The sequence below is a fragment of the Pseudomonas sp. W5-01 genome (assembly GCF_046540435.1).
Taxonomy (GTDB): domain Bacteria; phylum Pseudomonadota; class Gammaproteobacteria; order Pseudomonadales; family Pseudomonadaceae; genus Aquipseudomonas; species Aquipseudomonas graminis_B.
Window position 1 is genome coordinate 113,494 of record NZ_JAXCIP010000009.1, and the last position, 112,767, is coordinate 226,260.

Below are 112,767 nucleotides of genomic sequence, written 5' to 3' on the forward strand. Positions count from 1 at the left end.
CGCGGTGCTGTTTGTGGTGCTGGCGCTGCCGATGTTCGGCTTCTTCGAGCTGCAGTTGCCGGGCTTCCTGCGCGACCGTCTGGACAAGGCCGGGCGTCAGCGCCACGGCGGCAGTCTGTTGGGCGCCTCTGCGCTCGGCGCGCTGTCGGGGCTGATGATCGGCCCGTGCATGACCGCCCCACTGGCCGGCGCGCTGCTGTATATCGCCCAGAGCGGCAATGCGCTGCACGGCGCGCTGGTGTTGTTCGTCATGGGCGTGGGCATGGGCCTGCCACTGTTGCTGCTGGTCACGCTCGGCACGCGCTTTCTGCCAAAACCGGGCGCCTGGATGAATGTAGTCAAAGGCCTCTTCGGCTTCCTGTTGCTGGGCACCGCGCTGATCATGATTCGGCCGTTGCTCGCCGAGGTACTGTGGTTGGGGTTGTTCGGTGCATTGCTGATCATCTTTGCCTACAGCGCCATCGTGCAGACCCGGCCGTTGCAACGCGCCTCACACCTCTGCGCACCCGCCGGTCTGCTCGTGGGCCTGTGGGGCATGATGATGGTAATCGGCGCGGCGGCGGGCGGCGACGACCCCTGGCAACCGCTCAAGGTCTACAGCGGGTCGAAATCATCCACCCCAAGCGCGGCCCATGACGCGTTCACCACGATCAAGGAACCGCAGGCCCTGGACCGCGAACTCGCCGCTGCAGCAGCCGCTGGGCAGTGGGTGCTGGTCGACTATTACGCTGACTGGTGCGTGTCCTGCAAAATCATGGAAAAGACCGTGTTCGCCAAAGCTGAAACCCTGCAGGCCTTGAACGGCGTGCGCCTGCTGCGCCTTGATGTCACGGCCGACAACGACGCCAGCCGGGCGCTGCTTGATCGTTTCAACGTGCCGGGCCCGCCGACGCTGGTGTGGATCGCACCGGACGGCAGCGAACGACGCGACCGGCGTATCACCGGAGAAGTGGGCCTCGACGGGTTTTTGCAGCACTGGCAAACCACCCGGGGGCGCGACTGATGCTGAGTTTTTCCGTGGGGCCGTTCGCCCTGTCGCTTAATCATTTGCTGCTGCTTGTTGCCTTGGCGCTGGCCACTTTGGTCGGCTGGATCAGTGGCCGCAAGCAGCGAATAAACCCGGAACGCGCCGTCTTCGGCCTGTTTATGTTCGGACTGCTGGTGGCGCGTCTGGCGTTCGTCGCGCGCTACTGGGCGCAGTATGAAAGCGACCTGCTGCGCATCGTTGATGTCCGCGACGGCGGCTTCAGTGCCTGGCCCGGAGTTCTGGCGGTTGTGGTCGGCGCCGCTGTCATCGCGTGGCGCCGACCATTGCAGCGCAGGCCACTGGGATGGGGCGTCGCCAGCGGGTTGCTGTTCTGGTGGCTGAGTAGTCTGGCCATTGAAAGCCTGCGTCGGGATGTCCCGCTGCCGGATCTGACGCTGCGCAACGGCGCCGGCGAGTCCGTGCAGCTGCGCGATTACACAGGCCGCAAACTGGTGATCAACCTGTGGGCGACGTGGTGCCCGCCGTGCCGCCGGGAAATGCCCGTGCTGCAAGCCGCGCAGCAGGCCAATCCCGACGTCGTATTTCTGTTCGTCAATCAGGGAGAAAGCCCCCGTGAAGTGGCGACGTTTCTCAGCAGCCAGGGTCTGCAACTGGGCAACGTGCTGTTCGATGACAGCGGCGAACTGGGTCGCCGTGCCGGTTCAGCCGCCCTGCCCACCACGCTGTTTTACGGGATGAACGGCCGTCAACTGGACGGGCATCTGGGCGAACTGTCCAGCGCCAGCCTCACCCATTACCTGAACGGCCTCAGCCAGCCGCCGAGCGCTTCTTCACCGACGTCTTCACAGCCTTCGTCACCCCCTTCTTCGCAACAGAGGACCACCCCATGAACATCTTGCGCCCTGCGCTCATCGCTATCGCCGTTTCGCTCAGCCTGCCAGGCGCGCTGGCCCACGCCGAAGAACTGCCCGCCCCGGTCAAGGCGCTTGAAGCCAAGGGCGCGACCATCAAAGGCAGCTTCGACGCGCCGGCAGGACTGAAGGGCTACGCCGCCGAGTACCAGAATCAGGGCATGGCGCTGTACCTGACCCCGGACGGCAAGCATGTGCTGGCCGGCAATCTGTTCAATGAAAAGGGCGAGGACCTGAGCACCGCGCCCCTGCAGAAGCTGGTCTATGGGCCGATGGCCGAGGCGATGTGGGGCCGCTTGGAAAACAGCACCTGGATCGCCGACGGCGCCAAGACTGCGCCGAAAATCATCTACCTGTTCAGCGACGCCAACTGCCCGTACTGCAACCTGTTCTGGGAGCAGGCCCGGCCTTGGGTGAAGTCCGGCAAAGTGCAACTGCGCCACATCATGGTGGGCGTGATCCGCGAGGACAGCGCCGCCAAAGCCGCGAGCCTGCTGGCCGACGCGAACCCGGAACTGGCCCTGCAGAACCACGAGCAGGCGGGCAAAGCCAGCACGCTCAAGGCCATGCAGAACATCCCCAAAGACATCCAGGCCAAGCTCGACGCCAACATGAAACTGATGGAAGACATGGGCCTGTCCGCCACGCCGTCGATTTTCTACAAGGACGAGGCCGGGCACCTTCAGCAGCAACAAGGCGCACCCCGGCCTGAGGCGCTGGCGAAAATGATGGGGCCAAAATAGCCGGATATCCGCTGTCGTAAGCGGGTGGTGGTGGACGGGGCGCTCTGACCGGTGGCAGCTCGTGTTTCAACGCGGGTACTGCACCGGCCTGTCATCCGTGTAAAAATGTCGACCACCATTTCAAGAGCCACACTCGGGAGGCTCGCTCCATGCGTTACGCCGAAGATCACAAAGCCCAGACCCACCAGCGCATCCTTCAGGAAGCCGCCGCGCGCTTTCGCCGTGACGGCATCGGCGCCACCGGTTTGCAGCCGTTGATGAAAGCATTGGGTCTGACCCACGGTGGTTTTTATGCCCACTTCAAATCCAAGGACGACCTGGTCGAGAAATCCCTGCGCTGCGCCGTCGACCAAATGCTCGCCTCAGTCGCCGAGAAACTGGCCGAAGACAACTCGACCCAGACGTTCATCGACTTGTACCTGTCGACCGCCCATCGCGATCACCCGGAAAAGGGCTGCCCATTGCCGACCATGGCGTCCGAACTGGGCCAGCGCGGGCAACCGAGCGAGATCACCGACGAGTTGATCCACCGCATGCTCGCAACCCTTGATGCAGGCATGCCGGCCGATGGGCAGAGCAGCGACAAGAGCGTCATGCTGATGTCCGGGCTGGTGGGGGCGATGGTGCTGGCGCGCAGCGCAAAGGATCCGGCGCTGGCCGAGCGGATTCTGGAAACCACCCGCGATCAGCTCAAGCAACTGATCGAGGGCTGAGGCTCACTTTCCTGCCCTTTCTCGGCAGGAAAGCGTTACGTTTGTTTCACTGATGCCTCAGGGATGCCAGCGACGGAACAGCACGCTGGCGTTCACGCCCCCGAAGCCAAAACCGTTGGACAGTGCGTACTCGATGTTCATCGGGCGCGCCTTGCCGTGGACGATGTCGATGCCCGCTGCCGCTTCGTCGGGGTTCTCCAGATTGAGGGTCATCGGCGCGATCTGATCGCGGATCGCCAACGCCGTGAAGATCGCCTCGATTCCGCCTGCTGCGCCGAGCAGGTGCCCGGTGGCGGACTTGGTCGACGTCACGGCAACGCCATTTTGGTCACCAAACACCGTTTTGATCGCCGCCATTTCGCCCTTGTCGCCCACCGGGGTGGACGTGGCGTGGGCGTTGACGTGCTGGACGTCGGCCGGTTGGATGCCCGCCTGACGGATCGCTGCCTGCATCGCTCGACGCGCGCCACTGCCATCCTCCGGCCCTGCAGTCAGATGATAAGCGTCCGCGCTGGTGCCGTAGCCGACCAGCTCGACGATGGGCGTTGCACCGCGGGCAAGTGCGTGCTCCAGGGTTTCGATAACGATGATCCCCGCGCCTTCGCCCATGACGAAGCCGTCGCGGTCACGGTCGAAGGGCCGCGAAGCGCGCGCAGGCGTTTCGTTGAAGCCATGGGAGAGCGCACGGGCGGCCGCAAAACCGCCTAGGGCGACGCGGTCGATACAGGCTTCGGCGCCACCGCAGATGGCCACGTCCGCCTCCCCGTTGCGAATCAGCCGCGCGGCATCGCCGATCGCCTGGACACCCGCCGCACATGCCGTCACCGGGGCGCCCAGCGGACCTTTGAAACCGTGCTGGATCGACACATGCCCGGCTGCCAGATTGACCAGAAACGACGGAATGGTGAACGGCGACAAGCGCCGCGGCCCGCGGCTGTCCGTAATGCGCACGGCCTCGGCGATGGCGCCGAATCCACCGACGCCGGCGCCGATGATGGTCGCGGTGCGTTCGCGCTCCTCTTCGGTGGACGGCACCCAGCCCGCCTGCTTGACCGCCTGTTGCGCAGCGCCCAGGGCGAACAAGATGAAGCGGTCCATCTTCTTCTGCTCTTTGGGCGGCGCCGCAGCGTCAGCATCGAACCCGGCTTCAGGGTCTTGCTCCAGTGTCGGCACCGGGCCGCCGACTTTTCCCGGCAAATCAGCCACCGTCCCCTCAGGCAACTGCACAATGCCGGAGCGGCCTTCGAGCAACCGCTTCCATACCGCTTCGACGCCGGAGCCCAATGGCGTTACCAGCCCCATACCCGTCACTACGATGCGACGCTCACTCATGGGTTCACCTTCTCCTCGTTTTTGGCAGTGGCCGGCACCCTTACGCGCCAGCCGTTTTGTAACGCTGCGCCGCGTGCTGCAGCGACAGATTCGGGCCCAGCGCCAGGCGTGCCTGGGTGAACGCCTGCCAGTGCGCGGCATCGGGCAGCGACGGAATGGTCACCCGCTCCTGCTGATCAAACCCGGCCAACGCGGCGTCGACCATTTCGTTGACGTCCATGACCATTTCCGGCGGGAAGGCGTTGATGTCCATGCCCGCGCGCTCCCAGATTTCAGTGCGTGTGGCACCGGGCATCACCGCCTGAACCTGCACGCCCCGTTCGTTCATCTCGGCGGCCAGCGACTGGGTCAGGCTCAACACATAGGCCTTGCTGGCCGTGTACACCGCGTTGAAGCGCTCCGGCAGCATGGGCACAACGGAAGCGATATTGATGATCGCCCCGGTGCCGCGCGCCGCGAAACCGGCCGCTGCCGCTGATGCCAGATGGGTCAGCGCCACGATATTGAGTTGAATCAGACGGTCCACTTCCCCCAGATCCGATTCGGCAAGGGGCGTACTCAGTGCAACCCCGGCGTTGTTCACCAGCAAAGTGACCGATGCGTCCGAGCGCAAACGCTGCTCGAGAACGCTGACGTCGGCGGGCTGGGTCAGGTCGGCTTTCACCACCTCAACGTGGATCGAATGCTTGGCGCGCAGATCGGTCGCCAGTGCTTCCAGCCGCGCCTGGTCACGGGCCACCAGCACCAGATCAAATCCGCGCCGTGCCAGCCGGTCCGCGTAAGTGAAGCCAATGCCCGACGAGGCGCCGGTGATGACAGCTTTGCCTTGAGTCTGAGTAGTCATGAACGTTCTCCGTGGGAAGGTAAGCGTAGCGGCGGAGAGATATTACATCCGTAATTTAAAAAATAATATGTCAGTCGACATTTTTCATGTAGTGCATGATTGGCCAGCCCTGGTTTATCGCAGGCATAAAAAAGACCGATCAGTGATCGGCCTTTGCTCACAGGGTTTTAGTTGATCGACAGCTTGTCGCGGTTCTTGTCCAGCAGCGCTTTGCCGATGCCCTTCACTTCGAGCAACTCGTCCACCGCCGTGAAGCCGCCGTGTTCTTCACGGTAAGCGACGATGGCGTTGGCCTTCGCGGCGCCAATGCCGGACAGCTCTTTCTGAAGGGTTTCCGCACTCGCGCTGTTGAGATTGACCTTGGCGTCCTGCATGCCCGCCGGCGCGGACATGGCAGGTTTGCTGGCGTCCGGCGGGGTGGCGGCAGGGGCGGCAGTCACGGCGAGGGACGTACTCGCCAGCAGTGCGAAGATCAGAGAGGACAGGTAAGAAGTACGCATGAGTCATGCTCCATCGGCATCGTAAGTGGAAGCAGCATTCCTGAGCTGCTTCCCAAACCTAGCCGATGGCGGCAGTGCGTCAACGCAGGGATCGGTGACCGGATATGTCCTGTCTCGCAGGCTCCGTGCACAGCGGCCTGGCGCCCGTTTCAGCGATCATTTGGCTGCGTAAGAAAAGGTTTCCGGTGTGCGTGTACTCAGGGTTCCCGACGACGCTGCTGATGAATCCAGTCGACGATATCGCCCTCGGGCGCATAGCCACTGACGGTGTCCCCGAGGATCTGCCGCACGCGGGTGTAATCATCGTCGTCCAACGCCTTGAGCAGCTGCGAAAGGCTTTGCTTGAAGACGTCCCACGTGAGGAAATCTTCCTGGGCGCTCATGATCATCGGGTGGCGAGTCGCTGCCACGTTGTTGCCGATCAGCAGCTCCTCATAGAGCTTCTCGCCAGGCCGCAGTCCGGTGAACTCGATGGCAATGTCGCCCTGGGGGTTGTGTTCCGAGCGGATGCTCAGGCCCGACAGATGCACCATCTTCTCGGCCAGCTCGATGATGCGCACCGGCTCGCCCATGTCGAGCACGAACACGTCGCCGCCCTGCCCCATGGAACCGGCCTGGATCACCAACTGCGCCGCTTCCGGAATGGTCATGAAGTAGCGGGTGATTTTCGGGTGCGTGACCGTCAGCGGCCCACCGGATTTGATCTGCTGATGGAACAGCGGGATCACCGAGCCGGACGACCCCAGCACATTGCCGAATCGCACCATGATGAATCGGGTCTTGTTGACCTGATGCACATTGGAGCGGTCGCCGAACATCACCGGCGCGGTTTCCCGGCTCAGTGCCTGCAACGTCAGCTCGGCCAGGCGCTTGGTGCTGCCCATCACATTGGTCGGGCGCACGGCCTTGTCGGTGGAGATCAACACGAAGTTCGCCACGCCGGCCTGCAGCGCGGCTTGGGCCGCATTCAGCGTACCGACCACGTTGTTGAGCACACCCTCGGCGATGTTGTGCTCGACCATCGGCACATGCTTGTAGGCCGCCGCGTGGTAGACCGTGTTGACCTGCCAGGTCTTCATCACGTCCAGCAACTTGGCGTGATTGCGAATCGAGCCCAGGATCGGCAGCAACTTGACCTTGAGCGACTCGCGGGCCACCCTCCGCTCCAGTTCGGTGAGGATTGTGTACAGGTTGAATTCGCTGTGATCAAGCAGCAGCAGCGTGGTCGGCTTCAGCAGCAGGATCTGCCGGCACAGCTCCGAGCCGATCGAGCCCCCTGCCCCGGTCACCAGCACGCACTGGTTCTTGATGCAGTGTTCGAGCAGTTCTTCCTGGGCAGGTACGGCGTCGCGGCCGAGCAGGTCGGCGATGTCGACTTCCTGCAGATCGTCGACCTTCACCCGGCCGGCGGCCAGATCAGAGAAATTCGGCACGCTGCGAACATGCAGCGGGAAGCCTTCGAGGAAGCCGAGAATTTCCCGGCGGCGCGCACGGGCTGACGACGGAATCGCCAGCAGGATTTCCTGGGCGCCGGTCACATCGATCATCTGCTGAATGTGCTTGGGCTTGTAGACCTGCAGCCCGGAAATGACCCGGTTGGAGATCGAGTCGTCGTCATCGATAAACGCCACGGGGCGCATCGACCGGCCCATGCGCAAGGCGGCAACCAGTTGATTACCTGCCGCGCCGGCGCCGTAAATGGCCACTTTGGGCAGGCCATCGTCACGGGTCGCGAACGGCACATGGCGAGCGGCAGAGAACCAGTCGCCGAGGAAGTACTGACGCATGGCCAGCCGCAGGCCACCGATCATCACCAGGCTCAGCCACCAGTAATTGAACATCACCGATCGTGGCACAACGTGCTGGTGGTTGCTGTAGAGGTAGACCACGACCCCGAGAATCAGGGCCGAAAGACTGACGGCTTTGATGATCGCGATCAGCGCGTCGTTGCCGAAATAACGCATGACCGCGCGGTACATGCCGAACCTAATGAACAGCGGGATGGCCACCACGGGGGCGCTTGCGAACAGCCAGGTATGGATTTCCAGGGGATTGATGAGCTCGTCGATGCCCAGGCGAACGACGAACGCCATCCACAACGCGAACCAGATCAGACAGACGTCTGCGGCGACCTGCATGATCCGCTTGTGCCGGCGAGGCAGCGCCAGCAGCGAAGTGCGAATTTTCTCCATTGTCCCCTCAAGCACGCGTTCAAACTCCTTTCAGTCGACCCTTGCACCGGCCATTGATTCCTGTCCCGCAAGGGAATCGGATCAACAGCATCAGCGCCAATGTCCACGCTCAGCTTTTTTCAAGCGCCCCTGCCTTGAAGATGACTGCCAGGGCGAGCAATGGAGCGTAAGCAATGATCACGCCGAGTGCCCCGTCCAGCCCGAAACGGGTGACACCTACAGCGACCGGCAACAGCCAGCACAGATTGATTACACCGACTGCGGACGTCACGGGAAGGTGCTTGCCAAAACGGCGCGAGGCGAATTGATAAGCGTGACTTCTGTGCGCCTCATAGACCTTGTCGCCCCGAATGAGCCGACGGATGAGGGTTACGGTAGCGTCTACGATGAAAACCCCGAGGAGGATAAGCCATACCCACAAGAACTGCGAGGAAATCCACGCGCCCTGCAGCGACAGACAACCGAGCATGATGCCGAGAAACCCGCTGCCGGCGTCGCCCATGAAGATCTTTGCCGGGGGGAAATTCCAGGCCAGAAAGCCCGCCACTGCGCACGCCAGCAGGACCGGCAGCCACACCAGCGTGGCGACACCGCTGAGGGCGTAGATGATCGCCGCACCGACGCAGACGCAGATCGCCTCGACGCTGGCAATGCCGTCGATGCCGTCCATGAAGTTGTACAGATTAAGCAGCCAGACCAGGTAGAACGCCGCCAGCACGTTGACGATCACGCCCGGGGCGAGGGTCATGCCGAACACGCTGATCGGCGGAAGACCTCCCAGCCAGAACAACGCCCACGCCGCGGCGAAGAAATGCCCCAACAAGCGCCATCGCGCCGCGATGTGGCCGTGATCGTCGAGAAACCCCAGCGCCGCGATCATCGCGCCCGCGCCGAACATGGCCAGGAACGGATCGCGCCCTATCAGCCCTGCACAAAGCATCCAGACCAGTGCCACCAGGTAGCTGATGACAATCGCCACACCGCCGCCCCGAGGCGTCGGGATCGTATGAGAGCTTCTACCGTTGGGAATATCGAGCAGGCTCTTGTGCAATGCATATCGTCGCAATACATGCGTCAGCGCAAACGACAACACCCCAACAGCAACCGCGACCCACCAATAATTCATGCTCGATCCGTAACCAGAAAATGCTCGACGGTCTTTTTCAGGCCGTCCTCTACCGACACCGGGGGCTGCCACTGCAACCGTTCGCGATTTTTGCTGATGTCCACCCGCAGCGAACCCAGCACCCGCTCGGCCGCCGATGTGCGACCCAACAGTGAGGCGCCGAGCATGATAAGGGATTCGGGGACGGGGATAAGCCAACCCGATGCCCCAATGTGCGATTTGAGGCGGGCGGCCAGTTCGGTGGTCGACAGGTCCCGGCCGTCGCTGACCAGAAAGACCTGGTTCGCGGCGGCAGGATGATCGATGCAGACGCGGATCAGGTCGATCAAATTGTCCAGCGAGACCAGGCTGCGCGCATTGTTCACCGAACCGAGCGGCAACGGCACACCTTTGCGCAGGGTGCGCATCAGCTGCAGGAAGTTCGCCTTGACGCCGGGCCCATACACCAGCACTGGACGGATGATCACCACCTCCATCGCAGAGGTCTTTGCCAGCGCCAGAAGGCCCTGTTCTGCTTCGTGCTTGGAGATGGCGTAGGGATCGCTCGGATTGGGCGCGTCGTCCGGACGAAAGCATTGGCCCCGCGCAGTGGACTCGCCGTTGACCTTGATCGTGCTGATAAAGATGAAGCGCCGGACACCGGCTGCGGCGGCCTGCTCAGCGAGGTTCAGCGTGCCGAGGGTGTTGACCTCCCGGTACAGCGAAAGGGGGTCAGCCGCGGTGTCGTGCATGACATGCACCCGCGCTGCAGCATGAACGACCGTATCGACGTCGTGCAGCACTGCTTGCCATGGGGTGTCGGCAGTCAGCCCGGCAACAGTGGCCGTCGTGACGTTTGCAGAAGAATGGGGCATCGCCCGTCGGCTCACCGCAACAATGTGCGTGTCAGGCAGGTGTGCAAGGTGGTCAACCAGCGCTGTTCCCAAAAATCCCGAACTGCCTGTTACCAGGATTTTTCTGGTCATATCCGATCCATGCACATAAGAATTCGTCGTCAATCATGACGGCCGCTGCGGGGCAGCGGCGCCATTGTAGACGATTGGCTCGCGGCCCTGCCATTCAGTCAGCAGGACCGCGTGCCAAGTGCATCACTTGCCGTTGATCAACGCTTCGATCTCTTTCACCTTGGCTTCGACCAGGGCTGGATCACGACGGCTTTCGACGTTCAGACGCAGCAACGGCTCGGTGTTCGAACCGCGCAGGTTGAAACGCCACTCAGCGAACTCAAGGCTGATGCCGTCGGTTCTGTCGATGTTCGAGCAGGACGGCGTGTAGTGCTCCAGGATCTTGGCGATGATGGATTTGACGTCGTCGACTTTGTAGTTGATCTCGCCGCTGCACGGGTAGGCCGCCATGCGCTCATCGACCAGCTGCGAGAACTTCTTGCCGGACACCGACATCAGTGCAGCGACCAGCAGCCACGGGATCATGCCGCTGTCGCAATAGGCGAAATCGCGGAAGTAGTGGTGCGCACTCATTTCGCCGCCATACACGGCGTCTTCAAGACGCATGCGCTCCTTGATAAAGGCGTGGCCGGTTTTGCACAGCACCGGCGTGCCGCCCGCCTGCTCGACCTGATCAATGGTGTTCCAGGTCAGGCGCGGGTCGTGAATGATTTTCGAGCCCGGGTGTTGCTTGAGTAGCATTTCTGCCAGCAGGCCCACCAGGTAGTAGCCCTCGACGAAACGGCCCTGCTCGTCAAAGAAGAAGCAACGGTCGAAATCGCCGTCCCAGGCCAGACCCAGGTCGCAACCGTGCTTGAGCAGCGCGTCGCGGGTGATGCTGCGGTTTTCCGGCAGCAGCGGGTTCGGTACGCCATTAGGGAAGTTGCCATCCGGCTCAGCGTTGATGATGACCCACTCGAACGGCAGCTGGGAGCGGATCGCCTCCAGTGCAGGACCGACCGCGCCATTGCCCGGATCAGCGAGGATCTTCAGTGGACGAAGATCGGCGTCTTTGACGTAGGTCAGCAGGTGCTGAATGTAGGCCGTTTTGTCCGGCTTGGACTGAACGCTGCCGTGCTGGGCGGCAACCTGACCGAAATCGCCCGCATCGACACGCTGGCGAATGGCATCAAGGCCGGTGTCACCGCTGATAGGACGAGACGACTTTTGCACCAGCTTCATGCCGTTATAACCCTTCGGGTTATGACTGGCCGTGACCATCACGCCGCCGTCTGCTTCGTAGTGGCTGGTGGCGAAATAGACTTCTTCGGTGCCGCACAGGCCGATGTCGATGACATCCGCGCCGGCTTCCTGGATGCCTTTGATCAACGCTTGAGCCAAGGCCGGGCTTTCAAGACGCATGTCTCGGCCCACGACGATATTTTTGGCACCCAGTTCGACAACCATGGACCGCCCGATGCGGTACGCGATGTCATCGTCAAGGTCATTAGGCACCTGACCACGGATGTCGTAGGCCTTGAAGCAGCGAGTCTGAAGAGCGGGATAGTCGGAATTCATGTGTAAAAACCTATGCGACGAAAAAACCCGAAGGTTCCTCTGTTCAGTAGAAGCAGCTCGAATGAAGAACTGCACGCAACCCTCGCGCCTGAAAGCTTGAGGCGTGGGTTAGGCATTGAAAAAGGGAATTAGTTATAGGTGCGCCTGTAATTATCTTCAACGCAAGCGTTGAGGTGTCTGGCGCGCGGGGATTCTATCAGGGCAGGCGTGACGCTTTGGGCTTCCTGCGCAGACGCGCGACTGAAACCAACAGCGGGCCAATCAACATGCCCACCAGCAGTGCAAAGATCACCGGCACGGCAACAGGCAGCTCGGGCGCGTTCCAGCCAAAGAATACCAGTGCGACGGTTTGCTGGTTTTCCAGCACAAATACGAGAATCGCCGCTGCGATCAACAGGGCGATAACTAAAAAGATCAGACGCTTCACATTTCGCATGAGAACTCCTCAAAGAGCTATTGGAGCTCGTGCTCCTCTTCTTCGTTCACCCGGTCGCGGAGCTCTTTGCCTGGCTTGAAGTGAGGGACGAACTTGCCATCGAGGCTGACAGACTGGCCTGTCTTTGGATTGCGGCCTACGCGAGGCGCGCGATAATGCAGGGAAAAGCTGCCGAAGCCGCGTATTTCAATACGGTCGCCCGTCGCGAGGCACTGCGACATCTGCTCAAGCATGGTCTTGATGGCCAGCTCCACATCTTTGGATGAGAGCAGTCCTTGATGGGTGACAATTCGTTCGATCAACTCCGACTTCGTCATGTTTTTCCCTTCTTTTTCAAGCAGCTAGGTAAAGCGCTTTGAAGGTTTTAGCATGACCTGAAGCATTTGAACAGAGTATGTCCAGACTTAAATCAACCGAGCTTGAAGATCGTCAACAGGCACTGGCCGAACATGCCGCAAAAACACCCGCCCACAAAAAAGGGCGACCGAAGTCGCCCTTTTTCAATGGTCAGACAGAACTCAGTTCTGTTTTTCCATTTGAGCACGCAGCAGGTCACCCAGAGTGGTAGGACCAGTGCTTTCAGCGGTTTCAGGCTTGCTACGCAGGCTCTGAATCGCTTCTTTCTCGTCTTCAACGTCTTTCGACTTGATGGACAAGCTGATCACGCGGCTCTTGCGGTCAACGCTGATGATCTTGGCTTCGATCTCTTCGCCTTCTTTCAGAACGTTACGCGCATCTTCAACGCGGTCACGGCTGATTTCGGAGGCTTTGAGGGTCGCTTCGATGTCGTCGGCCAGAGTGATGATGGCGCCTTTGGCGTCAACTTCTTTAACGATACCGCGGACGATAGCGCCTTTGTCATTGACAGTGACGTACTCGGAGAACGGATCGCTTTCCAGCTGCTTGATGCCCAGCGAGATCCGCTCACGCTCTGGATCAACCGACAGGATCACGGTGTCAAGCTCGTCGCCCTTCTTGAAACGACGTACGGCTTCTTCGCCCACTTCGTTCCAGGAGATGTCGGACAGGTGAACCAGACCGTCGATGCCGCCGTCCAGACCAATGAAGATACCGAAATCGGTGATCGACTTGATGGTGCCGGAGATCTTGTCGCCCTTGTTGAACTGGCCAGAGAAATCTTCCCACGGGTTAGATTTGCACTGCTTGATGCCGAGGGAGATACGACGACGCTCTTCGTCGATGTCCAGAACCATGACTTCCACTTCGTCGCCAACCTGAACGACTTTAGACGGGTGGATGTTCTTGTTGGTCCAGTCCATTTCGGAAACGTGTACCAGGCCTTCCACGCCTTCTTCCAGCTCTGCGAAGCAGCCGTAGTCGGTCAGGTTGGTAACGCGCGCGGTAACGCGAGTGCCTTCCGGGTAACGAGCCTTGATAGCAACCCATGGATCTTCACCCAGTTGCTTCAGACCCAGGGAAACACGATTGCGCTCGCGATCGTACTTCAGGACCTTTACATCGATCTCATCGCCAACGTTGACGATTTCCGATGGATGTTTGATGCGCTTCCAGGCCATGTCGGTGATGTGCAGCAGGCCATCGACGCCACCCAGATCGACGAATGCGCCGTAATCGGTGAGGTTCTTGACGATACCCTTGACCTGCTGGCCTTCCTGCAGCGATTCCAGCAGAGCTTCGCGCTCGGCGCTGTTTTCGGCTTCCAGGACACTGCGACGGGAAACGACAACGTTGTTGCGCTTCTGGTCCAGCTTGATGACCTTGAATTCCAGCTCTTTGCCTTCCAGGTGCGTGGTGTCGCGCACTGGACGGACGTCAACCAGAGAACCTGGCAGGAACGCACGGATGCCGTTAACGTCGACTGTGAAGCCGCCTTTAACCTTACCGTTGATAACGCCCTTGACCACTTCCTCAGCTGCGAAAGCCGCTTCCAGAACGATCCAGCACTCGGCACGCTTGGCTTTTTCGCGGGACAGCTTGGTTTCGCCAAAGCCGTCTTCGACCGCGTCCAGCGCAACGTGGACTTCATCGCCGATCTTGATGGTCAGCTCGCCAGCATCGTTGTGGAACTGCTCCAGCGGGATGAGGCCTTCGGACTTCAGACCAGCGTGAACGGTGACCCAACCAGCCTGGTAATCGATATCGACGATGATCGCGGTGATGATCGAACCGGCCTGAAGGTTAAGAGTCTTTAGGCTTTCTTCGAAAAGTTCAGCAAAGCTTTCGCTCATTTTAATTCCTGTTGATAAGGGCGAAGAATACGCCCATCTGCCACGCTCCAGACAACGTGGGTTTCGTTCATATGAAAGAAAGCCTGCGGGACTATGACTGGTCTCCCACATGGCTTTCTGGTCATCCGGCGAGATCGCGGAGTGCGACTTCACTCAGGATGCGTTCAAGCACCTGCTCGATGGACAATTCGGTGGAATCCAGCTGAATGGCGTCATGCGCCGGCTTGAGCGGGGCTACCGCTCGCTGGGTGTCGCGCTCGTCGCGGACACGGATCTCATCTAGCAGACTCGGCAGACTAACATCGTCACCCTTGGCCTTCAACTGCAAATATCGCCGTCGGGCACGCTCGTCGACGCTGGCCGTCAGAAAAATCTTCAACGGCGCACCGGGAAAGACCACCGTGCCCATGTCGCGGCCGTCGGCAATCAGGCCCGGAAACTCCTGAAACGCCCGCTGGCGCTGCAGCAGTGCTTCACGAACAGCGGGCAACGACGCCACCTGCGACGCGCCACTGCCGACATGCTCATTGCGGATGGCCGACGTCACGTCCTCCCCTTCGAGGATAATGCGCTGACCGTGGTCATCGGTCGCTGCCATGAACTGCACGTCCAGGTGCGCAGCCAGCAGTTTCAGTGCTTCTTCATTGGTCAGATCGACGCCATGGTTGACGGCCGCGAAGGCCAGCAGCCGATACAGCGCGCCGGAATCCAGCAGGGACCAGCCCAGACGTTTGGCCAGCTTGCCGGCCACCGTGCCCTTCCCGGAACCGCTGGGTCCGTCGATCGTAATGACCGGAGCTTGAACTTTCACGATTGCCCCTCTTGCGTTACACGAATACCCACCTGAGCACACAGCGTCAGGAAACTGGGAAATGAAGTCGCCACATTGGCGCAGTCCCGGATATGAATCGGGCTGGCCGCACGCAGCGACGCGATACTGAATGCCATGGCGACGCGGTGATCGCCCTGCGCGTTGATTTCACCACCGCCGAGGTTTCCACCATCAATAATGATGCCATCTGCGGTCGTTTCAACGTTTATGCCGAGCGTCGCCAGACCGTTGGCCATGGCGCGAAGGCGGTCTGATTCCTTGACGCGCAATGCCTGAGCGCCCTTGAGGACCGTTCGCCCTTCGGCGCAAGCGGCGGCAATCAAGAGCGCCGGGAGCTCGTCAGTGGCCAGCGGTATCAGGGCCAGCGGGATATCGATACCCCTGAGACGGGCATGGCGCACGTGCAGATCAGCCACCGGCTCACCGCCCGCATCGCGCGGGTTGTCCAGCGTGATGTCCGCGCCCATCAGGCGCAGGATATCGATGACGCCCGAGCGCGTCGGGTTCACACCCACCCCTTCGAGGATCAAATCCGACCCGTCGGCGATGGAGGCTGCCACCAGAAAGAACGCCGCCGAAGAAATATCGGCGGGCACTTCGATGCGGGCGGCCTTGAGCTCAACCCCTGACTGCAACGCGACTGTCGCGTCATGAGCGGAAACCGAATGACCCAACCCTTGCAGCATGCGCTCGGTGTGGTCCCGGGTCGGGGCTGGCTCGTGCACCATCGTTGTGCCATTTGCGTAGAGACCGGCGAGCAACAGCGCGGATTTCACCTGAGCGCTGGGCAATGGCATGTCGTAGCGGATGGCCTGAAGACCCTGCCCGCCGCGAAGGGTCAGCGGCGGCCGGCCGTCTTCTGCGGTGTCGATCACGGCGCCCATCTGGCGCAACGGTTCGACGACACGGGTCATCGAATGCCGAGACAGCGAGGCATCGCCGGTCAGCACGCTGTCGAATCGCTGCGCGGCCATCAGGCCACAGAGCAGGCGCATCGACGTGCCCGAGTTACCCAGATAAAGCGGTCCCGGCGCAGGTCGCAGCCCGTTGAGGCCGACGCCATGAATGGTCAGGCGACCGTGGTGTGGGCCCTCGATGACCACGCCCAGGTCGCGGAATGCCTGCAACGTCGCCAGCGCGTCCTCACTCTCGAGAAAGCCTTCGACGACGCTGGTGCCCTGGGCCAGGGACCCGAGCATGATCGCCCGATGGGAAATCGACTTGTCACCCGGCACGCGAACCCGCCCCCGGACAACGCCGCCAGGCTTCCCGATAAACTTCAGGTCGGCGCACGTGGCTTGTTCGACGTAGGCACGACGGGCAAGGATCTTGCCGAAATGCTCGCGGGCGACCCGGGCCCGGGTGAACACACCGAGCAACTGGTGGCCATCGCCTGCATCCACGGCATCGCGCAGCGCATCAAGGTCGCTGCGGAAGGTGTCGAGGGTGCGCAGCACCGCCTCGCGATTCGCCAGGAAGATGTCATGCCACATCACCGGATCACTACCGGCGATGCGCGTGAAGTCGCGTAAGCCCCCCGCCGCATAGCGGAAGATGTCGAGGTTTTCGTTACGTTTGGCCAGCGAATCCACCAGGCCGAACGCCAGAAGGTGCGGCAAATGACTGGTCGCCGCCAGCACTTCATCGTGGCGCTCGACCTGCATGTGCTCGACGTCGGCGCCCAGTGCCGACCAGAGACGGTCAACCAGCGCCAGCGCCAATGGGTCGGTTTCGGCCAGTGGCGTGAGGATGACTTTGTGCCGCTTGAACAGCTCGGCGTTGGAGGCTTCCACTCCGCTCTGCTCGGAGCCGGCAATCGGGTGGCCGGGCACGAAGCGCGGCGGCATCACACCGAACGCTTCACGCGCGGCGCGGACCACATTGCCTTTGGCGCTACCGACGTCGGTCAGCACGGCATTGCCCAGGTCCAATCCAGCCAGTACGCCGAGGAGTTTTTCCATGGCCAGAATCGGCACGGCCAACTGAATGACGTCAGCCCCTACGCAGGCGGCAGCGAGAGTGTCTTCACAGCGATCGACCACGCCCAGCTCCACGGCCAGTGTGCGCGATTGCGGGTCGAGATCGACGCCCACGACTTCGCGACACAGGCCACTCTCCTTCAAGCCCTTGGCGAACGACCCTCCGATCAGGCCGAGGCCGACCACCACCAGGCGGCCGATCATAGGCGCAGCGGGTTGCAGCGACGTGACATCAACCACGTGCCAGAACCTTGCTCAACGCCTCGAGGAAACGACTGTTCTCGCTCGGCAAACCGATGCTCACACGCAGATGATTGGGCATGCCATAACCACCAATCGGGCGAACGATCACACCTTCACGCAGCAATCCTTCGTAAACCGAAGCGGCCTCGCGGCCTAGGTCTACGGCGATGAAGTTGGCTTTGGAGGGAATCCAGCTCAGGCCCATCTGACCAAGCCCCTCTTCCAACTGCTGCATGCCGGCTTCATTGAGCTGACGGCTTCGCGCAACGTAGTCCACGTCGCCCAGCGCAGCGCAAGCGGCGGCCAGCGCGAGGCTGTTGACGTTGAACGGCTGACGCACGCGGTTCAGCACGTCGGCCACGACCGGCGAGGACAACCCATAGCCGACGCGCAACGACGCCAGGCCATAGGCCTTGGAAAACGTCCGCGACACCAGCAGGTTTGGATAGGCGCTCAGGAAGTTAAGCCCGTCAGGCAGCTCGGCGCTTTCGGCGTATTCGATGTAGGCCTCGTCCAGCACGACCAACACGTTGTCAGGCACCTGCGTGAGGAAATCCGCCAGCGCGCTTGGCCCGAACCAGGTCCCGGTGGGGTTGCTGGGGTTGGCGATGAAGACGACTCGGGTGTTGCTGTCGATGGCGGCGAGCATGGCCGGCAGGTCGTGACCCCACGCCTTTGCCCTGGCGACGTGAGCAGTCGCGCCCACGGCCTGGGTGACAATCGGATAGATGGCGAACGCGTGTTCGCTGAACACCGCATTCAGCCCCGGCGCCAGATAGGCACGGGCGACGATTTCCAGAATATCGTTGGAGCCGTTGCCCAGCGTCACTTGCTCGGGCTGCACGCCACAGGCTTGCGACAGCCGCTGCTTGAGCTCGAAACCGTTGCCGTCCGGGTAGCGGGTCAATTCCGCCAGCGCGTCTTTGATCGCCTGCAACGCCTTGGGGCTGGCGCCCATCGGGTTTTCATTGCTCGCCAGCTTGATGATGCGCGCCGGATCGATATCCAGTTCACGCGCCAGTTCGTCCACCGGTTTGCCGGGAACGTAAGGCGATAGTTTTTGCACGCCGGGCTGTGCCAGCGTGAGGAAGTCGCCGCTCATGTACCGCTTTACCTCTTCAGTGAAACCCGTAGGGCTACAAGTCCGGACGCAGGATCAAAGCACTGCCTTCGGATAGGAACCCAACACCTTGAGCGCCACGGCTTCCTGGCTGATCTGCTCGAGGACGGCCTTGATCAGCGGGTCGCGGTGGTGGCCGACGAAGTCGATGAAGAACACGTAGGTCCATTTCCCGCTTCGCGAGGGGCGCGTCTCGATGCGCGTCAGGTCGATGCCGTTTTGGTGAAACGGCACCAGCAGTTCATGCAGCGCGCCCGGCTTGTTGCTCATCGACACAATGATCGACGTTTTGTCGTCACCGGTCGGCGGCACTTCCTGATTGCCGATCATGAGGAAACGCGTGGCGTTGTCCGGACGGTCTTCGATCTTCTCGGCAATCCGCGTCAGGCCGTAAAGGCCCGCCGCCATATCACCGGCGATCGCCGCCGAGTTCCACTCGCCCTTGACCCGCTTGGCCGCATCGGCGTTGCTGGCAACGGCGATGCGCTCGACGTTCGGGTAGTGCGCGTCCAGCCACTTGCGGCATTGCGCCAGGGACTGGGCGTGGGAATAGATGCGGCTGATGCTGTCAGTCTTGGTGCTTTCGCCCACCAGCAGATGATGGTGAATGCGCAGCTCGACTTCGCCACAGATCACCATGTCGTGCTCAAGGAAGCTGTCCAGCGTGTGGTTGACTGCACCTTCGGTGGAGTTCTCCACCGGGACGACACCGAAATTCACCGCACCGGCGGCCACTTCACGGAACACTTCATCGATCGCAGCCATCGGCTTGCTGATGACGGCGTGGCCGAAATGCTTCAGCGCGGCAGCCTGGGTGAACGTGCCCTCGGGACCCAGATAAGCGACCTTGAGCGGCTGCTCCAGCGCCAGGCACGAGGACATGATTTCGCGGAACAGCCGCGCCATCTCTTCATTGCTCAACGGGCCACGGTTACGCTCCATGACACGTTTCAGGACCGCCGCTTCACGCTCAGGCCGGTAGAACACCGGCACCTCGCCCGCTGGCAGGTCGGCCATCTTGACCCGGGCGACTTCCTGGGCGCAGCGGGCACGTTCGCTGATCAGCTCCAGAACTTTTTCGTCCAGGTTGTCGATGCGGACCCGCAGGGCCTTGAGTGCTTGTTCAGACATTAGCCGTGTTCCTTCTCGAACTCTGCCATGTACGCGGTCAGGGCGTTGACCGCACTGAGGTCGATGGCATTGTAGATGGACGCGCGCATGCCGCCGACCGAACGGTGGCCTTTGAGGTTAAGCAAATTGCGCGCTTCGGCACCCGCGAGGAACGGCTTGTCCAGGCGATCATCGGCCAGACGGAACGGCACGTTCATCCACGAGCGGTCGGACGGGTTGATCGGATTGCTGTACAGGCCGCTGGCATCGATGAAGTCGTACAGCGTGCGCTGCTTGAGTTCATTGCGCGCGGCCATGGCTTCGACACCGCCCTGCTCTTTCAGCCATTCGAAGACCAGACCGGACAGGTACCAGGCCAGCGTCGGCGGCGTGTTGTACATCGAGCCGTTGTCGGCCGCGACCTTGTAGTTGAGCATCGTCGGGCACAGGGAACGCGCGCGACCCAGCAGGTCCTCGCGGATGATCGCCACGACGATGCCGCTCGGGCCGATGTTCTTCTGGGCGCCCGCGAAGATCATGCCGAAACGCGAAACGTCGAGGCGGCGCGAGAGGATGTCCGAAGACATGTCGGCGACCAGCGGCACGTCGCCGGTTTCCGGAATCCAGTTGAATTGCAGACCGCCAATGGTCTCGTTGGGCACGTAGTGAACGTAGGCCGCGTCTTTCGACAGCTTCCACTCGCTCTGGCCGGGAATGGCGAAATAATCGGCGGGTTTGGCGCTGGCGGCGACATTGATGTTGCCGTAACGCGATGCTTCTTCAATGGCTTTCTGCGACCAGATGCCGGTGTCGATGTAGTCGGCCGTGCCGTTTTCAGGCAGCAGGTTCAATGGAACCTGAGCGAATTGCTGGCTACCGCCACCTTGAAGAAACAGCACTTTGTAATGGGAGGGGATGGACAGCAGATCGCGAAAATCCTGCTCCGCCTTGGTGGCAATGGAGACGAACTCGTCGCTGCGATGGCTCATTTCCATGACGGACAGGCCTTTGCCATGCCAGTCCAGGAGTTCGGCCTGGGCACGCAGCAGAACAGCTTCAGGGAGCGCGGCAGGACCTGCGCAGAAGTTAAAGGCTCGCTTGCTCATATCCACTCTCGTCGTGTCACTGAATTAATTTGGAACGGGTGAAGTGCGGGGAAATGCGGAAGGTTCTCGTTTCATTACGATCACACGTTACCGAAACTGTTGACCGGCGCGTAGGGCATCGGTCAAAAAGGGGGGGCTGTCACCAGCCCCCCCTCTCGGCGTTACTCCTGCGGCTCTTCTTCGTCAGCCGCGGGATCCGCTTGCGCATCGTCAGCGGACTCGTCGGTGTCGACGGCGCCAATCACGTCAGCATCAACCTCTTCGCCTTCGAACGCTTCGCCGTCCAGCTCTTCGCCCTCGACTTCCGATGGCTCCTGGACGCGCTCCAGACCGACCAGTTTCTCGTCCTTGGCCAGCTTGATCAGGGTCACGCCCTGAGTATTGCGGCCCAGACTCGAAACTTCGCCAACACGGGTACGCACCAGCGTGCCCTGGTCGGAAATCAGCATGATCTCCTCGCCTTCCTGCACCTGAACGGCGCCGACCAGACGGCCGTTACGCTCGTTGCTGACCATGGCGATGACGCCCTGACCGCCACGCTTGTACTCAGGGAACTCGGTGATCGCGGTGCGCTTGCCGTAGCCACGCTCGGAAGCGGTGAGGATCTGGCTGCCCTGCTCCGGAATCAGCATGGAAATCAGCTTCTGACCTTCCGGCAGACGCATGCCGCGCACACCGCGAGCCGTACGGCCCATGGCGCGCACTTCGGATTCCTTGAAGCGGGTGACCTTGCCGCCGTCGGAGAAAAGCATGATTTCCTGCTCGCCATCGGTAACCGCGGCCGAGATCAAGATGTCGCCTTCGTCCAGCTCCAGCGCAATCAGGCCGACGCTGCGTTGACGACTGAACGCCACCAGCGGGGTCTTCTTGACGGTGCCGTTGGCGGTCGACATGAAGATGAACGGCGCCTTCTTCTTGTCAGCAGCCTTGATGCGCGCCTTGCGCTCTTCTTCGGTCTCGTTGCTGTTTTCGAGGTCTTCGGCCTCGGCGTCCACGCCTTCGGCTTCTTCTTCGTCAGCACGCTTGCGCATGGCTTCGAGATCGACCGGCAGCATGGTGGTGATGTATTCGCCTTCGCTCAGCGGCAACAGGTTGACCAGCGGACGACCACGCGCAGCGCGGGACGCTTCCGGGATCTCGTAGGTCTTGAGCCAGTACACCTTGCCTTTGCTGGAGAACATCAGCAGCGTGGTGTGGCTGTTGGCGACCAGCAGGTGAGCGATGTAGTCCTCATCCTTGACGCCGGTGGCCGACTTGCCTTTGCCGCCGCGACGCTGGGCCTGATAGACAGCCAGCGGTTGAGTCTTGGCGTAGCCACCATGGGAGATGGTCACGACGCGCTCTTCTTCCGGGATCATGTCGCCGAGGGTCAGGTCCAGGCGCGCATCGAGGATCTCGGTGCGACGCACATCGCCGTATTCGGCGCGGATCAGCTCGAGCTCTTCGCGGATGACTTCCATCAGGCGCGTGGCGCTGTTGAGGATGCGCAGCAGCTCGCCGATCTGAGTCAGGATTTCCTGGTACTCGGTGAGCAGCTTCTCGTGTTCCAGACCGGTCAGGCGGTGCAGACGCAGCTCGAGGATGGCCTGAGCCTGTTCCGGCGACAGGAAATACTTGCCGTCTCGCATGCCGTACTGAGGATCGAGGTTTTCCGGGCGGGACGATTCGGCGCCCGCGCGCTCGACCATCTCGACCACGGCGCTGGATTCCCACGGCGTGCTGATCAGCCCTTCCTTGGCTTCGGCCGGGGTCGGCGAGGCTTTGATGAGGGCGATGACCGGGTCGATGTTCGACAGGGCAACGGCCTGACCTTCAAGAATGTGACCACGCTCGCGGGCCTTGCGCAGTTCGAACACGGTACGGCGGGTAACGACTTCGCGACGGTGACGAATGAAGGCTTCCAGCAGGTCCTTGAGGTTCAGGATGCGTGGGCGGCCGTCGATCAGCGCAACGATGTTGATACCGAAGACGCTTTGCAGTTGGGTCTGGGCGTAGAGGTTGTTGAGGATGACCTCAGGCACTTCGCCGCGACGCAGCTCGATGACCACGCGCATGCCGTCCTTGTCGGACTCGTCGCGCAGTTCGGTGATGCCTTCAAGCTTCTTCTCTTTAACCAGCTCGGCGATCTTCTCGATCAGACGCGCCTTGTTCAGCTGGTACGGCAGCTCGGTGATGACGATCTGCTGGCGACCACCGACCTTGTCGATGTCTTCGACAATGGAGCGGGCGCGCATGTAAATGCGGCCACGGCCCGTCTTGTACGCTTCTACGATGCCGGCACGACCGTTGATGATCGCGGCGGTCGGAAAGTCGGGGCCGGGGATGTACTGCATCAACTCGTCGACGGTGAGGTCGCCGTTGTCGATCAGCGCCAGGCAGCCGTCGATGACTTCACCGAGGTTGTGCGGCGGAATATTGGTCGCCATGCCCACGGCGATACCGCTGGAGCCGTTGACGAGCAGGTTGGGAATACGGGTCGGCATGACCGCAGGAATCTGTTCGGTGCCGTCGTAGTTCGGCACCCAGTCCACGGTTTCCTTATGCAGGTCGGCCAGCAGCTCGTGGGCCAGCTTGGTCATGCGAACTTCGGTGTATCGCATGGCGGCGGCGTTGTCGCCGTCCACCGAACCGAAGTTGCCCTGACCGTCTACCAGCAGGTAGCGCAGGGAAAAGGGTTGGGCCATACGAACGATGGTGTCGTAGACCGCGGTGTCGCCATGCGGGTGGTACTTACCGATAACGTCACCGACCACACGGGCGGATTTCTTGTACGGCTTGTTCCAGTCGTTACCCAGTTCGCTCATTGCGAACAGTACCCGACGGTGCACGGGCTTCAAGCCGTCGCGCGCATCGGGCAGAGCTCGTCCGACGATGACGCTCATCGCGTAGTCGAGGTAGGACTGCTTCAGCTCGTCTTCGATATTGACCGGGAGGATTTCTTTGGCCAGTTCGCCCATGAGAAGCCTGATTCCTTTTTCTGGTGAAACCGCGTTCAGCCATCCGGGATGAACGAGGCTTGCCGCTGCCGACGATTGTCAGGCAACGACTTACGACAAATCAGCGAGTTATGCCATGAATGTGCGCAGTCATAAGGGTCGCCATGCGCCCCTTTGGAAACCGCCGGATGGTACCACAATCGCCGTCAGGCACGAAGTGTTTGCAGGCGCCGCGAACAAGCCGTTTCGCCAGCAGACGCCTGAGAAGCGCTCACAGAGCCCGATAGCGCGTTTGACGACGAATGGCATTATCGGCAGCGGGGTGATCAATGCAGGCGTTTGCGGCACATCAGCAGGGCCATTTTTGCCGTATCCGGGCGTTCGACAATGCCCTTCTCGGTGACGATGGCGTCGATGAGATCAGCAGGTGTAACGTCGAACACCGGGTTGAACGCATCGACGTCGGCCCCCACGCGTTTGCCGCCAACCTCAAGCAATTCGCGGCCGTCGCGTTCTTCGATGGGGATGTCGTCGCCACTGGCCAGGTTCATGTCGATGGTCGAGCTCGGCGCCACGACCATGAAGCGCACGCCGTGGTGCATGGCCGCGACCGCCAGCTGGTAGGTGCCGATCTTGTTGGCGACGTCGCCGTTGGCGGTGATGCGGTCAGCGCCGACGATGACCCAGGTGATGCCTTTGGTTTTCATCAGGTGCGCGGCGGCGGAGTCGGCATTTAGGGTGACCGGGATGCCTTCGTTGACCAATTCCCATGCGGTCAGGCGCGAGCCTTGCAGCCAGGGCCGGGTTTCGTCGGCATAGACACGCTCGATCATGCCTTCCAGGTGTGCCGCGCGAATCACGCCGAGCGCCGTCCCGAAGCCGCCTGTGGCCAGCGCGCCGGTGTTGCAGTGGGTCAGCACGGTCTGCAGATTGCCCTGATGCTTGCGGATCAGCTCTGCCCCCAGTTGCGCCATGGTCAGGTTGGCTTCGCGGTCGCTCAAGTGAATGGCCACGGCTTCGGCTTCCATGGCCTTCAGGGGATCTTCGTGATCCTTGAGGCGATACAGGCGCTCGCGCATGCGGTTCAGCGCCCAGAACAGGTTGACCGCCGTGGGCCGGGAATTGGCCAGCAGGTCGAAGTCCTCCTCCAGAGCCATCTGCCAGTCACCGCCTTCGGCGAGCCGATCAACCACCGCCAGGACGATGCCGTAGGCCGCACTGATGCCAATCGCCGGCGCACCGCGCACGACCATCGTGCGGATGGCTTCGGCTACGCCTTCAGCACTGGTGTAGGGATGCCAGGTTTCTTCGAAGGGCAAAACCCGCTGATCCAGCAGATACAACGTGCCGTCCCGCCAATCGATGGCCTTTACCTTCTCCGCAGCCAGTAATCGATCGCGCATTGCACACCCCACTTGATGAATTTTGAAAAGCTTGCCGCCACAGCGACGGTGCAAAGAAGCAAATCGCCAGCACCTTAAAAAGCCGCCGATTATAGCGAGCCGCCTGCGAAGACGCTCGGGTATACTTCGCCGTCCCCGTAATAAGCCATTGGATGCCCGCCCCATGCCCCATTCCGCTGCCCCGCTCGACCTGTTGTTGCTGCCGGACTGGCTGGTACCGGTCGAACCCGCCGGCGTTGTGTTGCAGCAGCACGGGATCGGCATTCGCGACGGCCTGATCGTTTATATCGGTCCGCGCGCCGAGGCCCTGCGCCAGCCGGCCATCGAGGTGCGCGAGTTGCCGGGCATGCTGCTCAGTCCCGGGCTGATCAACGCCCACGGCCATGCGGCGATGACCCTGTTCCGCGGGCTGGCGGACGACCTGCCGTTGATGACCTGGCTGCAGGATCATATCTGGCCGGCCGAGGCGAAGTGGGTCGACGAGGATTTCGTCCGCGACGGCACCGACCTCGCCATCGCCGAACAGTTGAAGGGCGGCATCACCTGCTTCTCCGACATGTATTTCTTCCCGAAGGTCGCGTGCGAGCGGGTGCACAACAGTGGCATTCGCGCACAGATCACCGTGCCGGTGCTGGACTTCCCGATACCCGGCGCGCGCAACAGCGACGAATCCCTGCACATCGGCATCGAGCTGTTCAACGATCTGGCCCACCACGACCGCATCAAGATCGCCATGGGACCCCACGCGCCCTACACCGTCAGCGACGAGAACCTGGAGAAGATCCGGGTCATCGCCGATGAACTGGACGCCATGATCCAGATGCACGTTCACGAAACCGCCTTTGAAGTGCACGACGCCGTTCAGCAACGTCAGGAGCGCCCCCTTGCGCGGCTGCATCGCCTGGGCCTGCTGGGCCCGCGCTTTCAGGCGGTGCACATGACCCAGATCAGCGATGACGACCTGGCGATGCTGGTCGAGAGCAACTCCAGCGTCATTCACTGCCCAGAATCGAATCTGAAACTGGCCAGCGGCTTCTGCCCGGTCGAGCGCCTGTGGCAGGCCGGTGTCAACGTCGCCATCGGCACCGACGGCGCGGCCAGTAACAACGACCTGGACCTGCTCGGCGAAACCCGCACCGCCGCGCTGCTGGCAAAAGCCGTTGCCGGCTCGGCCACCGCGCTGGACGCCCACCGTGCACTGCGCATGGCCACGCTGAACGGCGCCCGCGCCCTGGGCATCGACGATCACACCGGCTCGCTGCAAATCGGCAAGGCCGCCGACATGGTCGCGTTCGACCTGTCAGGCCTTGCGCAACAGCCGGTCTACGATCCGGTGTCACAACTTATTTATGCAACGGGTCGCGATTGCGTGACGCACGTCTGGGTCGCCGGCAAGCCATTGCTGCAGGACAAACGCCTGACCCGCATGGACGAAGAGGCGCTGACCCGGACCGCCAAAGCCTGGGGCAACCGCATCGCGGCTGACAAAGCCTGACCCATTGAGCGCCGCCACGGTCAGATACCGTGCCCGGACACCGAATTCAAGTTTCAGAGGATCACACATGAGCAACGTCGACAACGCCGAAATCGCCAAATTCGAGGCCCTCGCCCATCGCTGGTGGGACCGCAACAGCGAGTTCAAGCCCCTTCACGACATCAATCCGCTGCGCGTGAACTGGATTGACGAACGGGTGAATCTGGCGGGCAAGAAGGTCCTCGACGTCGGCTGCGGCGGCGGCATTCTGAGTGAGGCCATGGCCTTGCGTGGCGCGACCGTGACCGGCATCGACATGGGCGAAGCGCCGCTGGCCGTGGCGCGACTGCACCAGCTGGAATCCGGCGTGAGCGTGGAATACCGGCAGATCACCGCCGAAGCGCTGGCCGAAGAAATGCCCGAGCAGTTTGATGTCGTGACCTGTCTGGAAATGCTGGAGCACGTGCCGGACCCGTCGTCGGTGATCCGTGCCTGCTACAAGATGGTCAAGCCGGGCGGTCAGGTGTTTTTCTCTACCATCAATCGCAACCCGAAGGCCTACCTGTTCGCCATTATCGGCGCCGAATACATCATGAACCTGCTGCCGCGCGGCACCCATGACTTCAAGAAATTCATCCGCCCTTCCGAGCTCGGCGCGTGGAGCCGCGATGCCGGGCTGCAGGTCAAAGACATCACCGGTCTGACCTACAACCCGTTGACCAAGCACTACAAGCTGGCCTCGGACGTCGACGTCAATTACATGATCCAGACACTGCGGGGAGTCTGAGCCATGCGCTTGAGGGCAGTTCTCTTCGACATGGACGGCACGCTGCTCGACACCGCGCCGGACTTCATCGCGATCTGCCAGGCAATGCTGGCCGAACGCGGCTTACCGCCGGTGAACGACAAGCTGATCCGCGACGAGATCTCCGGCGGTGCCAGGGCGATGGTCTCGGCGGCGTTCGCGATGCCCCCCGAGGCAGCGGAATTCGAGGCGCTGCGCCTGGAATTCCTGGCGCGCTATCAGACCGATTGCGCGGTGCACAGCAAACTGTTCGACGGCATGGCCGAATTGCTGGCCGACATCGAGAAAGCCAGACTGATCTGGGGCGTGGTGACCAACAAACCGGTTCGCTTCGCACAACCGATCATGGAGCAACTGGGTTTGTCGGAGCGTTCCGCGGTACTGATCTGCCCGGACCATGTGACCAAGAGCAAACCCGATCCGGAGCCGCTGCTGCTGGCCTGCAAGATGCTCGATCTGGACCCCGCCAGTGTGCTGTTCGTGGGCGATGACCTGCGCGACATCGAATCCGGTCGCGACGCCGGCACCAAGACCGCCGCCGTGCGCTATGGCTACATCCACCCCCAGGACAACCCCGATCACTGGGGCGCGGACGTGGTGGTGAATCACCCGCTGGAGCTGCGCCGGGTCTTGGATGATGCGTTGTGCAGTTGCTGAGGCGACAGTCCGCAACCAAATCCTTCACTGCGCCCATTTAGACATTAGAAAGGAGCCGCCATGTTCAATTACTCCGCCCGCCCCGACCTGCTCAAAGGCCGGGTGATTCTGGTGACCGGGGCCGGCCGTGGCATCGGCGCCGCTGCCGCGAAAACCTATGCCGCCCACGGCGCGACGGTCTTGCTGCTGGGCCGGACCGAAGCGAATCTGAGCGCGCTGTATGACGAGATCGAGGCTGCCGGGCATCCGCAACCGGTGGTCGTCCCGTTCGATCTCGAGACTGCCCTCCCCCGTCAGTACGACGAGCTCGCCGCGATGATCGAAGCAGAGTTCGGCCGCCTGGACGGCGTGTTGCACAACGCCTCGATCATCGGGCCGCGCACGCCGGTCGAACAGCTCACCGGTGAGCAGTTCATGCAGGTGATGCACGTTAACGTCAACGCCACGTTCATGCTGACCACCGCCTTGCTGCCGTTGCTCAAGCTTTCGGGCGACGCGTCCATCGCGTTCACCTCCAGCAGCGTCGGGCGCAAAGGCCGCGCGTACTGGGGCGCCTATGGCGTGTCCAAGTTCGCCACCGAAGGGCTGATGCAGACGCTGGCCGACGAGATCGATGGGCTTGGTTCGCTGCGCGCCAACAGCATCAATCCGGGCGCAACCCGCACCGACATGCGCGCCCAGGCATACCCGGCGGAAGATCCGACCAACAACCCGACGCCGGAAGAAATCATGCCGGTGTACCTGTACCTGATGGGCCCGGACAGCATCGGCATCAACGGGCAGGCACTGGATGCCCAGACCCGCTGAACCGAGTGATGCTGACGCAGTGGGCTCACCAAGGCGAGTGACTGCGCAGCGCCGCACTGCAACGCTCTTATCCGCTGAAGGGACGGGCGTAGACGTGACGGTCAGCCTCGGTTGCTCGACGCTGCCGCCGGGCGAATCGCCCGACAGCATGGTGCAACGTGAGGACACGGCCCTGTACGCCGCCAGGCGCAAGGGCCGCCACCGCCTGGACATGGCGGGCTGAGGGATCAGGCGCGGGCGGGGATCCGGTGTTCACGGACCGAGCCGCCGCCTTCCTGAGATCGTTCCAGCGTCATGCACCGTTCCAGGAACAGGAACATGTACTCGTAGCTCTTGCAGACCGCCATTCGCAGGTCGCTTTGCAATTGCTCGCTGGGGTTGTTGCCGGCCAGGGTGCAGATGATTTCCAGCGCTTCCCAGGGGTGGGAATCGTCGTACTGCGCGTGCATCTTCAGCCACTTCATCGCCCGCTTTCGCGTGTCCGGCGGGAACATGTCCGCGTAGGTGTCCTGAGAACAGACCACGGCCGACCATTCACCGGTGGCGCCTTCGATGGCGTAGTTGGTCGCCGCGATGGCCACCACCAGCGAATCCGACGAACAGCTGTGCCAGCACCAGTGATTCAGGGCGTGAAGTTCCGACGGCACCCGCTGCGCCTGCAAGTCTTCCAGGCTCACCCCGTGGGCGGCGCTCCAGTTGACCCAGTAGTCGGCGTGGTTGAGTTCGACCCGAATGTTGCGCATCAACCATCGTCGCGCCATGTCTTCACCCGGGTGTCGGGCGAATCGGGTTTTGGTCAGGTTATGCGCCATATAGACCGCGAACTGTTCGACGACCGGCCAGCCACCAATCAAGTACTGGCGCATGGTCTTAGAACTGAGCCGCCCGTCACGCATGCGTTGATAAAGTTCATGCCCTACCACCTTGGCCTTGGCGTCACTGCAATCTTCAATCAATTGCTGTGCCCAAGCGGGGTAACTGCTGGCATCCATCAGCGGACCGGTTCTAATGAACATATCGATCACTGTGTAGCTCCTTATATGAGTTGCTTAATGGTGTGTTCAGCGAAAAGTCCCGGGAGCGCTGAACAACAGTGGGGTCTGCCTCGCGGGCCGTGCGTGCAGACATTCACAGGTGAATAATTGCGGTCGCTCGATAACGTACCCCTGAGCGTAGTCCACACCGATTTCCAATAACGCCTGCTCTATCTGAGGGCTCTCGACGAACTCGGCGATCGTCTGTTTGCCCATTACGTGCCCGATATGGTTGATCACTTCTACCATCGCCCGGTTGACCGGATCGTCGAGCATGTCCTTTACGAAACTCCCGTCAATCTTCAGAAAATCCACAGGCAAGTGCTTCAAGTAAGCGAATGACGACATGCCTGCACAGAAGTCATCCAGAGAGAAACGGCATCCCAGACCTTTAAGTTCATTGATGAACCGAATGGCGCTGCCCAGATTGGCGATCGCACTGGTTTCGGTGATTTCAAAACAGATAAGTTCAGGGGGGATTGCGTAGATCTGGAACTGCTGTCGCAAATACTCGAGGAAGGCTTCGTCGCCAATGCTGCTCCCGGACAGGTTGATCGCACACACGGCCATTGGCCCTTCGCGGTGTCCGGACTTGAGGCACTCGGCGATGATCATGAAGACGTGCTGCACGACCCAGCGGTCCAGGGTGGTCATCATGCCGTAGCGCTCGGCGGCGGGGATGAAACTGTCGGGCAGGATCATGCGCCCGGACTCGTCGCGCAGCCGCAGCAGAATCTCGATATGGCCGTGGCGTTGCTCGGCATTGCGACCCAGCGCTGCAATTTCCTGGGAATACAGGCAGAAGCGGTTTTCTTCGAGGGCCATGTGCAGGCGCTGGATCCAGGCCATCTCGCCGAAGCGGGTGGACAGATCAGAGTCATCGTCGTGGTAGACCTGAACCCGGTTGCGGCCTTTTTCCTTGGCCATGTAGCAGGCCATGTCGGCGGCGCGCAGCGACGTCTCAAGGGTGGTCGGGACGTCGTCGATGTGCACCAGACCAATGCTGACGGTGGTGACAAACGGCCGGCCTTTCCAGACAAAATGCAGGCTTTCCACGGTTTGGCGCAGGCTCTCGGCCACTCGCTCGGCGGCCTCCGGCGCGCAGTGTTCAAGGAGGATGCCGAACTCATCGCCGCCCAGACGTGCCAGCGTGTCGCCTTCGCGCACGCCCTGTTGCAGCAGCGTGCAAATGTGCCGCAGCAGTTCATCCCCCGCAGCGTGACCGCTGGTGTCGTTGACCAGCTTGAACTGATCGAGGTCCAGAAACATCAACGCATGCCGCGCCGGCTGTTCGGTCAGGCCGTTGAGGGCCAGCTCCAGGCGGTATTCGAACTCGCGGCGGTTGGTCAGACCGGTCAGCGCATCGTGGGTCGCCTGCCAGGACAAATTGGCGATGTACTGCCGCTCCTGGGTCATGTCATGCAACACCAGCACCGCGCCGCTGACTTTGCCTTCGGTGCGAATCGGCGAGCCGACTAGCGCGACCGAAACGGTGCTGCCGTCCAGGCGTTGAATCAGTCGTGAGCTTTCACTGCCGCCGCCCAGATTGCCGCTGAGCATGCGCTCGATCAGGGTCGAGGTGTCTTTCTGGTCATTCTCGTCGAGCAGGCTGAACAGCGCCGCCAGCGGCAGACCGGCTGCCTGCTCGTTCTTCCAGTGGGTCATGAGCTCGGCGGCGGGGTTCATGTAGACGATGGAGCCGTCGACATCGGTGGTGATGACGCCATCACCGATGGACTCCAGGGTAATCTGCGCGCGTTCTTTTTCCATCTGCAGCGCAATCGCAAAGCCGTGGCGCTGCTCCAGCAGTTTATGGGTGCGCAGCAGCGCGAGGATGATCAGGCACAGCGCGGTGGCGAGGTTGACCACCAGCAGAATCCGCAGGATGACCCGCGAGCCCTCGCCCAGCGCGTCGCTGAAGGCCATGGCCGCCGGCGTGACGCCTTCGTTGATAGCACTGATGCGCTGGCGCCAGCCCATGACTTCACTGTTGGTGACATTGCCTTCCTGAATCCGCGCGTGCATTTCGCGGGCGACTTCATCCAACTGCACCAGATAGTTGTCACCGACCTTCCACAGGTCGATGGCCTTCTCGAGATAGCTGAAGTGCTGAAAATTCAGGTAGAGCCAGATGATGCTCTGGGCATCGTCGGGATGGTTACCACCCTGCAGAATCCCCGCAGTAGCGCGCGCGATGTCGGGCACCGGCTGATCCATCGCCAGGCGCAAGTCATGCCCGCCCTGGGGAATGGCAATCGCTTTCTGATATTTCAGGTAATTGATGTCATCTCGACTGTTGGCGTAGAGATTCAGGTAATAAATGGCGTCCTTCTGGCCCTTCGACCACAGGCTCTCGCCGCCAATGTAGCTGCGGACCGCCGACATCATGTACAAGCTGACGCAGCCGAGCAGTGCCTGTAACAGCACGACGGCGATAAATGGCCAGACGATGCCCAGAAGACGAGGCTTCTCGAGAATCCGCTTTTGCTTCATGGTGTCCCTTTGATCAGCACTGCCAGATACTCATTCCCCCTTCACCAGGCAACCTTCCTGGAGCCTGAGGGACTTCGCTAATTTCCACGATGCAGCAGACAATCTCTCACATCTTTTACAAGACGTAACCAGCCATTTGAGTGCGGAGACGTAAATATGACGCTTTTCACATTTTCAGTGATTGCCATGGGAGAGCATAGCCCGAGGATTGACGTGGTCCAGTGGCGATACGCCATTTCAGTGTGGCGGCTCTAAAACCCGTCGCGCTGTGTCACACCTGTTGCAGGTGTCCGTAGAGCCTGGCGTACAGCCCGCCGTCTGCAATCAGTTGCTGGTGATCACCGTCTTCGGCGATCCGCCCGCCATCGAACACCAGTACACGGTCCGCCTGTTTCACCGCCGACAGTCGGTGGGCAATGATCAGCGTCGTGCGGCCACTGAGAAACCGGTTGAGCGCCTGGTGCAGGTTGTACTCGGTGGCGGCGTCCAGCGCAGAGGTGGCCTCGTCGAGAATCACCACCTTGGGATCGGCCAGCACCATGCGCGCAATGGCCAGCCTTTGGCGCTGGCCGCCGGACAACCGAACACCCGAGCGCCCGACCACGCTGTCCAGCCCCAGCGGCAGCGCGCGGATCGTCGCATCCATCTGGGCGATTTCCAGCGCCTGCCAACAGGCCCTGTCGTCCTGCTCCCGGCCCATCAACAGGTTGGCGCGGACGGTGTCGTTGAACAGCGCCGGATGCTGCAAGACCACGGCGACGTTCTCGCGCACGGTGTCCAGGCCGATCTCCTGCAAGCTTGAGCCACCAAACCGGATGAGACCGGATTTCGCGGTGTAGAGCCCGAGCAGCAACTGCACCAGGGTGCTTTTGCCACCGCCGCTGGCGCCGACGATCGCGACTTTTTCGCCGGGATTGATCGACAGGTCTAGCTGATCGAGGACCAACTCGTCGTTGTAGCCGAAGCTCAGCCCGCGGACGTCGATGCTCACCGTCTGCCGACCCGCGAACGGATTGCTCTGCCCCGGATACTGAGGCTCGTCCGCGCGGGCCAGCAGTTCGTTGATGCGCGTCAGAGCACCGCCCGCCGCGTAATAGGCGTACTGCAGATTCAGCAGTTGTTCGACCGGACCGATCATGAACCACAGGTAGCTGAACACCGCGAGCATGTGGCCGATGGACAGGTCGGAGAACAGCACCGTGAGCATCGCGGCAGCGCGGAAAATGTCGATGCCGAATTGAAACAGCAGCCCGCTGGCCCGGCCTGACGCGTCGCTCTTCCACTGGGACGACACCGCGTAATCGCGCACTTCCCGGGCACGCAGGCCGAGCAATCCGAGGAAATAGCCCTGACGGTTACTGGCACGGATCTCCTGAATACCCTCGAGGGTTTCGGTCAGCGCCTGGGTGAAGCGTGAGGTGCTGTCGTTTTCCAGTTTCTTGAGGTGCTTGACGCGCTTGCCGAGCTTCACCGTGGCGAACACCACCAGCGGGTTGAACAGCAGGATCAGCAGCGCCAGTTGCCAGTGCATCCACATCAAGATCGCAGCGGTCCCAGTGAGGGTAAGCATCGCCACGAGAAACTTGCTCAGCGTCTCGCCGACGAATTTGTCCACGGTGTCCAGATCCGTCACCAGATGCGCGGTGACCGTGCCAGTGCCCAGGCTTTCGTATTCGCTCAGCGAGATCCGCTTGAGCCGCTCGATCAGGCGCGTGCGGATGCGATAGACGATGTCCTTGGCGAGCCCGGCGAACAAGCGCGACTGGATCACGTTGAACACCAGCGCCCCCAAACGCAGACACAGTGTCGCCACCAGCATCAGACCGATATAGCCGACGGGCTTTTGCAGACTGTCCGGCAAAAACTGATTCATGAAGACGAGTGCCGAATTACCTTTGCCCAGCAGCACTTCATCGACCAGCAAGGGCAGCAGCAGCGGGATCGGCACCGAGCAGAGCACCGCCAGGACCGCGACGCCATTGGCCACCCACAGCGCCTTCTTGTGCTGCAGCGCGAGGCGCCTGATCTGCGCCCAGTTCAAGCGGTCAGCGACAGGAGGTTTATTAGCCGGTGCAGCGGGATGGCGATGTTCCAGATCAGGGACGTCAGGCACTGGCGTTGTGCTCCAGCCAGCGACCCAGCAAAGGCCCGAGGACCTCCAGGGGTTGATAGCCGTTGGTCAGCAGCGCCAGTTGGCCGTTGCGCTCGGCGAGCATCGTCGGGAAACCCGCGATGCCCAAGTCCTGAACCCAGGAAAAATCCGACGCGGTGGCCGTGTGCTGTTCGACGCTGTCGAAGGCTTCGGCGAACTCGATGCGCGGCAAACCGGCTTTTTCGGCGAGTTCGGCCAGCACCGAGCCGTGGGTCACGTCGCGACCGTGAAGGTAAAAGGCCTGCTGGATTTCTTTGACCAGCCGCCAGGCGACGTCCGGTGCCAGGCTGCGCGCCGCAACGATGGCCCGGCAGGCGGGCGCAGTGTCGTAGACGAAACCGTCGGGCAAGGCACCCTCAAAACGGAACGTCTGGCCCGTGGCCTCGTGCACCGCTTGCCAGTGTTCAAGAATGTAACGTTTGGTCGTCGGTTCCAGCGCCGCGCCACTGCCGGTGCGCAATCCGCCCACCACCAGATGCAACGGTACCCCCGCCGCTCCCGCCTGCTCGACCAATGCTTCGGCCACCGGAGAAAACCCCCAGCACCAGGAACACATCGGGTCCATCACGTACAGCAGGCGGGTGGACATGGTTCAGGCCTCGTTGCTTGGGGTTTCAGTCGCCTGGCCGTCGAGCGCACGGTAATTGCGACCGATCGGATGCGGCTGATTGCGCGCCTTCGCCAGTTCGATCTGCTTCTGCCGGTCGATGGCGCTGCGGCGGGTTTTCTCGCTCAGCGAATCCCAGCAGTGCGGGCAACTGACGCCCGGCGAATAATGCTCGCTGGCACGGTCTTCTGCGCTGATCGGCGTGCGGCAGGCATGGCATTGATCGTAGTCGCCTTCGGTCAGGTCGTGGCGGACCGTGACGCGATTGTCGAACACGAAGCAGTCGCCCTGCCAGCGGGTTTCTTCCTCGGGCACTTCTTCCAGGTATTTGAGGATGCCGCCCTTGAGGTGATAGACCTCTTCAAAGCCTTCACCGAGCATGTAGCTGGACGCCTTCTCACAGCGAATGCCGCCGGTGCAGAACATCGCGACCTTCTTGTGCTTCGCTGGATCGAAGTGGGTTTTGATGTAGTCCGGAAATTCACGGAAGGACGTGGTCTTGGGGTCAATCGCGCCTTCGAAGGTGCCGATGGACACTTCGTAATCGTTGCGCGTGTCGATGAGCAGCACTTCAGGGTCGGCGATCAGCGCATTCCAGTCCTTGGGATCGACGTAGGTGCCCACCGCCTTGTTCGGGTCGACGCCCGGGACGCCCAACGTCACGATCTCTTTCTTGAGCTTGACCTTGGTGCGGTAGAACGGCTGGTCGTCGCAGTACGATTCCTTGTGGTCGATGTCGACCATGCGCGGATCGTTCTTCAGCCAGGCCATCAGGCCGTCGATGCCCTCGCGGCTGCCGGAGACCGTGCCGTTGATGCCTTCTTCAGCGATCAGCAAGGTGCCTTTGATGCCGTTGTCGACCATCGCCTGCAGCAGGGGCTCGCGCAGTGCGACGTAATCGGAAAGGGTGACGAATTTGTACAGCGCCGCGACGACGATGGGGGCGGTTTGGGTCATGTAGCGTCTCCAGGTGGTGACCCTCGCAAAGGGCCTACCGGGTGAATGATTCAGATGAACGCGTGCCGACCGGGCAACGCGGCGCGGATTCTATCAAGAATCGAACGTGGGCAGGCAGGCGGGTTAATCAATCGTCTCAATCACCCTGCTCATCTATCGTGAACATCGGCATCTGCCTCACAGACGCCTCAAAACCTGGGCACGAATGGTGGGTAGACCGGCCATCGATGCGGTGGTCTCGGAGGCAACCCTCGCGGATTCGACGACCGCAGAAACGAATTTCAACGCGGCGCTGGCACACGCCTCGAAGCTGGCTGCAGATCTGACGTGAAGGCTCGTTAGCATGAGGCAAAAACAAACCTAACGAATGTTAGGTAGCCTATTGACGTATGCGGATTTCGCGCCTAAGGTCTGCCTACCTAACAAACGTTAGGTGAACATTCTTCCACCACAGGACGGCGCCATGACAACCAAATTGCAGCTATTCACCTCTCCTTCGGCGTTTCCCAATCCCCAGCGACTGCGCCTGTTCATGCACGAAAAGGGTATCGCCGATCAGTTCGATGAAACCATCTATGACATGGCGCCCGGTGGCGAGCAACGCGGCTGGCGTCACCTCAACATGAACCCATGGGGAGAAACCCCGACACTGCAGTTGGCGGATGGCAGCTATATTTCCGAAACACCGGCCATCGCCCGTTTTCTCGACCAGTCCTACCCAGGCCGCAAGATCATGGGCGAAAGCGCGCTGGAACAAGGCCTGGACAACATGTGGGATAACCGCATCTGGGTGCATATCCTGTATCGGATCGTCACGGCTTTTCACGTCTTGCACACCGGGCTCGGCTTCAAGCTGGAGCTGACGAAGAATGAGGCATGGGGTGAGCACTGCCGCAAGGAGGCACTGATGCACGCCGCCCTGGTGAATCGTCATCTGGCTGACGGTCGCGAGTGGCTGCTCGGCGGTGCCGAACCCACGTTTGCCGACATCACGCTGGCGACCGCGATTGCCTTCTCCAAATTCCCGGTGAACGCAACCCCGCTGGACGAGCGTTTCGAGCACCTGGACAGCTACTGGCAGCGCTGGCAGAAACGCCCGGCCTTCCAGGCCGCCTACGCTGATCGCAGCAGTGGCATACCGGAGCTGGATTCGCCTTCCGCGTGATACGTCCGTAGGGCAAGTCATGATCTGTGAGGACGGTTGCAGGGACTTTTGCTTTAAGATCGCCGGTTCCACTGCAACTCGTCCGACCCAGGAAAGGCACGACAATGAGCATCAACGCCCGCGAAGCCATACTTCTGGCCGCCCGAAACATTGCCCAGTCACAGGGTTACAACGGACTGAATTTTCGCGACCTGGCCCAAGCGGTTGGCATCAAGCCAGCCAGCATCTACTACCACTTCCCGAGCAAGGCTGACCTGGGCATTGCCGTTGCCAGGCGGTACTGGCAAGACGGTGCGGCGGCGCTGGAGACGCTTTCTGAGGAGACGCCGGATCCCGCTGAAGCACTGCGTCGTTTTCCAGAGATCTTTCGTCGCTCGCTGGAGGCCGGCAACCGGCTGTGTCTGGCCAGCTTCGTGGGAGCGGAAACCGATAATCTGCCCACGGCCATGGCCGAGGAGATTCAGGCTTTTGCTCAGGTGAATACAGACTGGCTGCGCCGACAGCTTGTCGCCGCCAACTGCTGCGAGGCAACCGACAGCGACGTCCGCGCGCGCGCCATTTTTTCGGCCGTCGCGGGGGCCCAGCTCATCGCAAGAAGCCGGTCAGACATCACGCTGTTCGATACGTTGATCGAGGCCTATCGCGCTTATGGCCCCTTACCGGCTTGATAGCCGCTTGACCCCCGAGGCCTGCAGCAAGGCCTGCTTCGGGGGCAGGCGTCAGTCATGCCCACCTGCACAGGTCGGTGAAGACGGCGCCGAGCCGAGCTTCGCCCATTCCTCGGGTGTGTAGGTGTGCAGCGCCAGAGCGTGGAACTCACCCATCAGGCCACCGAGCAGGCCGTAGACCTTCTGGTGACGCTTGACCGCGTTGAGGCCGGCGAACTGCTCGCTGACCACCACCGCCTTGTAGTGAGTGTCCGTGCCGCGACTGTGCATGTGGCTTTCATTGAGCACCTGAAGGTACTCGGGCTGAAAGACCGTCAACGCGGATTCGATTCGCTGTTGCATGCTCATGTCAGGCTTCGCTTATGGCTTCTTGGCAGGAGCGGCCGGTGCAGCTGGCTTGGCGCCGGCCGGGGTCAGTTCCTTGGTCATGTCGGCGAGCAGCTTGTTGACCACAGGCACCGCGCTTTCCAGTTTGCTCTGGGTCAGCTGGAACGACTGCTGGCTGATCTGCGGCATCTTCGCCTGGACTTTCTGGCCCAGTGGCGACTGATAGAAGGCAACCAGGTCTTTCAGCTCGCTTTCGGTGAAGTTCGAGGTGTACAGCTTGACCATGTCAGGCTGCAGTTTTGGCCAACTGATCACCTGATCCAGCGCGGCGTTGGCCTTGCCCTGATAGGTTTCGAGAGTGGCTTGCTTGGACGCAGGTGCTTTGGTTTCAGCGAAGCGCTGAGCGAACATCTGCTGGACTTGCATGTAAACCGGCGAACCAAGTTGATCGGCGTGAGCCAGTTTGAGGAACGCTACAGCACTGGCTTCATGGCTGGCGGTATCGGCAAGAACCTGGCCGCTGGCACATACCAGAGCAACCGCAGCACAAATGGCACGAAGACGGGTCATCGAGTTTCCTTATCTAGCAGGCGAGGCAGAACCCCAAGGCCGGCCATTCTGCGCCCCTTTGCGCATTTCCCTCAACCCCCGACCCTACGAGCGGTTATCCCGCAGGCGTGACGCCCTCGCCCGCACGAAGGTTTAAGGCGACCGGCCCGGGCCTTTTGTCGCACACTGTGCGCGCCTGTTCCGACCGCACAGCAGCCACGGGGAACCCACCGACTCCCCCGGTTACTAAACTGCGCCAATCGATCTTAAGGAGAGAGTCCAGTGAGCCGTACCGAAACCGACAGCATAGGTCCGATCGACGTCCCCGAAGACGCTTACTGGGGGGCACAGACGCAACGATCCCTGATCAACTTCGCCATTGGCCAGGAGCGCATGCCGCTGCCGGTATTGCACGCGCTGGCGCTGATCAAAAAAGCCGCGGCGCGGGTCAATAATCGCAACGGCGACCTGCCGGCCGATATTGCCAACCTGATCGAGCAGTCCGCTGACGAGGTGCTGCAAGGCCAGCTCGACGATCAGTTTCCCCTGGTGGTCTGGCAGACCGGCAGCGGCACCCAGAGCAACATGAACGTCAACGAAGTCATCGCCGGCCGTGCCAACGAACTGGCGGGTGGCGTTCGCGGCGGCAAATCGCCGGTTCACCCCAACGATCACGTCAATCGCTCGCAAAGCTCCAACGACTGCTTCCCCACCGCGATGCACATCGCGGCCGTGCAAGCGGTGAAAGAGCAACTGCTGCCGGCGATCGCCGAACTATCCAGCGGTCTGTCCGAGCAGTCCTCGCGGCACATGAAGCTGGTAAAAACCGGCCGCACGCACATGATGGACGCCACGCCCATCACCTTCGGCCAGGAGCTCTCGGCCTACGTCGCCCAGCTCGATTACGCTGAAAAAAGCATCCGCGCCGCGTTGCCTGCGGTGTGCGAGCTGGCCCAGGGCGGCACCGCTGTCGGCACCGGCTTGAACTCGCCCCACGGATTCGCCGAGGCCGTCGCCGCCGAATTGTCCGCGCTGTCCGGGCTGCCCTTCGTCACCGCGCCGAACAAGTTTGCCGCGCTGGCCGGCCATGAGCCCCTGACCGCGCTGTCCGGCGCGCTGAAAACCCTGGCCGTGACCCTGATGAAGATCGCCAACGACCTGCGCCTGCTGGGTTCCGGCCCACGTGCGGGCCTGGCTGAAGTAAAGCTGCCGGCCAACGAACCGGGCAGCTCGATCATGCCGGGCAAGGTCAACCCGACCCAGTGCGAAGCGCTGTCGATGCTGGCGTGTCAGGTGATGGGCAACGACACCACGATCACCTTCGCCGCCAGTCAGGGCCACCTGCAGCTGAACGTGTTCAAGCCGGTGATCATCCACAACCTGTTGCAATCGATCCGCTTGCTGGGCGATGGCTGCCGCAACTTCAACGAGCACTGCATTGCCGGCATGGAACCGGATGCCGCCAAGATGGCCGAGCATCTGGAGCGCGGCCTGATGCTGGTGACCGCGCTGAACCCGCACATCGGCTACGACAAGTCGGCGCAGATCGCCAAGAAAGCCTACAGCGAAGGCTTGACCCTGCGCGAAGCGGCGCTGCAGCTGGGCTTCCTCACCGACGCCGAGTTCGACGCCTGGGTGCGTCCGGAAAAAATGCTCGAGGCCGGCAGCAATGGCTGAATCCATCAGCGGCGCCACGCCACTGGAAGGCTATGGCAAACGTATCCTGATGATCATCGGCACGCCGAAAAGCACCAGCCTCGGCCACGCGCTGGGCGAGGCGTATGCCCAGGGCGCGCGTAGCAAAGGTCATGTGGTGCGGGTGCTGAAGCTCGACGAAATGGATTTCGACCCGGTGCTGCGCGGTGGCTATGAGTCCGCCCAGACCCTGGAACACGATCTGCTTGAAGCCCAGCGCGAGGTGCACTGGGCACAGCATCTGGTGTTTGTGTATCCGGTCTGGTGGGGCGGTTTGCCGAGCCTGCTCGGTGGATTCTTCGACCGGGTGTTCATGCCCGGTTTTGCCTTCAAGGCCCATGGCAGGCACCACCCTTCCAACGAGCTGCTGAAGGGCCGGACAGCGGAATTGCTGGTGACCATGGACACGCCCTCGCGGTATTTCCGCTGGGTCTTCAAGGCCCCTGCCCATCGGCAGATGGTCCGAACCATCCTTGAATTCTGTGGGATCAAGACCACACGCCTGACGGAGTTCTCGCCGGTGCGCACCTCTACCGAGGAGCAGCGTCAGCAGTGGATTCGTCAGGCCGAGGGGCTGGGGAAGCGCTAAATCAAGTGCCTGCACTTCCAAAAAATGGGGAAGCGGGTGTGCAAGTTGATGGAACCGTTAAGAACGCTACTATTCAAATGATCTGACTCACATTGTGGCGGCGCCTGTCGCCCATTCAGATCATTCGCGTACCGACCCAATGCCCGGAGAAGGCCATGTTAAGCAAGCGTGAACAAGATCCAGCCCCTACTGTTCGTTTTCGCAGCGACCGCGTTTCCCGTGTCAATGGCCTCTACTTCTTCAGCACCCGGGAAAACACCCTCGAAGGTCCGTTCATGAGCAAGGAAGACGCTGCACGGGAAACCGAGGTCTATGTCCGTCGCATGCAGGCGGCCAGCGCGTATCAGCCAGGCATGCCCTCCTCGCTCAACGGCTGACCGATCCCGCCTTTAGGAATGATTGCGGCGAAACGTCTCTTCGCCCATTGCCGCAATCTGTCCGTCGATCAGTGCATCGAACGGACGCAACAAGCCCTCGAATGATGTCTCCGGCTCCAGCGTGTGCAGCGCATGGACGATGGCCTCCAGCGTCGACAACGCGTCGGGCCCCGGCGCCTTGCGCAATCGATAGCGTGAAGGTGGCGCGTCCGTCAGCACGACCCTGGGCAACGCCGCCAGCAAGGGGTTGAGGTGCAGCAACTTGCGCGCCTTGCGCCAGGTGCCATCAGGCACGACGAGCAGCAAGGGCACTTCGTCGGCACTGCTGGCTGTCAGCGCCACGGCCTCCTCCCCCGGGAATAGCAGACACGCTCGATAACCGGGCCGGCTCAGCCATTGCGTCAGATCCTCGAACACCTCTCCCACGTGCAACTCCGCATTCTCAAGGCCCAGGGCTGCCAGGCGCGCCGTGTTGAGCGCGTGATTGACTTCGCTGGGATGCTGCAGGATCAATACCCGCGTCCGGCTGCCCAAAGCAGGTATGAGCGCACACAGGCAATGATCGGTCGGACGCAGGCAGCGTTCGCAGCGGGCACGGGACATCGTTGGTTTCCTACAGTGGATTGAGCTGGGCTTTCAGCAGATCGCGAAAGGTCTGAATCAGCGGCTCGCGGCTGCGCCCTCGACGCAAGATCATCGAAAATGGCGCCTGATAGCCAAAGGTTGCCGGCAGCAAGACCCGCAGGTGCCCGGAATCCACCCACGATTGCGCGTAGTGCTCGGGCAAGTAACCGATGTAGGCGCCGGACAGCACCAGAATCAGCTGCGCTTCCATACTCTCGACGGTCGCGGCGCTGTGCTTGAAGCCGTGACGGGCGAGTTCGGCCTGGCTCCAGTAGCCGCGTCCGACCATGCGCTGTTGAGTGATGACGGGCTCGGGAATGCGCCGCTCGGCATACAGCGCGTGGCGATTGCTGCAATACAGCCAATGCTGCTCGCGGTACAGCGGCTGATAGAGCAGGCCATTCATGCGCGTGGAAAACGATCCGATCGCCAGGTCCAGCCGGTTGTCCAGCACGCCCAACTGCAGTTCGTAGGGGCTCATCACCGCAAGGTGCAAATGCACGGCCGGATGCTCCGCACTGTAGGCGCCGATGACTTCCGCAAAGGGCAATGCGCGGTCACTGACCGTCGAGTCCAGCACGCCGAGATTGAGCGTGCCGCGCAGCTCGCCCTTGAGCGCAGCGGCGTAGAGCTCGAAGCCTTCCAGTTCGCCGAGCAGGCGCAGGGTTTCCTGATGAAACAGCTCGCCCTTGCTGGTCAGGCTGAACCCGCCACGCCCGCGATGACAGAGCACGATGCCGAGCGCGGCTTCAAGCTGGCTCATGTAGGTGCTGATCGCCGAGGTCGACAGATTGAGTTCTTGCTGAGCGCTGGCAAAGCCCTGATGGCGCACGACGCAGGCGAAGATGCGCAGCAATTTGAGGTCGGGAAGCGCGCTGGGCATGGGGTTTCCAGGATGGTTTTCCGCGCAGCTTACCCGATACTTCAGGAATATCTGAACTAAGTATTTCGCCTGACGGATTGTTCGCGGCGGGTCCGGTCAACAGAATCGGCTCCATGCCGGAAGCTTGCTTCCGCCCCTTTTGCTTACCACCGATGAGGCATTCCCGTGGACAAGATTTTCCATCAACCACTGGGCGGCAACGAAATGCCGCGCTTCGCCGGCATCGCCACCATGATGCGCTTGCCGCACCTGCAAACCGCGGCCGGGCTGGACGCGGCGTTCGTCGGCGTGCCGCTGGACATCGGTACGTCCCTGCGTGCCGGCACCCGCTTCGGCCCACGGGAAATTCGCGCCGAATCGGTGATGATTCGCCCTTACAACATGGCCACCGGCGCCGCCCCTTTTGACTCCCTGTCAGTGGCGGACATCGGCGACGTGGCGATCAACACGTTCAATCTGCTGGACGCCGTGCGCATCATCGAAGAGGCCTACGACGGTTTTCTCGAGCACGGCATCATCCCGCTGACCCTCGGCGGCGATCACACCATCACGCTGCCGATCCTGCGCGCCATGAAGAAGAAACACGGCAAGGTGGGGCTTGTGCACATCGACGCCCACGCGGACGTCAACGATCACATGTTCGGCGAGAAGATCGCCCACGGCACCACCTTCCGCCGAGCGGTGGAGGAAGGTCTTCTGGATTGCGATCGGGTGGTTCAGATTGGTCTGCGTGCACAGGGCTATACCGCCGAAGATTTCAACTGGAGCCGCAAGCAGGGGTTCCGCGTGGTCCAGGCCGAGGAGTGCTGGCACAAGTCGCTGGCGCCGCTGATGGCCGAAGTGCGCGAGAAGGTGGGCGGCGGTCCGGTGTACCTGAGTTTCGACATCGACGGCATTGACCCGGCCTGGGCGCCGGGCACGGGTACGCCAGAGATCGGCGGGCTGACCACCATTCAGGCCATCGAAATCATCCGTGGGTGCCAGGGGCTGGACCTGATCGGCTGCGACCTCGTCGAGGTCTCGCCGCCCTACGACACCACCGGCAACACCTCGTTGCTGGGCGCCAATCTGCTCTACGAAATGCTCTGCGTGCTGCCCGGCGTCGCGCACCGCTGACAGCGGGACTGGAGGGGTTGCTTAATGGGACCAGGCGGCTGCTTTTTTAGTGGGACCGGCTTCAGCCGGGAAGAGACCCCTATGAGCACTCCTCAATTTTGCGGTGTGGCGCCTGACGCCTTCCCGGCTGAAGCCGGTCCTACGATTTGCACGCGCTGACTTTGTGGGACCGGCTTTAGCCGGGAAGAGGCCTGTATGAGCACCCTCAATTTTGCGGTGTAGCGCCTGACGCCTTCCCGGGTGAAGCCGGTCCCACATGTGTGCGCTGCATCGGGCGCGCCGTTCTTTCATTGCTCGCCGTTACAAAAAATCCGCACACACCTGCCATTCGTGTCCCGCCAACTTGGGCTAGCCTTAGTCCGAGACCGCCGACGTTGCGCATCGCAGCGCAGGTTTTCAGGGTGGTTGCTCACTGGGCATTTCTGCCACAACCCTCTGTTTTTTGATGTTGGGGTGATTACCACTTGAATCAAAGCAGAGGCCTGCCATGAAGCGAAGCGAAGTCAGACAACATGTCATCGACACAATCGGAAAGATTCTGGTCGATAAAACCCTGATTCAGGAAGAAGAGGACGTGACGCTGAGCGCGCTTGAGCTGGATGAAGCCGACTTCAACGAATTTTTTTCAATTCTGCAAAGCGACTTTGGCGTTGTCCTCCCGAATCAGATCAAGGCCGACATAGCAGGTATGTCCGCGCACTCACCCTACGGACAACTGACGCTGCAGGGCCTGGTTGACCTGATTCTCGTCGAGAAGAAACGCAGAACTCACCACTGACGGGCAATCGGGATCGATTTGGAAAAGCAACTGAATCATGCGGGAGAGGTGACCGAACGGTCGGGGAAAACAGAGCGGGCTATCGGGCGATAGCGCCGCTTTTTTTACACGTGTTACCGGGGACTCAACGGCGTGGACGACGCTCATCATCGTTGCTGCGCACGGGAATGGGTTGCAGCTTTGGCTTTTCAATCAACCCGAGCGCGACGCCTACATCGTGAAGCCATTCTTGCAATTTGCTGTTCATATAACGCCCCTTCAGGGAAATACTCGGCAGCCAATGTCCGAACTGCCTAGAGCAGATCATAGTGCTAAGGCGCACTTTACGCCTGCTACCGAGTGTCGCGGCAGGAATTTTTCGCCTTGCATGAGGATGTGACAGTGCAAATCGGCCATTCGAAGCCATCACGCGACAAACGGCAGGGCCTTCAACCTGCCACCACGGGCGTCATCACCGCGCATTCATGGGCCTGGCGACGTCTGGCCAGCAGATAGAAGACCCCACCACCCAGGAAACATCCTGTAAACCATGCAAAGTTCGCCATCGGCTGCAATGCCGGGATGAAGGTGATGGCAATGCCTGCCAGGGTTGCCAGCAACAGCGCCTTCACCGCCGTGTAATTCACCCCGCCGGTGTACCAGTAGCGTCCGGTCGGCCCATCGTTGAACAGCGCGTCGACGTCGATCTGTTGCTTTTTGATCACGTAATAATCCACCAGCAAGATGCCGAACAACGGCCCGATGAACGCTGCCAGCACGTCCAGCGTGTAGTGGATAACGGCGGGGTTGTTGAACAGATTCCATGGTGTGATGAAGATGGACGCCACCGCCGCGATCATCCCGCCTGCGCGCCAGCTGATCTTGCTGGGGGCGACGTTGGCGAAGTCGAACGCCGGCGACACGAAGTTGGCGACGATGTTGATGCCGATCGTCGCGGTCACGAAAGCAAATGCGCCAAGAAGCACAGCGATGTCATTGTCGATGCGCGCCACCGTGGCGATCGGGTCATGCAACATCTCGCCGAACACCGGCAACGTTCCCGAAACGATGACAACGGTGACCAGTGAGAAGGCCAGAAAATTGATCGGCAGCCCCCAGAAATTGCCGCGCCGTACTTCGGACATGCTCCGGCAGTAGCGACTGAAGTCGCCAAAGTTAAGCGTAGGACCCGAGAAGTAGGACACCACCAGCGCCGTGGCCATGATCACTTGGGAAAACGCTTCCCAGCCGGTCAGCGATTTTTCGGAGAGGGTAAAACTGATGTTGGTCCAGCCCGCCTTCCAGACAATCCAGCCCGCCAGGATGAACATCACGGCGTAGACCACAGGGCCGGCCCAGTCGATGAAGCGGCGGATCGAGTCCATCCCGGTCCAGAACACAGCCGCCTGTACCACCCAGAGTGCCAGGAAGCCGAACCAGCCGAGGTAAGACAAACCTGCAAAGTGCGGCTCTGCGTAGACCGACATCTGTGGGAAGAAGCGCAGCACCACGATGATCAGCGCGCTGGACGCCAGGTACGTCTGCACCCCGTACCACGCCACCGCGATCAGACCGCGAATCACCGCTGGAATATTCGCACCGAACACGCCGAAGGCCAGACGGCAGATCACCGGATATGGCACGGCGGCCTGCTGACTCGGCCTGGCCAGCAGGTTGGCGATCACCTGAATAATGCAGATACCCGCCAGCAGCGCGATCAGCACCTGCCAGCTCGCCAGCCCGAGGGCAAAAAGGCTGGCCGCGAAGACGTAGCCGCCCACGCTGTGCACGTCACTCATCCAGAACGCAAAAATGTTGTACCAGGTCCATTTCTGCGGCACGGGGCCCAGGTCCTCGTTGTACAGGCGGGGGCTGTAGCCCTTCGGCAATGGCTCGGTCATCGCATTTCTCCCTCATAAGGACGAAGCGGCTCCCGGCATCACACGTGCACACACTGCGTACGGGAGCGCGTGTGGGTTGTATACGAAACAGGAGGCAGAATGCGTGCCATTGCCGAAGTGACGCGCTTGCAAGACGCCAAGACAGCGGGTTTCCGGCAGCCGACAAGGCCAAAATGTCAGATTTTCAAAGAGGGGATCGCAGACGCCGCGCCTGCCCGCAGTGCACCGTGACCAAAGTCGGTGCATTTTTAACGGGCAGGAAATGGGCTGATGGATGAACGAGAAGGTGTATACGATCAGCGCGGGTTTTGGTTCAACTTATAAGCCCTGGCCTCATCGCCTCCCCTTCGATTAACGCCCGCAATCACTCCGGCAGCTGGGCCAGTCCATCCGGGTCGGTCATTGCCCGCTCCAGCAGATCCGCCGGCAGACTCTTGCTGGCTCGCGCGCCCAGCAGCTTGAGCTGTTCGCTGCGGCTGACCAGATTGCCGCGCCCCTCGACGAGCTTGTTGCGCGCGGCGCCGTAGGCCTTGTCCAGCTGCTGAAGGCGGTTGCCGACTTCGTCCAGGTCCTGGATGAACAGCACGAACTTGTCATAGAGCCACCCTGCCCGTTCGGCGATCTCCCGCGCATTCTGGCTCTGCCGCTCCTGCTTCCACAGGCTGTCGATGACCCGCAGCGTTGCCAGCAGCGTGGTCGGGCTGACGATCACGATATTGCGGTCGAACGCCTCCTGAAACATGTTCGGCTCGGCCTGCAACGCTGCAGAAAACGCCGCCTCGATGGGCACGAACAGCAAAACGAAATCGAGACTGTGCAGCCCCTCAAGGCGTTTGTAGTCTTTGCCGGACAGGCCTTTGACGTGATTGCGCAGGGACAGCACGTGCTGTTTCAGCGCCGCCTGGGAAATCACCTCATCGTCGGCTGACACGTACTGTTGATAGGCCGTCAGGCTGACCTTCGCGTCCACCACGACCTGCTTGTCGCCGGGCAGCATGATCAGAACGTCGGGCTGGAAGCGCTCGCCGTCGGGGCCTTTCAGGCTGACCTGGGTCTGATACTCCCGGCCCTTTTCAAGTCCGGCATGTTCGAGCACTCGCTCCAGAATCAATTCACCCCAGTTGCCCTGGGTCTTCTGCCCCTTCAACGCACGGGTCAGGTTGTTGGCTTCGTCGCTCAGGCGCAGGTTGAGCTGCTGCAAGCGCTCCAGCTCCTTGCTCAGGGAGAAACGTTCGCGGGCTTCGTTCTGATAACTCTCTTCGACGCGCTTTTCGAACGACTGGATGCGTTCCTTGAGCGGGTTGAGCAACTGCCCCAACTGCTGCTGACTGGTTTCGGCAAAGCGCTGCTCGCGTTCATCGAAAATCTTGCCGGCCAGCTCCGCAAACTGCGCACGCAGCTCATCGCGGGAGCCTTGCAGGTCGGTGAGGCGCTGCTGGTGACTTTCCTGCTGTTCACGCAGCTCGGCGCCCAGCGAGGCGCACTGGGCGTCGAGTCGACGCAGTTCGGCTTCTCTGACGGCCCGTTCGCGCCCCCAGTCTTCCTGGGCCTCCCGCGCACCCTCATGCTGTTGGCGCAGCAGTTCCACTTCCCGGCGCAGGGCCGCCAGGTCCGCCTGCTTGACCGCATTGGCCTGGGCGAGATCGCTGATCTCGTCGCGACTGGCGTCGAGCTGGGCATTCAAGCCATCCTGGGCCATCTGCGCATTGCTCAAGCGCTCGTCGAGCAACGCGGTGTCCGCTTCCCGTTGCGCCAGACGCCGCTGCAACTGCCACGCCAGCCCCAAAAAAGGCACCGCTGCCACCGCCAAACCCAGCAACAGGCTGGTTAACTCAAACACCATAAAATCCAGACTCCGACATTCATGCAGACCGCATTATGCGCAGAAGCAGGCTCGACGTCCGATCCGGGTAAATCAGTGCCTCGGAAAAAGAAAACCGCCAGCGGGTGCTTCAAGAGCGCCGCGATAGAGCCGGCGCTTGGGACAATCCACAGAACCTGTGGATAACTCAGTGGACAACACCCCTTAAGCTCTCGCAAACGCACGTAGAATGGGGCCTGCGTTCAAACTGACGATTTTTTCACCAGCGTAAAAAAACGATGGTTTTCATTGACTTAATAATTCGTTGCATTAAATCAAGCGCTTAGCGGCCGACGTGACAGTGACATGACAGATACCTTTCGCAATGTGCACAAGTTGATTTCGTCTGTTCATAAGCCCGTTTCGACAGCCCCCATCGCCAGTGGAAATTCTCGGGAATAAGGCACTGGGCCACCTTTTCTGCCCGATATGCTGTACGCTCTTTCGCCCGCTTTCCGGCATACGTCTGCCTTATTGCAAATCAGTGCTTGCTTTGCCCCAGCGACTCCATTAGCATCGCCGCCGTTAGTACCAAGCTGAAAGTCAATTCTGATCGAACAAATCCCCCAATCCTGGTTCGCCAACTGAGCAAACGGATTGAAAAAAGGGATCGATCACCTCGATGGTTTCCAGACATGAACTCACACGACCTGCCGTCAAAACGGAGGGGTGTGTAAAACATTCATGCTCTACCCAACCAGCCTGCAAATTGATCAGGATCTTCACCTCGAGCATCGAACCTTAGCTCTTGTTGTGTTGCCTGCCCTCCTAAGTACCTACCAGTCAGCCCCGCGCCACACTTCAAACGCGCTCAACTGGCTGCTTTTGTTCCAGACAGGTTCTGCGCCCTGCCCTTGACTCGCATTCGAGCATCGGTCCGCGTTTACTGGAACGTTTTAATTTTGCACGCCTCTTATTGCGTGTCGATTCAGGAAACACCCATAACATGACTACCCATATCCAGACTCAAAACGCTATTCGTACACTGACCAACGCTTTTGCTCCAATGAACTGCCTGATCATGGCAGCACGCAAAGGCTGCTTCAGCTTCACCATCGTCAACGAGCACGGTATCGCCCGCCACAGCGAGCGTTTGTACCCGGATCAATACTCCAGCGACGCTCCGCTGCAGGCTGTGATCGACCGTACGCGTCAGGCCCTGGTTGCCTGATATGGCTGCCTGACACCGTTGCCTGATACCGTCCGTCGGTTAATATCGCTGCATCGACAAGGCCTCACCCGATAACGGTGGGGCTTTTTTGTGTCTGTTTTACTTACATAAAAAGCGACAGCTGCGGTAATGAATGCCGGTCAAAGTGGTGACGCTGCGCGGGAACTGACCGTAAAACAGACCTTTACACCGCAAATATCACACTACACTTCAAGTCAGCGGCTCCGGTCGCTGCCGGTGGGCCCACTCCATCCCTGCTGCCAAGCGCCAGGGCCTGCCGACTCATCAACTCCCCGAGGGTGTTATGGGAATCGCCGCCAGTGAACTGTGTCGCTATGTCATCCGCCCGACACTCGTCTACCTCGGCCGACACAATCGAGCGGCCGAATCCCTGCTGCTGGGCGTCGCCGCCAGCCAGTCCGCGTTAGGCGCCGAGCTGGACAACCCACGCGGCCACGGGCTTTACAGCATCGCCGACACCCAGCACCGCCAGTTGTGGGATCACTACCTCGCCCGCGATCCGGACCTTGCCAGCCTGGTTCGAGGCCTGGCCAGCCAGCACGCGTTTCTCACCGGCCCCGATCTGGAACTGACCGTCAACCTGCGCTACTCGACCGCCATTGCCTGGTTGATGGTCGAAGCGAGCCATATGTCGCTGCCGGATGCCGATGATTCGCTGGCCATGGCGCGGATGTGGCGCGAGGTATTTCAACCCGGCGGTCAGCTTCAGGATTTCACCGCGGCCTGGCAAACATGGGTCAGCCCCCTGTTTCAGTCCTCGCCAGCCATTTCGTGACCGAGTGGTATTCAACGAAGAAGCGGCGAACTTTCAGGATTGTCCTACAAGAACCGCTCTAAATAGGCTGATTCGGGCTATGGCGCGGGGGCGGAAATATTGGTAATTTCCGCGCGGTGATCAACAAGGAGTTCTAACAATGAAAAAAACAATGATCAAATCCAGCCTCAGTCTCGCCATCACTCTTGCCTCCACCCAGATTTTTGCATCCGGCTTTGCCCTGAATGAGCAAAGCATCAGCGGCATGGGGACCGGTTTTGCGGGCCGTACCTCTTCTGTCGATGACGCCAGCATCGTGTACGGCAACCCGGCCGGCATGTCGCGCCTCAAGCGCGCTCAGGCGACCGTGGGGGTCGCCGCAATCGATGCCTCCACCGACATTACCGACACCAGCGGCCGCAGCACCGGCTCGAACAAAGGCGACATGGTGCCTTTCATCGCCGTACCGATGGGTTTCTACGTGAACCCGGTCGACGAGCATTGGGCGTTCGGCTTCGGTGTCTACGCGCCATTCGGCCTGGTCACCGACTATGAAGACAACTTCCAGGGCCGCAACTTCGGCAGCAAGAGCATCGTCAAGGTCGTGACCTTCCAGCCGACCGTCAGCTACGCCTTCAACGACAAGGTATCGATCGGTTTCGGTCCGACGATCAACCGTATTTCCGGCGCGCTGGAATCGGCACTCAATGTCAGCCCGCTGCTGGGTGCCCGCACCGGCGACGGCCGCGTGCAGGTCAAGGGTGATGACGTCGGTTACGGCTTCAACGCCGGTATCCTGGTGCAAGCCACCGATACCACCAGCGTTGGCCTGACATACCACTCCAAAGTGACCTACAAGCTTGAAGGCCACACCGAAGTGACCCCGGGTGCAGGCGTGCCTTCGGCCATCCTGCCGGGCGGTCGCTATGACGCCAAGCTGAACATCGATACACCGGAAACCGTCGACTTCTCCGTCACTCAGAAAATGAACGACGCCTGGAAGCTGTACGCCGGTGCAACGTGGACGCGTTGGAGCCGTCTGGAAGACATCACTGTTCAAAACTCCGGCATTACGCCGGTGTCTCGTCGCGACGCTACTCAGTCTCTGGTCGGCACCATCAAGGAAGAGCAGAACTGGCACGACACCTGGGCCTACGCCGTGGGTACGTCGTATCAATTGAACAAGCAGTGGGTGCTGCGTACCGGTCTGTCGTTCGACCAGTCGCCGACCAACAACGAAAACCGCTCGCCGCGCATCCCGACGGGCGATCGCACGATCTTCAGTCTGGGCGCCGGTTACAGCCCGACCGACGACATCACCATCGATGTGGCTTACTCCTACTTGCAGGAAGAGAAGGTCAAGGTTGCCGACGCGAACGCGCTGGGCCAAAGCTACAACGCCAAGTACGACAACAGCGCCAACGGTTTCGGCGTGGGCATGACATACCGCTTCTGATGCAGTGGGCGGGACAGGCCGATCACCTGTCCGCCCTATAGAAAACCCCGCAGCCAGCGATGGATGCGGGGTTTTTCGTTGTCGCCCGTCTGCTTTGCGTCAGCGCGTTTTTACGGTTTGGAGGCGATAGCCTTCTCGATGGCTGAAATCAGCTCGGGATCGTCCGGTGCGGTCTTGCTGGAGAAGCTGGCAACCACGTTGCCTTTGCGGTCGACCACGTATTTATAGAAGTTCCAGCTTGGCGCGCTGCTCTGCCTGGCAAGCACCTTGAACAGGTTGATGGCGTCGGCGCCACGCACCGGCTGCGGCTCGGTCATGGTGAAGGTCACGCCGTAGTTCACGTAGCAGACCTTGGCGGTTTCGTTAGCGTCTTTGGATTCCTGCAGAAAGTCATCAGAAGGCACGCCGAGGACTTCCAGCCCCTCGCTTTTGAAGCGCTGATTGAGGGCTTCAAGGCCTTTGAACTGCGGCGCGAAGCCACAGAAGCTTGCGGTGTTGACCACCAGCATCGGCTTTCCGGCGAACTGTTTGCAGAGGTCGATCTCCTGTTTCGCCCGCAGCTTGGGCAGCTCGCCCTGCAGCAGTGGCGGGCAATCGGCGGCCGCGGTGGCGCCACTGAGGGCAAGCAGAAGCAAAGGCGCGTGAATCCAGCGAAGGGCCATGGTGACGTCCATTCATGAGCGGGCAGGAAAGGTGGAGCTGTCGCTACGCTACTCCGCCGCGCGATGTATGCCTAGCGCGCCACAGAAACGTGGCTATTAGCTGGCTTTTCGGTCGCCATGAACGCCCGCTGGATCGCCTGGGGCGGTTCGCCGAAGTTGCGCAGAAACGCCTGGCGCATCCTTTCCCGATCGCCGAAGCCGGTTTCCCGGGCCACCACCTCAATGGGATGCCGGCTGGTTTCCATCATTGCCCGCGCGACTTCCACCCGCAGGCATTCGATGGCTTTGGCCGGGGTCTGGCCGGTTTCCTCGCGGAACACCCGACTGAACTGGCGGGGGCTCAAGCGGGCAATGGCCGCCAGCGCGTCTATTGAAAGATCGCTTTTGAGGTTCTCGCGGGCATAGGCCAGCGCCAGTTGCACGCGGTCGGACTTGGGGTCCAGTTCCAGCAGCGTCGACAACTGGGAATGCTCGCTGCCGCGCCGCTGATAAATCACCAGCTTGCGCGCGACCTGCCGGGCGATGTCGGCGCCGAGGTCGTTCTCGACCATCGCCAGTGCGAGATCAAGCCCGGCGCTCATGCCCGCGCCGGTCCAGATCTGGCCGTCCACGGTGAACAGTTTGTCGTCCTCGACACGAACGTTCGGGTAGCGCTTGCGGAACTCCGGGGCGTGAATCCAGTGCATGGTCGCGCGCTTGCCATCGAGCAGGCCCGCTTCGGCCAGCACAAACCCGCCCGTGCACAGCGACGCCACGCGACGCGATTGAGCCGACGCGGTGCGCACGAACTCAAGCAGGCTGGGGGTGGGCAATTGCAGGTCCATGTAGCCGCTGACAATGATGGTGTCGTAACCGTCGGGCTGCAATGGCGTGGTGTTGACCGAGAAGCCTTCGGACGACATGACCGCCCCGCCGCTTTCGGACACCAGATGAAAGGAATACGCCGCCTCGCCCTGCATCAGGTTCGCGCAGGTCAGCACGGAACCGACCGACAGACTGAGGGACTGAAATTGCGGGTACACCACCAGCGCAACGCTATGCATGACACCTCTCCGGTTGGTCCGGAACACCATGGATAAATCTTCGATTAGCTAGCGTAGCGGGTTTGTAGGAGCGTGGCTTGTCCCCCGATCTGGCGCGCAGCGGCAGCAAGTCTGCTTACGGACTGTCTGGCACACCGCCGCGCAGGATTTTGCTGCCGGTTCCCGGCAGATCGCGGGACAAGCCACGCTCCTACTCCTACTCCTACTCCGCACGCCGCACGCCGCAAGCCGGCGGCAGGACACTGCATCAATCCCACATCAGCGCCAACGTCACCAGCACCAGTGTTTCCAGCAGTTCGAGCATCGCGCCGGCGGTGTCGCCGGTGCTGCCGCCCAGACGTTGCATCATCACCCGGCGCAGCCAGAAGAAACCGCCCGTGGAAACGACCAGCACCCACGCCGCCGCGCCGCCACCGATGAGCACGCAGACCACCGCCACCGCTGCCAGCACCTGCACCCCGGCCTTGCGCGGCAGATGATCGGCCAGCGCCTGGCCCAGCCCGCCCGCGCGCACATACGGCGTGTTCAGAAACAGTGCCAGCATCGCCGCGCGGCCGATCACCGGCGCCAGCAGCAGGCCAATGCCCGTGTGCGCTTCAATCAGCGCCAGCACAGCGCTGAATTTCAACAGTAACACCACCACGAGCGTCACCACCGCAATCGGGCCGCTGCGCGGGTCTTTCATAATGAGCAGCGTGCGTTCACGGTCGCCGAACCCACCGAGCCAGGCGTCCGCGCTGTCGGCCAGGCCGTCCAGGTGCAGCCCTCCGCTGAGCATGACCCACGCCGCCAGCAGCAGGGCGGCATGCAACAGGGTCGGCGCGCCGTCGAGCAGGTGATTCAGCGCCATCAACAGCACGCCGAACAGCAACCCCACCAGCGGGTAGAACAGCAGCGAACGTCCCGATTCCTGGGGCGTCGGCATGCCCGGCAGGCGAATCGGCAGACTGCTGAGGAACTGCAAGGCGATCCAGAACGGCAGCATTTAAACCTCCGTCAACTCACCGTCGGCCTGGACATCGAGGCCGAACATACAGCCGTGTGCCACCGTGACCTGCAGCAATTGCTCACGGGGCAGACCGCGGGCGCGGGCCAACAGCAGCCGCATCACCCCGCCATGGCTGATCAGCAGAATGCGCTGTCCGTCATACGCCCGCTGCACCCGCTCAACGGCAGCCAACACGCGAGTGGCAAACGCCTCAACCGGCTCGCCGTTGGGTGGCGTAAACCCGTACGGATCCTCCCAGAAGCGACCCAACCCGGCAGCATCGGTTTCCATCAACTGCGCGGGGCTCTGCCCTTCCCAGTCACCGAAATGCAGTTCCTGAAGACCGGCTTCCAACTCCACGGGCAAGCCCAGTCGCTCGGCCAGCTCGTCGGCGAAGCGGGCGCAGCGTTGCAGCGGCGAGCTGACGATGCGGTCCCAGGGGCCACGATCAATCACCGCCGCGCGCATCTGCTGCCAGCCCGTGTCGGTCAGCGCATCGTCAATACTGCCGCGCAGGCCGCCGCCGAATTCGGTTTCGCCGTGGCGCAACAGGTCAAGATGCAAGGTCATGCCGGGCGGTCTGCCACAGCGGCTTCAGCGAAGGTCGCCATGCCGTTATGCAGCTCACAGGCCAGACGCAACAACGGCACCGCGAGTGCCGCGCCACTGCCTTCGCCCAGACGCAATCCCAGGTCCAGCAACGGCTCGGCCTGCAGCGCGTCCAGCACCAGACGATGGCCCGGCTCGGCGCCCCGATGGCCGAAAAACAGCCACTCCCGGCACGACGGATTGATGCGCACCGCCACCAGCGCCGCCATGGAACAGATAAAGCCATCGACCAACACGACGATGCCCTCCTGCGCACAGGCCAGGTAGGCGCCGACCAGCGCCGCCACTTCAAACCCCCCGAGGGCGCGCAGACTGGCCAGGGCGTCACCGACGGCGTCGGCGTGCAGCCGCAGGGCCCCCTCGATCACTTGGGCCTTGTGGCTCACGCCCTCGGCATCCAGACCGGTGCCGGGGCCGACCAGCAAGGTGGCCGGACAATCGAGCAGCGCGCAGGCCAGCGCACTGGCGACGGTGGTGTTGCCGATGCCCATTTCGCCGCCGATGAACAGCTGAGTACCTGCGGCCTTGGCGCGCAACACGCTGTCGCGACCGCCTTCGAGGGCGGCGTGCAGTTGCGCCTCCGTCATCGCCGGGCCATGGGCAAAATTTGCGGTGCCCGGGCCAAGATTGAGGTGGCGCACACCCGGCAGGTCCAGCGGTGCAACCGTGCCCAGATCGACCACGTCCAGCTGCGCGGACAGTTGCCGGGCCAGCACGCTGATGGCCGCGCCGCCCATGATGAAGTTGTGCAGCATCTGCCCGGTCACTGCCTGCGGGTACGCCGAAACCCCTTCCGCGACCACGCCGTGGTCACCAGCAAAAATCGCGATCCAAACCTCATCGACCTTCGGCTTTGGACGACCCTGCAGGCCGGCCAGTTGCACCGCGACGTGTTCAAGCCGGCCCAGTGAGCCGGTCGGTTTGGTCAGTTGCTGCTGCCGGGCCATCGCGTCGTCGCGGCTGGCGTGATCGACGTCTCGGGCAGGCGCGAGCCACCAGGCGTTACTCATAGTGCGGGTCCTTTCAGGGTCATGGGCAGTCCGGCGACGGTAAACACCACGCGATGGCAGCGTTCGGCCAGCGCCTGATGCAGCCAGCCGGCTTCATCGACATAACGACGGGTCAGCTCACCGAGGGGCACGACGCCGAGCCCGGTTTCGTTGCTGACAAAAATGATCTCGCCCGGCCATTCCGCCAGGCCATCGAGCAAGGCTTCACGCTCTTGAGCCAGGCGCTGCGGATCGTCGAGCATCAGCAGATTGGTCAGCCACAGGGTCAGGCAATCCACCAAGAGGCAGCGGCCCTCCCCGGCGTTTTCCCGGAGCACGCGGGCCAGCTCGACGGGTTCCTCGATCAGCCCCCATTCATCTGGCCGACGTTCGCGGTGCAAGGCGACGCGCTGGTTCATTTCGCCGTCGAGGGGCTGACTGGTGGCGATATAGATGACGTCGAGGCCGCTGTCGCTGGCGAGTTTTTCAGCTAGCCGACTTTTGCCGGAACGCGCACCGCCGAGGATCAGTTGCAGCATCAGGGTTGCTCCAGGCCGCAGAGTTCACGCAGCAGTGTGCCGTTCAGGTGGGTTTCGACCAGATCGGCGAGGCGTTCGATGTCGCGCTCGCGCAAAGCGTGGTAATCGACCGACTGCACATTCTGCAGCCCGGCCCATCGCAGCAAGGCGCTGCTCGACGCCGGGTTCTCGAACAGACCGTGCAGGTAGGTGCCGAGCACTTGGCCGTCAGGGCTGCACGCGCCATCGCAGCGGCCGTCGGCGAGCTGGACCAGTGGACGTTCCAGCGCCGCGCCGGTGGTCACGCCCGCATGAATCTCGTAGCCGATGACGTCGGCGTCTTCGAGGGTAAGGCGACCGCTGACGTTGCGCAGTTGCTTCTCTTCTTCCAGCACCGTGCTCAGGGCCAACAGCCCCAGGCCCGGGCTTGACCCGGCAGCGCCTTCAAGCCCCAGCGGGTCATGCAACTGCTCGCCGAGCATTTGCAGGCCACCACAGATGCCCAGCACGTTGCCGCCGTAACGCAGGTGGCGGTTGATGGCGGTGTCCCAGCCATTGGCGCGCAGATACGCGAGATCGCTGCGAACGCTTTTCGAGCCGGGCAGGATGATCAGGTCAGCATCAGGAATCGCCTGCCCCGGCCCGACGAATTGCAGATTGACCTGGGGGTGCAGACGCAGCGGGTCGAAGTCGGTGTGGTTACTGATGCGGGGCAACACCGGCACGATGACGTTGAGCACCTGCTCGGCCTTGTCGGCCTGACGCTGGTCGAGGCCGTCTTCCGCTTCCAGGTGCAGGTCCATCACGTAGGGCAGCACGCCAACCACTGGTTTGCCGGTGCGCTGTTCGAGCCAGTCGAGGCCGGGCTGAAGCAGCGCGATGTCGCCGCGAAAGCGATTGATGATGAAGCCCTTGACCCGCGCCTGTTCGCTGGGCGACAGCAATTCCAGTGTGCCGACCAGATGGGCAAACACCCCGCCGCGATTGATGTCCGCCACCAACAGCACCGGGCAATCCACCGCTTCGGCAAAGCCCATGTTGGCGATGTCGCCGGCACGCAGGTTGATCTCTGCCGGCGACCCGGCGCCTTCGACCATCACCACCGGCCAGCCTTCGCTGAGGCGACGATGGGAGGCGAGTACGGCCTGCATGGCGATGGCTTTGTAGTCGTGGTAGGCGACGGCGTTCATGGTCGTGACGGCGCGACCGTGGATGATCACTTGCGCGCCGGTGTCGCTGTTGGGTTTGAGCAGCACCGGGTTCATGTCGGTGTGGGGTTCGAGGCCGCAGGCCTGGGCTTGCACGGCCTGGGCGCGGCCGATCTCGCCGCCGTCGGCGGTCACTGCGCTGTTCAGCGCCATGTTCTGCGGCTTGAACGGCACGGTGCGCACGCCCTGACGGGTCAGCCAGCGGCACAGCGCCGTCACCAGCGTGCTTTTGCCGGCGTCGGAGGTGGTGCCCTGAACCATCAGGGTTTTGCCGAGGGTCATGGGCGCTCCCGGGAGAATTCGCTCAGCGCCTGCTCCAGACGCTGCCAATCCGCTTCTTCGCGCGGCAGGCCGAAACGCAGGCTGCTGTTGTGGGTGAAGATGCGCAGGAGGATGCCCCGCTGTGCGCAGAATTCGTAAAGCGCTTCCGCCAGCGGCGTGATCAACCACTGGAACAGCGCGCAACCGCCCTTGGGCGCGAAACCGTGGCGATTGAGCACGTCCACCAGACGCTGGCTGGCCTGCTCGGTGCGCTGACGCTGGCGTTGATGCCCGGCGACATCGTTGAGACAGGCCTGACCGATGATCCGCGTCGGCCCGCTGACCGACCAGGGCCCGATCTGCCGCGCCATGACTTTGAGAAAACGCGGCTCCGCCAGCACAAAACCCAGGCGCACACCGGCCAGGCCGAAAAACTTGCCGAACGAGCGCAGCACGATCAGGCCCGCGCGCTGGGTGTACGCCGCCAGGCTCAACTCCGGCGTGTTGTCCATGAACGCTTCGTCCACCACCAGCCAGGCGCCGCGCTGGGACAGACGCGCGTGCCATTCCAGCAGGCGTTCGGGCGGCAGGCTCAGGCCGGTGGGGTTATTCGGGTTGACCACGACGAGCACATCGAGGGTGTCGATGAACCGCTCCACTTCGTGCTCCAGCACTTCGCGCACCAGAAAACCGGTGTTGCGCCAGGCCTCGGCGTGCTCGGCGTAGCACGGCGACAGCACGCCCACCTTGCCCGCCTGACGCAGACGCGGCAGCGCCTGGATCGCCGCTTGGGAACCGGCCACCGGCAGCACGTCCGTGGCGCCGTAGTAGCGACGGGCAGCGATTTCCAGGCCGTCATCGGTTTCCGGCAAACGCGCCCATGCTGCTTCGGGGATCGCAGGGATCGGCCACGACCACGGCGAAATCCCGCTGGACAGGTCGAGCCAGTTCGCCTCATCGATGCCGTATTTCAGGACTGCGCCACGCAATCGGCCGCCATGTTCAAGCATAAAATTCTGTCCCCAGACACAAGATCAGCAACCACAGCCACACGCCGCGCTGCACCAGTTGCCAACCGCGATCAATAGAGTCGGCGTCCGCTGGGACGCCTTCACCCAGGGTCGCGCGCTCATGCAGTTCGCCGTGATAAATCGCCGGACCACCCAGTTCGACGCCCAACGCACCGGCACCGGCCGCCATCACCGGGCCTGCGTTCGGGCTGTCCCACTTCGGGGCCTGGGTGCGCCAGCAACGCAGGGCCAGTCGGGTGTTGCCCAGCAGCGCGTAGGTCAACGCCACCAAGCGCGCGGGAATGTAGTTAAGCAGGTCGTCGATTTTCGCCGCCGCCCAGCCGAAGCGTTCGAAGCGCTCGTTGCGATAGCCCCACATGGCGTCGAGGGTGTTGCTCAGGCGGTAGAGCACGACGCCCGGAGCGCCCAGCACGACGAACCAGAAAATCGCCGCAAACACTGCGTCGCTGCCGTTCTCGAGTACCGATTCCGTGGCCGCACGGGCCACTTCAGTGCTGTCCAGCTCGGAGGTCTGGCGACTGACCAGGTAACCGACCCGGCGGCGCGCCTCGTCCAGATTGTCGCTGCGCAACGCCTGGGCAACCGGCTCGACGTGCTCGCCCAGACTGCGCAGGCCCAACGCGCAGTAAAGCGCCAGTACGTCCACCAGCCAGCCAACGAACGGCAGCCAGCTGAGTAACGTGGCGATCAGGGTCAGCGGAATGACGGCGATGAACCATGCGCTCACGCCATGGCTGCGCCAGCCCCGGCCGGCAGCGTTAAGGCGCTGTTCGATACGCTCGGCGAAACGGCCGAACGCCACCAGCGGGTGGTTCCGTTTTGGCTCGCCGAGCAGCGCGTCCAGCGCGACTCCGGCGACGCTCAATAACGCCACACTCATGCAATCACTCCCCATGTGTTCTCGTAGACCAGCTCTTGCAACGCGCGCGGCTGCGCCCAGCCTTCCATCACCAGCATCGGCGCCGGGTAGAATTCCTTTACAGGGCCCAGGCACAGAATCGCCAAGGGTTTCGAACCGGCTGGCATCTGCAGCAGATCGGCCAGGGCCTGGGGGTCGAACAGCGACACCCAACCCATGCCGAGGCCTTCGGCACGCGCCGCCAGCCAGAGGTTTTGAATGGCGCACGACAGCGACGCCATGTCCATCTCCGGCAGGGTGCGGCGGCCGAAGATGTGTTTGTCGCGGTCATCCATCAACGCGGCGACCAGCACTTCGGCGCAATCGCTGATGCCCTCGACTTTCAGCTTCATGAAATCTTCAGACCGCTCGCCCAAAGCTTCAGCGGTACGAACGCGCTCCTCCTCCACCTGCGCCTGAATCTGCGCGCGCAAGGCCGGGTCGGTGATGCGCAGAAAGCGCCACGGCTGCATCAGGCCAACGCTCGGTGCGTGGTGCGCGGCTTCGAGCAGACGGGCCAGCAACTCCGGCGCGACCGTGCCACCGCAGAAGTGGCGCATGTCGCGACGCTCGGCGATGGCGCGGTATACGGCGGCGCGTTCGGGGTCGGTGAACGTGTGGTCAGTCATGCAAGCGAGCTCATGGCAAAAACAGCGCCGCCATCGCCTGGGGATTCGAGGGGAAGTAGAAGTGCACGTACGACGCAGTCATGCGCCCGTCCCGGTACACCGCTTCGGCACCGCGCCCGCCATTGGGGCTGAGGCCGCGGGCGATGGGGGTCAGCTCGGTGCTGGTCAGGGAGTGGTGATAGGTGTGGCCACGCAGCGTGCCTTCCGGCAGCTCGACCGATTGCAGGGCCAGGGCTGCCAGACGCTTCTGCATCACGGCTTCACCCTTGAGCAAGCCCACCCCTTCGGCGCGCTGGCCGTCGACATCGGTCAAGGCATCGAGCAGGTACAACATGCCGCCGCATTCGGCGAGCAGGGGTTTGCCGGCGGCGTGGTGCGCACGAATCGCGGCGAGCATGCTGTGGTTTTCGGCCAGCGCCGTGTGATGCAATTCCGGGTAGCCGCCGGGCAGATACAGGCTGTCGGCGTCGGGTAATTCCCGGTCGCGGAGCGGCGAGAAGAACGACAGTTCGGCGCCCATCTCCCGTAGCAGGTCAAGGCTGGCACCATAGAAAAATGCGAACGCCTCGTCGTGGGCGATGGCGATTTTCACGCCGGTCAGCAACGGCTCGGCGGGAACGAAGTCGGGCGCGGTGAAGGTCACGGCCGGCGGCAACGTAGCGTCGCAGGTACTGGCCAGCGCGTTGGCAGCAGTGTCGAGGCGCATGTCCAGGTCATTCAGTTCACTGGCCTGAACCAGGCCGAGGTGCCGGCTGGGCAGCTCAATGCCGGATTCACGGGACAGCGCGCCGTACCAGCGCAGGCCTTCGGTCAGGCTGCCTTCCAGCAACTGCGCGTGGCGCACGGTGCCGACGCGATTGGCCAGCACGCCGGCAAACGGCAGATCCGGCTGATACCGCGCCAGTCCCAGCGCCAGTGCGCCGAAGGTCTGGGCCATGGCCGTGCCGTCGATCACCCCGAGCACCGGCACGCCGAAACGCCGGGCCAGGTCCGCGCTGGAGGGCGTGCCGTCGAACAAGCCCATGACGCCTTCGATGAGGATCAGGTCGGCCTCCGCGGCGGCTTCCCACAACAGGCGCCGACTTTCGTCCTCGCCGATCATCCACATGTCCAGCTGATACACCGGATGGCCGCTGGCGCGCTCGAGGATCATCGGGTCGAGAAAGTCCGGCCCGCATTTGAACACGCGCACCTTGCGGCCCTGATTGCGATGCAAGCGGGCCAGTGCCGCGGTGACGGTGGTTTTGCCCTGACCGGACGCAGGGGCGGCGATCAATACTGCCGGGCAGTGCCGCGGTGGGCGCTCAATCACAGCTCGATGCCTTTCTGCGCCTTGATGCCGGACTGAAAGGCATGCTTGACCACGCCGATTTCGGACACGGTATCGGACAGGTCGATCAATTCCTGCTTAGCCCCGCGACCGGTGACGATCACGTGCTGCATCGGCGGACGTGCCTGCAAATCGCTCAGCACCTGCTCCAGGTCCAGATAGCCGTGCTTGAGGGCGATGTTCAGCTCATCGAGCACGACCATGCCGATGGAGGCGTCCTTGAGCATTTCACGGGTCACGGCCCAGGCGGATTCGGCGGCAGCAATGTCACGCTGGCGGTCTTGGGTTTCCCAGGTGAAGCCCTCGCCCATCACGTGGTAACGCACTTGTTCAGGGAAGCGGCGGAAGAATAGCTCTTCGCCGGTGCTGTGCCGGCCTTTAATGAACTGCACGACGCCGCACTGCATGCCGTGGCCCATGGCGCGGGCAAGCATGCCGAACGCCGAGCTGCTCTTGCCTTTGCCGTTACCGGTCAGGACCAGCAGCAACCCGCATTCATTGGGCGCGCTGGAAATGCGCTCGTCCATCACCGCCTTTTTGCGCAGCATGCGCGCCAGGTGGCGTTCGTCACGTTCGGGGGATTCGCTCATCTCAGCTCTCCGCTTGAGGGCAAGTGTGGCAAACGGAGGGCACAGGCAAAGACTGTCAGCAGGCACTGGGCAAAACCCGGCCTGCAGCAGAGCATCGCCCTCCGTGATGCTGTTCGATGGATCAGGCCGGTCTCCGGACTCACGAGTTGCCACAACCGTGGCAGGCCAGGCGCCTTCCCATGTTCAGCGAACACAGTGGCATTGTGCGTGGCTTTGACTCGTCTACCGTTGCGGAGGCAGCGCCGGAATTGATCACACGAGCAATCGCACCGGCTTCCCTGTTTCACCCTGCGGACCTGACGGGTCCCAGGCACCTGAAACATGGCGCGAAGGTTAGAGGGTTGACTCGGGAGCGTCAATCGAACCGTAGGCAGACCGCCTCCGGCTAAACGGGATTTCACCCTGAAAGGCATACGTGCTCACCCAGCAACAGCGCATGAGCACAGTGCTCAGGAAGTCGCTATTGCCTGGCCAGGTTCGATGGCTGGATGACGCGCTTGGCATTCAGCCAGGCCTTTTGCCAATACGGCTTGTCGAGACTGTCGAGTTTGACCGTGCCGCCAGTGGCTGGCGCGTGGACGAACCGCCCTTCCCCGACGTAGATGCCGGCGTGACTGACGTGGGAGCCGCCGCTGGTGGCGAAGAACACCAGATCACCGGTCTGCAACTGACTGCGATCGATGTCAGGCCCGCGCAGGGTGATCATTTCCCGCGTCGACCGAGGCAGGGTGATGCCCGCGGCGTCGTGGTAGACGTAGCCGATCAGGCCACTGCAATCGAAACCCGAATCAGGCGTGTTGCCGCCCCAGCGATAGGGCGTGCCGACAAGGCCGATCGCGCGCAACAGGACGTCGTCGGCAAGCGGTGAAGAAAACTGGGGGGGAGCGGACACCACAGGCCGGTAGACGACCTTGCGTGGAGCGGGCGGTGGCGTGCTGGAACATGCGGCCAGCAGCACAGCCAGGGAGGCGACGATCAGGCGAACCGTTAACGACATAAACACGACAACCTGTGCGGGGTGCAGCTTACTTTGCCGAGAGCCGGGATTGCGCGCAAGAGGGTCAGGCCCTTTGCGCGCCCGGAATTAACGGTGCTGGCGCTTGATTGTAGTCGAGGTCATCGCGGTGGTAGTTGCAGGTACCGTTGACGATGCCGTTACAGGTGCCATTGCCAGCGCGCGTTTGGCTTCGATGAACGTCTTGGCCCAGTAGGCATCGTCGAGGCTGTCGACACGGACTCCGCCACTGCGACGGCTGCTGGAGTGGATGAACTGATCATCGCCCAGGTAGATGCCGGCATGGCTGACACGGCCGCGGCCGGCGGTGCTGAAGAACAGCAGATCGCCTGGCTTGAGGTCATTGCGCTTGATGAGGGGGGCATCGATATTGATCATTTCGCGGGAAGAACGCGGCAGGCTCATGCCCGCCTCTTCACGGAACAGATAACCGATGAAACCGCTGCAGTCGAAACCGGAGGTGGTCGACGTACCGCCGAAGCGATAGCGAGTGCCTATCAAGGATTTGCCGCGTTCGAGGATGCTGTCAGCCAGAACCGGCAGGCGGTAAGGCTTGTTGTCGGCAAATTGAGCGAGTTCATCTTCGGTAGCGACTTCGTCATCCAGTACGGAGGATGCGTAATCAGCACGCTTGCTGGCGGATTGAGCGGTGGCAGAGTCCCGGAATTGGGGGCTTTGCGACTGTTGTTGCGACGTCGGCATCTGGGCCGCGCAGCCGAACAACAGCGTGACGAGTGCGAGAGGCACGAGGGGTGCGAAGCGGTTTAGCATGTGCACGACCGTGGCTGAAGTGTAAAGAAGCCGAGACTATGCCTTCAATCGTACCCATTTGCAAATTCAATCGAAACAAATGTGACTTACGATGTCGTCCATCACTTCTAAGGCTCTACACCTCAGAAACGCATCCATGTGCGCGGAATGATCGGTCGGCGAAGGGTTTATCTCGGCAGTAAAGCCGCCCGTCACCCGAGCGCGCAGCATGGGCTCATGAATGTACGGGAAGCTGGCAGTGGTTCCGATGCTGAGCACAGCGTCAAAACCTTTTGCCATCTCCTCCTGGAGCACATTCAATGCCAACTCCGGCAACATTTCCTGAAACAACACCACCGACGGCCTCAAAACGCCACTACAGCGGGGGCAAAGCGGTGGCAGTGGTCGACTGAGGTGCTCGCTTAACTGCGGATCTACGGCGCCACAAGATTGACAGTACAGCGGCGCCAGCTGTCCGTGGATCTCGATCAGCCGCTCTGGCGGACTGCCCGCCGCCCTGTGATAGCCGTCGACGTTTTGCGTCAATACCCAGCACTGGGGCTTGCGCCGCTGCAATTCAGCGATGGCGTAGTGCGCCGCATTGGGACGTCCGCCCAGGCAAGCGCTGCTCAATTGTGCGATGTACTTCCAGCACAGCGCGGGATCACGCCGCAACATCGGGCCGGACAAGGCCATTTCGATGGGCAGGCCGTCGTCGGTCTCGCCGTTGTACAAGCCACCGACGCCGCGATAGGTCGGCAACCCTGAATCCGCCGACAGGCCGGCACCGGTAATGATCAAAATCCGCGTGGCGTGGCGCAAGGCTGCTGCGGTTTGCAGGACCAGGGCCGGATCGACCACGGACTCGCTTACCAACCGAGGGTTTCTTTCAGGAAGGGAATGGTCAGCTTGCGCTGGGCCTGCAGCGATGCCTGATCGAGTTGCTCAAGCAAGTCGAACAGCGCGCTCATGCTGCGCTTACCGCGGGTGAGGATGAAATGCCCCACCTCATCGGTGAGGTGCAGGCCCCGACGGGACGCGCGCAGTTGCAGAGCGCGGAGTTTTTCTTCGTCGGACAAGAGGCGCATCTGGAACACCAGCGCCATGGTCAGCCGGGATTTCAGGTCCGCCAGTTTGACCGGCAGCTCCCGAGGCGAGCATGAAGCGGCGATGAGCAAGCGTCGGCCGCTGTCGCGCAGACGGTTGAACAGGTGGAACAACGCTTCTTCCCACTCGGGTTTGCCGACCACCGCTTGCAGGTCGTCGAGGCACACCAGCTCGTACTGCTCCAGATGATCGAACAGGCCGACACCTTGATCGAGAAGTTCGGCCATCGGCAGGTAAACCGCCGGCTCGCCCATCTGTTCGAAGCGCAGGCAGGCAGCCTGCAACAGATGCGTGCGCCCTACCCCGTTCTTGCCCCACAGGTAGATGAGGCTTTCTGTCCAGCCGGCCTCGGCTTCGCACAGCCGCTCGACATAGCCGAGTGCAGCGGCATTGGCGCCTGGATAGTAATTGATGAAGGTGGCGTCATCACGCAGACGCACACTCAGGGGCAGCTGAACTGGTTTCATGCTGGCTGAACGGTTCGTGACGAACCGCCAAGGGGCCTCTGTGAAAAGTGTGCAAAGTCTATACCCGCAGGGCTGGCCGCACAATGCGGCAGACCGCCAGCAAAATCAAAGGCTTGCGCCGGTCACTGGTATGACAGGGGATTACGGGAAAATCCCGTGGAGGAAAGAGACGCGCGGTGAACACCGCGCGCCTTCACGAATCCTGATTCGCGGGAATCAGAGATCCAGGTCGTCCAGACCGCCGTAGATGTCCGAATCCTTGTACAGGTCATGAACATGGCGCACCAGGACCATGATCACCGCCGCCACCGGCAACGCCAGCAGGATACCGGTGAATCCGAACAGCTCGCCGCCCGCCAGAATCGCGAAGATCACCGCCACCGGGTGCAGGCCGATGCGGTCACCCACCAGCAGCGGCGTCAGCACCATGCCTTCCAGCGCCTGACCGACCATGAACACCGCGACGATGCCCAGCATCGGGTACAGGTCGCCGCCGAACTGGAAGAAACCGGCCAGAATCGCCGAGCCAATGCCGATGACGAAGCCCATGTACGGCACGATGGCCGCCAGACCGGCAATGACACCAATCAACAGCCCCAGCTCCAGCCCGACCAGCATCAGGCCGGCGGCGTAAATCACGCCCAGCGCGACCATCACCAGCAACTGGCCACGGATGAACGCACCCAGGACTTCATGGCATTCATCCGCCAGTGCGACGATTTTCTTCTCGCGATGACGCGGCAGCAGGCTGCGCACCTTCGCCATCATCACGTCCCAGTCACGCAGCAGGTAGAAACAGACCACCGGGATCAGCACCAGATTGGTCAGCCAGCCGATGAGCGCCAGGGTCGAGGTGGTGGCCTGGGACAGGACGATGCCGACGATGTCGCCGGTCTGACCCATGTGCTCCGAGATCGCCGCCTTGACCTTGTCGAACTTCCAGAACCCTTCTGCCAGCCCCAGTTTGGCCTGCGCCCACGGCATCGCGGTGTGCTGCAGCCAGTCGAGAATCTGCGGCGCCAGTTCGTACAGGCGATAAAGCTGCTTGGCCAGCATCGGCACCAGCACCAACAGCAGGCCCATGAAGATCAGGGTGAACAACAGAAACACCGTCACCACACTCATGGTGCGCGACAGCTTCAGTTTTTCCAGCCGGTCTGCCAGCGGATCGCCCATGTACGCCAGCAGCAGCGCCACCAGGAACGGGGTCAGAATCGAATGCAGCAGCCAGACGAACAAACAGACCAGGACAACCCCGCCCAGCCAGAACCAACGACGCGTATCAGTCATTACTGCCTCTTTCCCCAGGATGATGTGCTTCGTGCAACGTCGTTATGAACCTGTTCACCAACGGAAGTGCAATGCGCTGTCGGAAACAGCGGGCGGCTGCGGTGGCGCTGGCGTGCCGTCCGCGGAAACCGGCGCGGGATTGGCCGCAGAACTGTCCGGCGCACTGGCGATTTCACCGACCGGCACTTCCTGCAGTTTCGCCAGCGCCAACTGGGAACGCAACTGATCGGGGCTGCCGCTGACATCGAAAGCGATACGGTCACCCTCGGCTGATTTCAGACGGCCTCCGAAGGGTTCGAGCAGGTGCAACAGCTGCGCGTAACGCTCAAGATTCATGCCCTGTACGTCCAGCACCATGCCCGTCGAAGCGCCCGGTTTGACCACAAAGCGTGGCGCCAGACGCTGGCTCACCGCCAACAGCACCGCGTCGGCCAGTTCCGCCGAGCTGGCGCCGCTGGCACTGCCCTGCTCCATCTTGTCGCCCAGCCACAGGTGCCATTTGCCCTGCCACTGGCCACCGTTTTCCTGCGCGTGAACCGCCAGAATCGCATCCGAACCGTAGCGCTCGGAAGCCTCCTTGAGCGGGCCGACGTTGTTGCCGTCGAGGGTCTTGGCGTTGCCGATACCCTGCTCGCCCAGGTCCGCCAGTGGCAGACGCAGCGGCAGACCGCGGTGCTGAGCCGCGCGGCGCAAAGGCTCGGCGGAGGATTGGCCGTCGCCGACCAGGTTGGCGCCGTCAGTCGCGTCGTTCAGCCACCAGGCCATGATCACCGGACGGTTGGAGCCCCACAACGACAGCCCGGCCTGCCGCAGCACGCGCTCGGTGCTCGACGGGTCGAAGTCGACCTGGAGGGTTTCCGGCGGGCCGGCGTCATAACCATACTGGCTGATGATTTGTTGAGGGTCCTTGCGCACGTCGGCAAGGCCGCCGTTCTGCACGGCCTTGGGGTCGCCGGTCAAGCGGATGACCAGGGTTTCCAGCGCGGCCTGGGTGGCGCGGGTTTTCTCGTCAGGGGTCTGGCCGCTGACGGGCTCGCGCACCTGATAAAGAGTGTTCACCGTCTCGGCGAGCGCCGGCAGACTCATCAATGAGAGGCACCCTGCGAACAGGCAGTTTTTTAGGCGCATGAATGAAGGTGGACGCATGAAAGATTCCCGCTGGGTAAAAAGGCAACGCTATAAATAGCTGCATAAAGACGAATGACCCGACTCTGACCGCAGACGCGCCCGAATCGCTCACTCAGGCGCCAACGTTACACCGGATCCCTCTGTCGACGAACGGGTGCGGCGGGATAAACCGGGTTATTTTTTCTTCACCATTGTCCTGCCCGTCGGCCCAAGGATGGCCGCTTGCGCCCAACCCTGATAAAATCGCGCGCCTTCGCAGACCGGCGATGAAACGGCCCCCGCGTCGTTGCCACTCGGTCGTTACCCCGAATCCCCCCCTAAAGGCCTGGATCATGAGCAAGCAACCCTCCCTGAGCTACAAAGACGCCGGTGTTGACATCGACGCCGGTGAAGCGCTGGTCGAACGCATCAAGAGCGTCGCCAAGCGCACCAAGCGCCCGGAAGTGATGGGCGGGCTCGGGGGCTTCGGCGCTCTGTGCGAAATCCCGGCCGGCTACAAGCAGCCTGTTCTGGTGAGCGGCACCGACGGTGTCGGCACCAAGCTGCGCCTGGCACTGAATCTGAACAAACACGACACCATCGGCATTGACCTGGTCGCCATGTGCGTCAACGATCTGGTGGTCTGCGGCGCTGAACCGCTGTTCTTCCTCGACTACTACGCCACCGGCAAACTCAACGTCGACACCGCCGCTCAGGTGGTGACCGGCATCGGCGCGGGCTGCGAACTGGCTGGCTGCTCGCTGGTCGGCGGCGAGACCGCTGAAATGCCCGGCATGTACGAAGGCGAAGACTACGACCTGGCCGGCTTCTGCGTCGGTGTCGTGGAGAAAGCTGACATCATCGACGGCTCGAAGGTGGCCGCCGGCGACGCACTGATCGCCCTGCCGTCTTCCGGTCCGCACTCCAACGGCTACTCGCTGATCCGCAAGATCATCGACGTGTCGGGTGCCGACATCGACACCATCCAGCTCGACGGCAAGCCGCTCACCGACCTGCTGATGGCGCCAACCCGCATTTACGTCAAGCAGCTGCTCAAGCTGATCAAAGACACCGGCGCGGTGAAAGCCATGGCCCACATCACCGGCGGCGGCCTGCTGGACAACATCCCGCGCGTGCTGCCAGAAGGCGCTCAGGCCATCGTCGACGTGGCCAGCTGGACCCGTCCGGCGGTCTTTGACTGGCTGCAGGAAAAAGGCAACGTCGATGAGCATGAAATGCACCGCGTGCTGAACTGCGGCGTCGGCATGGTCATCTGCGTGGCCCAGGAACACGTCGAAGTCTCGCTGAATGCCCTGCGTGAAGCCGGTGAGCAGCCGTGGGTCATCGGCCAGATCGGCACCGCTGCCGAAGGCGCTGCACAAGTCGAGCTGAAGAACGTCAAGGCTCATTAATGCCTGACATGCCCCAACCCTGTGATGTGGTGGTGCTGCTGTCCGGCACTGGCGGTAACCTGCAGGCAATGATCGACAGCTTTCAGGACAGCGCGAGCCCTGCGCGCATCCGTGCGGTGATTTCCAACCGCGCCGATGCCTTCGGGCTTGAGCGGGCCGCCCGTGCGGGAATTGACACCCGCGTGCTCGATCACACCGGCTACGAAGGTCGCGAGGCCTTCGATGCGGCGCTGATCGAGGCCATCGATTCGTTTCAGCCGTCGCTGGTGGTGCTCGCCGGATTCATGCGCATCCTCACGCCCGGGTTCGTCCGCCACTACCATGGCCGCCTGCTGAACATTCACCCTTCCCTGCTTCCGCGGTATAAAGGCCTGCACACCCATCAACGGGTGCTCGAGGCCGGCGATGCCGACCATGGCTGCAGCGTGCACTTTGTCACCGAGGAACTCGATGGGGGGCCTCTGGTCGTACAGGCAGTTGTTTCTGTAGAGTTGCACGACACGCCCGCCACGCTGGCACAGAGGGTACACGCCCAGGAACACTTGATTTATCCCCTGGCCATTCGCTGGTTCGCCGAAGGACGATTGACCCTCGACGAACACGGCGCCTCACTGGACGGCCAGCCCTTAGGGCCCAGCGGCCACTTGATCCGACATTAGGAGATATTATGCGTCGCGCTTTGCTCTTCGCTTTCGCTCTGTTCGCACTTCCCGCAGTCAACGCGGCAGACCTTCAACCTTTCTCCGCCAGCTACACCGCTGACTGGAAACAGCTGCCCATGAGCGGTGGCAGCGCCACCCGCAGCCTCGAGAAGAACGCCAACGGCACCTGGACCCTGAATTTCAACGCATCGATGATGATCGCCAGCCTGACCGAAGTCAGCACGATCAAAGTCGACAAGGATCAGCTGCTGCCGCAGACCTACCACTTCGAACGTGGCGGCCTGGGCAAGAGCAAAAAGGTCGATCTGGTATTCGACTGGCCCACCAAATTCATCACCGGTTCGGACCGTGGCGACGCGGTGAAAATCCCGCTGAATGCCGGTGTCCTCGACAAGTCCACCTACCAGCTCGCGCTGCAGCATGACGTAGCGGCGGGCAAGAAGAGCATGTCGTACCAGGTCGTCGACGGTGACGAAATCGACACCTATGACTTCCGCGTGCTCGGCACTGAAAAGGTCGAGACCAAAGTCGGTTCGGTCGACGCCATCAAGGTCGAACGCGTGCGTGACCCGACGCAGAACAAGCGCATCACCGTGATGTGGTTCGCCAAGGACTACGACTACCTGCTGGTTCGCCTGCAACAGGTTGAAACCGACGGCAAGGAATACAACATCATGCTGCAGGACGGCACGGTGAACGGTAAGTCGGTCAAGGGCAGTTAATTCAGCCAGCTGATTCACGCCCTGCATCGAGCGTAATACGAAAAACCCCGCCTTCATGGCGGGGTTTTTTTTGGCGTCGATCAGTGATTCAGGCCTACATGAAACATTCTTCATGGCCTTCAACCGAGTGTGACAAAACGCCGCACACCCTTCAAATACAAGCATTTAGCGCACTGTTACGGATTTGGTAAATAACTGTTGCCGGAAGCGCGCGTTTACTTGGTCGGCCGCCGAAAACTATAAAGAAGGCCTGCGACGTCCTGCCGCAGATTTCCAAAAGTCAGGAGTTTGCACTATGACCGTAACTGTTACTGAACGCGACGACGCCCACATCTCCCACGAAAGCATCGCCGATGGCATCCAGATCTGGGATGTACGCCAACAAGACCAGCTGGTAGGGATGTTTCATTACGAATCGGACGCACAGCGTTACGCAGCAGAGCTTGCCGAGCAAGAAGCAAAGCTTGAGGCCAGTCATTCGTAATTTCGGAATCGCAGCAAAACAAAACCCGCCACGTGGCGGGTTTTGTTGTTTTAGCTGAGTGAGCGACGGGCGCTTACCACATCAGGTCATCCGGGATCTTATACGCAGCGTACGGATCGTCGCCATCCGGCTCTTCGGTCGGCGCGCTGAGCATGACGATACGGCGCGGATCGCGCTCCTGCACCTTGAGGGCGGCTTCGCGGGGGATCACCTCGTAGCTGCCGCCGTGGTGCACGATGGCCAGCGAGCCGTTGCTCAGTTTGCTGCGCATCAGGGCGTTGACGGACAGGCGCTTGACCTTCTTGTCATCGACGAAGTTGTAGTAGTCCTCGGTGGTCAGCTTCGGCAGGCGCGTGGCTTCGATCAGTTGCTTGACCTGTGCCGCACGGGCTTTCTGCTCGATTTTTTCCTGCTGCTGACGATTCAATTCCTGGTCACGTTTGGCTTTCTCGGCCATCGCTTCCTGGGCAGCGCGCTGGCTGGTGTCGTCCGCCACCGCCTGGCCCTTGTGCACCAGACGTTGCTCCTTCTGCTTGCTCTTGCTGGCCTGCTTCGCCTGTTTTTCATTGACCAGTCCGGCTTTCAGCAACTGGTCACGAAGGGAAATACCCGCCATCTGTCTTCTCTCTCTAAATAGTCAACTCAACCGCAGTTGGGCGTGATCTTTTCCTGACGCTTGGCTTCGCCCCAGAGCGCATCCATCTCTTCGAGGCTGCAATCTTCGATGGGGCGCCGGGTGTCGCGCAAGGCCTGTTCGATAAATCTGAAGCGCCGCTCGAATTTGGCATTGGCGGCGCGCAGGGCATTTTCCGGATCGACCTTGAGGTGGCGGGCCAGATTGACGGCGGCAAACAGCAGATCGCCGACTTCTTCGGTGATCCCCGCGCTGTCGTTGTCAGCCATGGCTTCGAGGACTTCGTCGAGCTCCTCACGGACGTTATCGACCACCGGCAAGGCGTCCGGCCAGTCGAACCCGACCTGGGACGCGCGCTTCTGCAGCTTCGCCGCCCGCGACAGCGCCGGCAATACGCCCGGCACATCGTCCAGCAGGGACAGCTGCTCGGGTGCGCTGGCCTTCTCGGCGCGTTCCTTGGCTTTGATCTGTTCCCAGCGGTGCTTGACCTGCTCTTCGCTGAGACGCGGGGTTTCCAGCGGCGCGTACAGATCGCCGGTCGGGAACACGTGGGGATGACGGCGAATCAGTTTGCGGGTGATACCGTCCACCACGCCATCGAACTCGAAACGCCCTTCTTCCCGCGCCAGTTGGCAGTAATACACCACTTGAAACAGCAGATCGCCCAGCTCACCGCGCAGGTCATCGAAATCGCCGCGCTCAATGGCGTCGGCCACTTCGTAGGCTTCTTCGAGGGTGTGCGGCACGATGCTCGCGTAATTCTGCTTCACGTCCCACGGGCAACCGAATTGCGGATCGCGCAGACGGGCCATGAGCGTGAGCAGGTCTTGGAGGCTATACATGAGGGATCCCTTTGGTCACAGCTTCAAGCGGCAAGCCACAAGCTTCAAGCCGTGCGCGTACAGCTTGCAGCTTGCAGCTTGCCGCTTATAGCTTGCAGCTACGCCTCACGGCGTCCTGTTTCGCCGCGTTTCGATGATGTTCGGCAGTTGCGAGATGCGCCCCAGCAGCCGGCCCAGCGCGTCCAGGCCCGGGATCTCGATGGTCAGCGACATCAGCGCGGTGTTGTCTTCCTTGTTCGAGCGGGTGTTGACCGCCAGGACGTTGATGCGCTCGTTGAGCAGGATCTGCGAAACGTCGCGCAGCAGGCCCGACCGGTCGTAGGCACGGATGATGATGTCCACCGGGTAGGTGAGCACCGGCACCGGGCCCCAGCTGACCTGAATGATCCGCTCGGGTTCGCGCCCGCCCAGTTGCAGCACCGAGGCGCAGTCCTGACGGTGAATGCTCACGCCGCGGCCCTGGGTGATGTAACCGACGATCGCATCGCCCGGCAGCGGCTGGCAGCAGCCGGCCATCTGGGTCATCAGGTTGCCGACGCCCTGGATCTGAATGTCCCCGCGCTTGCCCGGTTTGTAGCCCGTGGCCTTGCGTGGAATCAGCTCCAGCTGCTCGTTGCCGCGTTCCGGCTCGACCAGTTGCTGAGCCAGATTGACCAACTGAGCAATGCGCAGGTCGCCGGCACCGAGGGCGGCGAACATGTCGTCGGCGATCTTCATGTTGGCCTTCTCGGCCAGCTTGTCGAAGTCCACCTGAGGCAGCGCCAGACGCGCCAGTTCGCGCTCCAGCAGCACCTTGCCGGCGGCGACGTTCTGGTCGCGCGCCTGCAGCTTGAACCAGTGCACGATCTTCGCCCGCGCCCGGGACGTGGTGATGTAACCCAGGTTCGAGTTCAGCCAGTCGCGGCTCGGCGTGCCGTGCTTGCTGGTGATGATCTCGACTTGCTCGCCGGTCTGCAGGCTGTAGTTCAGCGGGACGATGCGGCCGTTGATCTTGGCGCCACGGCAGTTGTGGCCGATTTCGGTGTGCACGCGGTAGGCGAAGTCCAGCGGCGTCGCGCCCTTGGGCAGGTCGATCGCGTGACCGTCCGGGGTGAACACGTAGACGCGGTCGGGCTCGATGTCGACGCGCAGCTGTTCCGCCAGCCCGCCGATGTCACCCAGCTCCTCATGCCACTCGAGGACCTGACGCAGCCAGGAGATTTTCTCTTCGTAGTGATTGGAACCGGATTTGACGTCGGTGCCCTTGTACTTCCAGTGCGCGCAGACCCCCAGCTCGGCTTCTTCGTGCATGGCGTGGGTGCGGATCTGCACTTCCAGCACCTTGCCTTCCGGGCCGATCACCGCCGTGTGCAGCGAGCGATAGCCGTTCTCCTTGGGGTTGGCGATGTAGTCGTCGAATTCCTTGGGAATGTGCCGCCACAGGGTGTGGACGATGCCGAGGGCGGTGTAGCAATCGCGCATCTCCGGCACCAGCACGCGAACGGCACGCACGTCGTAAATCTGGCTGAACTCCAGACCTTTGCGCTGCATTTTTCGCCAGATCGAGTAGATGTGCTTGGCCCGGCCGCTGATGTCGGCTTTGACGCCGGTGGCCAGCAGCTCGTTCTCAAGCTGCGACATGACGTCGGTGATGAAGCGCTCGCGATCAAGGCGGCGTTCGTGCAGCAGTTTGGCGATCTGCTTGTACTGCTCGGGCTCCAGGTAGCGGAAGGACAGGTCCTCCAGCTCCCATTTGATGTGACCGATGCCCAGCCGGTGGGCCAGGGGCGCGTAGATGTCGAAGACTTCCCGGGCGACGCGGTTGCGCTTTTCATCGTCGGTGTTCTTCACCGCACGGATGGCGCAGGTGCGTTCGGCCAGCTTGATCAGCGCGACGCGCACGTCGTCGACCATGGCCACCAGCATCTTGCGCAGGTTTTCGACCTGGGCCTGGGTGCCGAGCACCAGCGATTGCCGCGGGCTGAGACTGGCGCTGATGGCCGCCATGCGCAGCACGCCGTCGATGAGCTTGGTGACGGTGGGGCCGAAGCGCTGGTTGACGTCGGGCAGCGAGATCTTGCCTTCGCGCACGCCGCGGTAAATCACGGCGGCGACGAGTGAGTCCTGGTCGAGCTTGAGGTCGGCCAGGATTTCAGCGATTTCCAGGCCCGTCTGAAAACTCGACGTGCCCTCCGCCCAGAGGTTCTTGGCGGCGTTGTCCTGTTGCTCGGCGTGCCGGGCAAATTCACAGGCCTCTTTAAGGGCCTGTCGGTCCACTGCGAGGTCGACGCTGACCACGTGATCCAGCCACGCGTCGAGGTTGATACTGCCGTCTGTGTTGATCGGCTGGTGGGGTCTCACCTGTACCATGTTGCTTACCTTCCCTACGGCGCGATGAAATGCGCCATCAGTCGCCGGCCTTCTTGAGCGCGTGCGCCTTGCGGGCCATGCAAGGTCGTGTACGCGCGGGCCAGTCGGATTAAACGAGACTCCGTGTAAGGCATCGGCATTTCCTGAGCCGCCGCCTCACTTGCTCGCTTCAAATAACGCCATCGCCTCGACATGCGCTGTCTGCGGGAACATATCGAGGATTCCGGCACGTTTTAAACGGTAGCCCTGCTTGATCAATTCAACCGTGTCGCGCGCCAGCGTGGCCGGGTTGCACGACACATAAAGGACGCGTTGAGCGCCCAGCGACTTGAGCTTGCCCACTGCTTCGACCGCCCCGTCACGCGGCGGATCGAGCAGCACTGCGGCGAAACCTTCCGCCACCCAGGCCGCCTTGTCCAGTGGCTGCGACAGATCGGCCTGATAAAACGTCACGTTGCTTAAACCGTTGCCGGCGGCATTGGCCGTCGCCCGCTGAACCATGGCCTCGACGCCCTCCACGGCCACCACGTCGCGCGTTATTTGCGCCAGCGGTAGGGCGAAGTTACCAAGCCCGCAGAACAAGTCCAGCACTCGTTCGTCCTTGTCCGGCGCGAGCCAGGCCAGCGCCTGTTCGATCATCGCGGTGTTGACCTGAGCATTGACCTGCACGAAGTCGCCAGGGCGATAGGCCAGGGACAGATTCCACGGTTCCAGGCGGTAGCCCAGTTGCGCGGAAGGGTCGACCGGTTGCGGTTCGCCTTCGCCGTGCAACCACAGTTGCGCGTCATGGGTGTCGCAAAATGCCTTGAGGATTGTGAGATCGCTCTCAGGCAACGGCGCAGTGTGCCGCAGCAGCACGGCATTGGCCGAACCGCTGAACAGCTCGACATGTCCCAGCGCCTGAGGTTTGCTCAGACGGCGGAGCATGGGCGCCAACGCTGTCATGATCGGTTGCAAGGCCTGTACCAGCACCGGGCATTGTTCGATGGCGATGATGTCCTGACTCGCGGCGGCACGGAATCCGACGTCCAGGCGTTTGGCGCGGACGTCCCAGCGCACGGCAACGCGGGCGCGGCGGCGGTAGGCGTATTCATCGCCGGTCAGGGGCGCGGCCCATTCCTGCGGCTCGACCCCGGCGATGCGGCTCAATTGCTCGGCAAGCATGCTCTGTTTCAGGGCGAGCTGTTCGGCGTGGGGCATGTGCTGGGTGCTGCAGCCGCCGCAACGGCCAAAATGCGGGCACGCGGCTGGCCGGCGCACAGGACTGGCCTGGAACACGCGCTCGGTGCGGGCTTCGACCACTTTGCCGTGGGCATTGAGCACGCGGGCCTCGACCTCTTCGCCGGCCAGACTGCCCATGACAAACCAGGTGCGGCCGTCGACGAAAGCGATGCCGCGACCGTCGTTGGCCAGCCGCTCGATGGTCAGGCGTTGTTTTTTACCGGTGGGGACCTGCGGGGCCCGGGTGCCGCCGCTGGGCTGGAAACGCAGGCCTGCATCACGCTTGGCCATCAGTTGGGCGCATCGTAGACGCCGGTCGACAGGTAACGGTCGCCGCGGTCACAAATGATCGCGACCATCACCGCGTTTTCGACTTCCTGCGACAGCCGCAGCATCCCGGCGACGGAGCCGCCCGACGACACGCCGCAGAAAATACCTTCTTCCCGCGCCAGACGACGCATCACGTCCTCGGCTTCGGCCTGGCCCATGTCCAGAATCCGGTCGACGCGATCGGCCTGATAAATACTCGGCAGGTATTCCTGAGGCCAGCGGCGAATGCCCGGAATCGACGCGCCATCCATAGGCTGGAGCCCGACGATCTGGATGTCCGGGTTCTGTTCCTTGAGGAAGCGCGAGGTGCCCATGATGGTGCCGGTGGTGCCCATGGAGCTGATGAAATGGGTGACGGTGCCGCCGGTCTGCCGCCAGATTTCCGGCCCGGTGCCGACGTAGTGCGCCTGGGGATTGTCGCCGTTGGCGAACTGGTCGAGCACTTTGCCGTGGCCTTCGGCCTGCATGCGCTCGGCCATGTCACGGGCACCTTCCATGCCCTCTTCCTTGCTGACCAGAATCAGCTCGGCGCCATAAGCGGTCATGGCGGCCTTGCGCTCGGCGCTGGAGTTGTCGGGCATGATGAGAATCATGCGGTAGCCCTTGATCGCCGCGGCCATGGCCAGGGCGATGCCGGTGTTGCCGGAGGTGGCTTCGATCAGGGTGTCGCCGGGGTGGATCTGCCCGCGCAGTTCGGCGCGGGTAATCATCGACAGCGCCGGGCGGTCCTTCACGGAACCGGCCGGGTTATTGCCTTCGAGCTTGAGCAGCAACGTGTTGCTGGTGTTCCCGGCCATGCGTTGCAGACGCACCAGCGGGGTGTCGCCGACGCAATCGGCGATGGTTTGATACTGCAGGGTCATGGCGTGTTCGCGATCCAGACGTGCGGGGGTCGCTTATCATACCGGCAATCGCCGCCAGCCCATATCACGCAAAGTGAGGAGGTTATCGCTGAATGGAATAAGGCGGATTGTTCCGCGCCGGCAACCGCATGATCATCCTCAAGCCCTGCCCGGTGTTCTCCGCCCACAAGTCCCCGCCCTGCAGGCGCAGCGAGTTGCGCGCGATGCTCAGACCCAGGCCGAAACCACCGTCGCCGGGGCGGGCGCCGTCGAGGCGGATGAACGGCGCGAAGATCCGCTCGAGATCGCCCTCGTCGATCCCGCCGCCTTGATCTTCCAGCCACAACAGCCAGTCATCGCCCTCACGCCGACCGTCCAGGCGCACGATGCCCTCGGGCGGCGAGTGGCGGATGGCATTGCGCAGAATGTTTTCCAGCGCCTGGGCCAGGGTGTTGAGATGGCCACTGACCCAGCACTCGCTGTCCAGATCGCAGCGCAACTGACGGGACGGCCAGCAGGTTTCGAAACAGGCGTCATCCACCAGCATCTCCCACAGCGCCACCACCTGAATGTCCTCGTCGGGCAGTTTTTCGCGCTCGGTGTCGAGCCAGGCGAGTTGCAGGGTGTCGTCCACCAGCCGGCGCATGCCATCCACCTCCCGGCTCAGGCGCTCGCGCAGTTCGGGCAGGCTTTGCTCGCTGTCGCAGGCCACCCGCAGGCGACTCAGGGGCGTGCGCAGTTCGTGGGAAAGATCGCGCAATAACTGCTGCTGAACCTGCACCGTCGAGTGCAGGCGCGCGGCCATGTGGTCGAAGGCGCGGTTCAGCTCACCCAGTTCATCACGGCGCTCGGTCATTTGCGGCGACAGTCGGCTGGTCAGCCGATCTGCGCGCCATGCGTTGGCCTGTTCGCGCAATTGATTGAGCGGACGAATCAGCAGGCGATACAGCCCGACGCACAACAGCAGGGTGAACAGCGCGGGAATCAGCCCGTTGGTGAGGATCTGCCCGATCAGCGCATAACGGCCCGGCTTGAAGCGCTCCGGCAGTTCGATCACCAGACTGCCCGCGTCCGGGTTGCCGGGAAACGGGATCTTCAGCCAGGGCACGGTTTTCTGCCGCGTGCTCATCGGCCAGTCGATGCCGCGCATGAAGGTCAGGCGCTGGAACTGCTCGCGGGTCAGCCGCGCGCTGCCGAGTGATTGCAAATCGCTGCCGATGACCCCGACCCAGCCGGGTTCCTGCTGACGGACCTGCTTCAGCCATTCGTCGACGCCGCGCTGGCCACCCCTGCTCCACGCCCGTTCGGCCTGCGCCGCGTAGTCGTTCAGCACCTGATGGGCCTCGGCGTTGAGATAGGCGTTGCGGGTCTCGATGTAGCGGCCCCAATACCAGCTGAGCCAGATCATCAGCAGGCAGAAGCCGACCAGCAGGACCGCCAGTTTCCAGAACAGCGAATGCCGGCCGGGCAGCCGTTTGCGTGACTCAGGCATTCAACACCTCAAGCATCCGCCACCGCCGCCGTGAGGACGTAGCCTTTGCCCCAGACCGTGCGCAGCTGCCGCGCCTGATAGCCGACGGCTTTGAGCTTGCGACGAATCTGGCTGATGTGCATGTCCAGGCTGCGGTCATGCCGCGAGTAGCCGCGCTGCAAGACGTGCTGATAGAGGAAGGCTTTGCTGAGGACGTCTTCGGGATTGCGCCACAGGGTTTCCAGCAGACGGTATTCGCTGCCGGTCAATTGCGCCGGGGCGTCGGCGAAGAAGACGTCACAGCGCGCTTCGTCGAAGGTCAAACTGTCTTCATCGACTTTTTCGACGCTGGGCTCGGGCTCGATCGCCGTCAGGGCGTGGAAGCGACGTTCCAGGTCGACCCGGCGCAGGATCGCCTCGATGCGCACCCGCAGTTCATCGACGCTGAAGGGTTTGGGCAGGTAATCGTCGGCGCCGTTCTGGAAGCCGGTGATGCGGTCGGCCTCGGCGCCGAGGGCAGACATGAGGATGATCGGCATGCTGTGGCGGCGACGCAGATGGGTGAGGATGTCGAGGCCGTTCATGCCCGGCAGCAGGATGTCCATCACCACCACGTCGAACGGTTCGCGTTGCGCGCAGGCCAGCCCTTCGACGCCGTTCTGGCACCAGGTCACCTGAAATCCGCAACGATCAAGCTGATCATGAACGAACGCACCGAGCACGACATCGTCCTCGATGGCGAGTATGTGGGGGCGGTGAATGTTGGCGGGAGTCATTGGCGTCTGCGATTGATTCTCAAGCAGCGGATTATTCAAGATTGCGCGCCATGGGGCAATGCTGGCCTGCCGGCGATGCGTCTCCAATCGGAGCACCGTGCTTCGGTAGGAATGGCTTCAGCCGGGAAGAGGCCCGCTTGGGCACCAGCAAATTTTGCGGTGTGACCTCCAATACCTTTCCGGCTAAAGCCAGTCCTACAAGGGAAGTGTCCAGTTCCATCAGGTCGGCACGCGTCGGCGCACTGTATGCACGAGGCGCAAATGACTACACTGCGCAGTGATCGAGCGCCACACGCTGCATTGGCGCAGCGGTTGCCTGAATTCGTGCCGGGTTGTTGGAGAAGAAGTGTGCTGAGAAAAGTGGGCATCAAAGGCCGCGTCATGCTGCTGACTCTGCTGCCGGCGTGCCTGATGGCGGCGCTGCTGGGCGGGTATTTCACCTGGATGCAGCTCACCGAATTGCAGACCCAGTTGCTCAAGCGTGGCGAGATGATTGCCAACGAGCTGGCGCCGCTGTCTGCCGCCGCGCTGGCCAGCGGTGACCAAGCCATGCTCGAACGCATCGCCGGCCAGGTGCTGGAGCAGGCCGACGTGCGCGCGGTGTCGTTCCTCAATGCAGAGCGGGGAATGCTGGCCCACGCCGGCCCCAGCATGATCAATCAGGCCCCCATCGGTAACAGCACGCACATGCTGCAGCGCTCGGAAAACGACGCGACCCGCTACCTGATGCCGGTGTTCGGGCGCAGTCGCCACCTGACCGGCGATGTGGTTCCCGCCGAAGCCGACCGCCTGCTCGGCTGGGTCGAGCTGGAGCTGTCCCACAACGGCACCCTGCTGCGCGGTTATCGCAGCCTGTTTGCCAGCCTCATCCTGATTGTCATCGGTCTCGGTCTGACCGCCATTCTGTCGTTGCGCATGAGCCGCACCATCAACGGCCCGATCACCCAGATCAAACACGTCGTCGCCCAGCTCAAGGACGGTAATCTGGAAGCGCGATTGCCGCCCATGGGCAGTTACGAGCTGGACGAACTGGGGTCGGGCATCAACCGCATGGCGGCGACGTTGCAGAACGCCCAGGAAGAATTGCAGCACAGCATCGAGCAGGCCACCGAAGACGTGCGCCAGAACCTGGAAACCATCGAGATCCAGAACATCGAGCTGGACCTGGCGCGCAAGGAAGCCCTGGAGGCCAGCCGGATCAAATCCGAGTTTCTGGCGAATATGAGCCATGAAATCCGCACGCCGCTCAACGGCATCCTCGGCTTCACCCACCTGTTGCAGAAAAGCGAACTGACCCCGCGTCAGTACGATTACCTGGGCACCATCGAAAAATCCGCCGACAACCTGTTGAGCATCATCAACGAGATTCTGGATTTCTCGAAGATCGAGGCCGGCAAGCTGGTCCTCGACGCGATCCCGTTCAACCTGCGCGACCTGTTGCAGGACACCCTGACCATCCTCGCCCCCGCCGCCCACGCCAAACAGCTGGAGCTGGTGAGCCTGGTCTATCGCGACACACCACTGTCGCTGGTGGGCGATCCGCTGCGGCTACGGCAGATACTGACCAACCTGGTCAGCAACGCGATCAAGTTCACCCGCGAGGGCACCATCGTTGCGCGGGCGATGCTGGAGGAGGAACACGACACCACCGTGCAGTTGCGCATCAGCGTGCAGGACACCGGCATCGGCCTCTCCAGCCAGGACGTGCGCGCGTTGTTCCAGGCGTTCAGCCAGGCGGACAATTCCCTGTCGCGGCATTCCGGCGGGACCGGACTGGGGCTGGTGATTTCCAAGCGGCTGGTCGAGCAAATGGGCGGCGAGATCGGCGTCGAGAGCACGCCGGGGGAAGGTTCGGAGTTCTGGATCAGCCTGACGCTGCCGAAAACCCGCGACGACCTCGAAGACCTGCCCGCCCCGCCGCTGCTGGGCCGTCGAGTGGCGGTGCTGGAGCATCACGACCTGTCGCGTCAGGCGCTTGAGCATCAGCTGGAAGACTGCGGTCTGCAGCCGATGGTCTTCAACAATCTGGAAAACCTCATCAACGGCGTGACGGTGGTGCACCAGACGCCCCACGCCATCGACATGGCCGTGCTCGGCGTCACCGCCCACGAACTGCCACCCGAGCGCCTGCGCCAGCAGATCTGGGACCTGGAAAACCTCAACTGCAAAGTGCTGGTGCTGTGCCCGACCACCGAACAGGCGCTGTATCAGTTTTCCGTGCCCGACGCCTACAACCAGTTGCAGGCCAAACCTGCGTGTACGCGCAAACTGCGCCGCGCGCTGTCGGAGCTGATCCAGCCCAAGCAGTTGCGCAACGAGGTGCCGGAGCCGCTGTCGAGCCGGCCGCCGCGCATTCTCTGCGTCGACGACAACCCGGCCAATCTGTTGCTGGTGCAGACCTTGCTCGAAGACATGGGTGCCAAGGTCAAGGCTGTCGACAGTGGTTATGCGGCGGTGCAAGCGGTGCAGGATGAACCCTTCGATCTGGTGCTGATGGACGTGCAGATGCCGGGCATGGACGGGCGTCAGGCCACCGAAGAAATTCGCAGCTGGGAGAGCCAGCGTCAGGCCACGTCGCTGCCTATTGTCGCCCTGACCGCCCACGCCATGGCCAACGAGAAACGCGCGCTGTTGCAGAGCGGCATGGACGATTACCTGACCAAGCCGATCAGCGAGCGTCAACTGGCGCAGGTGGTGCTGAAGTGGACCGGGCTGGCGCTGCGCAATCAAGCGCCGGAGCGGCCGATCGAAATCGCTCAGGGCGGCATCAATCTGCAGGTCCTTGATCACGAAGAAGGGCTGCGGCTGGCGGCGGGCAAAGCCGATCTGGCGGCGGACATGCTGGCGATGCTGCTGGCCTCCCTCGCCACTGACCGCGAGGCCATCCTCACTGCACGCGAGGCCAGGGACAACGTCGCGCTGATCGAACGCGTCCACCGCCTCCACGGCGCCACCCGTTACTGCGGCGTCCCGCAATTGCGCGCGGCGTGCCAGCGCAGCGAGACCCTGCTGAAGCAGGAATCGGCGGACAGCGACAAGGCCCTGGATGAACTGGAGAAGGCCATCAGCCGACTGGAAACCGAGGCGCGCGTGACGGCTTGATCCAGGTCACTGATTTTTGCTGTGTGATCACGTTCACTCTGTTTGCTGCGACAGCCATACGTCAGGCCATTTAAGGAGCAACCATGCGCACGCTTGTTTACAGCAGCCAGACCTACGACCGCGAGAGTTTTCTTGGCGCGCAGACCGTCCCGGACATCGAGCTGCATTTCCAGCCCGCGCGGTTGACGCTGGACACGGTGGCGCTGGCCGATCAGTACGAGGTGGTCTGCGCGTTCATCAACGATGACCTGAGCGCACCGGTGCTGGAGCAACTGGCCGCAGGCGGCACCCGATTAATAGCCCTGCGCTCGGCCGGTTTCAATCACGTTGATCTCGCCGTCGCCAAGCGGCTCGGCCTCAGCGTCGTGCGGGTTCCGGCCTACTCGCCCCATGCCGTCGCAGAACATGCGGTGGCATTGATCCTCTCGCTGAACCGCCACCTGCACCGCGCCTACAACCGCACCCGCGACGGTGATTTCAGCCTGCACGGCCTGACCGGTTTCGATCTGGTGGGCAAGACCGTCGGCGTGGTCGGCACCGGCCAGATCGGGGCGACGTTCGCGCGGATCATGGCGGGCTTCGGCTGCCAATTGCTGGCCTACGATCCGTACCCCAACCCGCGGGTCGAAGCACTGGGCGCCCGTTATCTGCCCCTCGACGAACTGCTCGCCGAAGCGCAGATCATCAGCCTGCATTGCCCGCTCAACGATCACACCCGGCACCTGATCAACCCGGATTCGCTGTCGCGCATGCAGCGCGGCGCGATGCTGATCAATACCGGGCGCGGCGCTCTGGTGAACACGCCGGCGCTGATCGACGCCCTCAAGAGCGGCCAGTTGGGCTACCTCGGACTGGACGTCTATGAAGAGGAAGCCCAGCTGTTTTTCGAGGACCGCTCGGATCTGCCACTGCAGGACGATGTGCTGGCCCGTCTGCTGACATTTCCCAACGTGGTGATCACCGCCCATCAGGCGTTTCTGACCAAAGAGGCCCTCGGCGCGATCGCCCAGACTACGTTGGATAACATCACCGGCTGGGCGGCGGGCAGCCCGCAGAACCTGGTGCAGTAAGCATGCTTGCTGCCGGTCACAGGGTGGTCGGCCGCGAGAATTCATCCTCTAAAGTGTTAGCATGCGCGCCTATTTGGAGACCCCCATGGCCGAACACGATTTCCGTTACAGCATGCTCACCCCGCAACACACCCTGATCGAATGCCGCAGCCTAGCCGTCGGTCGCTATCAAGTGACCGGCAACGGCGGCTCGATCAAGCCCGACGACGTGCTGCTGGTCACCGTCAAAGGCAGCAAAGAGCTGTTCATGCGCCTGAACGTCGAAAAAGTCCGCCACCTGATTAATCCGACCGGTCAGTGGGTGGCCGTCGCCAACGGCCCGGCGTTCACCGAGCTGGCGATCCATCAGTGGAAAGTCAATTGCAACGACTGCGGCAAAGAGCGCGACATCGAGTTCATGGTTGACGGCAAGGACGGCAAAAAAGCCCTCAAGCCTGCCGCCACCGCGCGCATCGAGGAGCTGGGCTGGAAGGTCGTCGGCGAAAACCACCTCTGCCCTGCCTGCGCGAAGAAAGCCGCATGAAACCGTTTCTGCTGACACTGCTGGCGACCACGCTGCTGGCGGGATGCGCCACCGAATCACCTGCCCTCAAGCAGGACCATGGTTACGTGCTGGAATGGATCGGTGAACAGCCGTTGATCGACAACAGCCACCTGACCATGACCCTCGGCAACGACGGCCGCGCCTACGGCAATGCCGGCTGCAATCACTGGTTCGCGTCATACCAGTTGCAGGGCGATGCCATCACCTTCGGCCCGGTCGGCAGCACCCGCAAACTGTGCGCGCCGGCGCTGATGGAGCAGGAACACCGGTTCCTTGAAGCGATGGGCAAAGTGCAGAGGTGGGATGTGTCGCCCATCGAGCAATTGCGGCTGTGGCCGGCGCAGGGCAAACCGTTGCGGTTTTGGCTGGAAGAGGACTGAGGGCTGACTGGCATTTGCAGGAGCGTGGCTTGCCCCGCGACATGGGGTGAAGCGGCAGTGGAAAGGACGTTCATCCTGACCGCGTTCGCTTGCAACACCGTCCCGACAACGTTAACTTCGGGCTCATGACTACGCCACGCTTCGAATCAACCACAACCTTCACGACCGCCACTGGCGGGTCGTGGGAGGCTGTGTGAATTAAACCAGCACACAATCCCAAAAGACCCGCCAGCAATGGATCGGGTCTTTTTTTTGCCCCGGTTTTGCTGGCACCCACGTAAGGAAACGCACATGTATGCACTTCTGATTCTCGACATGCAGGTAGGGCTTGTTCATGGCCCGGACAAACCTTGGGAAGTCCGGGCGCTTATCAATACATTGAATGAACTCATGAGGAGTGCCCGAGCAACAGGAGCCCCCATCTTTCTTGCCCGCCATATAGGTCCAGCAGGGTCTCCAATTGAGCCGGGCAGCCCGCTCACCGAGCTTGCCCAGGAATTACAGCTAATGGGTAATGAAGTCATTTTCGAGAAAAAACGCCCCAACGCCTTCTTTCAGACTGACCTGGCAACTCTGCTACGTGAGCGCGAGTGTGACGGCGTCGTCGTTACAGGCATGAAAACTCAATACTGCGTAGACAGTACCTGCCGCGCCGCCCGCGATTGCGGATTTGATGCTGTCCTCATCGCAGACGGACACACCTGTTCCGATACTCCAGGACTCATAGCAGAGGCCATCGTTGCCCACCATAATGCGACGTTAGGTGGACCATTCTGCCGAGTCGTCCAGGCTGAGGAATGGAGTTTTAGTTAACTCCCCTGATCGGCCCTGCCAGCGTCAATCTGCCCTTGGCGCTGTCCTTGCCACAACCCGTTAGCGGTCATAAACAGCCAATCGAGCGCCGATAGGAACGGCACTTGCACGGAATGTTGATACAACGGACATAAGGAAATGACATGAAGGAATGGCAAACATGCCGCATTAGCGAGCAGCAACTGCAGGCCGTGTCGGAGGGCGTTATAAAACACGGTCAGAATTTGTCCCGTGAACGGGGCGGCGTTGCGAATCCTATCGCTTGCATGGTGTTGGAAGATGGAATCTTGATAGGCGGTGTGACGGGCCGTACCGAATTCCGACGTCTTTTTATCAATTACCTGTGGGTAGACGCCGCTTGCCGAGGGCGGAAACTCGGCACTGAGCTTTTGCACCGACTTGAGGCGCTGGCTCTGGCGCGTGGATGCCGGGAAGCACTCATTGAGACCCTCGATGACGGGGTGGCTGACTGGTATAAACGCTGCGGTTACCGAATCGTTGCGCATCTGCCCGGATACTGCGGGCCTTGGAGTCGCCACACACTTTTGAAAACACTGAATCCGGAAGGTGGTGCTTGAGGGGCGGCTTGTCCGAGTTACCTTAACCAGATCAAGCTATTTATGCTCTACGCTCCCACGCACAAAGGCTGCACTGTTGCACAGGTGAGAGACCCAAAACCTGGCAAAGCTAAACGCGCGTTCGACACCCAGCATTTGCCCAGGAAAACTTCAATGCGACGTGCTTACTCAGTCCACGTTTTTCTGACCCGTTCTTTGGGAGGCGAACGCCAGTATCTGATTTTCCAGCGTGCGGCTCGCAACGATCTAGACTTGCCAGCGTTCTTTCAGGGCATATCGGGCGCGCTTGAAGATCAGGAAAGCTTCCAGGACGCGGCAGTTCGCGAAGTGTTCGAAGAAACTGAGCTGCGCATCAACAGCCCAATCTACTCCGGATTCAGTCACCACTATCCGATCAAGGAGCAATGGCGAAAGCACTATGGTGCGGAGCCTCAGCAAGTAGAGGAACGCGTCTTTACTGTAGATGTTTCGGGCATGGAAGATCCCGTCCTCTCAGCGGAGCACACATCATTTCGCTGGCTTCGGCTTACCGAGGCGCTGCCATTGCTGACTTACGGCGCAAATGCGGAATGTCTTCTCAGTGTTGATCAACTATGGTCGCGCGCCATTGGCGAAGCTGTTCCCAACTGAATGAGCGCGGCATCCAATGTTTCTTTGAGCTCAAACTCCTTGGCATCTTCGCGAGCAAGCTCGCTCCCACAATTTCGTGCATCGGCAGAGCCATCTGGGTGTTGTTTGATGAGGCTGGCTGGGCTAACGGATGCGTTTTGCATCCGTCACCTGTTCGACGACAACGGCTGGAATTCGCCGCGCTCAAGGTTTTGCACCCGGTTGCCCATGGCGTCTGTGGTATTGAGATCCGCGCCTTTGGCGGCCAGTGCGTCAAGCACATCCTTGCGATGGAACAGCGCCGCGTACATGGCCGCCGTCTGCCCCGCGTTGTTGCGTTGATCGGGCGCGCAATTAGCGGCGACCAGTTGCCGAGCAATGCTGAGTTCGCCTTTGAAGATCGCCCCCATCAACGCTGTGTTGCCCCTGAGGTCTTTGGCGCAGGGATCAGCGCCAGCGTTGAGCAGTTGGGTGACGGCAGGTTGTTGGCCGTGGTAAGCGGCGAGAATCAGGGCGGTGTAGCCTTTTTCGTCCTGTACGTTCAGGTCGAATTTGGCATTGATGAATTCGTTGAGCATGTCTTGTCGGCCCTCTCGGGCGGCCTGAAAATACAGCTCTTTCAGTTGCGTCTGGGTGTCAGCGGTGCTGCCGGTATCTGACGGCCCGGCGTGGACCACGCTCGCGGTCAGACACAGCAACAACGCGTAAAAGGTTCTGCGCATGTGTTGTCCTCCAAGAGGTGATGTCCTCAAAAACCTCGGCCCGCTGTGCCAACGGGCCGAGGGGGTCGGTCAGTCCTTCAGTGCAGCGGCCAGCTGCTTGACCTTGGCCAGGTCGCCATTGGCAACCTTGGTCACGCCGGTGCCGTATTCCGGATCGGCCTTGTAGAGGTACGACAGCATGATGTTCTTGCTTTCGGTATCGGTGGTCGCCAGGGATTCACCAAAACTCTGAATCAGGTCCTTGCGGTCCTTCTCGCTGTAGGAACGATACAAATCGCCCGCCTGTTTGAAGTTTTGCTCCTTCTGGGTCTTGGCCTGTTGTGTGCTGCCGGTCAGTGGCAGTTGGCTGTAGCGCGCCTCTTCAGCCGCTGGACGCGGATTGAGTCGGCTTGGCTCGTAGTTCACGCCGGTGGTGGTATGACCGGTATTGAGCGCGCCGTCCTGATTGCCGTTGTTGACCTTGACCCGTGGCGCGTTGATCGGGAGGCTCAACACGTTGGTGCCCACGCGATAGAGCTGGGTGTCAGCGTAGGAAAATACCCGGCCTTGCAGCAGGCGGTCTTCCGAAGGCTCGATACCCGGCACAACGTTGGCGGGCGCCATGGCGACCTGCTCGGTTTCCTGGAAGTAGTTATCCACATTCTTGTTCAGGACCATCTGGCCGATTTTGCGCTCGGGAATATTGGGCCAGATTTTGGTGGCGTCCAGTGGGTCGAAGTCGAACTTCGCCAAGTCCTCAGGCTTGACCACCTGGACGTACAGGTCCCACTTCGGAAAGTCGCCCTTGTTGATGGCGGCAACCAGATCGTTGGTCAGGTGGCTGTAGTCCTTGGACTGCACTTCAGCGACCTGCTTGGGATCGAGGTTTTTCAGGCCTTGCAGGCTTTTCCAGTGGAACTTCACATAGTTGACTTCGCCCTTGGCGTTTACCAGTTTGTAGGCGTGCACGCCGTTGCCATCCATGGTGCGATAGCTGGCGGGAGTGCCTTCGTTGGAGTACAGCAACGTCAGCGTGCGGGTGGCTTCCGGGACGTGGGAGAAGAAGTCGAAACGTCGGGAATCGTCATCCAGGTTGGTGCGCGGGTCAGGCTTGAAAGCGTGGACCATGTCCGGGAACTTGATCGCGTCACGGATGAAAAACGTCGGGAAGTTGTTACCGACCAGGTCCCAATTGCCGTCGGCGGTGTAGAACTTGGTGGCGAAGCCGCGGGGGTCACGCAGGGTTTCAGGGGAGTGGTTGCCGTGGACAACGGCTGAAAACCGTACGAACACCGGGGTGTGCTCGCCCTTGCTGAAGACCTTGGCTTTGCTCAGGTCGGAGGCGTCGTCGGAGGCAACGAATTCGCCATGCACGCCCGTACCGCGAGCATGCACGACACGCTCCGGAATGCGTTCACGATCAAAGCGCTGGAGCTTTTGCAGCAATTGCACATCTTGCAGGAGGACCGGGCCGGTGGGGCCGGCGGTTTGGGAGTTCTGGTTGTCGCCAACGGCGGCGCCGTTGTCGCGGGTCAGGGTGTCTGCGTACGCTGCAGAACTGACCATCAGGCTCGCGCCAATCAGGCTGGCGGCGATAGGGGATCGGGGTAAGTACATCTCGGTCTCTCTCTCTGTTTTTGGTTGTTCTGAGAGTAGAAGCCTACGGTCCGAGCCCGCCATTCCTGAATTGGTTCTGACTATGTCCTTGATAAATTAAAAAATGTTGACGTGCTGACGGTCCTGGTCGGTCCGCTCGGCACTGAATGGGTTGAGGTTTTGGCTGGGACAGGAATCACTGCCTTAGCCCACGGGCATCGCCATCCTGCGCCGCAATAACTGCTTGCCCACCCCCTGCCCTCTGAGCTCGACATAGTGATAAGTCGCGCTGGAAATCGTCACGACCACCGCCAGAATCAGCAACACCATCAGGTTATTCAGCCAGGCATGCCCGGTGTCCAGATAGCGAATTTCACCCAGCATCGGCGCAGCGTCAAAGCCGGTTTTTTTCTGCACCACCATAAAGGCCGAAATAACAAAGAACAGTATGGCCAGATGGGTCAAGTAGATGGAGTAGGACAACCGCCCCAGACGTGCGAAGAATTCATACTTGAGCACGCGGGACAACGCTCCGCCATCGAAGGCAAACACCACGATGGTCACGCAGAATACTGCGCTGGCTGCCAATACCTTTTGCGACAACTCAGAGGTCAGCACCCACCAGATGGCGAGCGCTGACAGGGCTTCCAGCACGCTGAACAACCCAAAGCCAGGGGCAATCCAGCGTCTTGAGCGGGTGAAAAAGGCGTAGGCCAATGCCCCGGCAAAGAAACAGCCCACGCCTTTTTGCGCGTAGACGGTCAGGACATCGATCTGGCGGTAAAGCAGCGCAAATCCGCAAAGAGCGATGACGGCCCACAGCAGGTATCGCCGCGTGGAAGCCATGAACACAGTCGCGGCGAACAACATGTAGGTCCAGTACTCGATGCTGATGCTCCAGGACGCGGTGTTGAATGACAGGTTTTCCGTCAGGTGCGTCCAGCTTTGCACCAGCAGAAGATTGGGCAGGATCTGCGACGGCGCGTAGATGCCGGTAAAAGGCGTTTGATTGAAGGAAAAGCCACGCTTGTAGGCGGCGTACTTGAGGAATTCCAGGCCAATGAAGACCGCGAGCATGAACACGTGCAGGGGCAACAGGCGGGAGGTGCGCGAAATCAGGAAGTGACTGAAGTCCAGTTGACGCTTGCTGCCGTAGGCGTGCGCCATGACGAAACCGCTGAGAACAAAGAAGAACTCGACGAACAAGTCGGCATTGGCGAAGAAGGCCCACTCCGTGATGCTGCCGACAAGATGGGTGTGGTAAAGGACGACCGCTATTGCGCAGATACCCCGCAGGCTGTCCAGCGCGTGAAATCGTTTCACATCCTGCATGTAAACCCCCGATAAGTTGCCATCGCTCGAAAGCGCCTAAAGCAACCCGTCGGGGTTCGGTCGCGTACTACCTAAGGCAGAACCATAGTGCAGGGACGGTTTTGTGCAAGAAGCGGTGGTCGAAGACTTTTCGTGGCGAGGGGTAAGGGTTTGTTGCAGGCCCCTACTCAACTCAGTCTTGTCTCGTCAGCGCTCAGCCTGGGCCGTCACCGATACCCACGCGCCTGGATGTCGAACAGGCTCGCATAGCGCCCGCCGCCCGCCATCAGTTGCACGTGGGTGCCTTGTTCCAGAATCCGGCCCTGATCCAGCACGATGATGTGGTCGGCGTTGCGCACGCTGGAGAATCGGTGAGAGATCAGCAGCGTCATGCGCCCCTTGGCGTACTCGCGGAAGTGCTCGAATACGGCAGCCTCGGCCGCTGCGTCGAGGGCGGCCGTCGGTTCGTCCAGAATGAGCAGATCGGCCCCGCGGCGCATGTAGGCCCGTGACAGCGCCAGCTTTTGCCATTGCCCGCCGGACAGTTCCTGTCCACCCACGAACCAGCGCCCCAGCTGCGTGTGATAGCCGTTGCTCAAGCGTTCGATGAATTCGGCGGCGATCCCTTGAGTGGCCGCTTCGCGCCAACGGTCCTGGTCATCGAAAGCGTCGACGTCACCCACCCCAAGGTTTTCGCCGACTGTCATCTGGTAGCGGATGTAGTCCTGAAAGATCACCCCGATGCGCTGGTGCAAAGCCTGTTCGTCCCAGTCCTGCAAATCGCTGCCGTCCAGCAGGATCCGGCCCTCGTCAGGGGTGTAGAGCCGGGTGAGCAATTTGATCAAGGTGGTTTTGCCCGAGCCGTTTTCGCCCACCAGGGCCAGGCTCATGCCAGGCGTCAGGTGCAGGCTGATGTCGCTGAGCGTGGCGTGCGCTGCACCCGGGTAGCGGAACCCCAAGCGCTCGCAGCGCAGGCCGTCGCCCGGGCGTGCACCGGCCTTGAGCGTGCCGCGTACAGGTGCCACCGGCACCCCAAGGTATTCATAGAGGTCGGACAGGTACAGGCCGTCCTCGTACAAACCGGCAATCGCGCTGAGGCTGGCAGTGATGGCGACCTGGCCTTGCTTGAACAGCACCAGGTACATCGTCATCTGGCCCAGTGTGGTCTGGCCGCGCACGGTGTCCAGTACCACCCAGGCGTAGGCCACGTAGAACGCGGCAGTGCCCAATAGCCCGAGGACAAAGCCCCAGACGTCGCGTCACACGGTGAGCCGACGGTCTTCGGCGTACAGCCGCGTGAAGTTGTCGCGGTAGCGTTGCAGCAACAACGGCGCCATGCCGAACAGCTTGACCTCCTTGGTGTGCGACTCATGGGACAGCAGTGCTTCCAGGTAATTTTGATGGCGGGTTTCCGGGGCGCGACGTTGAAACAGGCGGAAGGCATTACCGGAAAAATGCGTCTCGGCGAAGAACACCGGCAGCGCACCGAACACCAGGATCAAGAGCGCCCAAGGGGAAAAATGCACCAGCAGCACCGCGAAGCTGACCAGCGAGATAAGGTTTTGCGTAAGCCCCAGGCCTTTTGTGACGAAGCCCAGTGGCCGGGCCGACGCATCCCGGCGCACGCGCACCAGCTTGTCGTAAAAGGCTGAGTCTTCGAACTGCAGCAGCGAAAGGGTCTGGGCCTTTTCCAGGATCATCAGGTTGACCTTCTGCCCCAACTGCACCCGCAGGAGCGCTTGTTGCATTGAAAGCGCCCGTTGCGCCGCGGCCAGCAACGCCAGTACGCCCGCCTCGGCCAACACATAACGCAGGACAGGCCATACCGGCGCCTGGCTGCCACTGCCATGGATCTGCATCGCCTGAACCACCGCATCGACGATCCGCTGGCCGATCCAGGCGGCAAGCGCGGGTAAGATGCCGGCGATCAGCGTCGCCACGATCAAGCCGCTGAACAAGGGGCGGGAAGTCGCCCAGACCAGGCCGACCGCCCTGCCGCTCTGGGTTGAAAATGCAGTCAAACGATTGAACAACGACATTAAAGGCCCAGGCTCCGGGTTGTCAGTGACGGGGGATTGTACCGACTAGTTCGGCACGCTCTGTCGATCTTGTTCATAGCTGTCCAGATGATCAGGGGCGATTCAGGCCTTGGATACAACAACACACCATTGAATTAGAGCGGTATAACCGGGCAAACCCACCTAGACTACCGCTGTATCGGAAGCGGGAACCCGCAGACAGTGGCCCAGTCCAACTGCACGACAAACCAGCATGGGCTCATGACAGTGTTATCAACCGTTTTAGTGGTGGAAGACGACTGGCTCATCCGCAGTTTGATCCACGAAATTTTAGAGACGGAAGGCTTCGAGGTCGTAACAGCAGAGACAGGCGACGACGCCTGGGAATGGTTGTGCGAGACCTCAGGAGGGGCGGATCTCATCCTGTCTGATATTCATATGCCGGGGGGGCTGAGCGGTATCGGCCTGGCCAATCGGGTGCAAGCTCATTGGCCCCGCATCCCCGTGATCTTGTCCTCGGGGGGACGAGGGCAACAAATCCTGGAGTCTGGATATGCCCCACTGTTCATCCCCAAACCTTGGCACTCCCTGGACATAGGTACGATTTGTCGGCGCGCATTAGCCCTGGCCATAAACCGACAGTGATCCTGCCGATCCCAGGGCGTTTGCGTTGGAGAGTCTTTTTCCGAACCACTGCTTTTCAGACCTCAACCTGGTTCAAGGAACCAGGGGGTTGAATGAAGCGAGGGCTAGCGGGCAATCATGCCGGCTGCCTGCTCAGTGGCTTCAGTGGTGCGCGTTGCCAACTTGCGAACCTCGTCGGCAACCACTGCGAAGCCCCGACCCGCCTCCCCCGCACGTGCAGCCTCAATAGCCGCATTCAGGGCTAAAAGGTTGGTCTGGCTGGCGATGCTCTGGATCGTCCCCACGATCTGGGACAGTTGCTCGATATTGTGCTCAAGCGTCTGCTGATGCTTGACCTCTGTTTCCCTCAGAACTTCCTGCTCGTGCTGCAAGTTGACGTCCACAAGGGCACCGACTACGCGCACAGGCAGGCCGGCGGGGTCACGCTTGGTCTGGCCTCGCGCACGGAACCACCGATATTCGCCGCTTTTCATCCTCAGCCGGTACTCGATATCAAAGGGTGTCTTGCCTGATCGGTCATTCAGATGAGCCCCGAAAGCGCTGAGGCTTCTGTCCTTGTCATCCGGGTGCAACCTGGATGCCCAGCTGTCCAAGACATCTGGAAACTCCTCGACCGTTTCGAAGCCCAGCAACCGACGGAACTGGGGTGACCACCAGAACGGGTTTTTGGGATTTACAGGGTCTCCGGCAATGACCTCCATATCCCACAGCCCATCCGAGAGCATCTCCCGAGCCAGCTCGAATCTGGTGATGATGACGTCATGCTCCTGGTCCCGCTCCAGTTGGTCATGGATATCCCGGAGCGAGCCGGCGACACGGATGGGCGTGCCTCGCTCGTCGCGGAGCGTCTCACCCTGTGCGTGGAACCAACGATACGAACCGTCTTTCATGGCGAGCCGGTTATTGACTTTGTACGGGGTCATTCCGGACTTGTCGTTGAGATGACGAGCGAAGGCGTCGAGCGTTGCCTGCTTGTCCTGCGGATGGAGCCGATCCGCCCAACTGGCGAGCACATTCGGAAAATCCCTTTCGTCTTTGAAGCCCAGAAGGCTGCGGAATTGCTGCGACCACCAAAAGCGGTTTCCGGGATTGACGGGGTCGCCGGCTACGACCTCCATGTCCCAAAGACCTTCACTGGACGCGCGATTGACCAGATCGAATCGGATCTCGTGCGCTGACGCGGAGGCTGCTGATTCGCGAAGCAACTCGCGGGCATCCTCAAGCTCCTTCTCGAGCAGGCCGATGCGGGATTGATATTGATCATGAGAGGCCTGGATCAGGCGCCAGGCATCCAGGACCGCTGGACCTTCTTTGCACTGGGCGACCTCAGGATTGTTGCCGCTAATGATCGAGGCCAGCAATTGCTTCAGCGCGCGACGATCACGGCGAAGAAGGAAAAAATTGGACATGTTGTACACACTCGAAATGCGTGACGGGCCTCCTCCATGGCACCTTGCCATTCATATCGTCTTCAGCGACCAAAACTTTATCGGCCTGGCTGAATAACTGGCCGTCAACTCGCTGAAATTGTTCAGTAATAGGGGCCACGCTTGCGAGGTGTGTTTCAAACGAGCTACGCGGAGGGAGCAACGGCCAGATCTGATATCCAGCCTTGGGGTGCCCCTGCTGACCAAGCCGCTTGCGGCGCTGGAAGCTACTCCCATCAGGCCGTGTCGGGGCAGATGATCACGCAGGAATGATCGAGATCTTGCCGTTTCGCTCGAGGATCGCGTACTTGATCTGCTCCACCCGCTCGAAGCCCTGCTCTATTCTGGCGGCCTCCAGAATGTCGTCCTCCTGGACACGGGCCTCGTGCATGCGATGGCGCAGGAACGCGCCGTTTTCGACGATGATCGTCGGCCCCCCATCGATCAGCTTGGCCAAGCGTTTGGAGCGCCGCTTGACGAGGGAAAGGCCGATGTCGATCACCATCAACGTCACAATCACCAGAATCGCATTGGTCACGGAGAAGTCATCGCCCAGCAGCGCTTGCTGCGTGGCTTCACCAATGACCATCAGCAGCACAAAATCAAACGACGTCAGCTCGCCCAATGATCGTCGGCCAGAAATCTTGAAGAGCACCATCAGTGCAAGGTAAATCGCACCCGCGCGTAGTACGGCATCCATTGAGCACCTATGGGTAGATGAACTGAGTGAGGGGAATGTGGCCGCCGCCCACGACACTGATCTGGCTTTTAAACAGCCCGATGCCGTCGCTGCGCCATGAAATGAAAAGCGTGACTTGACCACTCTTGTCGGTAGGGAACGTAAGACTCAAACCTTGGGGGCTGCCCACGGAGCGGACCGGCTGCGGCTGGATAGACTCGATGCTGAAGCCATCCAGCATGGGCTTGCTGATCGACAGCGTAATTTCTTTGCCCGGCTGCCCCGTGGCCTGAACGATCATCGGATTGGTCCCGCCGGCGCGGTGGAAACGCTCGTACTGCACCGTCAGGTCACCCTGCGCACTCACCGTTTCGAGCGAGCTGAGCGGGCCTCTGGAAAACAAACCGAGCAACGTCAGGATGACAACCGCCGTCAGCACATACCAGCCCACCCTCTGGAACCGCCAGACTTTACGCTGCAGCGTAAGGTCCTCGGCTACGGGGTGTACACGGTCCTGCATTTCCTGCTCTAAGAGGCTCATACGCATCACTCGTCGGGACTAGCGATGTGACCGCTTCGGTCTTTGGGAAGTTCTGGTGGGGTAAGCGTGCGCTGCTGATTGCTTGGGGTGTTTGAGGCGGTGAGCTCGTCTTTGAATTCAGCGCTTTGATCAGGCTAGGGACCGCGTTGGGTCAAATTCAGCGATCGAGCCGACCGCCCTGCCGCTCTGGGTTGGGCAATCAACCTTGGGGGTAGCGCTTGAATAGTTCGGTAGCTTCCCAGCGTGCCGCATGTGCCTGCAACGCCGGGAAAGCATCCGCCTTGACCACATCAGCGACCATCAATTGAATGAACGACCAGGCGACGGCACTGGTGATATCGATCTGCCCCGGCCGATCTGGCAGAACCGAAACCGGTTGTCGCTCCGACAATTGGGTATTCCACGCGCGGCAAGCAGCCAACAACTGCTGCGTTACCCGCTCCAGCCAGGGCTGATGGCGTTTTTCCTCTGGTCGCAGTTGGTATTCGTAAACGATCTGCACTGCTTTTTCGCACGCGGCCAATGCCAGCCCCAAGGTCCGCAGCGATGCGGCCAGAGGCAAGGCCTGGTGTGGCATCAATTTTTGCTCAGCCGGGCTCAGCGCCTCGAAGTAGTCGATGATCAGCGTCGAATCCATCAACACGCTACCGTCATCCAGCACCACACTTGGTGCCTTTACCACCGGGTTGATCGCACCGAATGCTTCGTACTCGCTGAATACCGAAAGCGCTGAGTGCTCGAACGGCACACCCATGACATCCAGCGAAATCGCCACACGGCGAACATAGGGGGAGTCCAGCATTCCAATCAGTTTCATAAAGCGCACTCCTTTCTAGTGGGATCAATCCTATTTATTGGCTTTGCGGCAGAGTGTTTCCAGGGAGTACAGGCGATGTCGTTAGGCTAAGAGCGTCGGTTGACTGTAGCGAAGGTACGCCAGAAGGTCGGGTTAGATACCCAAATATCACGCAGTCGGTCGCAGTTGGCCAAGAGCAGACTCTGGACAACCCGCTCCACAGGGCGGAGGGGTCAGCAGATCATACCAACCACCGCGAAAGATGAGGACATGCCATGCTGCGCATATTGGGTAAGGCATCGTCGATCAATGTGCGAAAAGTGCTTTGGGCCTGCGCCGAAATGGAGATCCACTACGAGCGGGTGGATTGGGGCTCTGGCTTCAGGTCGACGCACACAGCTGAATTCCTCGCGCTTAATCCCAACGCCATGGTGCCGGTCATTCAGGACGATGACTTCATTCTTTGGGAGTCAAACTCGATCATTCGCTACTTGGCGGCTCGCTACAACGGCGGCCACCTCTATCCGACCGACGCGAGAGCCAGAGCGCGGGTGGATCAATGGATCGATTGGCAAGCCTCAGAGCTCAACAAGTCCTGGAGTTATGCCTTCATGTCGCTGGTCAGACATTCTCCCGAGCACCAGGAAAGCCATGCATTGGCGGCCGCGTGCAGCAATTGGTCGCGGCATATGGAGATCCTCAATCGACAGCTTGATGCAACTGGGGCCTATGTCAGCGGCGATGAGTTTTCTCTCGCAGACATCCCGATTGGTCTGTCGGTTAATCGGTGGTTTGAAACACCCTTTGCTCGTCCTGCACTTCCTGCCGTGAATGACTACTACGAACGCTTGAGTCGCCGAACAGGCTACCGCCTGCACGGAAGAAACGGGACGCCATGACGTATGTCTCAGTTGGATGCTCTATGCGAGGCCGATTCCTGCCCATAGCGACAGGCCGGAACCGACCCGAAGCAGTCTTTCGCTTTTGACAGTCTGAAAGTTTATGTAACCTCGCGAAATCCGTCCGCAAATTCGTTCTAATGCCCAGAATATTTTTCATGCAGACTGCTCAAACTAGGCTACTCGCGCTTGCACTGATAGAGATCAGGACGTCGCTGGCTGATTATCTGGGCAGTGATGTAGATGCTCCAATCAGCGTCCGTGTCGCGGCCCATATGGCCTATGCGCTCCACAATGAGGCGGAGGCTGCATACAGCAACGCTGACTTTCAACTCGACTGTGCGACCCAGAAAATAGCCGTAATTGATCAAATTCTTGGTGTTTCGGATGGAGCCGCATTGCTGAGTAGATTTGACGTGGAAGACGAAATCAATCCGGATTACGCCCCATCTCGATGACCGCTTATGGCCGGTAACGGACGCTGGCGACAACCCACTATTTGCCGCCAGCGCACACCAACGCTCTAGCTGATTGGACTCAGTGTGGTTTCGTCTTCATCATGAAATCACAGATTCGCAAGAAACAGGCTCCCGGCAAGATAGGCGCCAACAACCCAAAGATGCCATCGGGAAAGCAGGTAACGAGAAGAGACTATGGACATGTCAGACGTCAAGCTCGCCCGGGTAACGCGCGCCGATATCGACGAGCTTCTCCACGCCAACCGGGAAAGCCGGGACTATCACGGCCGCTGGGTACAGCCGTTCATAACCGCTTCAGGCTTCGAGGAGTGGTACTCCGCTCAGACCACAGGCGCTAGCGTTGGGCTGCTGGCTCGCGATACCGAATCGGGTCACATTGTTGGAGTGACCAACCTGAGCCAGATTTTCTATAAAGGATTTCAGAACGCGTACCTCAGCTACTGGGGCATGGTCTCGTTTGCCGGGAAGGGAAGAATGTCCCAGGCGGTGGAACTGACGACGCGGTACGCCTTTGAAGAGCTGGGTCTTCACCGTATCGAGGCCAATATTCAGCCTGAAAATCTGCGTTCAATCGCGCTGGTCAAACGTCTCGGATTTCGGAAAGAGGGGTTCTCCCCGAAATACCTTCAGATCGCCGGAGTCTGGTGCGATCACGAGCGCTGGGCGCTTCTGGCCGATGAGCGTTAATCAGCGAGCAATCCCGTTGTGAACCTAAGCTGACTTGATCTGCCTCAGCCCTTCCCCTTCAACTCCGCCAGCTTCTGCATCACCCCCGCCGCCGTCTGTTCGCCCATCAACTGCTCACGCACTTTGCCCTTGTCGTCGATGATGTAGGTCACCGGCAGGGCTTCACTTTTCGGCAGGTCGTAGTGATCGGCCGGGTCCTGGGCCAGCACGGTGAAGGTGATGCCCAGCGCTTTGCTGGCGCTCTTCAGGTCTTCGCCCTGAAGGTTGTCGAAATTGACGCCGAACACGCTGACGTTCTGCCCTTTGACCTGCTCGGACAACTTGTTCAGTTCGGGGATTTCAGTTCGGCACGGACCGCACCATTCAGCCCAGTAATTGACCACCAGCCAGTGTTTGTCGACGCGGCTGCTGGCGACTTTCTCGCCATTCTGGTCCGTGCCCAGATCCACGCCGCACCCGCTGAGCAACAGACTTCCAATCAGTGCTGCCGCCGCCGCCAATCGCCTTGCCATGATGCTGTTTCCTTCTGGATGCTCTTTCTTTCTAGAGAGACGCGACGCCGGCCGCGCATCGCTCGCCGCGTGTTACCGGTCGTTACCGTGACGCAGGTAGAATAGCCGCCACCTCAGGCAAGATGCGACCCGCAAATGACCGATCTCACGCTTTATCACAACCCGCGTTGCACCAAATCCCGTGGCACGCTGGAATTGCTTGAAGCCCGCGGCCTGACGCCGACCATCATTCATTACCTCGAGACCCCGCCCGATGCCGCGCAACTGCGCGAGCTGCTGGGCAAGCTCGGCATCGGTGCTCGCGGACTGCTGCGCACCGGTGAAGACGAGTACAAAACCCTGAACCTGGCCGACACCGGCCTGAGCGACGAGCAACTGATCGCCGCCATGGCGGCCCATCCCAAGTTGATCGAACGCCCCATTCTCGTCGTCGGCGACAAGGCTGTAATTGGTCGTCCGCCGGAAAACATTCTGGAGATCCTGCCATGAGCGCGCCGTACATTCTGGTTCTGTTTTACAGCCGTAACGGCGCGACCGCGGAGATGGCGCGGCAGATCGCCCGTGGCGTCGAGATGACCGGCATGGAAGCGCGGCTGCGCACGGTGCCGGCGGTGTCTACCGACTGCGAAGCCGTGGCGCCGAGCATTCCGGAGGCCGGCGCGTTGTACGCCACACTGGATGATCTGAAAAACTGCGCGGGCCTGGCCTTGGGCAGCCCGACCCGCTTCGGGAATATGGCCGCGCCGCTGAAGTACTTTCTCGACGGCACCAGCAACCTGTGGCTGACCGGCGCACTGGTGGGCAAACCGGCCAGCGTGTTCACCTCCACCGCCAGCCTGCACGGCGGCCAGGAAACCACGTTGCTGTCGATGCTGCTGCCCCTGCTGCACCACGGCATGCTCATCAGCGGCCTGCCCTACAGCGAAGCGGCGCTGATCGAAACCCGTGGCGGCGGCACGCCTTATGGCGCCAGTCATCACGCCGGCGCCGACGGCAAGCGCGCGCTGGATGAGCACGAAACCACGCTGTGCCGTTCCCTGGGTCAGCGGCTGGCGAAAACCGCGCTGTTGCTCGATCCGCCCAAGGGCTGATAGCTCAAGGCGTTGCTCGCGCGCGATTGCTGGAACCCCTTGCTCAAACCGGGTCAAAACACAGAGCCCTTGCCGGGGTTCTGCGTCAGCACTCGGAATGTGCTACGCCAGCAATCGCGCACATGAATTTTGTTTTGGAGAGGGCATGCAAGACTACAAATGGCTCCATGAATACTGCCTCAACCGCTTTGGTTCCGTCGCCGCCCTCGAGGCGCATTTGCCGACTCCCGCCACGCCGAAAAAACTCAAAGCCCTCAGCGACGACCGGTATCTGTCGACCATGGCGCTGCGGGTTTTTCGTGCCGGCCTCAAACACAGCCTGGTGGACGCCAAATGGCCGGCCTTCGAGCAGGCCTTCTTCGGCTTCGATCCGGAAAAGGTCACGCTGATGGGCGGTGATCACCTTGAACGCCTGATGCAGGACGCGCGGATCATCCGTCACCTGGGCAAGCTCAAAAGCGTGCCGCGCAATGCGCAGTTGATCCTGGACATCGCCCACGAACATGGCAGCTTCGGCAATTTCATCGCCGAATGGCCGGTGACCGATATCGTCGGGCTGTGGCGTTACCTGTTCAAACACGGCAATCAGATGGGCGGGCTGTCATCGCCGCGCTTTTTGCGCATGGTCGGCAAAGACACCTTCATTCCCAGCAATGACGTGGTCGCTGCGCTGAATGCGCAGAAGATCGTCGACCGCGTCCCCAGCAGTCAGCGTGATCAGGCGGCGGTGCAAGCGGCGTTCAACCAGTGGCATGCGGACAGCGGCCGGCCGATGTGCCAGCTGTCGATGATGCTGTCGTACACGGCAAACCATTGATCGTTTTGCCGGTGGAGTGAGCAGACACAGCGCGTAACAAATCGGAGGTCGTATACAATATTCGGCATCCGCCCTTTTCGAGTCATCTGCGTGCCTTTTCTTCTTCCAGACGCCCCCAACCTCGGTGTCGCGCCCTCCGCGTCCGAGGTCATTGCCAAGTACCTGCGCGAGTCGATCATCTCCGGCCAGTTCGCCGAGGACGAGCCGATCCGTCAGGACGACATCGCCCGCGTGTTCAACGTCAGCAAGATCCCCGTGCGTGAAGCGCTCAAGCGTCTGGAAGCCGAAGGGCTTGTGCAATTCCAGCGCAACAAGGGTGCCGTGGTCACGCGGATTTCCGAGCCGGAGCTGGCGCAGATCTTTGAAGTGCGGGTGTTGCTGGAGGTGCAAGCCATCCGCCTCGCCGTGCCGCGAATGACAGCTGCTCAGCTGGACCGGGCCCGGGCCATTTGTGACGAATTCATGCGCGACGACGACATCGGGCGTTGGGCCGAGCTGAACTGGGCGTTTCACACCTGTCTGTATGAAGCGGCGCAGCGGCCGTTTCTGCTGAACATGATTCGCTCGATCCACGACAAGGTTGAACGCTACCTGCGGGTGCAGATGAGCTTTGAAGAAGGCAAAGAGCGCGCCGACCTGGAACACCGCGAAATCCTCAAGGCCTGTGCCGATCGTGACGTGGACAAAGCGGCCGAACTGATCGAGCACCACATCATTGGCGTCTGCCGAACCCTCTACGCCCACCTGCCTCATGCCGTGCTCAGCGAGATCTGAACGAATCGTGGCTATGCCGATTTCGTCATTGGCGAGGGTGAAATCGGTCAAGACCCTGGACGTCGTTCGCGGCACTCTTGCCTCAATAGTGAAGTTGCTCCGCGCCGCGATCTGTAAACCGGTTGTACAGCGCTTTTTGTAGGACCGGATTTAGCCGGGAAGAGGCCAGTGTGAACACCATAAATCTCGGGTGTGACGACCGACGCCTTCCCGGCTTAAGCCGGTCCTACAAGGGATCGTCGTAGCCAGTTACGTCGGGGTGTACGCAGCGCTTTTAGTGGGACCGGCTTTAGCCGGGAAGAGGCCAGCGTGAACACCATGAATCTCGGGTGTGACGACCGACGCCTTCCCGGCTGAAGCCGGTCCTACAAGGGATCGTCTTAGCCAGTTCCATCGGGTGTACGCAATAGCCAGTTCCAGACTCAGTCCGACAGGGGAATACATGAAACGCATCCAGATCCTCGATTCTCACACCGGCGGCGAGCCGACGCGGCTGGTGCTCGACGGGTTTCCCGATCTCGGGCGGGGCAGCATGGCCGAGCGGCGTCAGCGTCTGGCTGAGCAGTTCGATGACTGGCGCGCCGCCACCGTGCTCGAACCCCGCGGCAGCGATGTACTGGTCGGTGCGCTGTTGTGCGAGCCGGTGGATCCCGGGGCCTGCGCCGGGGTGATCTTTTTCAACAACAGCGGCTACCTGGGTATGTGCGGCCACGGCACCATCGGGCTGGTGGTGTCGCTGGCGCATCTGGGCAAGATCGGCCCCGGCGTGCACCGCATCGAAACCCCGGTCGGCACGGTTCAGGCCACGCTGCACGAAGACCGCTCCGTGAGCGTCGACAACGTGCCCTCCTACCGCTACCGCAAGGACTTCGTCGTGGAGGTGCCTGAACTGGGCAGCGTGACCGGCGACATCGCCTGGGGCGGCAACTGGTTTTTCCTGATCGCCGACCACGGCCTGAGCGTCGCCGCCGACAACCTCGACGCCCTCACCGACTACACCTGGAAGGTCCGGCAGGCGCTGGAAAACCAAGGCATTCGCGGTGAAGACGGCGGCGTCATCGACCACATCGAGCTGTTCGCCGACGACACTCACGCCGACAGCCGCAACTTCGTGCTCTGCCCCGGCAAAGCCTACGACCGCTCGCCCTGCGGCACCGGCACCAGCGCCAAACTGGCGTGCCTGGCGGCGGACGGCAAACTTCAGCCCGGTACGCTGTGGCAGCAGGCCAGCGTGATCGGCAGTCAATTTGAAGGCAGTTTCGTCTGGGAACACGGCGCGCGGCAGGCGGGCGATCGCATCGTGCCGACCATTCGCGGCCGTGCGTACATCAGCGCCGAAGCCACTTTGTTGCTGGACAACGAAGACCCATTCGCTTGGGGCATTCGCTCGTGACCGACGCCGCCACCCTGCAAGGCCAGGCCGCCGATGTGATCGTCATTGGCGGCGGCATCGTCGGCGCGGCGTGTGCGGACGAGCTGGCGTCTCAGGGTTTGCATGTGCTGGTACTGGATTGTCAGCGCCCCGCCTCGACCGCTGCGGGCATGGGCCATCTGGTGGTGCTGGACCACAGCGCGGCCGAGCTGGCGCTGGGGGAATATTCGGTCAAGGCCTGGCGCGAGCTCGCGCCGCAGATGCCGGACGACTGCGCGATGCGCACCAACGGCACCCTGTGGCTGGCCTGCAATGAAGAAGAAATGGAAGAAGCCGAGCGCAAGCATGCGGCCCTGAGCGAATACGGTCTGGCGTGCGAGTTGCTGTCCGGCGCCGAACTGGCAAAGGCCGAACCGTCATTGCGATCCGGCCTGCTCGGGGCACTGAAGGTCAGCGGCGACGGCATTCTTTACGCGCCCAACGCCGCGCGCTGGTTGTTGCAGCGTCAGTCTTCGCGAGTGGTTCTGCGGCAAGCGGAGGTCGCTGAAGTTCAGGGCAACCGGGTCCGCCTCGCAACGGGAGAATGGCTGCAAGCCCCGGCCGTTGTGCTGGCCAGCGGCATCTATGCCCGCGAACTCTGTCCCGATTTACCGCTGCAAGCCAAGAAAGGCCACCTGCTGATCACCGACCGTTACCCCGCGCAGATCACCCATACGCTGGTTGAGTTGGGCTACGTCACCAGCGCCCACAAGGGCAACGGCCCGTCGGTGGCGTTCAATGTGCAGCAGCGCCCGACCGGCCAGCTGTTCATCGGCTCATCGCGCCAGTTCGACAACCACGATCCGCAAGTCGATGCGGCCATGCTCGGACGGATGCTGCGTCGGGCGACGGATTTTCTCCCAGGCCTGGGCGAGATGAACGGCCTTCGCAGCTGGACCGGCTTTCGCTCCGCCAGCCCCGACGGTCAGCCGCTGATTGGCGAGCACCCGCATCAGCCCGGCCTGTGGCTGGCGGTCGGGCACGAAGGCCTCGGCGTTACCACGGCCACCGGCACAGCCCGCCTGCTCGCTGCGCAAATGCTGCGCACTCGACCGCCCCTCGACGTTGAACCCTACCTGCCGCAACGCTTTATCGGAGCCCGCGCCCATGCCTGAATTGAGCATCGATGGTCAGCCCTTTCGCTTCGCCCAAGGCACCACGGTGGCCGCCGCGCTGATGTCGAGCGGCGATCGTTGCAGCCGCACCTCGGTCACCGGCCAGCGGCGCGCGCCCTTGTGTGGCATGGGCATCTGTCAGGAATGCCGGGTGAGCATCGACGGCCTGCGCCGGCTGGCGTGTCAGACGATCTGCCGCGACGGCATGCGGGTCGAGACTCAGCCATGAGCATGAGCATGAGCATGACCGAGCATGTCGATCTGCTGATCATCGGTGCAGGGCCGGCGGGCATGGCGGCGGCCCTGGCGGCGGCGCCTCGCGGGCCGAGCATCGCTTTGCTCGACGACAACCCGCTGCCAGGCGGGCAGATCTGGCGCGACGGCCCCAACGCCCAAGTGCCGAAACAGGCTCAGGATATGCGCACGCAGTTGCAGGGGTTCAGCAACGTTCGCCTGCACAGCGGCTGCAAGGTGGTCGCGCTGGCCGGGGCGAAGCGCTTGCTGCTGGAGGACGCCGAGCGGGGCTGGGTGTTGAGTTACGACAGGCTGATTCTGTGCACCGGCGCGCGGGAGCGACTGCTGCCCTTCCCCGGCTGGACCCTGCCGGGCGTCACCGGCGCGGGCGGTTTGCAGGCGCTGATCAAAGGCGGGCTGGCGGTCGCTGACGAACGCATCGTGATTGCCGGAACCGGCCCGCTGTTGCTGGCCTCGTCGGCGACCGCGCAGAAGCATGGCGCCGAGGTCGTGCGCGTTGCCGAGCAGGCGCCCTTGAGCGCCGTCGCCGGATTTGCTGCCGGGCTGTGGCGCTGGCCGAACAAGGCGATTCAGGCGATCACCCTGGCCAGTGCCGCCTATCGAACGTCGGCCCATGTGCTGGCGGCGCTGGGTACGGATCGGCTGGAAGGCGTGCGCGTTCAGGTCGGTGACAAGGTCGAAGAGCTGGCCTGCGAGCGTCTGGCCTGCGGTTTCAGTCTGGTGCCCAACACCGAGATCGCCCGCGCATTGGGCTGCACGCTGCGGCATCAGGCCATCGTGGTGGATGAGTGGCAGGCGACGGGTTTGCCCGATCACTACGCCGCGGGTGAATGCACCGGTTTCGGCGGCAGCGAACTGGCGTTGGTGGAGGGGCGCATCGCCGGGCTGGTGGCGGTGGGTGAACGAGATAAGGCCCGAGGGTTGTGGGCTGAGCGGCAGCGCTGGCAAGGTTTTGCGGATCGGTTGAACAAGGCCTTCAGCCTGAACCCGGCGCTGAAACATCTGGCGGCGCCGGACACGCTGGTCTGTCGCTGTGAGGACGTGCGTTACGCGGACCTGGCTGCACATGGCAGCTGGACCGGCGCCAAACTCGCCACCCGCTGCGGGATGGGCGCGTGTCAGGGGCGGATCTGTGCCACGGCGGCGCAGACCTTGTTCGGCTGGGAACCCCCCTTGTTGCGCCCGCCCTTCAGCCCGGCGCGGATCTCCACCCTCGCCTGTCTGGATGATATTTAAAGTGATTTGATATTTAAAGGGGACTGATTTATTTACAGCGCTTCACCGTAAATCAATCTGTCCCCGCAGACCAGTCGCCCCCCGACTAGCCGCCGCATCCAACATCCCGCATCATCGATCCCATTCCCGACCCGGCCGTCCCGCCCGTGAACATGATCGACGTCCTCCTCACCACGCCCTTGCACGACCTCGACCAACTGCTAGCCAGCCTGACGTTGGTCGCGCCGCTGTTCGATACGATTCCCGGTGTGGTGTTCTTCGTCAAAGACGCCCACGCGCGTTATGCACTGGTCAACCAGACGCTGGTGCAGCGCTGCGGTTTCAAGGAAAAAAGCCAGATCGTCGGGCTGACCGCCGAGGAAGTGTTCCCCGCGCGCTTCGGGCCGTTGTATACCGCCCAGGACCGCCGGGTGCTGGCCGATGGCAGGCAGCTCAGCGATCAGCTGGAGCTGCACCTTTATTACGGCAATCAGCCGATCTGGTGCCTGACTCACAAGATCGCCCTGCGCGATCAACACGGCGCGATCATCGGGCTGGCGGGCATTTCCCGTGACCTGCAAATCCTGCAGACGACCCATCCGGCGTATCAGAAACTGGTCGAGGTCGATGCGTACATCCGCGAACACTTCGCGCGGCCCATCACCCTTGAGCAACTGACGGCCATTGCCGGGCTCTCCATCGCCCAACTGGAGCGGCACTGCAAACGCATCTTCCAGCTCACCCCACGGCAGATGATTCACAAGGCGCGGCTGGGTGAAGCGTCGCGGTTGTTGCAGGAAGACCTGTCGATCACCGAAATCGCCCTGCGCTGCGGGTACACCGATCACAGCGCGTTTAGCCGCCAGTTCAAGGCGCTGACCGGAGCGTCGCCGAGTGAGTATCGGGGTTCGCAAAGGCGCATCTGAATTCGCTGCTCCCCCCTGGATGATCGCGGTATTTGTGTAGGACTGGCTTTGGCCGGGAAGAGGCCTGTGTGAACACCCTGAATCTCGGGTGTGAAGACCGACGCCTTCCCGGCTAAAGCCAGTCCTACGGTGACCGCAGTCCCGGTGGTTTATCGCGGTGCGGCGGAATGTGGCGACTACCGCACTGCAACGTGCATCAATGAAGCACGCTGCGGATTCTTGCTCCTTTATGTAACACCGTCCCGCGCTCCTGAAATACCCATCCAAACCCCGGCCCGCTGATCCAGAGCCCTGCACGACCTACTGGCAAAACAGGCACGCTGCGTGCATATCAAATATCGTATACGAAATTACTTATCCGGCCGTTTCTCCCTTTGCACGCACCGAGGCTTCTATGAAAAACCAAGCTGTCGCCGTCGCCCTCCTCGCCGTCATGAGCTCATCCTTTATCAACACCGCGTTGGCCGACAAGCTCGATGACATCATCGACTCCGGCAAGCTGCGCTGCGCCGTGACCCTGGACTTCCCGCCGATGGGGTCCCGTGACGACAAGAACAACCCGGTCGGATTTGACGTCGATTACTGCAACGACCTGGCGAAGGTACTGGGCGTCACAGCCGAGGTGGTGGAAACACCGTTTCCGGACCGCATTCCTGCGCTGGTTTCAGGCCGCGCCGACGTGATCGTCGCGTCGACCTCGGACACCCTGGAGCGGGCGAAAACGGTGGCGATGACCATCCCCTATTTCGCCTTCCAGATGGTGGTACTCACCCGCGACGACGCCGGCATCAACAGCTATGACGACCTCAAGGGCAAGGATGTCGGCAACACCAGCGGCACGTTCGAAGCGATCGCCCTGGAGAAGGATCAGAAGAAATGGGGCAGTGGCAGTTTCCGCGCCTACCAGACCCAGAACGACACCATCCTCGCCGTCGCCCAGGGCCATATCAAAGCGTCCGTCGTGACCAACACCGTCGCCGCCGCCACGCTCAAATCCGGCAAGTACAAAGGCCTGAAGATCGCCGGCAATGCGCCCTACACCATCGACTACGTTTCCCTTGCGGCGAAGCGTAACGAGTACGGGCTCATTCATTACCTGAACCTGTTCGTGAACCAGCAAGTGCGGTCCGGGCGCTATGCCGAGCTGTATGAAAAGTGGGTGAGTGGCAAGCCGGTAGACCTGACCGTGCCGGGCGTCTATTACTGAGGGGAACGATCGGAGGGCGCGGACCGTGTAGGAGCGTGGCTTGTCCCGCGATCTAGCGCGAAGCGGCAGCAAGACCGTCGAGCATGCTGATTCAGTGACGCCGCGGTTGTAGGTTTTACGACGACTGCGTCGCCGATCGCGGGACAAGCCACGCTCCTACAGGGCTACGCGTCCCGTCTGAATCATTCGCGGAACCTGAACCAGGAACCCATCAGCGTCACCCGCTAAAAGCGATTCACTCACTCAGGAGCCCACGATGTCTGAAGTCTCGTTGAACGGGCGCTGTCTTGTCGCCGGCAGCGCCCAGGGCGAATTGCTATACGCCGACGTGGGCCTGAGTTTCTGGGGCGGGGTCGAGCCGTTTACCGGTGAAGTGATCGACCGCCATCACCCCCTCAGCGGTCAGTTCATCAATGGCCGGGTGCTGGCCATTCCCAGCGGGCGCGGCTCGTGCACCGGCAGCAGCGTGTTGCTGGAACTGATCCTCAACGGCCACGCGCCGGCCGCACTGGTCTTCGAACGCGTGGAAGACATCCTCACCCTCGGCGTGCTGATCGCCGAACAGATGTTCGGCCATTCGATCCCGGTGATCAGCCTCGGCGAAACGGGCTTTGCGGCCCTGCAGAACCTTGCTTTCGTGCGGGTGGAAGATGACCGCGTGAGCGGCTTCGCCTGGCTGCCGCCGCCACTCCCTCGCGATCAAAAAAGTCTGATACGTCAGCGCCCGATCACCCAGATTTCACTCACCGAAACCGATCAGGGTTTTCTCGACGGCGCTTACGGCAAAGCCGCGCAGGTGGCGATGGGCATCATCCTGCGCATGGCCGAGCTGCAGGGCGCGACGGAACTGCTGGACATCACCCAGGCGCACATCGACGGCTGCATCTACACCGGGCCGGCCAGCCTGCGGTTCGCCCGACAACTGGTGGCCTGGGGCGCCAAGGTCCGCGTGCCCACTACCCTCAATTCAATCTCCGTGGACAAGCGACGCTGGCGCGAACTGGGCGTTGATCCGGCCCTCGGCGAACCGGCCAGTCAGCTGGGCGATGCCTATCTGGAGATGGGCGCGCGGGTGAGTTTTACCTGCGCGCCGTACCTGCTGGACAGCGCGCCTGAGCTGGGCGAGCAGATCGTCTGGGCCGAGTCCAATGCGGTGGTGTACGCCAACAGCGTGATCGGCGCGCGCACCCTGAAGTACCCGGACTACCTCGACATCTGCATCGCCCTCACCGGCCGCGCGCCGAAGATCGGCTGCCACCTGACCCAGCAACGTCTGGCGACCCTACGCATCGACGTCCCTGTCCTGGACGGCCTAGACGACAGCTTCTACCCGCTCCTCGGTTATCACGTCGGGCTGCTGTGCGGCGCCACGATCCCGGTGATCTGCGGCCTTGAGCACAAGGCGCCGACGCTGGATGACCTCAAGGCCTTCGGCGCGGCGTTCGCCACCACCTCCGCTGCGCCGATGTTTCATATCGCCGGCGTAACGCCCGAAGCCACCACTGCGGAACTGGCGCTGGGCGGGCAAGCGCCGGAACAAACCTTGAGCGTCAGCCCGGCGGACTTGCTCCACAGCTGGCGCGAGCTGAACAGCGCGCAAACGCCGGAAGTGGACGCCGTGACGCTGGGCAATCCGCATTTTTCCCTGAGCGAATGCGCAATGCTGGCGCACCTGTGTGGCAGCCAGCGCAAGCATGACAACGTGGCAATCGTCGTGACCTGCGGCCGCGCCACCCTGGAGCGCGCGCAACAGGCCGGCTACGTCGACACGCTGGAAGGCTTCGGCGTGCAGTTCGTCACCGACACCTGCTGGTGCATGCTCGGCGAGCCGGTCATCCCGCCGACCGCACGCAACCTGATGACCAACTCCGGCAAATACGCGCACTACGCCCCCGGACTGGTGGGGCGTCGCGTGCATTTCGCCAGCCTGGCCGAGTGCGTCAACAGCGCGATCACCAGAGTCGCCAGCGGTCGCCTGCCGATCTGGCTGCAGGCCGCTGCCCTTGCCGCCGATGCCGCCGAGGCCAGCCCCCATGTTTGATTACAACTTCCACTGGCGCGCGGCGTTCAAGGCGCTGCCTGACATGCTCAACGGCGCGTGGGTCACCTTCGAAACCGCCGCGCTGTCGATGATCCTCGGCGTCACCATCGCGCTGTTTCTGGTGTTCATGCGCCAGGGCAAAAACCGCCTGTTCCGGGGGTTCGCGGCCACCTGGATTTCCATCGCGCGCAACACACCGTCGCTGTTTCAGGTGTACATCCTGTATTTCGGCCTGGGCTCATTCGGCCTGCACATCAGCTCGTGGGCCGCCTTGCTGGCGGGCATCACCATCAATAACGCGGGCTATCTGGCGGAGAACTTTCGCGGCGGTCTGAAGGCCGTGCCCGACACGCAATTGCGCGCCGCCCGTTCGCTGGGCATGAGCGCGCCCCAGGCCTATCGGCTGATCGTCATTCCGCAGTTGCTGCGCATCGTTTTCTATCCGCTGACCAACCAGATGGTCTGGGCCGTGCTGATGACCTCGATGGGGGTGATCGTCGGCCTCAACAACGACCTCACCGGCGTGACCCAGGATTACAACGTCAAGACGTTCCGCACCTTCGAATTCTTCGCCATTGCAGCGGTGCTCTATTACCTGATCGCCAAGCTGATCGTGGCCGTTGCCCGGCTGCTGTCCTGGCGGCTGTTCCGGTACTGAGGAGATGGGCATGTTCGAGAGCACGTTCAGCTGGAACGACCTGCAATTCATGCTTCAAGGCGCCTGGGTCACGATTTTGCTGACCGTGGTGTCGATGTTCATCGGCACGCTGGCCGGGGTGGTCTGCGGCATGGCCCGCGCCCTGCTGCCGCGCAGCACGATCCCGCTGGCCTGGGTGCTGGACGTGTTTCGCAGCGTGCCGTTGCTGATCCAGTTCGTGCTGTTCAACGCGCTGAAAAGCATCGTCGGCCTGAACTGGAGCGCCTTCGCCGTGGCCTGCGTGGTGCTGGGCCTGTACGTCACCGCTTACTGCACGGAGATCGTGCGCAGCGGCGTGCTGTCGGTGCCGCTCAGCCTGCGCCGCGCCAGTCGTTCCCTGGGCCTGACGTACTGGCAGGACTTGCGCCAGGTCGTCATGCCGATGGCCACCCGCGTGGCGTTTCCCGGCTGGATCAACCTGCTGCTGGGGGTGATGAAAGACACCGCGCTGGTGATGTGGATCGGCATCGTCGAACTGCTGCGCGCCTCGCAAACCATCGTCACGCGCATTCAGGAGCCGCTGTTGGTGCTGTGCATCGCCGGCCTGATTTATTACGTCATGAGTCTGGTGGTCGCTCGCCTGGGCGCCCGGCTGGAAACGAGGTGGCAGGAAAATGATTGAGATCGACAACGTGCACAAGTCATTCGGCGAGCTTGAGGTCATCAAGGGCGTGAGCCTGCAGGTGAACAAGGGCGAAGTGGTGTCGATCATCGGCGGTTCGGGCTCGGGCAAGTCGACCTTGCTGATGTGCATCAACGGCCTGGAATCGATCAAGAGCGGCAGCATTCGCGTCGACGGCACCGAGGTTCACGCCAGGGGCACGGACATCAACAAGCTGCGGCAGAAGATCGGCATTGTCTTCCAGCAGTGGAACGCGTTCCCCCATCTGACGGTGCTGGAAAACGTGATGCTCGCCCCGCGCACGGTGCTGGGCAAAAGCAAGGCCGAAGCCGAAGCGCTGGCGGTCAAGCAGCTGACCCATGTGGGCCTGGGTGACAAGCTGAAAGTATTCCCCGGCAAGTTGTCGGGCGGCCAGCAGCAGCGTATGGCGATTGCCCGGGCGTTGGCGATGTCGCCGGACTACATGCTGTTCGACGAAGCGACGTCGGCCCTCGATCCGCAGCTGGTGGGCGAGGTACTGGACACCATGCGCATGCTGGCCGAGGACGGCATGACGATGATTCTGGTGACCCACGAAATCCGCTTCGCCCGGGACGTGTCGGACCGCGTGGCGTTTTTCCGCAACGGGCTGGTGCACGAGATCGGCACGCCGGATCAGGTGATCGGCAACCCGCAACGGCCGGAGACGGCGGATTTTTTGCGATCAATCAACTAGAGCCTGCTCAGGAGGATTTTAGGTCATGCGCTCATCGAAAGTGATTCATGTGGTCAGTTGTCACGCCGAGGGTGAGGTGGGCGATGTGATTGTTGGCGGGGTTGCGCCGCCTCCCGGAGAGACGATCTGGGAGCAGTCGCGCTGGATCGAGAAGGACAACGTGCTGCGCAA

General features: G+C 61.7%; 110 protein-coding genes, 4 pseudogenes and 1 riboswitch (2 of these 115 cut by a window edge). Of the genes and pseudogenes, 50 read left to right on the top strand and 64 right to left on the bottom strand.

All coding sequences use genetic code 11. From position 1 onward, the window contains the following. The 4 genes from dsbD to SLW75_RS23930 form a co-directional block, all read left to right on the top strand. Positions 1 to 1,003, top strand: the 3' portion of a protein-coding gene (gene dsbD, locus SLW75_RS23915; protein WP_410935624.1) for a protein-disulfide reductase DsbD. It extends 785 nt beyond the left edge of the window; only the last 1,003 of its 1,788 coding nucleotides appear in the window; its start codon lies off the left edge, out of view; its stop codon occupies positions 1,001 to 1,003. Beyond that, a complete protein-coding gene (locus SLW75_RS23920) occupies positions 1,003 to 1,878 on the top strand; it encodes a prolipoprotein diacylglyceryl transferase family protein (protein ID WP_410935625.1) in 876 nt (291 codons plus the stop codon). Before dsbD ends, SLW75_RS23920 begins: the two co-directional genes overlap by 1 nt. Beyond that, positions 1,875 to 2,642 carry a thiol:disulfide interchange protein DsbG gene (gene dsbG, locus SLW75_RS23925; RefSeq protein ID WP_410935626.1) on the top strand — a complete coding sequence of 256 codons (768 nt, stop codon included), beginning with the start codon at positions 1,875 to 1,877 and terminating at the stop codon, positions 2,640 to 2,642. The genes SLW75_RS23920 and dsbG overlap by 4 nt, the downstream gene beginning before the upstream one ends. A gap of 149 nt (positions 2,643 to 2,791) precedes the next feature. Next, positions 2,792 to 3,355, top strand: a complete 564-nt coding sequence (locus SLW75_RS23930) for a TetR/AcrR family transcriptional regulator (RefSeq protein WP_369318650.1) — start codon at positions 2,792 to 2,794, stop codon at positions 3,353 to 3,355. A gap of 57 nt (positions 3,356 to 3,412) precedes the next feature. On the opposite strand, the gene fabF is transcribed toward SLW75_RS23930, so the two are convergent. From fabF to mtnA, 17 genes are all read right to left on the bottom strand, one after another. Further along, positions 3,413 to 4,687 carry a beta-ketoacyl-ACP synthase II gene (gene fabF / locus SLW75_RS23935; protein ID WP_410935627.1) on the bottom strand — a complete coding sequence of 425 codons (1,275 nt, stop codon included), beginning with the start codon at positions 4,685 to 4,687 and terminating at the stop codon, positions 3,413 to 3,415. Between the two features lie 40 nt (positions 4,688 to 4,727). After that, positions 4,728 to 5,531 carry an SDR family NAD(P)-dependent oxidoreductase gene (locus SLW75_RS23940; RefSeq protein ID WP_410935628.1) on the bottom strand — a complete coding sequence of 268 codons (804 nt, stop codon included), beginning with the start codon at positions 5,529 to 5,531 and terminating at the stop codon, positions 4,728 to 4,730. A 167-nt stretch (positions 5,532 to 5,698) separates the two neighbouring features. Further along, positions 5,699 to 6,031, bottom strand: coding sequence for a ComEA family DNA-binding protein (locus SLW75_RS23945; RefSeq protein WP_296313596.1), 333 nt, complete (start codon positions 6,029 to 6,031; stop codon positions 5,699 to 5,701). Between the two features lie 197 nt (positions 6,032 to 6,228). After that, entirely contained in the window at positions 6,229 to 8,223 is a 1,995-nt protein-coding gene (locus tag SLW75_RS23950) for a polysaccharide biosynthesis protein (protein ID WP_065992994.1), read from the bottom strand. A gap of 109 nt (positions 8,224 to 8,332) precedes the next feature. Next, positions 8,333 to 9,349 carry an MraY family glycosyltransferase gene (locus SLW75_RS23955; protein WP_410935629.1) on the bottom strand — a complete coding sequence of 339 codons (1,017 nt, stop codon included), beginning with the start codon at positions 9,347 to 9,349 and terminating at the stop codon, positions 8,333 to 8,335. After that, positions 9,346 to 10,314: a UDP-glucose 4-epimerase family protein gene (locus SLW75_RS23960; protein ID WP_410935676.1), complete on the bottom strand. Its 969-nt coding sequence runs from the start codon at positions 10,312 to 10,314 to the stop codon at positions 9,346 to 9,348. Before SLW75_RS23960 ends, SLW75_RS23955 begins: the two co-directional genes overlap by 4 nt. 123 nt (positions 10,315 to 10,437) lie before the next feature. After that, positions 10,438 to 11,811 carry a phosphomannomutase/phosphoglucomutase gene (locus SLW75_RS23965; RefSeq protein WP_065992989.1) on the bottom strand — a complete coding sequence of 458 codons (1,374 nt, stop codon included), beginning with the start codon at positions 11,809 to 11,811 and terminating at the stop codon, positions 10,438 to 10,440. 196 nt (positions 11,812 to 12,007) lie between these two features. Beyond that, positions 12,008 to 12,247 (bottom strand): LapA family protein, encoded by a 240-nt coding sequence (locus tag SLW75_RS23970; RefSeq protein ID WP_192133788.1) that lies wholly within the window; start codon positions 12,245 to 12,247, stop codon positions 12,008 to 12,010. 17 nt (positions 12,248 to 12,264) lie between these two features. After that, positions 12,265 to 12,564 carry an integration host factor subunit beta gene (gene ihfB / locus SLW75_RS23975; RefSeq protein WP_037011901.1) on the bottom strand — a complete coding sequence of 100 codons (300 nt, stop codon included), beginning with the start codon at positions 12,562 to 12,564 and terminating at the stop codon, positions 12,265 to 12,267. A gap of 201 nt (positions 12,565 to 12,765) precedes the next feature. After that, entirely contained in the window at positions 12,766 to 14,457 is a 1,692-nt protein-coding gene (rpsA, locus tag SLW75_RS23980; RefSeq protein WP_065992985.1) for a 30S ribosomal protein S1, read from the bottom strand. 121 nt (positions 14,458 to 14,578) lie between these two features. Beyond that, positions 14,579 to 15,268: a (d)CMP kinase gene (gene cmk / locus SLW75_RS23985; RefSeq protein WP_065992981.1), complete on the bottom strand. Its 690-nt coding sequence runs from the start codon at positions 15,266 to 15,268 to the stop codon at positions 14,579 to 14,581. After that, positions 15,265 to 17,472: a bifunctional prephenate dehydrogenase/3-phosphoshikimate 1-carboxyvinyltransferase gene (locus SLW75_RS23990; protein WP_410935677.1), complete on the bottom strand. Its 2,208-nt coding sequence runs from the start codon at positions 17,470 to 17,472 to the stop codon at positions 15,265 to 15,267. Before SLW75_RS23990 ends, cmk begins: the two co-directional genes overlap by 4 nt. Before the next feature lie 28 nt (positions 17,473 to 17,500). Further along, positions 17,501 to 18,613, bottom strand: coding sequence for a histidinol-phosphate transaminase (hisC, locus tag SLW75_RS23995; protein ID WP_410935630.1), 1,113 nt, complete (start codon positions 18,611 to 18,613; stop codon positions 17,501 to 17,503). Between the two features lie 54 nt (positions 18,614 to 18,667). After that, positions 18,668 to 19,762: a prephenate dehydratase gene (gene pheA, locus SLW75_RS24000; RefSeq protein WP_410935631.1), complete on the bottom strand. Its 1,095-nt coding sequence runs from the start codon at positions 19,760 to 19,762 to the stop codon at positions 18,668 to 18,670. Then, on the bottom strand, positions 19,762 to 20,847 hold the full coding sequence (serC, locus tag SLW75_RS24005) for a 3-phosphoserine/phosphohydroxythreonine transaminase (protein ID WP_410935632.1): 1,086 nt from the start codon (positions 20,845 to 20,847) through the stop codon (positions 19,762 to 19,764). The genes pheA and serC overlap by 1 nt, the downstream gene beginning before the upstream one ends. A 161-nt stretch (positions 20,848 to 21,008) precedes the next feature. Then, positions 21,009 to 23,804: a DNA gyrase subunit A gene (gyrA, locus tag SLW75_RS24010; protein ID WP_296306400.1), complete on the bottom strand. Its 2,796-nt coding sequence runs from the start codon at positions 23,802 to 23,804 to the stop codon at positions 21,009 to 21,011. Positions 23,805 to 24,109: 305 nt separating this feature from the next. After that, positions 24,110 to 25,186, bottom strand: coding sequence for an S-methyl-5-thioribose-1-phosphate isomerase (gene mtnA, locus SLW75_RS24015; RefSeq protein ID WP_192133795.1), 1,077 nt, complete (start codon positions 25,184 to 25,186; stop codon positions 24,110 to 24,112). Positions 25,187 to 25,349: 163 nt separating this feature from the next. On the opposite strand from mtnA, the gene SLW75_RS24020 reads away from it, so the two are divergent. The 5 genes from SLW75_RS24020 (at position 25,350) to SLW75_RS24040 (ending at position 29,152) form a co-directional block, all read left to right on the top strand. Next, positions 25,350 to 26,681, top strand: a complete 1,332-nt coding sequence (locus SLW75_RS24020; RefSeq protein ID WP_065992970.1) for a TRZ/ATZ family hydrolase — start codon at positions 25,350 to 25,352, stop codon at positions 26,679 to 26,681. Positions 26,682 to 26,748: 67 nt separating this feature from the next. After that, the gene (gene ubiG, locus SLW75_RS24025) at positions 26,749 to 27,447 is read left to right on the top strand and encodes a bifunctional 2-polyprenyl-6-hydroxyphenol methylase/3-demethylubiquinol 3-O-methyltransferase UbiG (protein ID WP_192133799.1); all 699 of its coding nucleotides are present in this window, start codon (positions 26,749 to 26,751) and stop codon (positions 27,445 to 27,447) included. A 3-nt stretch (positions 27,448 to 27,450) separates the two neighbouring features. Further along, positions 27,451 to 28,122, top strand: coding sequence for an N-acetylmuramic acid 6-phosphate phosphatase MupP (gene mupP, locus SLW75_RS24030; RefSeq protein WP_410935633.1), 672 nt, complete (start codon positions 27,451 to 27,453; stop codon positions 28,120 to 28,122). A 60-nt stretch (positions 28,123 to 28,182) separates the two neighbouring features. Further along, entirely contained in the window at positions 28,183 to 28,929 is a 747-nt protein-coding gene (locus SLW75_RS24035) for a YciK family oxidoreductase (RefSeq protein ID WP_296306407.1), read from the top strand. Positions 28,930 to 28,966: 37 nt separating this feature from the next. After that, on the top strand, positions 28,967 to 29,152 hold the full coding sequence (locus SLW75_RS24040) for a diguanylate cyclase domain-containing protein (protein ID WP_410935634.1): 186 nt from the start codon (positions 28,967 to 28,969) through the stop codon (positions 29,150 to 29,152). A 4-nt stretch (positions 29,153 to 29,156) separates the two neighbouring features. Here the strand turns inward: SLW75_RS24040 and SLW75_RS24045 are convergent, their stop codons facing one another. The 5 genes from SLW75_RS24045 to SLW75_RS24065 all read right to left on the bottom strand — a co-directional run bounded on the left by SLW75_RS24045 (position 29,157) and on the right by SLW75_RS24065 (position 36,172). Beyond that, the gene (locus SLW75_RS24045; protein ID WP_410935635.1) at positions 29,157 to 29,954 is read right to left on the bottom strand and encodes a TenA family transcriptional regulator; all 798 of its coding nucleotides are present in this window, start codon (positions 29,952 to 29,954) and stop codon (positions 29,157 to 29,159) included. A gap of 36 nt (positions 29,955 to 29,990) precedes the next feature. Beyond that, a complete protein-coding gene (locus SLW75_RS24050; protein ID WP_410935636.1) occupies positions 29,991 to 32,456 on the bottom strand; it encodes an EAL domain-containing protein in 2,466 nt (821 codons plus the stop codon). A 271-nt stretch (positions 32,457 to 32,727) separates the two neighbouring features. Further along, positions 32,728 to 34,551 carry an ABC transporter ATP-binding protein gene (locus SLW75_RS24055; protein ID WP_410935678.1) on the bottom strand — a complete coding sequence of 608 codons (1,824 nt, stop codon included), beginning with the start codon at positions 34,549 to 34,551 and terminating at the stop codon, positions 32,728 to 32,730. A 10-nt stretch (positions 34,552 to 34,561) separates the two neighbouring features. Then, the gene (locus SLW75_RS24060; protein ID WP_410935637.1) at positions 34,562 to 35,197 is read right to left on the bottom strand and encodes a DsbA family protein; all 636 of its coding nucleotides are present in this window, start codon (positions 35,195 to 35,197) and stop codon (positions 34,562 to 34,564) included. 3 nt (positions 35,198 to 35,200) lie between these two features. Next, positions 35,201 to 36,172, bottom strand: coding sequence for a rhodanese-related sulfurtransferase (locus SLW75_RS24065; RefSeq protein WP_296306414.1), 972 nt, complete (start codon positions 36,170 to 36,172; stop codon positions 35,201 to 35,203). A 187-nt stretch (positions 36,173 to 36,359) separates the two neighbouring features. On the opposite strand from SLW75_RS24065, the pseudogene SLW75_RS24070 reads away from it, so the two are divergent. From SLW75_RS24070 to SLW75_RS24080, 3 genes and pseudogenes are all read left to right on the top strand, one after another. Next, a pseudogene (locus SLW75_RS24070) lies at positions 36,360 to 36,503 on the top strand (FMN-dependent NADH-azoreductase); the annotation flags it as partial. A gap of 132 nt (positions 36,504 to 36,635) precedes the next feature. Continuing rightward, the gene (locus SLW75_RS24075) at positions 36,636 to 37,337 is read left to right on the top strand and encodes a glutathione S-transferase family protein (protein ID WP_296306417.1); all 702 of its coding nucleotides are present in this window, start codon (positions 36,636 to 36,638) and stop codon (positions 37,335 to 37,337) included. 104 nt (positions 37,338 to 37,441) lie between these two features. Beyond that, positions 37,442 to 38,005: a TetR/AcrR family transcriptional regulator gene (locus tag SLW75_RS24080; protein WP_065992951.1), complete on the top strand. Its 564-nt coding sequence runs from the start codon at positions 37,442 to 37,444 to the stop codon at positions 38,003 to 38,005. 51 nt (positions 38,006 to 38,056) lie between these two features. Here SLW75_RS24080 and SLW75_RS24085 read toward each other — a convergent pair whose 3' ends face one another. Both SLW75_RS24085 and SLW75_RS24090 read right to left on the bottom strand, forming a co-directional pair. Next, a complete protein-coding gene (locus tag SLW75_RS24085; protein ID WP_122535665.1) occupies positions 38,057 to 38,353 on the bottom strand; it encodes a BolA family protein in 297 nt (98 codons plus the stop codon). A gap of 12 nt (positions 38,354 to 38,365) precedes the next feature. Then, positions 38,366 to 38,902: a DUF2059 domain-containing protein gene (locus SLW75_RS24090; protein WP_410935638.1), complete on the bottom strand. Its 537-nt coding sequence runs from the start codon at positions 38,900 to 38,902 to the stop codon at positions 38,366 to 38,368. A 261-nt stretch (positions 38,903 to 39,163) separates the two neighbouring features. Here SLW75_RS24090 and SLW75_RS24095 point away from each other — a divergent pair, with 261 nt between their 5' ends. From SLW75_RS24095 to SLW75_RS24105, 3 genes are all read left to right on the top strand, one after another. Further along, positions 39,164 to 40,558 (top strand): class II fumarate hydratase, encoded by a 1,395-nt coding sequence (locus tag SLW75_RS24095; RefSeq protein WP_065992945.1) that lies wholly within the window; start codon positions 39,164 to 39,166, stop codon positions 40,556 to 40,558. Continuing rightward, a complete protein-coding gene (locus SLW75_RS24100; protein ID WP_410928650.1) occupies positions 40,551 to 41,165 on the top strand; it encodes an NAD(P)H-dependent oxidoreductase in 615 nt (204 codons plus the stop codon). Before SLW75_RS24095 ends, SLW75_RS24100 begins: the two co-directional genes overlap by 8 nt. A 155-nt stretch (positions 41,166 to 41,320) precedes the next feature. Continuing rightward, positions 41,321 to 41,542: a DUF6316 family protein gene (locus SLW75_RS24105; protein WP_192172835.1), complete on the top strand. Its 222-nt coding sequence runs from the start codon at positions 41,321 to 41,323 to the stop codon at positions 41,540 to 41,542. A 12-nt stretch (positions 41,543 to 41,554) separates the two neighbouring features. On the opposite strand, the gene SLW75_RS24110 is transcribed toward SLW75_RS24105, so the two are convergent. Beyond that, positions 41,555 to 42,145: a tRNA-uridine aminocarboxypropyltransferase gene (locus SLW75_RS24110; protein ID WP_410935639.1), complete on the bottom strand. Its 591-nt coding sequence runs from the start codon at positions 42,143 to 42,145 to the stop codon at positions 41,555 to 41,557. Between the two features lie 10 nt (positions 42,146 to 42,155). Further along, positions 42,156 to 43,049 (bottom strand): LysR family transcriptional regulator, encoded by an 894-nt coding sequence (locus SLW75_RS24115; RefSeq protein ID WP_065992937.1) that lies wholly within the window; start codon positions 43,047 to 43,049, stop codon positions 42,156 to 42,158. A gap of 165 nt (positions 43,050 to 43,214) precedes the next feature. On the opposite strand from SLW75_RS24115, the gene speB reads away from it, so the two are divergent. Continuing rightward, entirely contained in the window at positions 43,215 to 44,165 is a 951-nt protein-coding gene (gene speB / locus SLW75_RS24120; protein WP_065992936.1) for an agmatinase, read from the top strand. A gap of 487 nt (positions 44,166 to 44,652) precedes the next feature. Further along, a complete protein-coding gene (locus SLW75_RS24125; RefSeq protein ID WP_065992934.1) occupies positions 44,653 to 44,943 on the top strand; it encodes a hypothetical protein in 291 nt (96 codons plus the stop codon). A gap of 124 nt (positions 44,944 to 45,067) precedes the next feature. Here SLW75_RS24125 and SLW75_RS24130 read toward each other — a convergent pair whose 3' ends face one another. The 3 genes from SLW75_RS24130 to rmuC all read right to left on the bottom strand — a co-directional run bounded on the left by SLW75_RS24130 (position 45,068) and on the right by rmuC (position 48,552). Continuing rightward, positions 45,068 to 45,190, bottom strand: coding sequence for a PA1414 family protein (locus SLW75_RS24130; RefSeq protein WP_346626510.1), 123 nt, complete (start codon positions 45,188 to 45,190; stop codon positions 45,068 to 45,070). 181 nt (positions 45,191 to 45,371) lie between these two features. Next, positions 45,372 to 46,823: an NCS1 family nucleobase:cation symporter-1 gene (locus tag SLW75_RS24135; RefSeq protein ID WP_065992933.1), complete on the bottom strand. Its 1,452-nt coding sequence runs from the start codon at positions 46,821 to 46,823 to the stop codon at positions 45,372 to 45,374. Between the two features lie 364 nt (positions 46,824 to 47,187). Continuing rightward, entirely contained in the window at positions 47,188 to 48,552 is a 1,365-nt protein-coding gene (rmuC, locus tag SLW75_RS24140) for a DNA recombination protein RmuC (RefSeq protein WP_167355836.1), read from the bottom strand. Positions 48,553 to 49,630: 1,078 nt separating this feature from the next. On the opposite strand from rmuC, the gene SLW75_RS24145 reads away from it, so the two are divergent. From SLW75_RS24145 to SLW75_RS24155, 3 genes are all read left to right on the top strand, one after another. Continuing rightward, complete coding sequence (locus SLW75_RS24145; protein WP_065992924.1) at positions 49,631 to 49,855, top strand: hypothetical protein; 225 nt, start codon at positions 49,631 to 49,633, stop codon at positions 49,853 to 49,855. Between the two features lie 304 nt (positions 49,856 to 50,159). Further along, complete coding sequence (locus tag SLW75_RS24150) at positions 50,160 to 50,651, top strand: hypothetical protein (RefSeq protein WP_192133835.1); 492 nt, start codon at positions 50,160 to 50,162, stop codon at positions 50,649 to 50,651. Positions 50,652 to 50,790: 139 nt separating this feature from the next. After that, complete coding sequence (locus SLW75_RS24155; RefSeq protein ID WP_065992919.1) at positions 50,791 to 52,086, top strand: OmpP1/FadL family transporter; 1,296 nt, start codon at positions 50,791 to 50,793, stop codon at positions 52,084 to 52,086. A gap of 110 nt (positions 52,087 to 52,196) precedes the next feature. On the opposite strand, the gene SLW75_RS24160 is transcribed toward SLW75_RS24155, so the two are convergent. The 18 genes from SLW75_RS24160 to SLW75_RS24245 all read right to left on the bottom strand — a co-directional run bounded on the left by SLW75_RS24160 (position 52,197) and on the right by SLW75_RS24245 (position 68,599). Then, complete coding sequence (locus SLW75_RS24160) at positions 52,197 to 52,748, bottom strand: glutathione peroxidase (RefSeq protein WP_369318668.1); 552 nt, start codon at positions 52,746 to 52,748, stop codon at positions 52,197 to 52,199. A 71-nt stretch (positions 52,749 to 52,819) separates the two neighbouring features. Next, on the bottom strand, positions 52,820 to 53,791 hold the full coding sequence (locus SLW75_RS24165; protein WP_192133837.1) for a GlxA family transcriptional regulator: 972 nt from the start codon (positions 53,789 to 53,791) through the stop codon (positions 52,820 to 52,822). A 247-nt stretch (positions 53,792 to 54,038) separates the two neighbouring features. Then, positions 54,039 to 54,776: an adenosylcobinamide-GDP ribazoletransferase gene (locus SLW75_RS24170; protein WP_192133840.1), complete on the bottom strand. Its 738-nt coding sequence runs from the start codon at positions 54,774 to 54,776 to the stop codon at positions 54,039 to 54,041. Continuing rightward, positions 54,777 to 55,349 carry an alpha-ribazole phosphatase family protein gene (cobC, locus tag SLW75_RS24175; RefSeq protein WP_192133842.1) on the bottom strand — a complete coding sequence of 191 codons (573 nt, stop codon included), beginning with the start codon at positions 55,347 to 55,349 and terminating at the stop codon, positions 54,777 to 54,779. Then, positions 55,346 to 56,398, bottom strand: a complete 1,053-nt coding sequence (gene cobT / locus SLW75_RS24180) for a nicotinate-nucleotide--dimethylbenzimidazole phosphoribosyltransferase (RefSeq protein ID WP_410935640.1) — start codon at positions 56,396 to 56,398, stop codon at positions 55,346 to 55,348. Before cobT ends, cobC begins: the two co-directional genes overlap by 4 nt. Further along, positions 56,395 to 56,916: a bifunctional adenosylcobinamide kinase/adenosylcobinamide-phosphate guanylyltransferase gene (cobU, locus tag SLW75_RS24185; RefSeq protein WP_410935641.1), complete on the bottom strand. Its 522-nt coding sequence runs from the start codon at positions 56,914 to 56,916 to the stop codon at positions 56,395 to 56,397. The genes cobT and cobU overlap by 4 nt, the downstream gene beginning before the upstream one ends. Next, positions 56,916 to 58,385 carry a cobyric acid synthase gene (locus SLW75_RS24190; RefSeq protein WP_410935642.1) on the bottom strand — a complete coding sequence of 490 codons (1,470 nt, stop codon included), beginning with the start codon at positions 58,383 to 58,385 and terminating at the stop codon, positions 56,916 to 56,918. The genes cobU and SLW75_RS24190 overlap by 1 nt, the downstream gene beginning before the upstream one ends. After that, a complete protein-coding gene (cobD, locus tag SLW75_RS24195) occupies positions 58,382 to 59,374 on the bottom strand; it encodes a threonine-phosphate decarboxylase CobD (RefSeq protein ID WP_410935643.1) in 993 nt (330 codons plus the stop codon). The genes SLW75_RS24190 and cobD overlap by 4 nt, the downstream gene beginning before the upstream one ends. Beyond that, on the bottom strand, positions 59,367 to 60,275 hold the full coding sequence (gene cbiB / locus SLW75_RS24200; RefSeq protein WP_192133850.1) for an adenosylcobinamide-phosphate synthase CbiB: 909 nt from the start codon (positions 60,273 to 60,275) through the stop codon (positions 59,367 to 59,369). The genes cobD and cbiB overlap by 8 nt, the downstream gene beginning before the upstream one ends. Then, positions 60,272 to 60,922, bottom strand: coding sequence for a 5,6-dimethylbenzimidazole synthase (gene bluB / locus SLW75_RS24205; RefSeq protein WP_410935644.1), 651 nt, complete (start codon positions 60,920 to 60,922; stop codon positions 60,272 to 60,274). Before bluB ends, cbiB begins: the two co-directional genes overlap by 4 nt. A 10-nt stretch (positions 60,923 to 60,932) precedes the next feature. After that, positions 60,933 to 62,231, bottom strand: a complete 1,299-nt coding sequence (locus tag SLW75_RS24210; RefSeq protein ID WP_410935679.1) for a cobyrinate a,c-diamide synthase — start codon at positions 62,229 to 62,231, stop codon at positions 60,933 to 60,935. Continuing rightward, the gene (gene cobO / locus SLW75_RS24215; RefSeq protein WP_192133855.1) at positions 62,231 to 62,842 is read right to left on the bottom strand and encodes a cob(I)yrinic acid a,c-diamide adenosyltransferase; all 612 of its coding nucleotides are present in this window, start codon (positions 62,840 to 62,842) and stop codon (positions 62,231 to 62,233) included. The genes SLW75_RS24210 and cobO overlap by 1 nt, the downstream gene beginning before the upstream one ends. 106 nt (positions 62,843 to 62,948) lie before the next feature. Then, positions 62,949 to 63,175, bottom strand: a riboswitch (cobalamin riboswitch). Between the two features lie 127 nt (positions 63,176 to 63,302). After that, the gene (locus tag SLW75_RS24220; protein WP_065992892.1) at positions 63,303 to 63,839 is read right to left on the bottom strand and encodes a C40 family peptidase; all 537 of its coding nucleotides are present in this window, start codon (positions 63,837 to 63,839) and stop codon (positions 63,303 to 63,305) included. Positions 63,840 to 63,926: 87 nt separating this feature from the next. Then, a complete protein-coding gene (locus SLW75_RS24225; RefSeq protein WP_065992890.1) occupies positions 63,927 to 64,628 on the bottom strand; it encodes a C40 family peptidase in 702 nt (233 codons plus the stop codon). A 66-nt stretch (positions 64,629 to 64,694) separates the two neighbouring features. Next, positions 64,695 to 65,468, bottom strand: a complete 774-nt coding sequence (locus SLW75_RS24230) for an NAD-dependent deacylase (protein WP_410935680.1) — start codon at positions 65,466 to 65,468, stop codon at positions 64,695 to 64,697. An 8-nt stretch (positions 65,469 to 65,476) separates the two neighbouring features. Beyond that, complete coding sequence (gene hda / locus SLW75_RS24235) at positions 65,477 to 66,181, bottom strand: DnaA regulatory inactivator Hda (RefSeq protein ID WP_037011979.1); 705 nt, start codon at positions 66,179 to 66,181, stop codon at positions 65,477 to 65,479. 216 nt (positions 66,182 to 66,397) lie between these two features. Then, positions 66,398 to 67,471, bottom strand: coding sequence for an AI-2E family transporter (locus SLW75_RS24240; protein ID WP_065992883.1), 1,074 nt, complete (start codon positions 67,469 to 67,471; stop codon positions 66,398 to 66,400). A gap of 54 nt (positions 67,472 to 67,525) precedes the next feature. Next, positions 67,526 to 68,599, bottom strand: coding sequence for a DUF2066 domain-containing protein (locus tag SLW75_RS24245; protein WP_410935681.1), 1,074 nt, complete (start codon positions 68,597 to 68,599; stop codon positions 67,526 to 67,528). 332 nt (positions 68,600 to 68,931) lie between these two features. On the opposite strand from SLW75_RS24245, the gene purM reads away from it, so the two are divergent. The 4 genes from purM (at position 68,932) to SLW75_RS24265 (ending at position 71,858) form a co-directional block, all read left to right on the top strand. Next, entirely contained in the window at positions 68,932 to 69,990 is a 1,059-nt protein-coding gene (purM, locus tag SLW75_RS24250; protein ID WP_192133858.1) for a phosphoribosylformylglycinamidine cyclo-ligase, read from the top strand. Positions 69,991 to 69,998: 8 nt separating this feature from the next. Beyond that, the gene (gene purN / locus SLW75_RS24255; protein WP_296307256.1) at positions 69,999 to 70,649 is read left to right on the top strand and encodes a phosphoribosylglycinamide formyltransferase; all 651 of its coding nucleotides are present in this window, start codon (positions 69,999 to 70,001) and stop codon (positions 70,647 to 70,649) included. Positions 70,650 to 70,657: 8 nt separating this feature from the next. Then, positions 70,658 to 71,374, top strand: a complete 717-nt coding sequence (locus SLW75_RS24260; protein WP_410935645.1) for a DUF3108 domain-containing protein — start codon at positions 70,658 to 70,660, stop codon at positions 71,372 to 71,374. Positions 71,375 to 71,669: 295 nt separating this feature from the next. Continuing rightward, entirely contained in the window at positions 71,670 to 71,858 is a 189-nt protein-coding gene (locus SLW75_RS24265; protein ID WP_065992874.1) for a hypothetical protein, read from the top strand. A gap of 73 nt (positions 71,859 to 71,931) precedes the next feature. Here the strand turns inward: SLW75_RS24265 and SLW75_RS24270 are convergent, their stop codons facing one another. From SLW75_RS24270 to SLW75_RS24300, 7 genes are all read right to left on the bottom strand, one after another. Then, positions 71,932 to 72,474 carry a DUF2058 domain-containing protein gene (locus tag SLW75_RS24270; protein WP_065992872.1) on the bottom strand — a complete coding sequence of 181 codons (543 nt, stop codon included), beginning with the start codon at positions 72,472 to 72,474 and terminating at the stop codon, positions 71,932 to 71,934. Positions 72,475 to 72,500: 26 nt separating this feature from the next. Then, on the bottom strand, positions 72,501 to 73,334 hold the full coding sequence (gene mazG / locus SLW75_RS24275; RefSeq protein WP_410935646.1) for a nucleoside triphosphate pyrophosphohydrolase: 834 nt from the start codon (positions 73,332 to 73,334) through the stop codon (positions 72,501 to 72,503). 105 nt (positions 73,335 to 73,439) lie between these two features. After that, positions 73,440 to 75,683, bottom strand: a complete 2,244-nt coding sequence (relA, locus tag SLW75_RS24280) for a GTP diphosphokinase (RefSeq protein ID WP_065992867.1) — start codon at positions 75,681 to 75,683, stop codon at positions 73,440 to 73,442. Positions 75,684 to 75,839: 156 nt separating this feature from the next. After that, on the bottom strand, positions 75,840 to 77,195 hold the full coding sequence (gene rlmD / locus SLW75_RS24285) for a 23S rRNA (uracil(1939)-C(5))-methyltransferase RlmD (protein WP_410935647.1): 1,356 nt from the start codon (positions 77,193 to 77,195) through the stop codon (positions 75,840 to 75,842). Further along, positions 77,195 to 78,097: a cysteine synthase CysM gene (gene cysM / locus SLW75_RS24290; RefSeq protein ID WP_410935648.1), complete on the bottom strand. Its 903-nt coding sequence runs from the start codon at positions 78,095 to 78,097 to the stop codon at positions 77,195 to 77,197. The genes rlmD and cysM overlap by 1 nt, the downstream gene beginning before the upstream one ends. Before the next feature lie 82 nt (positions 78,098 to 78,179). Then, positions 78,180 to 79,568 (bottom strand): sensor histidine kinase, encoded by a 1,389-nt coding sequence (locus SLW75_RS24295; RefSeq protein WP_065992858.1) that lies wholly within the window; start codon positions 79,566 to 79,568, stop codon positions 78,180 to 78,182. 8 nt (positions 79,569 to 79,576) lie between these two features. Next, positions 79,577 to 80,323 (bottom strand): response regulator transcription factor, encoded by a 747-nt coding sequence (locus tag SLW75_RS24300; RefSeq protein WP_410935682.1) that lies wholly within the window; start codon positions 80,321 to 80,323, stop codon positions 79,577 to 79,579. A gap of 348 nt (positions 80,324 to 80,671) precedes the next feature. Between SLW75_RS24300 and SLW75_RS24305 the strand changes: the two genes are divergently transcribed. The 7 genes from SLW75_RS24305 (at position 80,672) to SLW75_RS24335 (ending at position 87,440) form a co-directional block, all read left to right on the top strand. After that, on the top strand, positions 80,672 to 83,425 hold the full coding sequence (locus SLW75_RS24305) for a response regulator (RefSeq protein WP_410935683.1): 2,754 nt from the start codon (positions 80,672 to 80,674) through the stop codon (positions 83,423 to 83,425). Positions 83,426 to 83,508: 83 nt separating this feature from the next. Beyond that, positions 83,509 to 84,495, top strand: coding sequence for a 2-hydroxyacid dehydrogenase (locus SLW75_RS24310; protein ID WP_410935649.1), 987 nt, complete (start codon positions 83,509 to 83,511; stop codon positions 84,493 to 84,495). 85 nt (positions 84,496 to 84,580) lie between these two features. Further along, on the top strand, positions 84,581 to 85,018 hold the full coding sequence (locus SLW75_RS24315) for a hypothetical protein (RefSeq protein ID WP_065992852.1): 438 nt from the start codon (positions 84,581 to 84,583) through the stop codon (positions 85,016 to 85,018). After that, positions 85,015 to 85,419 (top strand): META domain-containing protein, encoded by a 405-nt coding sequence (locus tag SLW75_RS24320; protein WP_410935650.1) that lies wholly within the window; start codon positions 85,015 to 85,017, stop codon positions 85,417 to 85,419. Before SLW75_RS24315 ends, SLW75_RS24320 begins: the two co-directional genes overlap by 4 nt. 291 nt (positions 85,420 to 85,710) lie before the next feature. Then, positions 85,711 to 86,232, top strand: a complete 522-nt coding sequence (locus tag SLW75_RS24325) for a cysteine hydrolase family protein (protein ID WP_410935651.1) — start codon at positions 85,711 to 85,713, stop codon at positions 86,230 to 86,232. Between the two features lie 143 nt (positions 86,233 to 86,375). Continuing rightward, positions 86,376 to 86,810, top strand: a complete 435-nt coding sequence (locus SLW75_RS24330) for a GNAT family N-acetyltransferase (RefSeq protein ID WP_410935652.1) — start codon at positions 86,376 to 86,378, stop codon at positions 86,808 to 86,810. A 153-nt stretch (positions 86,811 to 86,963) separates the two neighbouring features. Continuing rightward, positions 86,964 to 87,440, top strand: coding sequence for an NUDIX domain-containing protein (locus SLW75_RS24335; protein WP_410935654.1), 477 nt, complete (start codon positions 86,964 to 86,966; stop codon positions 87,438 to 87,440). A 146-nt stretch (positions 87,441 to 87,586) separates the two neighbouring features. On the opposite strand, the gene SLW75_RS24340 is transcribed toward SLW75_RS24335, so the two are convergent. The 4 genes and pseudogenes from SLW75_RS24340 to SLW75_RS24355 form a co-directional block, all read right to left on the bottom strand. Then, entirely contained in the window at positions 87,587 to 88,141 is a 555-nt protein-coding gene (locus SLW75_RS24340; protein WP_410935655.1) for an ankyrin repeat domain-containing protein, read from the bottom strand. Between the two features lie 69 nt (positions 88,142 to 88,210). Continuing rightward, positions 88,211 to 89,686, bottom strand: a complete 1,476-nt coding sequence (gene katB / locus SLW75_RS24345; protein ID WP_410935684.1) for a catalase KatB — start codon at positions 89,684 to 89,686, stop codon at positions 88,211 to 88,213. Between the two features lie 234 nt (positions 89,687 to 89,920). Beyond that, positions 89,921 to 91,039, bottom strand: a complete 1,119-nt coding sequence (locus SLW75_RS24350; RefSeq protein WP_410935656.1) for an acyltransferase family protein — start codon at positions 91,037 to 91,039, stop codon at positions 89,921 to 89,923. A gap of 215 nt (positions 91,040 to 91,254) precedes the next feature. Further along, positions 91,255 to 93,066, bottom strand: a pseudogene (locus SLW75_RS24355) (ABC transporter ATP-binding protein). 201 nt (positions 93,067 to 93,267) lie between these two features. Between SLW75_RS24355 and SLW75_RS24360 the strand changes: the two are divergent. Beyond that, positions 93,268 to 93,690 (top strand): response regulator, encoded by a 423-nt coding sequence (locus SLW75_RS24360; protein WP_083233264.1) that lies wholly within the window; start codon positions 93,268 to 93,270, stop codon positions 93,688 to 93,690. Between the two features lie 113 nt (positions 93,691 to 93,803). Here SLW75_RS24360 and SLW75_RS24365 read toward each other — a convergent pair. The 5 genes and pseudogenes from SLW75_RS24365 to SLW75_RS24385 form a co-directional block, all read right to left on the bottom strand. Then, a pseudogene (locus tag SLW75_RS24365) lies at positions 93,804 to 94,094 on the bottom strand (methyl-accepting chemotaxis protein); the annotation flags it as partial. Continuing rightward, positions 94,089 to 95,150 (bottom strand): annotated as a pseudogene (locus SLW75_RS24370) (PAS domain-containing protein); the annotation flags it as partial. The pseudogenes SLW75_RS24370 and SLW75_RS24365, both read right to left, overlap by 6 nt. A gap of 226 nt (positions 95,151 to 95,376) precedes the next feature. Next, positions 95,377 to 95,817 carry a DUF421 domain-containing protein gene (locus SLW75_RS24375; RefSeq protein ID WP_065992844.1) on the bottom strand — a complete coding sequence of 147 codons (441 nt, stop codon included), beginning with the start codon at positions 95,815 to 95,817 and terminating at the stop codon, positions 95,377 to 95,379. A 7-nt stretch (positions 95,818 to 95,824) separates the two neighbouring features. Beyond that, positions 95,825 to 96,337 (bottom strand): hypothetical protein, encoded by a 513-nt coding sequence (locus SLW75_RS24380; RefSeq protein ID WP_410935657.1) that lies wholly within the window; start codon positions 96,335 to 96,337, stop codon positions 95,825 to 95,827. Positions 96,338 to 96,536: 199 nt separating this feature from the next. After that, a complete protein-coding gene (locus SLW75_RS24385) occupies positions 96,537 to 97,154 on the bottom strand; it encodes a glutathione S-transferase (protein ID WP_410935658.1) in 618 nt (205 codons plus the stop codon). Positions 97,155 to 97,408: 254 nt separating this feature from the next. On the opposite strand from SLW75_RS24385, the gene SLW75_RS24390 reads away from it, so the two are divergent. From SLW75_RS24390 to SLW75_RS24400, 3 genes are all read left to right on the top strand, one after another. After that, positions 97,409 to 98,032, top strand: coding sequence for a glutathione S-transferase family protein (locus tag SLW75_RS24390; RefSeq protein ID WP_410935659.1), 624 nt, complete (start codon positions 97,409 to 97,411; stop codon positions 98,030 to 98,032). A 158-nt stretch (positions 98,033 to 98,190) separates the two neighbouring features. After that, complete coding sequence (locus SLW75_RS24395; protein ID WP_410935660.1) at positions 98,191 to 98,490, top strand: hypothetical protein; 300 nt, start codon at positions 98,191 to 98,193, stop codon at positions 98,488 to 98,490. 195 nt (positions 98,491 to 98,685) lie between these two features. Next, positions 98,686 to 99,198, top strand: a complete 513-nt coding sequence (locus tag SLW75_RS24400; RefSeq protein WP_410935661.1) for a GNAT family N-acetyltransferase — start codon at positions 98,686 to 98,688, stop codon at positions 99,196 to 99,198. Between the two features lie 44 nt (positions 99,199 to 99,242). Here SLW75_RS24400 and SLW75_RS24405 read toward each other — a convergent pair whose 3' ends face one another. Next, a complete protein-coding gene (locus tag SLW75_RS24405) occupies positions 99,243 to 99,710 on the bottom strand; it encodes a TlpA family protein disulfide reductase (protein ID WP_192133896.1) in 468 nt (155 codons plus the stop codon). Positions 99,711 to 99,845: 135 nt separating this feature from the next. Between SLW75_RS24405 and arsC the strand changes: the two genes are divergently transcribed. From arsC to SLW75_RS24480, 15 genes are all read left to right on the top strand, one after another. Beyond that, on the top strand, positions 99,846 to 100,199 hold the full coding sequence (gene arsC, locus SLW75_RS24410; RefSeq protein WP_065992834.1) for an arsenate reductase (glutaredoxin): 354 nt from the start codon (positions 99,846 to 99,848) through the stop codon (positions 100,197 to 100,199). Further along, complete coding sequence (gene wrbA / locus SLW75_RS24415; RefSeq protein WP_410935662.1) at positions 100,196 to 100,801, top strand: NAD(P)H:quinone oxidoreductase; 606 nt, start codon at positions 100,196 to 100,198, stop codon at positions 100,799 to 100,801. Before arsC ends, wrbA begins: the two co-directional genes overlap by 4 nt. 145 nt (positions 100,802 to 100,946) lie before the next feature. Continuing rightward, positions 100,947 to 101,618: a DNA-3-methyladenine glycosylase I gene (locus tag SLW75_RS24420; protein ID WP_065992830.1), complete on the top strand. Its 672-nt coding sequence runs from the start codon at positions 100,947 to 100,949 to the stop codon at positions 101,616 to 101,618. A 90-nt stretch (positions 101,619 to 101,708) separates the two neighbouring features. Beyond that, positions 101,709 to 102,392: a GntR family transcriptional regulator gene (locus SLW75_RS24425; RefSeq protein WP_065992829.1), complete on the top strand. Its 684-nt coding sequence runs from the start codon at positions 101,709 to 101,711 to the stop codon at positions 102,390 to 102,392. 442 nt (positions 102,393 to 102,834) lie between these two features. Continuing rightward, a complete protein-coding gene (locus tag SLW75_RS24430; RefSeq protein ID WP_410935663.1) occupies positions 102,835 to 103,785 on the top strand; it encodes a 4-hydroxyproline epimerase in 951 nt (316 codons plus the stop codon). Then, positions 103,782 to 104,918 (top strand): NAD(P)/FAD-dependent oxidoreductase, encoded by a 1,137-nt coding sequence (locus SLW75_RS24435; protein WP_410935664.1) that lies wholly within the window; start codon positions 103,782 to 103,784, stop codon positions 104,916 to 104,918. Before SLW75_RS24430 ends, SLW75_RS24435 begins: the two co-directional genes overlap by 4 nt. Beyond that, positions 104,911 to 105,147, top strand: coding sequence for a (2Fe-2S)-binding protein (locus tag SLW75_RS24440; protein ID WP_296313407.1), 237 nt, complete (start codon positions 104,911 to 104,913; stop codon positions 105,145 to 105,147). The genes SLW75_RS24435 and SLW75_RS24440 overlap by 8 nt, the downstream gene beginning before the upstream one ends. A gap of 14 nt (positions 105,148 to 105,161) precedes the next feature. Further along, the gene (locus SLW75_RS24445) at positions 105,162 to 106,409 is read left to right on the top strand and encodes an FAD-dependent oxidoreductase (RefSeq protein ID WP_410935685.1); all 1,248 of its coding nucleotides are present in this window, start codon (positions 105,162 to 105,164) and stop codon (positions 106,407 to 106,409) included. Positions 106,410 to 106,561: 152 nt separating this feature from the next. Then, positions 106,562 to 107,314 carry an AraC family transcriptional regulator gene (locus tag SLW75_RS24450; RefSeq protein ID WP_065992822.1) on the top strand — a complete coding sequence of 251 codons (753 nt, stop codon included), beginning with the start codon at positions 106,562 to 106,564 and terminating at the stop codon, positions 107,312 to 107,314. Positions 107,315 to 107,708: 394 nt separating this feature from the next. Further along, positions 107,709 to 108,521 (top strand): transporter substrate-binding domain-containing protein, encoded by an 813-nt coding sequence (locus tag SLW75_RS24455; RefSeq protein WP_065992820.1) that lies wholly within the window; start codon positions 107,709 to 107,711, stop codon positions 108,519 to 108,521. A gap of 256 nt (positions 108,522 to 108,777) precedes the next feature. Next, a complete protein-coding gene (locus tag SLW75_RS24460; RefSeq protein ID WP_410935666.1) occupies positions 108,778 to 110,562 on the top strand; it encodes an aconitase X in 1,785 nt (594 codons plus the stop codon). Next, complete coding sequence (locus SLW75_RS24465) at positions 110,555 to 111,220, top strand: amino acid ABC transporter permease (RefSeq protein ID WP_065992814.1); 666 nt, start codon at positions 110,555 to 110,557, stop codon at positions 111,218 to 111,220. The genes SLW75_RS24460 and SLW75_RS24465 overlap by 8 nt, the downstream gene beginning before the upstream one ends. A 10-nt stretch (positions 111,221 to 111,230) precedes the next feature. Beyond that, positions 111,231 to 111,881, top strand: coding sequence for an amino acid ABC transporter permease (locus SLW75_RS24470; RefSeq protein ID WP_410935667.1), 651 nt, complete (start codon positions 111,231 to 111,233; stop codon positions 111,879 to 111,881). Continuing rightward, entirely contained in the window at positions 111,874 to 112,596 is a 723-nt protein-coding gene (locus tag SLW75_RS24475) for an amino acid ABC transporter ATP-binding protein (protein WP_065992809.1), read from the top strand. Before SLW75_RS24470 ends, SLW75_RS24475 begins: the two co-directional genes overlap by 8 nt. A 25-nt stretch (positions 112,597 to 112,621) precedes the next feature. Further along, positions 112,622 to 112,767: the beginning of a trans-3-hydroxy-L-proline dehydratase gene (locus tag SLW75_RS24480; RefSeq protein ID WP_410935668.1), read on the top strand. Its footprint extends 892 nt past the window's final position; the window shows 146 of its 1,038 coding nt (coding positions 1-146); its start codon is at positions 112,622 to 112,624; its stop codon lies beyond the right edge, outside the window.

Excerpts from the sequence above, each read along its gene's own strand:
- pheA (WP_410935631.1), bottom strand. The coding sequence starts at position 19,762 with ATGTCTGAACAAGCACTCAAGGCCCTGCGGGTCCGCATCGACAACCTG.
- SLW75_RS24065 (WP_296306414.1), bottom strand. The coding sequence starts at position 36,172 with ATGACCCAAACCGCCCCCATCGTCGTCGCGGCGCTGTACAAATTCGTC.
- SLW75_RS24035 (WP_296306407.1), top strand. The coding sequence starts at position 28,183 with ATGTTCAATTACTCCGCCCGCCCCGACCTGCTCAAAGGCCGGGTGATT.
- cobT (WP_410935640.1), bottom strand. The coding sequence starts at position 56,398 with ATGAGTAACGCCTGGTGGCTCGCGCCTGCCCGAGACGTCGATCACGCC.
- SLW75_RS24420 (WP_065992830.1), top strand. The coding sequence starts at position 100,947 with ATGCAAGACTACAAATGGCTCCATGAATACTGCCTCAACCGCTTTGGT.
- cobO (WP_192133855.1), bottom strand. The coding sequence starts at position 62,842 with ATGAGCGAATCCCCCGAACGTGACGAACGCCACCTGGCGCGCATGCTG.
- SLW75_RS24400 (WP_410935661.1), top strand. The coding sequence starts at position 98,686 with ATGGACATGTCAGACGTCAAGCTCGCCCGGGTAACGCGCGCCGATATC.
- SLW75_RS24295 (WP_065992858.1), bottom strand. The coding sequence starts at position 79,568 with ATGCCTGAGTCACGCAAACGGCTGCCCGGCCGGCATTCGCTGTTCTGG.
- mupP (WP_410935633.1), top strand. The coding sequence starts at position 27,451 with ATGCGCTTGAGGGCAGTTCTCTTCGACATGGACGGCACGCTGCTCGAC.
- SLW75_RS23990 (WP_410935677.1), bottom strand. The coding sequence starts at position 17,472 with ATGATCGGCCGCCTGGTGGTGGTCGGCCTCGGCCTGATCGGAGGGTCG.
- arsC (WP_065992834.1), top strand. The coding sequence starts at position 99,846 with ATGACCGATCTCACGCTTTATCACAACCCGCGTTGCACCAAATCCCGT.
- SLW75_RS24470 (WP_410935667.1), top strand. The coding sequence starts at position 111,231 with ATGTTCGAGAGCACGTTCAGCTGGAACGACCTGCAATTCATGCTTCAA.
- SLW75_RS24310 (WP_410935649.1), top strand. The coding sequence starts at position 83,509 with ATGCGCACGCTTGTTTACAGCAGCCAGACCTACGACCGCGAGAGTTTT.
- SLW75_RS24050 (WP_410935636.1), bottom strand. The coding sequence starts at position 32,456 with ATGAAGCAAAAGCGGATTCTCGAGAAGCCTCGTCTTCTGGGCATCGTC.
- relA (WP_065992867.1), bottom strand. The coding sequence starts at position 75,683 with ATGGTACAGGTGAGACCCCACCAGCCGATCAACACAGACGGCAGTATC.
- SLW75_RS24160 (WP_369318668.1), bottom strand. The coding sequence starts at position 52,748 with ATGGCCCTTCGCTGGATTCACGCGCCTTTGCTTCTGCTTGCCCTCAGT.
- SLW75_RS24020 (WP_065992970.1), top strand. The coding sequence starts at position 25,350 with ATGCCCCATTCCGCTGCCCCGCTCGACCTGTTGTTGCTGCCGGACTGG.
- SLW75_RS24115 (WP_065992937.1), bottom strand. The coding sequence starts at position 43,049 with ATGCCCAGCGCGCTTCCCGACCTCAAATTGCTGCGCATCTTCGCCTGC.
- wrbA (WP_410935662.1), top strand. The coding sequence starts at position 100,196 with ATGAGCGCGCCGTACATTCTGGTTCTGTTTTACAGCCGTAACGGCGCG.
- SLW75_RS24150 (WP_192133835.1), top strand. The coding sequence starts at position 50,160 with ATGGGAATCGCCGCCAGTGAACTGTGTCGCTATGTCATCCGCCCGACA.
- serC (WP_410935632.1), bottom strand. The coding sequence starts at position 20,847 with ATGAGCAAGCGAGCCTTTAACTTCTGCGCAGGTCCTGCCGCGCTCCCT.
- SLW75_RS24395 (WP_410935660.1), top strand. The coding sequence starts at position 98,191 with ATGCAGACTGCTCAAACTAGGCTACTCGCGCTTGCACTGATAGAGATC.
- SLW75_RS24110 (WP_410935639.1), bottom strand. The coding sequence starts at position 42,145 with ATGTCCCGTGCCCGCTGCGAACGCTGCCTGCGTCCGACCGATCATTGC.
- SLW75_RS24340 (WP_410935655.1), bottom strand. The coding sequence starts at position 88,141 with ATGCGCAGAACCTTTTACGCGTTGTTGCTGTGTCTGACCGCGAGCGTG.
- SLW75_RS23970 (WP_192133788.1), bottom strand. The coding sequence starts at position 12,247 with ATGCGAAATGTGAAGCGTCTGATCTTTTTAGTTATCGCCCTGTTGATC.
- purM (WP_192133858.1), top strand. The coding sequence starts at position 68,932 with ATGAGCAAGCAACCCTCCCTGAGCTACAAAGACGCCGGTGTTGACATC.
- SLW75_RS24330 (WP_410935652.1), top strand. The coding sequence starts at position 86,376 with ATGAAGGAATGGCAAACATGCCGCATTAGCGAGCAGCAACTGCAGGCC.
- SLW75_RS24385 (WP_410935658.1), bottom strand. The coding sequence starts at position 97,154 with ATGAAACTGATTGGAATGCTGGACTCCCCCTATGTTCGCCGTGTGGCG.
- purN (WP_296307256.1), top strand. The coding sequence starts at position 69,999 with ATGCCCCAACCCTGTGATGTGGTGGTGCTGCTGTCCGGCACTGGCGGT.
- mazG (WP_410935646.1), bottom strand. The coding sequence starts at position 73,334 with ATGTATAGCCTCCAAGACCTGCTCACGCTCATGGCCCGTCTGCGCGAT.
- SLW75_RS24445 (WP_410935685.1), top strand. The coding sequence starts at position 105,162 with ATGACCGAGCATGTCGATCTGCTGATCATCGGTGCAGGGCCGGCGGGC.
- SLW75_RS24375 (WP_065992844.1), bottom strand. The coding sequence starts at position 95,817 with ATGGATGCCGTACTACGCGCGGGTGCGATTTACCTTGCACTGATGGTG.
- SLW75_RS24315 (WP_065992852.1), top strand. The coding sequence starts at position 84,581 with ATGGCCGAACACGATTTCCGTTACAGCATGCTCACCCCGCAACACACC.
- SLW75_RS24225 (WP_065992890.1), bottom strand. The coding sequence starts at position 64,628 with ATGCTAAACCGCTTCGCACCCCTCGTGCCTCTCGCACTCGTCACGCTG.
- SLW75_RS24220 (WP_065992892.1), bottom strand. The coding sequence starts at position 63,839 with ATGTCGTTAACGGTTCGCCTGATCGTCGCCTCCCTGGCTGTGCTGCTG.
- rlmD (WP_410935647.1), bottom strand. The coding sequence starts at position 77,195 with ATGGCCAAGCGTGATGCAGGCCTGCGTTTCCAGCCCAGCGGCGGCACC.
- SLW75_RS24145 (WP_065992924.1), top strand. The coding sequence starts at position 49,631 with ATGACTACCCATATCCAGACTCAAAACGCTATTCGTACACTGACCAAC.
- SLW75_RS24260 (WP_410935645.1), top strand. The coding sequence starts at position 70,658 with ATGCGTCGCGCTTTGCTCTTCGCTTTCGCTCTGTTCGCACTTCCCGCA.
- SLW75_RS24240 (WP_065992883.1), bottom strand. The coding sequence starts at position 67,471 with ATGACTGATACGCGTCGTTGGTTCTGGCTGGGCGGGGTTGTCCTGGTC.
- SLW75_RS24265 (WP_065992874.1), top strand. The coding sequence starts at position 71,670 with ATGACCGTAACTGTTACTGAACGCGACGACGCCCACATCTCCCACGAA.
- SLW75_RS24450 (WP_065992822.1), top strand. The coding sequence starts at position 106,562 with ATGATCGACGTCCTCCTCACCACGCCCTTGCACGACCTCGACCAACTG.
- bluB (WP_410935644.1), bottom strand. The coding sequence starts at position 60,922 with ATGACTGACCACACGTTCACCGACCCCGAACGCGCCGCCGTATACCGC.
- SLW75_RS24380 (WP_410935657.1), bottom strand. The coding sequence starts at position 96,337 with ATGAGCCTCTTAGAGCAGGAAATGCAGGACCGTGTACACCCCGTAGCC.
- SLW75_RS23940 (WP_410935628.1), bottom strand. The coding sequence starts at position 5,531 with ATGACTACTCAGACTCAAGGCAAAGCTGTCATCACCGGCGCCTCGTCG.
- mtnA (WP_192133795.1), bottom strand. The coding sequence starts at position 25,186 with ATGCGCGATCGATTACTGGCTGCGGAGAAGGTAAAGGCCATCGATTGG.
- SLW75_RS24135 (WP_065992933.1), bottom strand. The coding sequence starts at position 46,823 with ATGACCGAGCCATTGCCGAAGGGCTACAGCCCCCGCCTGTACAACGAG.
- rpsA (WP_065992985.1), bottom strand. The coding sequence starts at position 14,457 with ATGAGCGAAAGCTTTGCTGAACTTTTCGAAGAAAGCCTAAAGACTCTT.
- SLW75_RS24335 (WP_410935654.1), top strand. The coding sequence starts at position 86,964 with ATGCGACGTGCTTACTCAGTCCACGTTTTTCTGACCCGTTCTTTGGGA.
- SLW75_RS24090 (WP_410935638.1), bottom strand. The coding sequence starts at position 38,902 with ATGACCCGTCTTCGTGCCATTTGTGCTGCGGTTGCTCTGGTATGTGCC.
- SLW75_RS23920 (WP_410935625.1), top strand. The coding sequence starts at position 1,003 with ATGCTGAGTTTTTCCGTGGGGCCGTTCGCCCTGTCGCTTAATCATTTG.
- cbiB (WP_192133850.1), bottom strand. The coding sequence starts at position 60,275 with ATGAGTGTGGCGTTATTGAGCGTCGCCGGAGTCGCGCTGGACGCGCTG.
- katB (WP_410935684.1), bottom strand. The coding sequence starts at position 89,686 with ATGGTCAGTTCTGCAGCGTACGCAGACACCCTGACCCGCGACAACGGC.
- SLW75_RS24465 (WP_065992814.1), top strand. The coding sequence starts at position 110,555 with ATGTTTGATTACAACTTCCACTGGCGCGCGGCGTTCAAGGCGCTGCCT.
- SLW75_RS24245 (WP_410935681.1), bottom strand. The coding sequence starts at position 68,599 with ATGCGCCTAAAAAACTGCCTGTTCGCAGGGTGCCTCTCATTGATGAGT.
- SLW75_RS23930 (WP_369318650.1), top strand. The coding sequence starts at position 2,792 with ATGCGTTACGCCGAAGATCACAAAGCCCAGACCCACCAGCGCATCCTT.
- hda (WP_037011979.1), bottom strand. The coding sequence starts at position 66,181 with ATGAAACCAGTTCAGCTGCCCCTGAGTGTGCGTCTGCGTGATGACGCC.
- cobD (WP_410935643.1), bottom strand. The coding sequence starts at position 59,374 with ATGCTTGAACATGGCGGCCGATTGCGTGGCGCAGTCCTGAAATACGGC.
- SLW75_RS24455 (WP_065992820.1), top strand. The coding sequence starts at position 107,709 with ATGAAAAACCAAGCTGTCGCCGTCGCCCTCCTCGCCGTCATGAGCTCA.
- cobU (WP_410935641.1), bottom strand. The coding sequence starts at position 56,916 with ATGCTGCAACTGATCCTCGGCGGTGCGCGTTCCGGCAAAAGTCGGCTA.
- ubiG (WP_192133799.1), top strand. The coding sequence starts at position 26,749 with ATGAGCAACGTCGACAACGCCGAAATCGCCAAATTCGAGGCCCTCGCC.
- SLW75_RS24460 (WP_410935666.1), top strand. The coding sequence starts at position 108,778 with ATGTCTGAAGTCTCGTTGAACGGGCGCTGTCTTGTCGCCGGCAGCGCC.
- hisC (WP_410935630.1), bottom strand. The coding sequence starts at position 18,613 with ATGAGCGGCGACTTCCTCACGCTGGCACAGCCCGGCGTGCAAAAACTA.
- SLW75_RS24320 (WP_410935650.1), top strand. The coding sequence starts at position 85,015 with ATGAAACCGTTTCTGCTGACACTGCTGGCGACCACGCTGCTGGCGGGA.
- SLW75_RS24390 (WP_410935659.1), top strand. The coding sequence starts at position 97,409 with ATGCTGCGCATATTGGGTAAGGCATCGTCGATCAATGTGCGAAAAGTG.
- cobC (WP_192133842.1), bottom strand. The coding sequence starts at position 55,349 with ATGACCTTGCATCTTGACCTGTTGCGCCACGGCGAAACCGAATTCGGC.
- SLW75_RS23960 (WP_410935676.1), bottom strand. The coding sequence starts at position 10,314 with ATGACCAGAAAAATCCTGGTAACAGGCAGTTCGGGATTTTTGGGAACA.
- SLW75_RS24130 (WP_346626510.1), bottom strand. The coding sequence starts at position 45,190 with ATGAACAGCAAATTGCAAGAATGGCTTCACGATGTAGGCGTCGCGCTC.
- gyrA (WP_296306400.1), bottom strand. The coding sequence starts at position 23,804 with ATGGGCGAACTGGCCAAAGAAATCCTCCCGGTCAATATCGAAGACGAG.
- SLW75_RS23950 (WP_065992994.1), bottom strand. The coding sequence starts at position 8,223 with ATGGAGAAAATTCGCACTTCGCTGCTGGCGCTGCCTCGCCGGCACAAG.
- SLW75_RS24100 (WP_410928650.1), top strand. The coding sequence starts at position 40,551 with ATGGCTGAATCCATCAGCGGCGCCACGCCACTGGAAGGCTATGGCAAA.
- ihfB (WP_037011901.1), bottom strand. The coding sequence starts at position 12,564 with ATGACGAAGTCGGAGTTGATCGAACGAATTGTCACCCATCAAGGACTG.
- SLW75_RS24125 (WP_065992934.1), top strand. The coding sequence starts at position 44,653 with ATGAAGCGAAGCGAAGTCAGACAACATGTCATCGACACAATCGGAAAG.
- SLW75_RS24170 (WP_192133840.1), bottom strand. The coding sequence starts at position 54,776 with ATGCTGCCGTTCTGGATCGCCTTGCAGTTCCTCAGCAGTCTGCCGATT.
- SLW75_RS23945 (WP_296313596.1), bottom strand. The coding sequence starts at position 6,031 with ATGCGTACTTCTTACCTGTCCTCTCTGATCTTCGCACTGCTGGCGAGT.
- SLW75_RS24155 (WP_065992919.1), top strand. The coding sequence starts at position 50,791 with ATGAAAAAAACAATGATCAAATCCAGCCTCAGTCTCGCCATCACTCTT.
- SLW75_RS24430 (WP_410935663.1), top strand. The coding sequence starts at position 102,835 with ATGAAACGCATCCAGATCCTCGATTCTCACACCGGCGGCGAGCCGACG.
- SLW75_RS24105 (WP_192172835.1), top strand. The coding sequence starts at position 41,321 with ATGTTAAGCAAGCGTGAACAAGATCCAGCCCCTACTGTTCGTTTTCGC.
- SLW75_RS24085 (WP_122535665.1), bottom strand. The coding sequence starts at position 38,353 with ATGAGCATGCAACAGCGAATCGAATCCGCGTTGACGGTCTTTCAGCCC.
- cysM (WP_410935648.1), bottom strand. The coding sequence starts at position 78,097 with ATGACCCTGCAGTATCAAACCATCGCCGATTGCGTCGGCGACACCCCG.
- SLW75_RS24190 (WP_410935642.1), bottom strand. The coding sequence starts at position 58,385 with ATGACCCTCGGCAAAACCCTGATGGTTCAGGGCACCACCTCCGACGCC.
- SLW75_RS23955 (WP_410935629.1), bottom strand. The coding sequence starts at position 9,349 with ATGAATTATTGGTGGGTCGCGGTTGCTGTTGGGGTGTTGTCGTTTGCG.
- SLW75_RS24300 (WP_410935682.1), bottom strand. The coding sequence starts at position 80,323 with ATGACTCCCGCCAACATTCACCGCCCCCACATACTCGCCATCGAGGAC.
- fabF (WP_410935627.1), bottom strand. The coding sequence starts at position 4,687 with ATGAGTGAGCGTCGCATCGTAGTGACGGGTATGGGGCTGGTAACGCCA.
- SLW75_RS23965 (WP_065992989.1), bottom strand. The coding sequence starts at position 11,811 with ATGAATTCCGACTATCCCGCTCTTCAGACTCGCTGCTTCAAGGCCTAC.
- SLW75_RS24475 (WP_065992809.1), top strand. The coding sequence starts at position 111,874 with ATGATTGAGATCGACAACGTGCACAAGTCATTCGGCGAGCTTGAGGTC.
- SLW75_RS24405 (WP_192133896.1), bottom strand. The coding sequence starts at position 99,710 with ATGGCAAGGCGATTGGCGGCGGCGGCAGCACTGATTGGAAGTCTGTTG.
- SLW75_RS24440 (WP_296313407.1), top strand. The coding sequence starts at position 104,911 with ATGCCTGAATTGAGCATCGATGGTCAGCCCTTTCGCTTCGCCCAAGGC.
- SLW75_RS24080 (WP_065992951.1), top strand. The coding sequence starts at position 37,442 with ATGAGCATCAACGCCCGCGAAGCCATACTTCTGGCCGCCCGAAACATT.
- SLW75_RS24325 (WP_410935651.1), top strand. The coding sequence starts at position 85,711 with ATGTATGCACTTCTGATTCTCGACATGCAGGTAGGGCTTGTTCATGGC.
- dsbG (WP_410935626.1), top strand. The coding sequence starts at position 1,875 with ATGAACATCTTGCGCCCTGCGCTCATCGCTATCGCCGTTTCGCTCAGC.
- SLW75_RS24270 (WP_065992872.1), bottom strand. The coding sequence starts at position 72,474 with ATGGCGGGTATTTCCCTTCGTGACCAGTTGCTGAAAGCCGGACTGGTC.
- SLW75_RS24060 (WP_410935637.1), bottom strand. The coding sequence starts at position 35,197 with ATGTCCACCCGCCTGCTGTACGTGATGGACCCGATGTGTTCCTGGTGC.
- SLW75_RS24165 (WP_192133837.1), bottom strand. The coding sequence starts at position 53,791 with ATGCATAGCGTTGCGCTGGTGGTGTACCCGCAATTTCAGTCCCTCAGT.
- SLW75_RS24075 (WP_296306417.1), top strand. The coding sequence starts at position 36,636 with ATGACAACCAAATTGCAGCTATTCACCTCTCCTTCGGCGTTTCCCAAT.